Genomic DNA, 96,196 nt, shown 5'->3' on the forward strand with positions numbered 1-96,196 from the left:
GCCGCGCTTCAGCCAGTCTTGGCTGACCTCCTGATCATCGATCACCAGATCGAATAGGAAGCCCTCGGTTGCCGCCAACGCCGGGATCACCCAAGTGGCCAGACTGTCGGCATTGACCGCGATCCGTAGCGTGGCGGGGCGAGGCGACAGCCACGGCAGGTCGGTGGCGAGGGTGCGTTCCAGCAGCGTCACCTCATCATGGTGGCGGATCATCCTGAGGCCCGCCGGGGTGGCGGTGCAGGGCTGGGCGCGGCGGATCAGCAGGGTGCCCGCAGTTTCCTCCAGCGCTTTGAGGCGTTGGGATATTGCCGAGGGGGTGACGTGCAGCTCAGCCGCAGCAAGGTCAAACGAGCCACGACGATGCACGGCGGCGAGGGCTGCGAGTTGGGCGGGATCGAACATTAGCTAGGCTTATCTAATTGGAGAATGATTAACTTGAGTGAAGTTGCGACAGGCTGCTAGGTCAAGCCGAAAGTGGAGGATGTGATGGCGGGTGAGGTGGATTTGGCGATGTGGTTGCGGTCTATGCAGCCGGAGTTGCATGCGGCGGCTTACGGATATGTGGTGACCGATACGGCGGTGGGACTGACGGCGACGATCTCGGCGGCTTTGGCGGGGCCAAGGATCAGCGCCAATGTGGGGGCGGGGTTTTATCATGATCATGTGTTTGTGCCTTGGGAGCGGCGCTTGGAGGCGATGGCGGCGCTGCGGGAGTTGAACGATGCTTGAGGCGGCGGTTCAGGGTTATTTGGTGTCACTCAGCCTGATTTTGGCGATTGGGGCGCAGAACGCGTTCGTGTTGCGGCAGGGCTTGCGGCGCGAGCATGTCGGCGTGGTGGTGCTGGCTTGCGCCATTTCTGATGCGATTCTGATCGCGCTTGGCGTGACGGGGTTTGGCGTGGTTTCCGCATCGGTGCCGTGGATTGGTGAGGCGATGCGCTGGGGTGGGGTGATTTTTCTGCTGGTTTATGGTGGCCTGCGGTTCAAGGCGGCTTTGGCGGGGGGCGAGGCTTTGAAGCCGGGGGATGGGGCGGCAACCAGCGTGTCAAAAGTGCTGACGACGGTGTTGGTGCTGACTTGGGCCAATCCGCATGTTTATCTGGATACGGTGGTGCTGCTGGGATCCATCTCGGCGCAGTATCCGGGGCATCGGCTGGCGTTTGGGGCGGCGGCGGCTTGCGGCAGTTTCAGCTTTTTCACCGCTTTGGGCTATGGTGCGCGGCTTCTGGCCCCGGTGTTTGCCAACCCGAAGGCTTGGGTGGTGTTGGAGATTATTGTCGGGGCGACGATGTGGGCGATTGCGGCAGGGCTTGCCTTTGGCGGTTAGGCTTGGTTCTGTCCGCGGATGAATATGACTGATTTGGGGCGCCCCCGCGAGGGGGTGATGTGGATGGTGCTGTCGGGGCTTTCCTTCGTGGGGGTCAACGGCATTGTGCGCTATCTCGGCGCTGATCTGCCTGCTGCACAGTCGGCGTTTTTGCGGTTTGTCTTTGGAGTGGTGTTGCTGGCTCCGGTCTTGCCGGGGTTGGCGCGCGGGATGAACGGGCAGGTGTTGAAGCTGTTCGCATGGCGCGGGGTGATGCACACGATTGCGGTGCTGTTCTGGTTCTATGCGATGGCGCGAATCCCGGTCGCCCATGCCACGGCGATTGGTTATCTGAACCCGGTTTTGATGCTGATCGCCGGGGCATTGATTTTGCGGGAGCGGCTGACAGCACGACGGATCATTGCGGTGGCGGTGGCATTGGCGGGGGCGTTGATCGTGCTGCGGCCCGGTGTGCAGGCGCTGAATATGGGACATCTCAGCCAGATCGGGGCTTCGGTGTTTTTCTGCGGAAGTTATTTGTTTGCCAAGCGGTTGACGGGGTTGGCGAATGCCTCGGTGATCGTGGCAATGATGTCGGTGACGGTGACTTTGGGGCTGGCACCGCTCGCGTGGTGGGTTTGGGTTCCGGTCAGTTGGGCGCAGCTTGGCTGGCTGGCGGTGGTGGCTGGCTGTGCGACCTCGGGGCATTATTGCATGACGCGGGCATTCCGGGCGGCTCCGCTGACTGTGACGCAGCCGGTTACCTTTCTGTCGCTGATCTGGGCGACGGCTTTGGGGGCGATCTTGTTTGGCGAGGCGGTGGATGTGTTTGTGCTGCTGGGCGGTGCGATGATTATTGGCGCGATCACCTTTGTGACATGGCGGGATGCCGTCGATAGCGCGGCGTTGCAGCAAGAGTAACCACCGCGCGCTCTGGTGCGGCGGTGTTAACGGGGTTTTCATAGCTTCTGCCTCCACGAGCGTTTTGCGGAGGTCTATATGCCCGATACATCGACAATCCTGTCGCTGCCCCTGATCCAACCCGCGCAAGCGCAAAAACATGTGACGCATAATGAGGCTGTGCGGTTGCTGGACCTGATGGTGCAGCTGTCGGTCAAGGCGCGGGCTGTCAGCGCACCGCCTGTTGGTCCGGTGTTGGGTGACCGCTATATAGTGCCTGCGGGCGCGAGCGGGGCTTGGGCGGGGCAGGCGGGGAAGATTGCGCTGTTCGAGACCGGGGTTTGGCAGTTTTTCAAGCCACTGGCGGGCTGGCAGGCCTATGTCGTGGCCGAAGCGGCGATGGCGGTTTACAACGGCACGGCTTGGCTTGCGCTGACCGATGGGCCGTTGTTGGTGGGGCAGCTTGGCGTGTCGGCGACACCGGATGCGACCAATCGGCTGGCCGTCTCCTCGCCTGCATCGCTGTTCGATCATGCGGGCGCTGGGCATCTGATGAAGCTGAACAAGGCCAGTGCGACGGACAGCGCCAGTCTGGCATTTCAGACCGGGTATTCCAGCCGCGCTATGCTGGGCACGCAAGGCTCGGATGATTTCAGCCTAAAAGTCTCGCCCGATGGCAGCAGTTTTCTCGATGCCGTAACGGTGGCGGCGGCGACGGGTTATGTGGCGATGCCGCAGGGGATGCTGGCGAGTGGGTTCAGCCTGCGCGATCCGACGGACCCTACCAAGCGCGCGAATTTCTCGGTGGCGTCGGTGACGACGGGCACGACGCGAAGCTATACGCTGCCGAATGGCGCGACTGAATTGGCGGGGCTGGCGCTGACGCAGACCTTCACCGGAGCCAAGACGTTTTCGGGCGGCTTTACCATCAGCGGGGCCACGGCGAGCCTTGGCACTTCAACTGCGACCAGTAGCTATAGCATGGGGAGCGGGGCTACGGCTGCGGGCAATACCTCGACGATCAATCTCGGCACTGGCGGGATCAGTGGCTCGACCACGGTGGTCAATATCGGATCGAGCGTGATGGGCGCGCTGGGCACAACGGTGATCAACTCGCCCAGCGTCAGCTTTGCGGCGAGCGTCACCAGCATTTCGGCCCCAGCGGCGGCGGTCACGGCGGATAAGCTGGGTCTGGGGGGGGCTACCCCCGATGCGACCAACCGCTTGTCGGTCAATGCAGGCGCGACATTGTTGAACCATGCCGGAGCCGGGCATCAGGTCAAGCTGAACAAGGCGGCGGCAACAGATACCGCCAGCTTGACGTTTCAGACTGGGTTTTCCGGGCGGGCCGAGATGGGCACCACCGGCTCGGATGATTTCGCGATCAAGGTCAGCCCGGATGGCAGCACGTTTTACACCGCGATGATGGTGGCGCGGGCGACGGGGCAAGCGACACTGCCGCAGGTGCTGAATTTGGGCGGGCAGGCGGCGGATCCTGCCAGCCCGGTGAATGGCATGGTCTGGCTGAATACCACCTCGGGACAGGTCAAGGTGCGCAGCGCTGGCGTGACCCAAGTGGTCAGCGCCGGGATCAGTGACGGGGCCAAGGGCGATGTTACGGTGTCGGGCGGCGGCACGGTTTGGACGCTGGCGGCATCGGCAAAATACGGCGTGCAGGTCGCGCTGAATCAACAAGCATTCATCAACTAGGAGAGCGGCAATGCCCGGCAATACTTCCCCGATTTTCTCAAAAGTTGCCCGTGTCGAGTGGGCGGGCGGCATTACGGCGGCCAATACCGCCAAGGATGGCACTGGCACTGTCGATACGGTGTTCACGGCGGATGCGACGAATGGCTCGTATCTGCAAAAGCTGAATGTGAGGCCGAAAGGCACCAATGTGGCCTCGGTGCTGCGGGTGTTTTTGAACAATGGTGCGACCAATGCGACGGCCGCCAATAACGTGCTGATTGCGGAATTGTCGCTGCCTGCGACCACGCTTTCGGAAGTGGCGGCTTTGTCGGGCAATGAACTGCCGCTGAACATCCCGGTTCCCCCCGGCTACCGGGTGCAGGTGGCTTTGGGCACGGCGGTGGCGGGCGGTTATGCTGTGGCAGGTTTGGGGGGGGATTACTGATGAGTTTTCCGCATTTCCTGCCGCGAGAGGCAGGACAGACCCGGCGGTTTGATCCTTCGGGTGCGGCGGGCCAATGGCAGAGCTACACGGTGCCGCTGGGCGCTGTGCTGCTGGAGATCGTGCTGGTCGGCGGGGGGGGCGGCGGTGGGGCTGGCTTTGCAGCGGCAGCGGCTGCGGCGCGCGGCGGTGGCGGTGGCGGTGGCGGTGGGGCGGTGTCGCGCATCGTCGTCGCGGCGGCACTGCTGCCGGGGACGCTGTTCGTATCGGCGGGCGCGGGCGGTGCGAGTGGGGGGGCGGGGGGGGGCTCAACCATCGGTGTCGCCCCGGTTGCGGCGGTGGCGAGCGGCTTGGCCAGCGCCAATGGGGGTGGCGCGGGTGGCACGGGCACCGGGGCGGCGGTGGGGGCTGCGGGGGCTGCGGGCACCATCTCCACCGGCGGGGCCTATTCGGCGCTGGGCAGTTTTATCAGCGTCGCGGGGCAAGCGGGCGGCGCGGGTGGGGCTGTGGCGGGTGGCACCGGGACGGCGGTGGCGTTTGGTGGCGTCAATATCTTCATCACAGGCGGCGCAGGGGGGGCCGGGGCAACCTCGGCTGATTTCGCGGGCGGCGCGTTGAATGGGGCTGGGCTGTGCCCGACGCTTGCAGGCGGTGCGGCGGGCAGCAACAACGGTGCGGCGGGCTATGAGCTGTGGCTGCCGCCAACCTTCTCGGGTGGTTCGGGCGGTGGGGCTTCGAACACTGCTGCGGGCGGGACGGGTGGCGCGGGCGCGCGCGGCTCGGGCGGCGGCGGCGGCGGGGCTGGCGTTACCGCAGGTCAGGGTGGGCGCGGCGGCGACGGCTTTGTGCTGATCACCTGTATTTCGTAAATTGCGGCAAGCGCGCGGGGCCGGGGGCAAGTCCTCCGGCCTTTTGCATGGCTCGCGACTTTTCGCTTGATTTTCCACGCTTTGATTGTTCGCGGATTTGACACAGTGCCCCGCTCTGCCTAAGACAAGACTGGAACAGCCAGGAGCGTTTGGCATGAAGATTGCGATGATCGGAACCGGCTATGTCGGTTTGGTTTCGGGCGTGTGTTTCTCGGATTTCGGGCATGAGGTGATTTGCGTCGACAAAGATCCCGGCAAGATCGAGCGTTTGCGCGCGGGTGAGGTGCCGATCTTTGAGCCGGGGCTAGAGGCCTTGATGGCGAAGAACGTCAGCGCCGGGCGGTTGTCGTTCACGCTGGATCTGGCCGAGGCTGTGGCGGGCGCAGATGCGGTGTTTATCGCGGTGGGCACCCCGACGCGGCGCGGTGACGGCCATGCAGATCTGACCTATGTGATGACGGCAGCGGAGGAAATCGGCCGCGCCTTGACGGGTTATGCGGTGATTGTCACCAAATCGACGGTGCCTGTAGGGACCAACCGCAAGGTGGCGGACGCGGTGGCAGCGGCCAACCCGGATGCCAAGTTCGATGTGGCCTCTAACCCCGAATTCCTCCGCGAAGGCGCTGCGATTGACGACTTCATGCGGCCTGATCGCGTGGTGGTGGGGGTCGAATCTCAGCGGGCGCGCAAGGTGATGGCGGATATTTACCGCCCGTTGTTCCTGCGCGAGTTCCCGGTCGTCTATACCGGGCTAGAGTCGGCCGAGATGATCAAATACGCGGCCAACGCGTTTCTGGCCACCAAGATCACTTTCATCAACGAAATCGCGGCTTTGTGCGAGAAGGTTGGCGCGGATATCAAGGACGTATCGAAAGGCATGGGGATGGATGGCCGCATCGGCAACAAGTTCCTGCATGCGGGCCCCGGCTACGGCGGGTCGTGCTTTCCCAAGGATACCATGGCTTTGGCCCGTATTGGTCAGGATCATGCTGTGCCGATGCAGATCACAGAGACCGTGATCAAGGTTAACAATGAAATCAAGCGCCGGATGATCGACAAGATCGTTGATCTTTGTGACGGCAGCCTGAACGGCAAGACCATCGCCGTGCTGGGTGTCACCTTCAAGCCCAACACCGACGATATGCGCGACGCGCCCAGTTTGACCATTGTGCCCGCCTTGGTGGGCGGTGGTGCGAAGGTGCGCGTCGTTGATCCGCAGGGCCAGCGCGAGGGCGAGGCGCTGTTGCCGGGGGTGAAATGGGTTGAAAGCCCGTATCAGGCGGCGCATGGCGCTGATCTGGTGGTGCTGCTGACCGAGTGGAATGAGTTCCGGGCCTTGGATCTTGCAAAGCTGGCGAAGAAGATGGTCACGCCGCGGATGGCCGATCTGCGCAATATATACTCGCTGGAAGAAGCCACCGAGGCAGGGTTTGAAACCTATGTCGCGGTGGGGCGCTAAGCCGAGGGAAGTGGTTTAAGCTTTGCCGGGGCGACAGGCTCTGGCAAAGCTTGGTGCAAGTGAGGTGTTCGGATGTCTGAGGCGAAAGACTCGATTCTTTTCGTGGTGGATGGCCCGGGGCTTGAGGCGCAGTCTTTGCTGCTGGCCGCGTCTTTGGCCAAGTATCACCCGGATCGCAGCAAGGTTGACCTGATCGCCTATGTCTCGCCACGCTCGGCGGACAGCTTGTCAGAGGTGACGCGGGCGCTTTACGCCGATTGCGGTGTGCAGGTGCAGCCCTTGCCCTCGGCTGACGGTGTTTGGGCCAAGCCCTATCCGCATGGCAATAAGATCCTCGCCTGTGCGGCCCCGCGCAGCTCACACCGCAGCCTGTTCATTGACACCGATACGGTCTGCCTTGGCCCGCTGACCGGGCTTGATCTGGTGGGTCCTGATGCGGTGGCGGTGGTGCCGGAGGGTCTGCCGACTTGGGGCAAAGAGCCCGACAAATGGCCGCGCGCCTATGATTTCTTTGGCCTGCCGCTGCCGGAAGATCGGGTGCAACTGACGCGGGGGCGGCAGCTGGATTATCTGCCCTATTTCAACGGCGGTTTTGTCAGCTTCAGCGATCTGCCCCGCCCCGGTTCGACGACGAATTTTGCGCAAGACTGGTTGCAGACCGCCGTCGACTTTGACCATGGCTGCCCGATCAAGGGCAAGCGACCTTGGCTGGATCAGATTACGCTGCCGCTGACCATGAAGCGGTTCGGCTTTTCCTATCAGGTGCTGCACGAGCTGTGGAACTTCTCGATCGCGGATCGTTTGAAGCTGAGCCGCGCGAAAAAGGCCCGGTTGATTCATTATCACCGTTTTGTCCATCTGAAGCGGCTCGACTTCCACACCATCTTTATCGCTGATGCGCTCGCCTGTGTGCCTACGGCCATGGCGGAGGCGCTGCTGGCGCAGTTGAGCAGTCTCGCCGTCGATCCGGTGGAAACAGCGGCGGCGTGACGTGCAAATTTGCCCGGAGTCTGGGCGATTGCGCTGGACCTTGGCGCTAAAACTCTCATTTAGTCGCGGCATTGGCTGGGGATGGGCGAAAGCGGATGATGCAAAAGCATGTGTTGGTGACGGGCGGGGCGGGCTATATTGGCGCGCATGCCTGCAAGGTTTTGGCGCAGGCGGGCTTTGTGCCGGTGGCGTTTGACAACCTGTCGACCGGCTGGGCGGAGGCCGTTAAATTCGGGCCATTTGTGCAAGGCGATCTGCTGAATCGTGCCCAGATCGACGCGGCCTTCCTGCGCTATCGCCCCGTTGCCGTCATGCATTTTGCCGCGCTGTCGCTGGTTGGCGAGTCGATGTCCGACCCGGGGCGCTACTGGCGCACCAATGTCAACGGCTCGCTCAATCTGGTAGAGGCGGCGGTGGCGGCGGGCTGCATGAACTTCGTGTTCTCCTCGACCTGCGCGACTTATGGCGATCAGGATGGCGTGCTGCTGGATGAAAACACCCCGCAGCATCCGATCAATTCCTATGGTGCGTCCAAGAAAGCCATCGAGGAAATCCTGAAGAATTTTGGCGCGACTTACGGGCTGAACCATGTGATCTTCCGTTATTTCAACGTCGCAGGTGCCGACCCCGAGGCCGAGGTGGGCGAACAGCACCGCCCGGAAACCCATCTGATTCCGCTGATGCTGGATGCGATTGAGGGCCGCCGCCCGGCGCTGACGGTGTTTGGGCAGGACTATCCGACACCCGACGGCACCTGCGTGCGCGATTATGTGCATGTGATGGATCTGGTCGACGCGCATGTGAAGGGGCTGAATTGGCTGCTCGACGGACGCGGCAACCGGGCGTTCAATCTGGGCACCGGGCATGGCTTTTCGGTGCGTCAGGTGATTGATGCCAGTCGTGTTGTGACCAACCGCGACGTACCGATCCTCCAAGGCCCGCGCCGCGCAGGCGATGCGGCGGCGCTGGTGTCGGGTTCGGACCGCGCCCGCGCCGAATTGGGGTGGGAGCCAATACGCTCCACCCTGCCCGAGATGATCCGTGATGCGCTGGGCTGGAGTCAGACGCCGGGATTTCTGCGCTAATTCCTAAAACTTAGCTAAAATTGTCATCCTCTGTGCGCAAATATCCTCGGGGGGCACTATTGGCCCTTCGCCAATAGTGTTTGGGGGCAGACAGCCCCCGCGCGCTTAGGGCAGGGCGATGTCGCGATAATCCTGCACTTGGCTCGACAGCCTCCCCGCCTCTACCTGAGGTACATCGGCAATCAGCAAGGCAGGCCCCATCCCGGCTTGCGCCAACAGCTCACCGTCTGCCCCCACGATCAAAGACCCGCCCGCATAGGTCAAATCGCCCTCTATCCCGCAGTAATTGGCATAGACGATGCTGATGCCATGATTGGCCGCCATCGCGGGCACCGTGGCACGCATCACATGGGTATAGGGCAGCATATTGGCGGTGGGCACCAGTAGAACCGTCACGCCTGCCGCCGCCAAAGCCGCGATATGGGGCGCGAATTCAACATCATAGCAGATCAGCAGTGCGGCCTTATGCCCGGCCAGATCGAAGGTGACATAGGCGTCGCCCGCGCGATAGATCGACGCCTCACGCGCGCCATAAAGCTGGATTTTGCGGTAATGCGCCAGTTCTGCGCCATCCGGCCCCAAGGCCAAAGCGGCGTTATAGACCACATCACCATCCCGCTCGGCATAGCCGAACACCAGCCCGCAGCCTGCGCCGCGACAGGCATCGGCAAGACGATCCTGCCACGCGCCGCTATGCAGCAGCGCCAATTCTGCAATCGCATCGCTGTTATAGCCCGGCGCGAAACTTTCCGGCACCACCAGCATGTCGGCCCCTGCCGCCCCCGCTGCGCGCAGGGCACGCTCCACGGCCACAAAGGCCGCCTCGCAATCACCGGCGGACGAGGGTGCTTGCATCAGCGCAAGACGAAGATCGGGCATCGGAGGACTCCTGCTTTGGTTTGGCTGCATCATGGCGCGTGGCGCTTGCCCTGTCACCCCCAGCCGCATTGACTTTCCCTGCGTGCTTTCTGCATCTGACACAAAACCAAGAGGTTCCGCTTGCCGCCCCGCCACACTCTGATTTCCAGCGTCAAAGACGAAGGCCCGTTCCTGCTGGAATGGGTGGCGCATCATCTGGTGTTGGGGGTTGAACCGCCGAAGCCCGCCACCAGTGATGGCCAGAACAACGACTACCGCTTTGAGTGCCCGGTTAGCTTCACCCATACCGGAGCGATCAGCCGGGGCCGCATTGACCTCTATCGCTGCGGCTGTTTCATCCTTGAGGCCAAGCAGGGTGCCAACCCTGATCCCACCCGACCACCCAGCTTTCGCTGCTGGGCGACGACGCCATCACCCAGAAAGGCCATGCCCGACGCGGCTCGGCGAAATGGGATGACACCATGCTGCGCGCCCGCAATCAGGCCTATGGCTATGCCCGCGCGGTGGCGAAAGAGGATGGCTGGCCGCCGTTTCTGCCGGCGGTCGATGTCGGCCATGTCATTTAGGTCTATGCCGATTTCTTGCGCCAAGGCCAAGGTTATACCCAGTTCCACGACGATCTGCACAACCCTGAGGTCCGCGCTCGGCTGAACGCGATCTGGAATGACCCCTTGTCGCTCGATCCCGTCAAGATCAGCGCCGCTGTCACCCGCAAGGTTGCGGGGCATCTGGTGGAACTTGGCCAATTCTTTGAGGGGCAGGGCCATGCGCCCGAAGATGTCGCCACCTTCCTGATCCGCTGCCTGTTCACCATGTTTGCTGAAGATGTCGAACTGATCCTGCAGGGCAGCTTTACCGCCAAACTGCAAGACCTGCGCGGCCATCCGCAGCATGCGCAGCCGACGCTACAATCTCTGTGGCAGACCATGGACACAGGTGGGTTTTCCACCGTGCTGTCCACCGATCTGAAACGCTTCAACGGCGGGTTGTTCAAGAACGTCACGGCCCTCCCGCTGAACGCCCTGCAACTCGGCCTGTTGATCGAAGCCGCCTCCCACAACTGGCGCGAGGTCGAACCCGCGATCTTCGGCATCCTGTTGGAGCGGGCCTTGGACAAACGTCAGCGCCACAAGCTGGGCGCGCATTGCACCCCGCGCGCCTATGTCGAACGCCTCGTGACCCCGACCGTGATGGAGTCTTTGCGGGCCGATTGGCGGGATGTGCAGGCCTCGGCACTGACCTATGCCACCCAAGACAAATTCAAGGACGCCCGCGCCACGGTGGAGGCCTTCCACCGCCGCCTGTGTGACATTCGCGTGCTCGATCCGGCCTGTGGCTCGGGCAACGTCCTTTATGTCGCGCTGGAGCTGATGAAACGGCTGGAGGGTGAGGTGATCGCCTTGCTGCGCGATCTGGGGCAGGATCAGGCCGCCTTGGGGCTTGTCGGCCATACCGTCGATCCGCATCAGTTTTTGGGGCTAAAGCTGAACCCTTGGGCCGCTGCCGTCGCCGAATTTGTGCTGTGGATCGGCTATCTGCAATGGCATTTTCGCACCCATGGCAAGGCCAGCCCCGCCGCGCCTGTGCTGCGCGACTTCAAGAATATCGAAAACCGCGATGCCGTGCTGGCTTGGGATGCAAGGGTTGAGCGCCGCGATGCCAGCGGCGCGCTGGTCACCCGCTGGGACGGTATCGGCACCATTGTGCATAATGTCACGGGCGAGCGGGTGCCTGATCCGCAGGCCCGCACCCAAGTCTTGGATTACACTAAACTCCGCCCCGCCAAATGGCCCGTGGCCGATTTCATCATCGGCAACCCGCCGTTTTTTGGCGCCTCGCGGATGCGCGAGGCTTTGGGCGATGGCTATACCGAGGCGATCCGGGCGGCCTATCCAAAGGTGCCGGATTCTGCCGATTTCGTGATGTTCTGGTGGGAGAAAGCCGCTTTGGCCGCTCGCGCCTATGCGCCTGCCCACAGCAAAGGCTACCGCCGTTTTGGGCTGATCGCCACCAATTCCCTGCGCCAAACCTTTAACCGCAAGGTGCTGGAGACGCATCTGAACGACCCCACAACCCCCGCCAGCCTGATCTTTGCCATCCCTGACCACGCTTGGGTCGATGCAGGCGACGGGGCTGCGGTGGGGATTGCGATGACCGTCGCCGAAAAGGGTCGCTGCGAGGGTCGCCTGTTCACCGTAGCCACCGAGTCAAAAAACGCCGATGCCAACGAAGCCGCGATGTGTCGCTGAATATGCAACGCGGCATGATCTTCGCTAAGCTGCGGGTTGGGGGCGGAGGTGGCGGGGGCGAAGACGCTAAGTGCCAATCAGGATATTGCTTATCAGGGAGTTACGCCATTGGGCGAAGGATTCCGCGTCTCCGCGCAAGAGGCGCAGCAATATCAGCTAGCAATAAAGAAAGGCGCACTGCGCCGCTACATAAACGGAAAGCAGTTCATAGCCGCCGAAGTTCCAGGATACATTATTGATTTCATTGGAAATACTGAAGCAGAGGCGCGCGTTCAATATCCGGAGTTTTTTTCATCAGGTTCTTGATAGGGTTAAGCCCGCAAGAGCGGAACAGAAGCGGGATAGCTACAGAACAGGCTGGTGGCAATTTGCTGAAACGCGCGTGAACCTCAGAAAGTCTTCAGCGGGCCTCGCACGTTTTGTTGCAACTTGCAGAACTGCAAAACGCAGGGTCTTTGGTTTTCTTGAAGCTGATATTTTTCCAGACGCAAAACTGATCGCAATATGCCTCGATGATGCTTGGTTGCTTGCCGTGTTATCATCGCGCTTTCGCATCAGTTGGGCGCTCGCTTCCGGTGCATTCCTAGAAGATCGTCCTAATTACAATCACGCTCAATGCTTCAACCCTTTCCCCTTCCCAACCCCGTCCGAGCCGCTCAAAGCCGCGCCTGCGGCAACTCGGCGAAGACCTCGACGCGTATTGCAAGCTGCGGCAGGTGCAGCACCCCAAGCTGACGCCGACGGCGATGTATAACTGCCTCGAAAAAACTCCGCGCGGGCGATCGGATTGAGGGTCGCGATAAAGAAACCGACGACCAAGGCCTGATCGGCATCCTGCGGGATCTGCACGACCAGATCGATGCCGCCGTGGCCGAAGCCTACGGCTGGCCCGCCAGTCTGAGTGACGATGAAATCCTGCACAACCTCGTCGCCCTGAACCGCAGCCGCACGGCGGAAGAAGCCAACGGCCAAATCCGCTGGCTGCGCCCCGAGTATCAAAACACCGCAGGCCAAGCCGCCGCAGCACAGGGCGAGCAAACCAGCATGGACATCGGCCTCGTGCTCACCACCGACAAAACCCCATGGCCGAAAACCATGCCCGAGCAAATCGCCGCCGTCCGTGCAGCCCTTGCTGCGATGGGCGAGGCCACCCCTGACCAGTTCGCCCGCCACTTCGCCCACGCCACTTCGGCGCAACCCCTGCTGGAAAGCCTCGCCGCCCTCGGCAGCGCCACCCGTGCCGAAGGCGGGCAGTTCTTGGGTCCGTAACCGCTTTAGCTGCGGCGCAGACCAAAGCGCAGGATCTGGCGATGCACCGTGCTGCGGTCCACCGCAAGCTGCCGGGCGACGGCAGACACATTCCAGCCTTGTTCGGTCAGCAAATGCTGCAACAGCGCGGGCCCGGTGGTGGTGCGATCGGGCTGCGCCCCCGGCAGATGCGGCAGCAGATCGGCCTTGCCCAGTGTCGCCTCGCCTGCCTGCAGCGGGTAATTGGCGGCAAGGCATGCGGCCAGCGCCACCATCTGATGCAGATTGCCGCCCCAGTCCTGTGCCGCCAGCAGTGCCGCCGCTTGGGCGTCAAAGCACACCGGCACACCAAACGCCCGCGCGAACAGCCGCTCTGCCAGCGCGATCAAATCCTGCCGCTGCCCGATGGGGGGCAGATGCAGCGCCGCGCCCGCCAAGCGGTGCAGCAGATCCGGCCGGATGCCGCTTTGCTGATCGGTGCTCAACGTGGCGATGATCCGCGCGTTTGAGCGGCGCTCGCGCAAAGCTCCCACCGGGCGATAGCTGCCCGCCGCGATCAACGTCAGCAGCCTGGCCTGCAAGCGCGGCGGCAGTTCATTGAGGTTCTCCAGCAGCAAGGTGCCGCCCTCTGCCGCGTCAATCAGGCCGGGGCTGTGGCCGCGCGGATCGCCGCGCCCGAACAGCACCGCCGCCTCATCTTCGGTCAAGCTTTCACAGGCGACCGGGATGCAGGGACCTTGGCGGCTGATGGTATGGATGGCTTGCGCAAGGCTGGTTTTGCCCGCGCCACTTGCGCCCGTGATCAGCAGCGGCATCTGCCCCGGTGCCAACAGGGTGGCGCGGTTCAATAGCTGCCGCATCGCCGGATCATCCCCCGCCAAAGCGCGCAGGGCAGGCGGCACCGTTGGGCTGCGCATGACTTGCGGCATCGTGGTGCGGCGCGGTTCAATCGCATGGGCGAACAGACGATAACCGTCGCGGGTCTGGATCAGGCGATCCCGCGTAGCGCGCTGGCGGGTCAGGCCTTCCAGCGTCTCAAGGCCAAGCTCGAACACCTCGGACACATGCCGCCCGATCAAGCCCAGCCCCTTGCGCCAATCCTGCCCCAGGGTCCGCGCCATTAGACGAGCTGCGCCATTGGTCATGCCGATGACATGGCCGCCCGCATCCAGCGTCAGCGCGGCCTCGGGGTCGACATCCAGAAAATCCGGGCTGCTGGCCAGTCGCAGCACCCAATCGGATCGGCTTTCGGCCATGATATTGGCCATCTCGATCCGCCGCGCGGTCTGGCGCACTAGGTTCAGCGCCAAGAACTGGCTGGCCCGCGCCAAGGGCGAGGACAGCAGCGAGATATCCAGCACCGCCGCAAGACTGCCTGCGGTGTCATAGATTGGCGCTGCGGTGCAGGACAGCCCGCCATGCGTCACATCGAAATGATCGCTTTGATGGATGATCAGCGGCTCACCCGTTTCGATACAGGCCCCCAGCGCACAGGTGCCCGCCCGCGCCTCGGACCATTCCGCACCCATGTAAAGCCCGCTGCGGCGCAAGTCCTGTTTGTGGTTATCCTCGCCGAGATATTCCACCGTCACGCCATCGCGGTCCGACAGCAGCAGCACATAATTCTGCCCGGCGACCAGCTTGTACAGGTCATCAATCCCCGAGCGGGCAATCGAAATCAGATCTTCCGAGCGTTGCCGATGCTGGCGCAGCGCGGTGTCGGGCAGGATATAGGCCTCGGCCCGCGCGGTCGGGTCCAGCCCGTGCTTGTCCAGACAGCGCAGCCAGCTTTGCACCACCAGCGGATCCCGCGTGCCGCTGCCATGGCGTGCAGCGCCCTCGATTTCGCGGATATGCTCGATATCGGTCTGCATCGGCCCTCCAACCTCGCAGCGCGCCATTATGGCCGGGGCGACAGCGACGATCCTAGCCGACAATTTCCGATTGCATAACCCAGCCGTCTGCATGGCGCAGCATTCCGCCATGCCGCGCGCGCACCTGTTGCAGCCGATGCAACAGGTGCGCGCAAGGTTGCAACAGGCGGGCGGGTTAAGCCGTTGAAATCGCTTGCGGTGGTTTTCAAGCTTCGGCGCGGTGAGGCAGCGCGCCACTCTGTCCCCCAAGTTGAGGGAGGACCACATGAAAGCCTTACGTTTCCACGCCGCCAAGGATTTGCGGATTGAGCAGATCGACGCTGTTCCCACTCCCGGACCGGGGCAGGTGACCATCCGCAATCGCTTTGTCGGCATCTGCGGCACCGATCTGCATGAATACGCCTATGGGCCGATCTTCATTCCTTCCGCACCGCATCCTTTCACCAAAGCCAAGCTGCCGCAGGTTCTGGGCCATGAATTTGGCGGTGTGGTGACAGCCGTGGGCACGGGCGTTGCCCATGTGCAGGTGGGCGACCGGGTGTCGGTGCAGCCACTGATCATGCCACGCGCTGGGGATTACTTCGCAGATCGCGGGCTGTTTCACCTGAGCGAAAATCTGGCACTGGCGGGGTTAAGCTGGATTTCGGGCGGCATGGCGGAAGCCGCTTTGCTGAACGATTACAACGTGGTGAAAATACCCGATGCGATGCGCGATGAGGAGGCCGCTTTGGTCGAACCCACCGCCGTTGCCGTCTATGCCTGTGATCGAGGGCAGGTTTCGGCGGGTCAGTCGGTGCTGATCACCGGGGCTGGGCCGATTGGAATTCTGACCCTGCTCGCCGCCAAAGCCTTTGGGGCAACCAAGCTGTTTCTGTCCGATCTCAACGACACAAGGTTGGCATTGGCCAAGGGCATCCTGCCCGAAGTGATCACCCTGAACCCCAAGCGTGACGATATTGGCGCTGTGATCCGCGCGCAAACCGAGGGCGGCGTTGGCTGCGAGGTGGCGCTGGAATGTGTCGGCAATGAAAAGGCGCTGCAAAGCTGCCTTGACGCTGTGCGCAAGCAGGGCACCATCGTGCAGGTCGGTCTGCATCCGGGGAACTCGGGGATCAACTGGCACAATGTCACCTTCAAGGATGTCGATATTCGCGGCTCTTGGGCCTATCCGACCCATCTTTGGCCGCGCGTGATCGACATGATCGCCAGCGGAGCGATTCCGGCGATGAAGGTGGTGACGAAGAAAATCCGCCTCGATGACGCAGTGGCACAGGGTTTTGACGCCCTGCTCGACCCTGCCGGAACACAGTTGAAGATCCTGATTGATCTGAACTGACACCAACCGCCGCGCGGATATTAGGTCTGGGAGGGCCTGCGCGCGGCATCCAACATAAAGCAAAGGGAGGAAACCATATGCTTGATAATACCCCTCAGGGCGCACTTGCGGCGCTTGTGGCCGATCTGGAGCGCGCATTGGTGGCGCAGGACGGTGATGCGGTGGCCGCGTTGTTTCTGGAAACCGGCTATTGGCGCGATCTGGCCGCCTTCACCTGGAACCTGAAAACCTGCGAAGGTCGGGCGCAAATCGGCGCGATGGCCAAGGCGCAACTGCCAAAAATCGCGCCGAAATCGCTTACACTTGATCCTGGTGAAGCGGTCGCCCACGCTGATGGCGTCACCGAAGGTTGGCTGGTGGTGGAAACCACCACCGGGCGCGGTCAGGGCTATATTCGGATGAAAGACGGGAAGATCTGGACGCTTTTGACCACCTTGCATGAACTCAAAGGCCATGAAGAACCGCGCAAGCTGCGCCGCCCGATGGGGGCCGAGCATGGCCATGATCCTGAGCGTAAGACATGGAAGGAAAAGCGCGAGGACGAGGCCGCGCGACTTGGTTACGCCGATCAGCCCTATGTGCTGGTGATCGGCGGCGGGCAGGGCGGCATAGCCCTAGGTGCGCGGTTGCGGCAGTTATCGGTGCCGACCATCGTGATCGACAAAAACCCCCGCCCCGGCGATCAGTGGCGCAACCGCTACAAATCGCTCTGCCTGCATGATCCGGTTTGGTACGACCATCTGCCCTATATCCCGTTCCCCGACAACTGGCCGGTGTTCGCCCCCAAGGACAAGGTGGGTGATTGGCTGGAGATGTATACCAAGGTGATGGAGCTGAATTACTGGTCCTCCACCACCGCCACATCTGCCAGCTACGATGAAGCCAAGGGCGAATGGACCGTCACCGTTCTGCGTGACGGACAGGAGGTTATTCTGCACCCGAAACAGCTTGTGCTGGCCACCGGCATGTCGGGCAAGGCGAATGTGCCGGTCTTCAAAGGGCAGGACATCTTCAAAGGTGAGCAGCAGCATTCCAGCCAACACCCCGGCCCGGATGCCTATCGCGGCAAGAAGGTGGTGGTGATCGGGGCCAACAACTCGGCGCATGATATCTGTGCCGCCCTGTGGGAGAACGGCGCGGATGTGACCATGGTGCAGCGCTCCTCCACCCATATCGTCAAATCCGACAGTCTGATGGAGGTTTGTCTGGGCGGGCTTTATTCCGAACAGGCGGTGGCGAATGGCATCACGCATGACAAGGCCGATATGATCTTTGCCTCCGTGCCCTATGGCATCATGGCGGGGTTCCATGTGCCGCAATATGACGAGATCAAGAAACGCGACGCGGGATTTTATGCAGCGCTGGAAAAAGCCGGGTTCCAGTTGGATTTCGGCGATGACGAGTCCGGTTTGTTTATGAAATATCTGCGGCGCGGATCGGGCTATTACATTGATGTGGGGGCCTGTGATCTGATCATCGACGGCTCGATCAAGCTGCAATCGGGCAAGGGCATCAGCCATTTGTCGGAAGGTGCTGTGGTGCTGGACGATGGCACCGAACTGCCCGCCGATCTGGTGGTTTATGCCACCGGCTATGGTTCGATGAACGGCTGGGCCGCGGATCTGATCAGCCAAGAGGTTGCGGACAAGGTTGGCAAATGCTGGGGCCTTGGTTCCGATACCACCAAAGACCCCGGCCCGTGGGAGGGCGAGCAGCGCAACATGTGGAAACCGACGATGCAACCCGGGCTGTGGTTTCATGGCGGCAACCTGCACCAGTCGCGGCACTACTCGCGCTATCTTGCACTGCAACTGAAGGCGCGCCATGCCGGGTTGGATACCTCGGTCTGGGGGCTGGAGCCACCGCACCATTTGCGTTGAGGGCAAGAGTCACCGCCGCGCATCGCCTTGCGCGGCGGTGGGCTTGAAGAGTCACAGCTTCGACGCGGCGGCGGCTAAACCTCTGCCAACCGCAGCACTTCGGCAAGCTTCACGTCAACGACAAGATGATCGACAAAGCCGCCACGCAGCGCCGCGCGGATGGCTGCGGCTTTGTGCAGGCCGCTGACCACCAGCAGCCCGATCATCTCGGCCAAAGTGGCATGATCGGCCCCAATCAACCGATCATCCAGCGGCCCAAGCAGGGCAGCACCTTGGTGGCGATCAGGAACTGCACCACATGCGTGTCAGGCGTGCAGGGGCTCAGCGAGTAGATTACCTTGTTGCAGCGCCGCAGATTGATCAGTTGTTCGGCGATGATCGGCTCGGCCCGCAGCATCGCGGCCAAATCGGCGGGGGTGCAGACCGCAGGTGCGTTCAGGTTGATGCAAGCCGCAGACAGCCGCCGGGCGATTTCGCTTTAACAGCTTTCCGAGGTTGGCAGCAGCGGGTTGGCCATTGATCCGATCAACTGGCGCACCGTCAGAACCGCCACTGGCCACCACGGCACGCTTTGCAGGCTGAACCGTTCCTTCAGCGCATCCGCAGCGGCATTGACCCGAAAATGGTCCCCGCAATCTTGACACAGACAATCTGGCGTTCGCGGGCCAAGCGCAAATAGCTGATCACGGAGGGGCGCGACAGGTTCAGCGCCTTGGCGATATCGCCCTGAGTCATTTCCTTGGTGTAGTAAAGGCAAGCGACCTCGGCCACATTGCGGTTTGACGGGTGATTGACGGGGGTTATGGGGCTTCCGGTATGGGTCAGTGTGCGGCGGGGCGGAGCGCATCTTCAGTGATTGTCAGGTCAAAGTCCAATGCGGTATCAGCGGTCAAACCAAGGGCGGCCAGATCGGAGTGGTAGCCGCGCAGGGCGTCGGTGGAACCGATCTCAGTATCGGTAAAACGATTGTGAAAGCTACAGTGGTGATGATCATCAGCAAGATCGCCATCGCCGAGGCGTAAGAGATCTTGCCGTCCATGTTGATGCCAACCCGATAGGCATAAACATCCAGCGTCTCGGTCGCGGTGCCGAGGCCGCTGCCTGTCATCACAAAGATCAGATCGAAGGATTGCCGCGACTCGACGGCTTTGACCAAGGCCAGACTGATCAGCGGCGCTTTCAGCATCGGCAGGGTGATATAGGCATGAATTTTCTATGTTCGGGCATTGTCGAGCATCGCGGCTTCGACCGGGGCGCGGGGCAGGGTTTCCAGCAGTTTCACAAAGATCACGGTGAAAAACAGCCCCCATTGCCAGATATCCACCACCGCCACCGCGATCAAAGCGATGGACGGATCGGCCAGAAAGGCAAAGCAGATCAGGTTGCGCCAAAAGGGCTTTTTCACGGTTTCATGCATCAAAACCGCCATGCCCATCGCCAGTAGTAACACGTGCCAGTGACGGTGATCACCTTCCACAGCGCCGAGATTTGCAGCGCAGTCAGAAAGCGGGGATCGCGCAGCAGTCGGGCGAAGTTATAAAGACCGACAAAATCCGCATCCGCATTGCGCAAGGTGCGGTTCATCAGCGCCTGCCAAGACGGTACCTGCGGTGGAGACAAAGGCAAGACTGGCCTGCTCCAGCGTGGTAGGCGCGAGTGTTCAGAAAAAAACGGCTTCGGGTCATGGTCAATTCCGATGCGAAAAGCGCTTGCCGGAACATCCTCCCGGCAAGCAGAGGGATCATTTCACGGCGGCGAGACTGTCTTCGGCGGAAAAAGCCACCTTATCCAGGGTGGCTTTGATGTCGGTTTTTCTGCCAGTGAACAGCTCTTCCAGCGCAAGACCCAGATTGTCGCCGATCTCTGGCCGCGCTGGACTTGCCATGATCAGCAGGTTGGTTTTAGGGCTGGTATCCAGCAGCGCCTGAATATATTCCGCAGGCCCCAATTTCTTGTAAGCCGCGCTTTGCAGGGTTGAAACCCGGCCAACGTCGGACGAAATCCCTTCCGCCAGACGGCTGGCTTCCATATCTTTCGAGGCGGCCCAACCCACGAAATCACCCGCCACGATCTTGGTGCAATCGTCCTTCGTGCCGGCTGTCGACACCGCCCAGCCATGGCCCCAGCCCGCCGAACGCAGCGGGTCCGGCGGCGGCGCATAGCCAACCTTGCCCACCGTAGTTGATTTTGAGGCATCCTCTATCCAAGGCCCGAACACATCGGATTCAATCAGCAAGGCAACTTGGCCGCCACGGAACGCCTCAACCGAATCCGACCAGTTGAAGGTGCCACCGCCCGGAGGCGCGTTCTGCATCAGATCCATGTAAAGTTTGGTCGCCTTCGGCGGCTTCCGAGGCGAAGGCCGGGCTGCAGTCTCCGTTCAGCCGCTCACCACCCACCGCCCGGATGAACGGCGTCCAGCGCCAGACGTTCATCCCCGAGCCGCGCTGACCGCGTGCCGACCAGCTTGTTGTCAGGATCGTTGGTGGCTTTGATGGCTGCCACAAGTTCGTCCAGTGTTTTGGGCAAGGTGATGCCCTTGGCCTCAAGAACGTCCTTGCGATACATCAGCACGTCGCCGCCGCCGACGAAGGGCGTGAAATACTGCACGCCGTTGTGGCTGGCCACATTGGCCAGATCGACACGGAAGCTTTTGATATCATTGGGATCCAGCACCACCTCCGCCAGCGGATAGACCCAGTCCGCGCTAGCACATTCCGCCAGATTGGCCTCGTCGATATAGATCACCTGATAGGCACCCGCCCCGGTCGAGGCATCCAACCGGGCTTTTGAGCGGCGCTCGTTCTCGCCCAGCGGGGTAATCTTAACCTCGGTGCCCCATTTGGCGTTGAGCGCGACCAGATGTACATCGAGCGCGGTCACGGCGGGCACGCCTTGGGCGATCACCCCCAATGTTGGCACCTTACCGATGCAGGCGTCGGCGTCTTGCGCGGAGGCAATCCCCGGCAGCAGGCTTAGAATCATCGGGCATGCCGTGCCCAAAAGCAGATGTGTCAGTTTCATGTCTCCCTCTTCCTTGTTGCAGTCCGCTTTTCGCAATCCCAGCGCGCCACTCCCTCAGGCAGTCAACGCCAGCATCCCCAGATCAAACCTGACGAATTCTTGAAACCTTTGGTCGTCAAACCCAGCGTGGTCCGGGTTCGGATCATACCTGCGCCCCACGCTAGGCATCGCAGCTGTGGCGCGGGTCAGATCGGGGTGCAGACCGCCCGCAACGGCGGCACAAATCGCCGCCCTAGCGCGCCAACTTCTTCAGCTTCGCAAATCTCGACGGGAAGTTGGTAGATGTCGGCAAAGATCTGGGCCCAAGGCCCGCTGCGCGCCGCAATCCTACCCGCGTGGCTGGAATCCTCGGCCAACAGTGCCGAAATGGCGGCGACGGCGGCAAGCCAGAACGCTTCGGGGTCGCGTTCTACCCGACCATCGGGGTGATGCATCGTCACTACCGAGGCCATGCGCAGCCCAATCAGCCCCCCGTCGCAGCGGTCGGCAAGACCTTTACGCCGGTTCCGCCTGTATCAATCGCCAGAACAAGATTAGCCATGCGCGGCACCCCGATCCGGTTGGCGCAGAGCAAAGATCCGCGGGTCGGCCATGGCGCGTGCCAGTTCTGCCGCCCGCCACTCCGGGTCTTCGCCAAGCGCGGCTGCAAGGATCGCTGCCAAATCCTGCAGCGTGGCCGCGCCGAGATGGGCCCCCAGCGCCAACTGGGTGCGCCGCAACTCCAGATCGTCCAAATAACAGGCCGCGCGGTTGCGGATCAATCACAGGGTTTCGCGCATCGTATAGCTGGGCGCATCCACCACGGGCCGATCCACGGCCTCGGCGGAAAACCGCGCGATCTCCGCCCAATCCGGTCATAGCGCCGCGTCAGAGCGTCTTGGCCCGCCGCCCCTGCGCCGGTATAGCCGCGGTCGCGCGTCGAGAGCTGTCGTGCGCGGCCCAAATGCGCCAGCATGCGATCAGAGGCGAGTTCTGCAAACGAGCGAAACGTCGTCCACTTGCCACTGACCAGTGACAGCAACAGCCACGCTCTGTGGCAAGTGATCCTCGTGCAAAGCGTGGTCGCGCGGGGCGCGATTGACCGAGCCGTCAGCGTTCTGCAATGGCCTGATCCCGGCACCACGGAAACCAGATGCGCTATGATCACGGTGATGTCGTCGAACAGCCGTGAGATCGCAGCCAACAGATAGCTGATTTCCGCCAAGGGCAGGCAAATCACCATACGCCCGCGCCCGTCATCAAAGTTAAACCCCTGGCCCGCCAGACGGGCATGCAAGGCCGGATGGTGCAGCATCATATGCGCGCCCTTGACGCCGCACGCATGCTGGATCTCCACGCCAAGCCGTGCATTGACTCGGTCAATCCATGCCCCAGTCGCATTCAGGATCACCCTTGGCTGCAACATCAGCGGACCACTGGGGCTATCGACCACGACGTCACCATCTGCCGATACAGTCCGACGGGCATGGTTCAGCGCCGCCACGGCGGGACGGGCTGCAACCGATTCCGCCAGAATCTCAAAGATCAGCGCTTCGGGATTGCTGATCTAACCGTCAAATACTGCACCACGGCGCGGGTGCCCCTGCGAAATCTGATGGGAAGTTTGGCCGTGTCGGTTGTGGCCTTATGGGCTGGCAACATGCGCTCGATGGCACCGAACCGTTCGTAGAGCACCAGACCCGCTTTCAACGCGAACAGACGCACCGGACCGGATTTCTGCGACACGCCGACAAAGCGCATCGCCTCGCCAAACAGCCCGCGTGGGATCCCATTCAGCGCCCCCACGATTTCCAGCGGCCTGACCAGATGCGGCGCATGACGCAACAGCAGATTACGTTCACGCGCCGCTTCGGCAACGAGGCGGAATTTGCGCCCCTCAAGATAGCGCAAACTGCCACCCCATTCACCCCGCCGCCAAGCACCAGCACCTCGGGGGCAAGGCTCTGCGTAATCCGGGCAATCCCAGCCTCGCGAAATGTCAGGATAGAAGGGGGCAGCATTTCGGACATGGGCTCATTGGGTTGAAGCGTTTGATCTGCTCCAAATTCATCACAACTTTTCTTTTGTAAGATATGATTATCGAATATTAGGTGTGTGTCACGACGGACCGATGCCATTGAATTTCGCACGCCAGCAGGCTGGAGCGACCAACCGTGCAATGTTCAGGAATCGTGATGCAATGCTGTCATCTGCGGTGTGACCGCGTTCATACCTTGCCCCGGTGGTCATGACGCGGGCCGAACAGCGCGCCCACCCGGGTTTCACGAAAACCCTCGCCTGTACGATCAAGGAAAAGCGCGTCAATCCGGTGTCTGCGCGCCACTACCGCGCCCTCCACGCTGCCTTTGACCATCAGGGCTGTGGCCCAAGCATCGGCCTGCATACAAGTGGCGGCGATGACCGTGACAGAGGCAGGTGACTCTGCCAGCGGACCGCCGCGCGCAGGGTCAATTGTGTGCGACAGCTGCTTTGCTCCAAGCGTGATCCAGTGGCGGTAATCCCCCGAAGTGGCCACCGCCGCGTCTTGCAGGGCGAGCATGGCATGGGGTGCGCGGATCTGGCGATCTGGACGCTCGACAGCAATGGTCCACGGCGCGCCGTCAGGTTGCAGGCCTATGGCGCGCAGTTCACCGTCGATCGCAACAAGGGCGTTCGTGATGCCAAAGTCTGCCGCAACTTCGGCCAAGCGGTCCACGCCGTAGCCCTTGGCAATGCCTGACAGATCAAGGCTGATCGGGCCGTGTTTGCGCGCGCGCAGGTTGGTGGGATCGAGTTCCACCACGTCATGCGCAGGGCGGCGGGGGCGCGCAAGTGCGGCACGAATGGCGGTTTGATCCACCTGTGCTGCCCCAAAACCCCAAGCAGTGACGGCATCGCCGACGCCAATGTCAAACGCGCCACCCGAGGCTTGCCCAATGGTAAGCGCGGTCTGAAGCACCTGCATCAGGCGGGCGGGCAGAGGTCGCCAGACCTCCGGTGGGGCTGCATTGAACTGCATCAGGGCGCTGTCGGCGCGCCATGTCGACATTTGCGCATCAACTTCAGCCACGGCAATTTGGAGGGCTGCAGTCAGTGGGGCGGGGGCAAAGCCCTGCGGCATATCGAACAAAACCTGCCACCGCGTGCCCATCGTCGGCCCGTTCAAAGCATAGCGGGTTAGTTCAGTAGACATCTTCGACATAGCGTCCCTCGGCTTTCAGCGCCGCCGGGGTCAGGCCCGAGGGCGCTAGGATTTCGGTCAATGCCACGGCCACGCCAGCCGCCATCTCGCGCCCGCCGCAGACCATCACGCGTGCCCCGTCGCGGATCAGACGGGCGATTTGGGCGGCCTCGCCGCGCAGCGCGTCTTGGACGTAATGTGGCTTAGTGCCGCGCGAAACGGCGGTGGTCAGCATTGCAAGGCGGTCTTTGACCTGCCACCGGCTAAGCTCTGCACCATAGAGAAAATCACTGTCAGGGTGGCGCATACCAAAGAACAGGTGGATCGGGCGCAGCCGGTGATTGCCCCGGATGATGCCAGCCAATGGCCCTATGCCCGTGCCCGCGCCGATCAGGATCAGTGGCACGCGATCACGTCCGGCGTGGAAGTTGGGGTTGTGGCGCAGGAAAGCGCGCACAGTATCACCGGGCTCCAGCGCGAGAAGTTGGCCCGAGCAGAGCCCGCTTGTGCGTTTCCTTACCACGATTTCAACAAAACCATCCCGGCTGGCAGAGGCCAGTGAGTAGAACCGCGCCACATCAGCGCCTTCTGGCAGAATGCCCAGCAAATCACCCGCCTGAAAACGGCTGATACCGCGCCCGACAAGGCGCTGCCACAGCGAGGTCTTGGGCAAGGCAAAGCGCAGGATAGACGTCGGGGCCTGCACCTCGGCACCATAATCGTGCCGCGACAGCAGGGTCAGGCTTTGGGTGGTAGCCAAGATGGGCAGATGGGCAAGTGTGAGCGGGACATCCAGCGCCGCGCCCAGCGCTTGACCCCAGCGGGCAAAGTCCTGCGGTGACTGGCGGTCGATGGTGTCGAAGGGCAACAGAATGGCGTAGCCCTTGGCCGCGGCCTCTGCGGCGATGGTTTTGGCAAAAGCGCAAAAGGCTGGAAAGCTGCGGTCGCCAAAGCCCAATACGGCCAGTGCGGCGGCGGGCGTATCAGACCGCGCCAAGCGATTAAGAAACCCCTTGGCCGATGCCGGGGCGTCACCGTCGCCATAGGTCGCGGTCAGTATCAAGATGCGCTGGGCCTTGGCGTAGCGGGCCGGGTCATAGCTTGAAAGCGCCGCAGCATGGACGCTTTGCCCCGCTGCCGTCAACGCTGCCTGCAGCGTGGCCGCAAAGCCCCAAGTGCTGCCGCCTTCGCTGCCAACCAACAGGATCGTCTCGGCATGGGCAGCGCTTACATTGCATTTGATCTTCGGGCGCACGCGCCGCCCTGTCAGCCACAGGATCACCCCGGTGCCACCCATCACAGGCACGCCCAAGGCCATGAGCCCCAACACCAGCCCCAATGCCGCCGCACCTTGGCCGGTGTGCAGCATGTAGATGGTTTCCGAGACACGCTGCCATGTCGAAAGTCCTGCCCAGGAAAGCTCCACCCCGGTGCCCTGATCCAGTGTGGTGATACCGGACTCTGTCGTCAGGGTGAAAACATCGCTGGCGTCGCCCGCATAGGGAAAGGATAATTCCCGCAGCGTGCTCACCGGGGTGTGCTGCAACTGCTGGATGGACGTCAGAGCGATCCCGGTTTTGCCACTCGGCTCGGCCAAGACGGTCGGCGGGGCTGCGTTATCGGGCAACAGATCGAAGGTTGAGGCTGTCATCCACAAAGCCGTGCTGGACGACAGCAGCAACCCAATCACCGCGACACGGGCGATCTCCACATGCAGCCGCCCTGAAAGCGGGCCACGCAACCGCGCAAACCAGCGCTGCCACCCGCCCGCCCTCCGCGCCACCAGCACCATGCCCGACAGCGCCAAGACCAGCATCGCCGCCGCGCCGCCTGCGGTGACGATCCGCCCGCCATCGCCCAGAAACAGCGCGCGATGCAGGTTGATCAGCCAGCGCTCGGTCTGATTGGGATCTGCCGAGGCGATGGCTTGCCCGGTGCTTGGATCAACCAGCGCAGAGCCGGGGGTGCCGCCATCGAACCAATAGGCGGTGATCCGCCCCGACGGCGCGCGGACAATCTGCTCCACCGCCGGGATGGCCTTTTGCACCCGCTGGGCAAGCTCGGCCACGGTTAAGCCAGCCTCTGCCGGGGTAACGCCAAGACGCTCGGCGGCGGGAAACACCGAAAGCGCCGCGCCGCTCAGCGCCAGCACGGTGAGAAGGGCAAGGGCCAACAGCCCTGGCCAGCGGTGAAGCGCGCGGATCATTGCAGTCGCCTCCTTAAAGACCGTAGGCGAAGCTGGCGATGTAGCGCCGCCCCTGTGCCGAGGCCCCCGCCGTGGTCAGCGGCACAGCGATCTCATTCGGACTGTTGCGCATGTCTTCAACCGCCGCATCAATATGCAGCGTGTAGCCCGCATCAAACAGCGCATCGGCCAGATCAAGCGTGATTTCAAGCGAGCGACCCGCACCCACACTGGCGCCAGTAATCCCGTTGATCTGCGCGGTATCGCCGCTCGTGGCCGCATACCAGTCTGACAAATGCGGGTAATACTTCGATTTGCCACCTGCCATCCACAAGCTGCCCGCATAAGCGCCTTGTGGATCGGTGACATAGATCGCGAGATAAGCGCCGTTGCCGCCGTAATCGTTCAGCGTGGTGGTCAGCGTAACCGGACGGGCCATCGCTAGACCGGGAAGCGTCAGCGCGGTGGTTAGGGCAAGGGCGGTGAGCAAGGATTTCATAGCAGATCTGCCTTATGGGTTGGGGAAGGGGTGGCTCAGTTCACTTGCACCTTCGGCGGCGCACCCGTGCCGAACAGCCCGTTCGAAGGGGGCGCTACGGTGCCAGCGGGGGCAGGATTGCTTGTGCCACCGCAAGCGGCACCACCATCGCCATCATCCTCACAGTCATCCTCCGAACTTTCGTCGTCATTATCGTCTTCGTCGCTGTCGATCAGCACGAGGGGAAGCGCCTGCGCCCCGCCCGGCATCATCGAAGCGACGGAATCTGCCGGGGTGGGCGGCGAACTTGTGGCACTGAAGGCTGGTAAGCCAAGGCAAACGGTGAAGGCGGTAGAAGCAGCCAGCAGGGTGCGCGTGGTTTTCATGGTCAGTCTCCTGTTTCGATGTGGCCAATTTGGCCGTCTCACCTGAGCGATTCCTGACAGCCGCGCAGTTTCTGCTTCAGCTTGGCGTCAGGAAGAAAAACCCCGGCCAAAACGGCGGGGCGAGGTTGGGCCGTGGGACAGTCGACCGGTGGGGGAGGCGACAAGACGATTGCGCGGCTGGACTCAGTCGTCACTTTTGACCTTGCCACCTTTGCGGGTGCCATCTTCGTCGTGACCTTCGAATTCGATCTGAAGCACCTGAAGTGTTGCGGGTTGCACCGTCACTTTAATCCGCCGACCAGACGCGTCGCTGCCATCAATCTCATAGCAGCCGTCGTCAATTTTGATGCGGCGCACGCTCCAGTTGTTCTTGACGGCCAATGCAGCCACGGCCTCACGCGGCTGCCAATCGGCCATTGGCACAAAGCAGTCGTCGTCAGCCAGCGCCTGGTTCGCCGGAAAAGCGGCGAGAAAGGTTAGAATTGTCAATGTCTTCATCATGGGCCAAACTCCGGGTTGCGGCCGTCTTGCGCAGGTTTGCACCATGAAGCTGACGTGAGCCTGAAGCTGTGCATCTGCTCACGTCAGCTTGGCGTCAGCCCCGGCGCAGAGACGGGTCCAACATCAAAGGAAGACACACGCCATGCGCATCTTGCTGATCGAGGACGACACGGTTCTGGGTGCTGCGGTGCGCGACCAGATCGCAGGCGATGGCCATTCGGTCGATTGGGTGACGCGGCTGGACGCGGCGGCAGATGCGATGGCGGTGGCGGGCTATGATCTGGTGCTGCTTGATCTGATGCTGCCTGATGGGCGCGGTATTGGGTTTCTGAAAACCCTGCGTCAGCGCGGCGATGTCAGCCCTGTGATCATTCTGACTGCGCTGGATCAGGTGTCTGACCGCATCGAAGGGCTGAATGCCGGGGCGGACGACTATCTCGTCAAACCCTTTGATCTGGCAGAATTATCAGCGCGAATCGGATCGGTCGCGCGGCGCTATAACGGCAATCCGAACCCGATCATCAGCCACGGCGTGCTCGACATCGATCTCGCCGCGCGCAGCTTACGGCGTGACGGCAAGGCAGTGCCGCTGACCGCGCGCGAATGGGCGCTGTTCGAGGCATTGCTGGCCCGTCCCGGTCAGCTTTTGTCGAAAGCGCAACTGGAAGAAAAGCTTTACGCCTTCGATACCGAGATCGAAAGCAACACGATTGAGGTGCATGTCAGCCGCCTGCGCAAAAAGCTGGGTGCCGCGGTGATTGAGACCGAGCGCGGGCTTGGCTATCGGCTGGGCACGGCATGAGCCGCCCGCGCAGCCTGCAAGCCCGGCTCGCGCTGTCGCTCGGGGCGCTGCTGACGGTGCTGTGGCTGGCGGCGGCTTGGGTGACCGGGCTGGTGTTGCGTCACGAGATGGACGAGGTCTTTGACTCGGCGCTGCAAGAAACCGCGCAACGTCTGCTTCCACTGGCGGTGCTGGATATTCTCGGCCGCGATGATGATGGCGTGACCCAACGGCTTGGCGCGATCCGCACACATGGCGAGTTCTTCACCTATATCGTCCGCGATGCGCAGGGGCGGATTTTGTTGCAATCCCATGCGGCGGACCCTGCGGATTTTCCGGCCTATGACGGGGCGGGGTTCCGGCAGACCGACAGCCATCGCTTCTATAGTGAGGACGCCGTGCAGGGCAGCGTGCGGATCACCGTGGCCGAGCCACTAGAACAGCGCGCCAAAGTTGCTTGGGAAATCCAGATGGTGCTGGGCCTGCCGATCTTGCTGGTGATCCCGATTGCTTTGCTGGCGATCATACTGGCAGTGCGCGCCAGCCTCGCACCGCTGCGCCGCTTTCGCGAAACGCTGTCCGCTCGCAGCGCGCGCGATTTGTCGCCAGTGACGGTTAACGGCTTGCCTGCTGAAATCCTGCCCGTAGCCGCCACATTGAACGGCGTGTTAGAGCGCCTGAAGGCGGCCTTTGAGGCGGAGCGCAGCTTTGCCGCCAATGCCGCCCATGAGTTGCGCACACCCTTGGCGGGGGCCATCGCGCAGGCGCAGCGGTTGCAGGTGGAAACCAAGGATGCGAGTGCAGTGCGCCGCGCGGCGGATATCGAAGCCGCGCTGAAGCGGCTGACCCGGATGGCCGAACGGCTGTTGCAACTGGCCCGTGCCGAGGGCGGGCCGCTGCGCTTGGATCACGCGACCGATCTGGGGCTGGTGGCGCGGCTGATCGTCGAGGATATGCGGCGCGCAACCGCCTCCCAAATCCGGCTGACCCTACCGGATCAGCCGGTTTTGTCGGACCTGGACCCTGATGCTTTTGGCATCATTTGCCGCAATCTGGTCGAGAACGCGCTGCGGCATGGCACGCCACAAGGACAAATCGACGTGACTTTGGCGCAAGACGGCACATTCCGCGTTGGCAATGATGGCCCGCTCGTTCCAGCGCAAAGCCTCAGACTGCTCACCCGACGATTTGAGCGCGGCGACGCTGGCACCGAGGGCAGCGGTCTTGGCCTTGCGATTGTCGCAGCCATTGCCGACCGCATATCGACACGGCTCATTCTCACCTCCCCCCGACCCGGCACAGCGTCGGGATTTGAAGCCGCTTTGACAGTGCCAATCGCTGCCACGGCCCCCCTTTGACCCAGTGATTCCATTCCCGCATCTGCTGCAAGGGACCGAGGACGGCATAGTCTTTTCCCACGACTGAGAGGCTAGTTCTGCGCTTGGCACCCCGCTCCACACCCAGACCTATTGCCGCAGGCAGCCCGCCGAGGGCTGGATTCCATTGCTGTATGATGCGGCACAGATTAGGCATTTCCCGATCTAAGACCGGGCGGGACATGACGCAGCAGGGCGATCAGAGCAGTGCCAAAGTGCTGGCCGAATTGGTCGCACCCGAGCGGCGTGCGCTGCGTTGGGCGGCGGTTTTGTCCGGGCTGGCGGCGCTGATCTGGCCGTTGCAAGCGGCTTTGGTGGCAGGCGCTCTGGCCGGATTGCTGACCGATACCGCGCCGCTTTGGTCATATGTCGCCGGATTTGCGCTGCTGGGGGTGCTGCGTGCGCTTCTGAACCATTGGGCCGAGGGCATCGCCTTCACCGCAGGTCTGCGCGTCAGCAGCCAGTGCCGGGCTGCGATTGTGGCGCGCGAGGCTTGCCGCAGTGATGGCCCCGCCGCCGGACCCATCGCCGCCCTTGCCACCGAAAAGCTGGAGGCGCTTTTGCCCTATGTCAGCCGCTACGCCCCGGCGAAGGCGCGGGTGATGGTGGTCCCCGCGCTGATCTTGGCGCTGGCGTTCTGGCAATCCTGGGCGGTGGGGGTGATTTTTCTGATCACCGGCCCGTTGATCCCGGTGTTCATGGCGCTGATCGGTTGGGCCGCACAAGCTGCCAGCCAACGTCAGATGGCGGAGATCGGCAGCCTGAACGATCTACTGGTTGAACGCCTGCAAGCGCTGCTCGACATCCGGCTGCTTGGCGCGGGCGAGGCTGTGGTTAGCAGCTTTGCCGAAGCCGCCGACCGTCTGCGCGCGCAAACCATGGCGGTGCTGCGGGTGGCCTTTCTGTCCTCGGCGGTGCTGGAGTTGTTCGCAGCCATCGGGGTTGCGATGGTGGCGGTTTATGTCGGGTTTTCCCTGTTGGGCCTGCTGGGGTTTGGCAGCTATGCAACACCTCTGACCCCCGCCGCTGGCATCTTCCTGCTGCTGTTGGCCCCAGAATTCTACCAACCGCTGCGCGATCTGTCGGCGGCATGGCATGACCGCGCGGCGGCACTGGCGGTAGCTTCGGAATGGGCCGAATGGCAGGCGCGCGCCGGTCCGTCGCATCTGGGGCAGGGCGCTACGGCGGCGCGATTGGCAGGACCGGCGGATATCGTCGCCATCGGGCTGCAGGCACGCCTTGGACAGCATTTGCTGACCCTGCCGGATTTCAGCCTTGCCGCAGGCGAGACGCTCGCGCTGCTCGGGCCAAGCGGCGCGGGCAAGACCACGCTGTTGCGGCTGCTCGCCGGGATGCTGCAACCTGAATCCGGGCAAATCCGTGTCGCAGGGCAGCCCTTGAACGACCAGACCGCCGATGGCTGGCGCGCGCGCCTCGGCTGGATGCCACAACAACCGCATTTCCTAAACGCCAGCCTGCGGCACAACCTAAGCTTCGGACGGTCCGGCGATCTGACCCCGGTGCTGCGGGCGGTGAAGATGCAAGACGTCGTCGCATGGCTGCCGCAGGGCCTGAATACCCGACTGGGCGAGGCCGGGGGTGGGCTATCGGGCGGTGAAGCGCGCCGCCTGACCCTTGCCCGCGCCCTGCACGCCCGCCCCGATGTGCTGCTCGCCGATGAGCCGACCGCCGATCTGGATGCCACCACCGCCGAGGCTGTCACCGCTGGACTGATGGCGCTGGCAGCCACCGGGTGCAGCCTGATCGTCGCCACCCATGACGAGGCGCTGGCCGCCCGGATGGATCGGGTGATCCGGCTGGAGGCGCTGGTATGACTGCGCTGTGGCAGGTGTTTCACTTAATCTGGCGCGATCAGCGCACGTCTCTGTTACGAGGGGCTTTACTAAGCGTGGTGGTGCTGCTGGCTGGGGTGGCGTTGCTGGGGCTGTCTGGCTGGTTCATCACCGCTGCCGCTGCGGCAGGGCTGGCCGGGGTCGGGGTTTCGTTTGACGTGTTCCGCCCCTCGGCCTCGGTGCGTTTCCTCGCCTTGGGGCGCACCGCTGCGCGCTATGGCGAGCGGGTTTTGACGCATGACGCCACCTTGCGGGCCTTTGCCGCGCTGCGGGTGCGTCTGCTGCAAAGCTATACAAGCGCGCCTTACGATCGCCTGAGCCGCTTGCGTGGTCCGCAGATGCTGAACCGTCTTACCGCAGATATTGACGCGTTGGACGGCCTGCCATTGCGGCTGATCTTGCCACTGATCGCTGGTATGGCGACACACCTGCTCAGCTTTACGGTGCTTTGGGCGCTGGCGGGGCTGACGATTGCTGCGACGCTGGCGCTGGGCTTTATCGGCGGAGGCGCTGTGGTTCTGCTCTGGGCGGGCAGGGCGGGCTACGCGCCCTCGCGACGCGCCGAACTGGCAGCCCAAGCCTTCCGCAGCCGTTTCATTGATCTGGTGCAAGCGCGCGGCGATCTTGCCGTTTACGGCCAACTGACTGTGCAAAAAACTGCGGTTCTGGCCGCTGATAGCCGCAGCCAAGCCGCCCGCCTTGCACAAGACCGCGTCGAGCGGCGTGCAGGCCTTGCGCTGTCCTGCCTTGGCACCGGGCTGGCGACGGTGGCTTTGATATTGGGTATGGCGCTTGCGCAACGCGGCCAACTTAGCCCGGCATTGGCGGCGATGGGCTTTTTTGCCGCCCTCGCCTTGTCGGAAACTATATCTCCCTTGCGCCGCGCCGTGGCCGAACTCGGCAGGATGAGCCTCGCCGCCCGCCGCGTGGTGCGGGGCCTGTCTGCACCCGCAGTTCAAACCGGGCAAAGCCATACAGCGACCTCGCTGCGCTTTGACGCCGTCAGTCATCAGCGTCCCGGTACTGCCTGCCCCAGCCTGCACCCGCTTAGCTTCATCCTGCACCCCGGCGAAACCCTCGCCCTTGCCGGTCCCAGCGGTGCGGGAAAATCCACCGCTTTGCTGCTGGCCGCAGGTCTGCTCCACCCCACCAGCGGCGCGATCTGGCTAGGCGACCACAAGCTGCCCGACTGGAGCGAAACCGCCCTGCGCGCGCAACTGACCCTAATCCCGCAACGCGCCGCCCTGATGGCGGGCAGCATCCGTCAAGCGCTGACCCTCGCCGCGCCCGAGGCCGACGACGCCAGCCTCTGGACCGCGGTGCAAGCCGTGGCGCTCGACCAAGTGATCCGCGCCAAAGGTGGCCTTGACGCCCAACTCGGCCCGCGCGGCGCGGGCCTTTCCGGTGGAGAATCCCGCCGCCTGACCATCGCCCGCGCCCTGCTGCGCCGCCCCGCGATCCTCCTGCTGGACGAGCCGACCGAGGGTCTTGATACCGCCACCGCCCGCGACGTCTTGCACGGCATCCGCCGCTATCTGCCTCGGGCCGCGATTCTGACTGCGTCACATCGCCCTGTCGAGCTGGATTGGGCTGACATTGTGCGGATGCTGCCCTAAATTGTAATCTGTGATATAGCTTAGCCCCTGCGATTGGGTGCAGGCCTAAGACAGCAAGCGACATCGGCCGCCCGATCAGCAGGAGCACATCTATGGAATTCGGCATCGTTGAACTCTCGCGGTTGCAATTTGCCACAACTGCGATGTTTCACTTCCTGTTCGTGCCGCTGACCATTGGCCTTTCGATCATCGTCGCCATTATGGAGACGGTCTATCTGATGACCAATCGGCCGATCTGGCGGCAGATGACCAAATTCTGGGGGGCTTTGTTCGGCATCAACTTCGCGATTGGTGTGGCGACCGGCATCACCATGGAATTCCAGTTTGGCATGAACTGGAGCTATTACAGCCAATACGTTGGCGACATTTTCGGAGCACCCTTGGCGATCGAAGGCCTGATGGCGTTCTTTCTGGAAGCCACCTTCGTCGGGCTGTTTTTCTTCGGCTGGGACAAGCTGAGCAAAACCGCCCACTTGGCAGTGGCTTGGCTGGTCGCGATTGGTTCCAACTTCTCGGCCCTGTGGATTCTAATCGCCAACGGCTGGATGCAAGACCCGGTTGGCGCCGCATTCAACCCGATGACGATGCGGATGGAGATGACCGATTTCTGGGCCGTTTTGTTCAACGAAGTCGCGCAGGCGAAGTTCGTCCATACCGTCTCGGCGGGCTATGTCACGGCTTCGGTCTTCGTGCTCGGCGTCTCGGCGTGGTATCTGCTGCGCGGACGCCACATCGAACTCGCTCGCCGTTCTATAGCGGTGGCCGCCGCCTTCGGTCTGGCCTCGGCGTTCTCGGTTGTGCTTTTGGGCGACGAATCCGGCTACAACGCCACCCACAGCCAAAAGATGAAACTCGCGGCGATTGAGGGCATGTGGCACACCGAACCCGCCCCTGCCGCGATCACCGCATTCGGCTTCCCAGATCAAGAGGCGCGCAAGACGCACTATGCCATCCATATCCCCTATGTGATGGGCCTGATCGGCACCCGGTCATTGACCACCGAAATCCCCGGCATCTCGGAACTTGTCGCCCAAGCCGATACCCGCATCCGCTCTGGCATGATCGCCTATGAAGCGCTGCTGACCCTGCGCGCCGAGCGTGAGGCTACGCCGCAGGTGGTGAAAGATACGTTCGAGCTGCACTCTGCCGATCTCGGCTTTGCTCTGCTGTTGCGCAAATATACCGATACGCCGCAGCTGGCGACCGAAGCACAGATCAAAATGGCCGCCAATGACACCGTGCCCACGGTCTGGCCGCTGTTCTGGGCGTTCCGCATCATGGCGGGCTTGGGTTTCGCCTTCATCGGCACCATGATCTATTTCTTCTATCGCGCCTCGTTCAAGCGGATGCAATTCCCGCGCCCGGCGCTGCATCTGGCGGTCTGGATGATCCCGGCACCATGGATTGCCGCTGAAATGGGCTGGTTTGTTGCCGAATTTGGCCGCCAACCTTGGACGGTGGACGGGGTGCTCCCCACCGCGATGTCAGTGTCAGCGCTGTCGATGACCGAGGTGGCGATCACACTGGCAGGCTTTGTGATCTTTTATTCCGTGCTGTTCGTCGTCGAGATGGGCCTCATGCTGAAATACATCCGCAAAGGCCCCTTCCTTGAAGTGGCGGAAACCGAGGCTTGGATGCAGCGCCACGATGCCCGGTTGACAGGGCGCAAAAACGCCGATGCCATCGCGATGGTAAGGGAGTAACGCCATGATCCTGCATGAACTTCTCAGCTACGAAACCCTGCGCCTGACATGGTGGGTCTTGGTCGGAGTGTTGCTGATCGGCTTCGCGTTGACCGATGGCTTCGATATGGGGGTAGGGGCTTTATTGCCCTTTGTCGCCAAAACCGACACCGAACGCCGGGTGGCGATCAACACCGTGGGTCCGGTGTGGGAAGGCAATCAGGTTTGGTTCATCGTGGGCGGGGCTGCGATTTTCGCCGCATGGCCGCCACTTTATGCGGTGTCATTCTCTGGCTTCTACCTTGCGATGTGGATCGTACTGGCGGCGCTGATCGTCCGACCCGTGGCGTTCAAATACCGCTCGAAACGCGACGATCCGCGCTGGCGGGCGGTGTGGGATTGGGCGCTGTTCGCCGGTGGCGCTGTGCCTGCAACGATCTTCGGCGTGGCCGTCGGCAACGTGCTGCAAGGCGTGCCGTTCCATTTCACCGATGACCTGCACGCGATCTACGAGGGCGTGTGGTATATGAAATTCCTGAGCCTTCTCAATCCCTTCGCATTGTGCGCCGGTGTGGTATCACTGGCGATGCTGGTGATGCACGGCGCGGCTTGGCTGACCTTGAAAGCCGAAGGCCCGGTGCAAATCCGCGCCCGTCGTCTCGGCTCGTGGGCCGCATTGGTGGCGGTTGGCGGCTATATCGGCTTAGGCCTCTGGCTGGCCTACGGCTTTGACGGCTACCAGATCGCAGGGGTTTACGTCACCGACGGCCCCTCCAACCCACTGCATTTCGCCGTCACCAAAGGCGGCAGTTGGATGGACGCCTACGGCCTACGCCCATGGATCGCGATTGCCCCCGCGATGGGCGTGGTGGGCGGCCTGCTGGCGTTTTTGGGCCTAAGGGCAGGGCGCGAAATCACCACATTGCTTGCCTCCAAAATGGCAATTTTCGGCATGATCGCCTCGGTTGGCCTGACGATGTTCCCGTTCATCCTGCCATCCTCCAGCGACCCAAGATCCTCGCTGACGGTCTGGAACGCATCCTCCTCGCACCTGACCCTGTTCATCATGCTGGTGGTCACGGCGATTTTCCTGCCGCTGATCTTGATCTACACCGCATGGGTTTACAAAGTGCTGTGGGGCAAAGTCACCGAGGCGGACGTGTCTGAAAACTCCCATGGCCTCTACTGAAAGGACAGATAGATGTGGTATTTCGCTTGGATGCTCGGCCTGCCGCTGGCCGCGATGTTCGCCGTGGTCAACGCGATGTGGCTGGAGATGCAGGAAGACAGCCGCAAAATCGGTACTCTTGAAGACGACGCATAAGCTGCCGCGAGATTAACGCAGCCACAACCCTTCACGCTTCAGCACAAACCTAATCGCCTGCTCGCGCCGCGGCAGGTCGTCACGGTCAAACAACGCCCGAACCTTTTTACCCCGATTCTGATAAATCATTAGCCGTGCAGGCTCGTGATCCCGCAAAATCCGCCGCAACTCTTTCTGCCCCGCCACATGCTCCAAAACCTCAACCACCCGGTCACTTTCCCGCGCATAAAGCAGCGGCAAAGTGCGGTAATGACAAGTCACGTCGCCATCCAGCCCCGCCAATGTCGGCCCCGGACGCCCGCCGCCAAAGCTGTGGATGACCAAGGGCAAAGCGATCTGGTCCAGCCAAGGATAAATCTCCTGACAGATCAAAGCTTCGGGCCGATCATCGCGGATGGCCAAAGCATAGTCCAAGAACTGCTGCCCAAAGGCCTTCGGGCTGGCATGAAAGAACCACCCCGCGTTGAAATACATAAACCTTTGCCAGTAATTCTCGGGCTGGCTGGGATCAATCGTATCGTCGAACGATAGCCCAAACCGATCGTAGAGCGCGCACCAAGTTGCCGCCAAATCCGGCCCATATAACTCTTGGCTCGGCCAAGTCCCCTCGCGCCGCATCGAGGCCGCGGGCTTTGCGAAATCAAACACCACGCTGTCGAAATCCCCGGTGATCAGCGTATCGGTGTCCAGAAACAGGAAAGGTTCATCCGGCAGCGCCGCCAGTGCCTCAATCTTATTGCCATGCGGATAGCTTTGCCCGAAATGCCGCGCCTCAAACGGCAGAAACTCTGCCCCAAGCTCCACCAGCATCGCTCGCACCGCCGCGTCGCTCACACCAACAGATTTCGGCCAAGCCCCGCCCTGCTGCGGCTCGGCCAGATACAGCTTGCCGGCAAAATTCGGGTTGGTTGCCCGCAACGACGCCGCCAGCAACAAAGCCTCGTATTGAAGCCGCCCCGCTTGCACCACCGCGACGATATTGAACGCTTGCCGCGCAGGCTTGGGATCGGTCATGTTTCTCTCGCGGGGATTGGCCCCCGTGCTGCTGCTGTTGGCGCGACATTAGGCGCGATTGCAGGGCAGCAAAAGCAAAAGGAGGTTCAGATGTTCAGGAATTCCCTGATTGTTGCCGTCATCGCGACAATCCCGGCTGCGGCCCTCGCCGAAAACTTCACCACCGCCGCCGAGATCAAACCAATCCTCGATGCCACCCGCGCCAACTGGATCGCGGTGCGCGAATTTGACGGCAAGGATCTGCTGTATTTCACCCAGCTTTTGTCATGGCGTTGTGGGCTCAGCGAAATCCGCTACGGCCTGAATGGGGCCACCGCTGACAAGGTGTGGGCGATGGAGCCCTGCTATGACACCGAGCCGCAGCCCAACGCGCTGAAGATGGAGGGGGCAGAGATTTTTCTCACCGAACCGCTTGGCTCGATCCAGACCATCTCGATCAGTGTCACCTACGATGACGGCACCGAGGCCAGCGCCGATTTCAAGCGCGCCGATGTGATGACGCCTTGATTTCATCTTGGCAAAAATACTCCCGCCGGAGGCATCCCCGATATCGTCAGGAGCCTCCGGCGGGAGTAATTTTTAAAAGAGCAAATCCTCAGCGCGCAGGCGTGAACCGCAACGACAGGCAAGACATCCCGCCGTCCAGTTTCGCGCATTCGCTGTTGCCGATCTCGCGCACGTTATATCCCGCCTGTTCCAAGATGCGGCGGGTTTTCGCAAAACCTGCAGGCATGATCATCAGATCATTGAAGCGGATCGAATTGGCGCAAGCTTCCTCGCCATCGGCGACATGGATCACCTTATACCCGTCAAAACAGCCCGAGTCCGCCAGTCGTTTGGTCGAAAGGATCGTCTCGGCGTCGAGCAGCGAGCAATCGGTTTTGAAATGCAGCACCCCCGGCGGCGTGAAGACCTCGCGCACCGTGTATCCCCAGTCGGCCACCAGCCGCGCCAGTTCCGCCACCCCGGCGGCATTGGTGCGCGCCGAACGCCCGACCAGAATTTCGGTCTCGGTGGTCAGGATATCGCCGCCTTCGATGAAGCTATCTGCCCCCTCAATCCGCAGCACGTGGCCGTAAAGCGTCTCCAGATGCGGTGCCATCTCTGCCGCTTCCCCTAGACGCGACGGCGCACCGGGCCGCATCACCACAGCACCTTTGGGCAGACACAACGCGGTATCTTCGACAAACACCGAATCCGGGAAAGCCTCCAGCGCGCCCAATTCGACCACTTCCGCCCCGGTTGAGATCAGCGCCGCGATATAATCCGCATGATGCGCCTGCATCAGCGCCAGATCCGGGGTGCCGGTATCCACCGCCCGCAATCCCGCGATGATGCTGGCCGCGGGCCTGCGGGTGATGGCATGGCTGAACGTGTAAGACTGCATGAAAGACTCCTGATCCGAACTTGCGCGACACTAGTGCAAAGTCCAAGCGCCCGCAAACCCAAGCACGGCAGCCGACAGCCAAAACCGACAAGCCAAAGCTTAAGCCGTTCCTCTGTAAGTATATTCCAGAAACAGGTTGGGCGATATAGCCCCCGCATTTGGCGCTGATACGTCCTGTTTTGTTTATCAGCCCCCGATCACCCTGCCGAGCAGTCAGCAGTGCCACAGCGCGGGCGATGGCGGCTGGGCGACCTGTCGTGTGATCTGCGCGATATAGCCATCGGGCCGGATCAACGGCCGGATGCCCCCGTCCCAATCTCATTCTTCGTCGTCTTCAGCTCCAAGGCCGGATCTTCTTTTCCAGAAAGGCCCGGACGCCAATCCCGGCCTCGGGTCCCTCCCAGATGTCGGCCAGACGCCGGATGCTGTCGTCGATCACATCGGCATCAATCCGAGACCCAAGGGCGCGGGTGAGCGCCTTGGCGGCGGCTACTGCACCGGGGGCGGTTGACAGATAGGGCGTGATCTCGGCCTCTAGGGCGGCGTCAAGGTCATCTGCATCGACCACTCTGGAAACGATGCCTAGGGTTGCGGCCTCATCTGCGCCAAACATACGGGCCGACATGAAAACGCGCCGCGCGTGGCCTTCGCCGATGCGGGCCAGTACGTAGGGGCCAATGGTAGCGGGGATGATCCCCAGCCGGGTTTCTGAGAAACAGAACTGCGTGCCGCGTGCCGCCACAACGACGTCACAGACGCAGGCCATGCCGATCCCACCGCCAAAAGCACCTCCATGCAAACGACCGATTAGCGGAAACCGCATTGTGTTCAGCGCTTGCAACATCTCGGCCAGTTTCCGCGCTTCGCGCAAGCGCTGCGGGCGGTCGGCTTCGATCTGCGCTTGCATCCAAGCCAGATCCCCGCCCGCGCAAAAGATCGTGCCCGCACCCGAAAGCACCACGGCGCGGGCTTGATCCAGCGTGCGGGCGAACTCGGTCAGCTCTGCGATCATCACAGGGGACAGCACGTTGCGGCGTTCGGGGGTGTTGAGCGTGACATACACCACGCCGCGCGGATCGGTGCGGATATCAAGCGTTTGCCAGCTCATGCGGGTCTCCTCAGGCTTTGGGCAAAGGTGGCTGCATCGGCCAGTCGGTCAAGGTCCAGCCCGGTATCGAATCCGCGGCCATGCAGCATCGAGGCCACGGCTTCGGTGGCGACATTGCCTTTGGCGCCGGGTGCGTAGGGACAGCCACCTAAGCCCCCGACCGAACTGTCAAACACCCGAAGCCCCCGGTCGAGACTGACCGCGATGTTCAAAAGTGCTTGGCCGCGCGTGTCGTGGTAATGCCCGGAAAGGCGGTTGGCAGGCAGGCGCTGTAGCACGGCATCCAGCATCCGCGCGATCCCTTCGGGCGTGGCTGCACCCAAAGTGTCGCCAAGGCTGATCTGGTAGCAGCCCATCTGAAAAAGCGCCTCGGCCACCTCGGCCACGGCGACGGGCGCAATCGGCCCGTCATAGGGGCAGTCGGTGACGCAAGACACATAACCCCGGACCGGGATCATCGCGGTGCAGGCGCTGCGCAGCACGGGCCGGAAACGCTCAAGGCTTTCGCGGATCGAGCAGTTGATGTTCTTTTGCGAGAAGCCTTCCGAGGCCGAGGCGAAGACGGCCACTTCGTCGGCGCGGGCTGCGATTGCGCGCTCAAAGCCCTGAAGGTTGGGCGTGAGTGCTGCGTAGGTGACGCCGGGCTTACGGGTGATGCCCGCCATGACCTCGGCGGCATCGGCCATCTGCGGCACCCATTTCGGGCTGACGAAGCTGGCGACTTCGATATGGCTGAAGCCGCAGTCGGACAGCAGATTGACCAGCTTGATCTTGTCTGCGGTGCTGATCAGGCGGGCTTCGTTTTGCAAGCCGTCGCGCGGGCCCATTTCGTATAGGGTGACGGGATCAGCCATCTTCGGCCTCCAGCGTTACCAAGACGGTGCCATCGCTGACCTGATCGCCTGCGGCCACCAGAACCTCGGCCACGACACCATCGCGGGGGGCGATCAGGATATGCTCCATCTTCATCGCCTCAAGGAAGATCAGCGCGTCACCTTTGGTCACCCGCGCGCCGGGGCTGGTTCGTAGCGACGCGACCAAGCCCGGCATTGGGGCAAGAATGGCGTCGCCGCCTGCGTGGTCGTGCTCGGCAGCCAGCAGGGGATCGACAGGGGTGAAATCGTGCTTGCGGCCTGACAGGAACACGCTGATCCTGTCAGCAGTTGCGATCACATGCGCCGTGGATTGCAGGCCGTCACAGGCGAAGCGAAGGGTGCCGTCGCGATGATCCAGCAGGGCGAGTGTGGTTTCATACCCGGTCCCGGTCACGCGGAACTGCCGGGGGCCGAGATGGATGACACGCAGGGCAAGCGGGCCAACCTTGTGGTCCAGCGCGGCAAAGCTTTCGGCCTCGGACCAGCCGCGCCAGCCGGTCAACCGGTCCCAAGGATCGGCGGCTTTGGGGGGGTCGAGCAGGTTCAGCGCGGCAAGAACCGCCAGTGCCGGGGCTTCGGCGGGCAGCGGGGCCGCGACGGTCAGCCGATCCAGATCGCGGGCAATCAGGCCGGTATCGACCTCACCAGCGCGGAACCCGTCATGTCGGGAGAGAGCGGTGAGGAATTCCAGATTGGTGGTCGATCCGGCGATCCGGCACTGCTCTAGTGTCGTGGACAACAGGTTCAGCGCCGCCGCGCGATCTCGCCCGTGGACTATGATCTTGGCGATCATCGGATCATACCAAGGGGAAATCTCGTCGCCTTGACGGATGCCGCTGTCGATGCGCACCGCCCCGCGGGTGAATTCAACGCCTTTGGGGAAAGACAGATGATCCAGTGTGCCGGTCGCGGGCAGAAAGCCCTTTTCCACATCTTCGGCGTAGATCCGGGCCTCGAACGCCCAGCCGTCAATCCTGAGATCCTGCTGCCGGAAAGGCAGCGGTTCACCTGCGGCGATGCGCAATTGCAGCTCAACAAAATCCAGCCCGGTGATCGCCTCGGAGACGGGATGTTCGACCTGAAGCCGTGTGTTCATCTCCATGAACCAGAACCCGTCGGGCCGGAGCGGGCCGGAGCCGTCGACGATGAACTCGACGGTTCCCGCGCCCTGATAGCCGATCGCCTGCGCGGCCTCGACCGCAGCTTTGCCCATCGCGGCGCGCACCTCGGCAGGCATGCCGGGGGCGGGGGCCTCCTCGATCACCTTCTGGTGGCGGCGCTGCAGGCTGCAATCGCGCTCGAACAGATGCACGACATGGCCCTGCGTGTCGCCAAAGACCTGAATCTCGATGTGGCGGGGCTGAGTGATGTATTTCTCGACCAGACAGGCCGGATCACCAAAGCTGGTGCGGGCCTCGCGTTGCGCACTTTCCAACGCTTGGGCAAATTCGCCGGGCTCTGTGACAAGCCGCATCCCCTTGCCACCACCGCCAGCACGGGCCTTGATCAGCACCGGATAGCCGATGGCGGCAGCTTCGGCGGCCAGATGGGCCGGGTCCTGCCTTTCGCCATGATAGCCGGGAACGACCGGCACCCCGGCTTTGACCATCAGCGTCTTGGCGGCATCCTTCAAGCCCATCGCCCGGATGGCGCTGGCGGGAGGGCCGATAAAGACCAGTCCCGCCGCCTGAACCGCTTCGACAAAGCCGAGGTTTTCCGACAGGAAGCCATAGCCGGGATGGATCGCCTCGGCCCCGGTCCGCAGCGCCGCAGCGATGAGGACGTCGCCCTTCAGATAGCTTTCGGCGACGGCGGCGGCACCGATGCGAACCGCCTCATCGGCCGTCGCCACATGTTTGCTGGCCGCGTCGGCGTCAGAGTAGATGGCGACGGTGGCGATGCCCATGCGGCGGGCGGTGGCGATGACGCGGCAGGCGATTTCGCCCCGGTTGGCGATCAGGATCTTGCGGAACATCGGCTTGCCTCACATGCGAAACACGCCGAAGCGCGTCTCTGGGATCGGAGCGTTCAGGGAAGCCGACAGCGACAGGGCCAGCACCTGTCGCGTGCGGCGCGGGTCGATGATGCCATCGTCCCAAAGCCGGGCCGTCGCATAAAGCGGGTGCGACTGACGCTCAAACATCTCAACCGTCGGGCGCTTGAACGCGGCCTCCTCCTCGACCGACCAATTGCCGCCCTTGCGCTCGATTGCGTCGCGGCGAACCGTGGCCAAGACGCCTGCCGCCTGTTCGCCGCCCATCACTGAGATACGGCTGTTGGGCCAGGTCCACAGAAAGCGCGGGCCATAGGCGCGGCCACACATGCCGTAATTGCCTGCCCCAAATGACCCGCCGACCAAGAAGGTGATCTTCGGCACTTGGCTTGTGGCCACCGCCGTCACCAGCTTGGCGCCATCCTTGGCGATGCCGCGGTTTTCGGCCGTCCGCCCGACCATGAAGCCCGAAATATTCTGCAGGAAAACCAAGGGGATCTTGCGCTGTGAGCAAAGCTCGACAAAATGCGTAGCTTTCAGCGCGGCTTCCGAAAAGATCACGCCGTTGTTGCCGATGATGCCCACGGGCATACCCATGACATGCGCAAATCCGCAGATGATGGTGGTGCCGTAGCGCGGTTTGAACTCGTCAAAGCGCGAACCGTCCACCGTGCGGGCAATCACTTCGCGGATGTCATAGGGGGTTTTCAACTCCGCCGGGACCACACCCATCACCTCGGCGGGGTCGTAAAGCGGTTCTTCCGGCGATTGCAGCACCAGTTGCGGCGGCTTTTGGCGGTTCAGGTTGGCGACAGCGCGGCGGGCAAGCGCCAGCGCGTGCAGATCGTCCTGCGCCAAAAGGTCGGCCACGCCGGAAAGCCGGGTATGAACATCGCCGCCGCCAAGGTCTTCGGCGCTGACCACCTCGCCTGTGGCGGCCTTAACCAAAGGCGGGCCAGCCAGAAAGATTGTGCCCTGACCCTTCACGATAATGGTGACATCCGACATCGCGGGCACATAGGCCCCGCCAGCGGTACACGACCCCATGACGACGGCGATTTGCGCGATGCCCTGCGCCGACATATTGGCTTGATTGAAGAAGATGCGGCCAAAATGGTCGCGGTCGGGGAACACCTCATCCTGATTGGGCAAGTTGGCCCCGCCAGAATCCACGAGATAGACACAGGGCAGCCGGTTTTCGGCGGCGATTTCCTGCGCGCGCAGATGCTTCTTCACCGTCATCGGATAATAGGTGCCGCCCTTCACGGTGGCATCGTTGCAGATGATCATCACCTCTTGGCCTTCAACCCGACCGACCCCTGCGATCAGGCCCGCCGAGGGGCTGGCACCGTCGTAAAGCCCGTGCGCGGCGAACAGGCCGATCTCCAGAAATGGCGAACCTGGGTCGAGCAGGCGGTCGATGCGTTCGCGCGGCAACAGCTTGCCTCGGCTTTGGTGCAGATCACGCGCCTTGCCGCCGCCCCCTGCAAACGCCAACTCTGCCGCCGCCCGGACTGTATCAAGTGCGGCCATATTTGCTGCAAGGTTCGCCCGGAACCCAGCACTGCGCGGCGAGATATTGGTGGTCAGGATTGTCATACGGTCATCGCCCCCATCAGTTCGCGCCCGATCAACATCCGGCGGATTTCCGAGGTGCCAGCGCCGATTTCCATCAGCTTGGCATCGCGAAAGATTCGGCTGACCGGCGTTTCGTTCATGAACCCCGCGCCGCCCATGGCTTGCACGGCTTGATGGGCGACCTCCATCGCCGCCTCCGAGGCATAGAGCACGCAGGCGGCGGCGTCCTGCCGGGTGACTGTGCCCCGATCACAGGCGCGGGCCACCTCATAGACATAGGCGCGGGCCGAGTTCAGTTTGGTATACATATCGGCGATCTTGGCCTGCATAAGTTGAAAATGACCGATGCTTTGGCCGAACTGCTTGCGGCTGACCATATAGGGCATGATCTCGTCCAGACAGGCCGCCATGATGCCGGTGCCGATGCCCGACAGCACCACGCGCTCGTAATCCAGACCTGACATCAACACCCGCACACCCTTGCCCTCGGCCCCCAGCAGGTTTTCAGCGGACACTTCGACATTGTCGAAGATCAGTTCGGCGGTGTTCGAGCCGCGCATCCCCAGCTTGTCGAAATGCGGCGAGGTGCTGAAGCCCTGCATGGTCTTTTCGACGATGAAGGCGGTCATGCCCTTTGATCTGGCAGTGGCGTCGGTCTTGGCATAGACCACCAGCACATCGGCGTCGGGGCCGTTGGTGATCCAGTATTTCGTGCCGTTCAGCACATAGTGCTCGCCCATCCGGTCGGCCCGCAGCTTCATGGATACAACGTCTGACCCCGCCTCGGATTCGGACATCGCCAGCGCGCCAACATAGGCACCCGAAACCAGTTTCGGCAGGTATTTCTGCCGCTGCGCCGCCGTGCCGTTCAGCCTGATCTGGTTGACGCAGAGGTTGGAATGCGCGCCGTAACTGAGCGCTATCGAGGCCGAAGCGCGGGCGATTTCCTCGACCGCGACGACATGGGCCAGATATCCCATGCCCGCGCCGCCATATGCTTCGGGCACCGTGATACCCAGCAGGCCAAGACCGCCCATCTCTGCCCAAAGCTCGGCGGGAAAGGCGTTGCGCTTGTCCACCTCAGGCGCGATCGGCTTCACCCGCGCTTGCGCCCAACGGTGCACCATGTCGCGAAGTGCTGCCACCTCATCGCCCAGATCGAACTGCATAGATGCCAGAAACATGCTGGTCCCTTCCTATTCCGCAGCCATCGCCACGCGGCTGTCGCCCTGCAATGTGGCGCGCAGTTTTTCCCGTCGCGCCATCTGTTTTTGATAGGCCGCTTGCTTGACCGGACCGTAGCCGCGGATTTCCAGCGGCAGTGACAGCAGGTCGCGCACCAGTTGCAGCGTGTCGGCGGCGAGAACCTGCTCGGTCAGTGCCAGATCATCCTCATAGCGCGCGGTCAAGTCGCGCTCCAGCTTGCGGTCGTGGCTGTGCCCGAAAGGGTCCACCCAAGTGCCGCGCAGGAATTTGAACCGCGAAAGCAGGCCAAGCACGGGCAGGATCCACGCGCCGAACTCGCGCTTTCTGGGCCGGCCATCGGGGGCTTTGCCGGACAGGATCGGCGGGGCGAGGTTCAGCGACAGACGATAGGGGCCAGAGAACTCGGCCTCAAGCCCGGCGCGGAAGGCGGGCAGACTGTAAAGCCGCGCCACCTCGTATTCGTCCTTGTAGGCCAGAACTTTGGCGTAAGTCTCGGCGACCACATGGCTCAGGTCATTGTCGCCGACGCGTTCGGGCCGGGCGGCGGAAGCAATCCGGGCCACACCGTCCAGATAGCGCTGGGCAAGATCTTGGTTCTGGTAGGCGCGCAGATGATTGGCGCGGCTTGCTATCAGCGCGTCCAACGGCATGGTTTCCGGCGTCGGCGGTTCCTGACCGATGCCTGCCAAAGCTGTCACCTTCGCCGCGTCATGCGCCAGCAAACGGCCCCAGTTGAACGCTTCGGTGTTGGGTTTGATGGCCGTGCCGTTCAAGCGGATGGCTTCAAGGATCGAGGCATTGGCCAATGGCACCAGCCCGGATTGCCACGCATACCCCAGCATCATCAGGTTCGCCCCGATCGCGTCGCCGGTCAGTCGTGTGGCGAGATCCGAGAAGTTCAGGAAATGCTGGGCCGAGCGCACCGCCCCCGCTACGCAGGCCTCAGAACTGGCTTCCTTAAAGTCAAAGTCCCGATGGCGGATGAAATCCGACACTGGCGTGACATGGGTGTTCAGCACGGCCTGCGTCCGGTCGGGGCTGCACACAAGGATGCAGTCCTTTGACGAGGCCACCACGGAATCCGCGCCGAGCAAAAGATCAGCCGATCCCGCCGCGATGCGAGGCGCGGCGATGGGGCGGTCGGGGCGCGAGATGCGGACATGGCTCATCACCGCACCACCTTTCTGGGCGAGCCCCGCCATGTCCAGCACCATCGGGATCTTGCCCTCGACATGGGCGGCCATGCCCAGAATGGCGCTGATGGTCAGCACGCCAGTACCCCCGACACCGGCAAGGGCAAGGTTCCAAGCCCGCTCGATCTGCGGCAGCACAGGGTCGGGCAAGGTGGAAACATCCGCCCCACCAAGCGGTTGGTTCTTGCGCAACGCCCCACCACGCACGGTGACAAAAGACGGGCAAAAGCCTTTGAGACAAGAATAATCCTTGTTGCAGGCCGATTGGTTGATCCGGCGCTTGCGGCCCTGATCGGTCTCCAGCGGCTCAATCGCGATGCAGTTCGACTGCACGGAACAATCGCCACAACCTTCGCAGACCGCAGGGTTGATCCAAAGCCGCATATCGGGGTCCACAGCGGTGCCCCGCTTACGCCTGCGGCGCAATTCAGCAGCGCAGGTCTGCTCGAAGACGATCACCGTGACGCCGGGCACTTCGCGCAATGTCAGCATCACCGCGTCGATGTCGTCACGGTGGCGGATCTCGGTTCCGGGGGCGAGGTCTGCGGTGCGATAGACTTCGGGATGGTCGGACATCAGCACGATCCGCGCCACGCGCTCGTGGTAGACCTGATGGGTGATCTGTTCTGGTGTCAGTTCGCCGTCAATCGGCTGACCTCCGGTCATCGCCACGGCATCATTGACCAGAATTTTGTAGGTTAGATTCACCCCCGCCGCGACCGACTGGCGGATCGCGAGATGGCCCGAGTGGAAGTATGTACCATCGCCGATATTGACGAAACGGTGCTTTTCATCTGTGAAGCGGCTGATTGCCGTCCATGGCACGCCCTCGGCACCCATATGGGTGAAGGTTTCGGTGCGACGGTCCATCCATTGCACCATGAAGTGACAGCCGATCCCGGCCATCGCCTTCGATCCTTCAGGCACGCGGGTAGAGGTGTTGTGCGGGCATCCCGCGCAATAATGCGGCAGGCGCAGGACGGGGGGAATATGCGCCTCGGCACGCGCCTCGATCCGATGCAGATCCTCGACGCGGGCGCTTAGCCGTGCGGCGAGGTCACCGGGCAGATCAAGCCGCAGCAACCGTTCTGCAATCGCACCCGCCACGCGGCCCACGGTCAGCCCGGCGGATAGGCTGAGGAACGGCTTGCCCGCCTCATCGAACTTGCCGACGATGCGGGGCCGCACATCGGCGCGCCAGTTGAACAACTGCTCTTTGATCTGGTTCTCGATGATCTCGCGGCGTTCCTCGACGATCAGCACCTCATCCAGACCCTGCGAGAAGGCGCGGATGCCTTCGGGCTCCAGCGGCCATGGCATACGCACTTTGTAAAGGCGCAGCCCGATCAGCGCCTGCTCTTGCGGACCAAGGCCCAGTTCCGCCAACGCTTGCCGCACATCCTCATAGGCCTTGCCCGAGGCGACGATACCAAAGCGGGCGCGGGCGTGGTCGATGATCAGGCGATCAACGCCATTGGCGCGGGCAAAGGCGATGGCGGCGTAGCCCTTGTGCTCTTGCAGCCGCTCGTCCTGCACAAGCGGTGGATCGGGCCAGCGCAGGTTCAACCCGTCAGGCGGCAGTTCAAAATCGGTGGGCAGCACGAACTGCCGCATCTCTTGCGCCAGATCGACGACCGAGGTGATCTCGACGGTTTCGGAGATCACCTTGAAGCCGACCCAGCAGCCGGAATAGCGCGACATGGCGATGCCGAGCAGGCCCATCTCGAGGAATTCATGCACCGACGAGGGGTAAAGCATCGGCATCAGCGCCGAGATGAAGGCATGATCGGATTGATGCGGAATCGAGGACGACTTGCAGGTGTGATCATCGCCCGCAATCGCCAGCACCCCACCATGCCGCGCGGAGCCTGCCGCATTGGCGTGCTTGAAGACATCGCCTGAGCGATCAACGCCCGGCCCCTTGCCATACCAGATGCCGAGGATGCCATCCTTGCGGGCGCCCGACGACAGATGCAACTGTTGGCTACCCCAGACCGCAGTTGCGGCCAGATCCTCGTTCACCCCCGGCTGGAACACCACGTCATGGCGATCCAGAAACTTGCTGGCCTTGACCAGTTGCTGATCATAGCCGCCCAAAGGCGAGCCGCGGTATCCAGAGATAAACCCCGCAGTGTTCAGCCCGCTGCTGCGGTCGCGGCGCATCTGGGTCATCGGCAGCCGGACCAAGGCCTGTGTCCCGGTCAGCAAGACGGAACCGCTCTCTGCCGTGTACTTGTCGTCCAGCGTGATGGCCATTTGCATCCCCCGCACCGGCTTGGGTACGTCTGGCAACACTCTAGTCTAGGTTGCGCGAAACAAGGTCTCTATTGCTGACTTTGTTGACGGCTATCTTGCAACATTGTACCACTTATATGGCACTTGAGGGTAGACTGTTCTGCATCATGCGCAGATTTTATCACATTTGTCATAACGGGTGAAGCATGCTGCTGGACGATTCGGATCGACGCATCCTGAAGGCGCTGCAAGAGCGGCCCGACCTGACTTTGCGGGAATTGGGAGAGGTCACTGGCCTCAGCCACTCGCCCTGCTGGCGGCGGCTGCAACGGCTTCAGGCGTCGGGGGCGATCAGTGCGAAACGCTTCGTCGTCGATCCCGAGGCCATCGGGTTCGAGATTCTCGTGTTTTGCTTTGTGAAGATATCCCATCACCAACGTGATAGGCTCAAAGCCTTCGAAGATGCTGTGGCGAAAGTTCCCGAGATCATGCAATGCTACTCGTTAAGCGGCGAATATGACTATGTGCTACAGGTGATCGCGACCAGCGTTCGTGAATATGAGGCGACGGTCAAGAATGCACTTGTCGAACTGCCAAACGTGCAGTCGATCAACACCAGTTTCACGCTGAAGCGGGTCAAGAACAGCCTGAACGTGCCGCTCTAAGGCGCATTTGCCTATGTTCAATCGCTCAGACCTGTGGCGGCGACCCCGTGCAACATGTCGCGGCCGATCTGGCCCCGCCGTAAGGGGCGGTTGTGCCGCTGCGATGATGTTTTTCCTTGGTTATGCCGCCGCTGACTCCGGGACGGCATTGCCATGCCAGAGATTGAGCGGACAGCCCCTATTGACGCAGCACCGCCGGCTGTCTAGAAAACTTCCACTGTCGGGGGAGTCCTGCCTAAAGGACTGAGAGGCTGATAGTGGGGCGAACAGCAATGTTTGGCCTGCGGTGAAGCGACCCTTTGAACCTGACCCAGTTGATACTGGCGTAGGAAGCACAAGCGGTCGCCACTTCGTCAGTTTTCGACGGGGCACCACCATACGGGCGCAATCCCGGCTTCTTTCCCTTTACCACGGGTCATCAACGCGAAAGAGGCTTTGATGAACCACACCACCCAAATCCCGCAGAACGGCGTGCTACCCTCTGTCACCACAGGCCCGCTGCCCGGCTCCAGCAAGGTTTATGTGCCGGGCATCCTACATCCCGATCTGTTGGTGCCGATGCGGCAGATCGCCGTGCATCCCTCGGCGGGTGAGCCGCCGGTGACAGTCTATGACCCCTCTGGCGCTTACACCGATCCAGCGATTACCACCGATATTGCACAAGGATTGGCACCTTTGCGCGCCACATGGGTGGCCGCCCGCGGCGATTGTGCGGTCTATGCACCGCGTGCCGTACAGCCTGCCGACAACGGCTTTGCCACAGGCGAGCGGCTGGTGCCGAGCTTCCCGCAAACCCGCCAGCCGCTGCGCGCCGTGGATGGCAAGGCTGTTACCCAACTCGCCTATGCCCGTGCCGGGATCATCACGGCTGAGATGGAATATGTGGCGATCCGGGAAAACCTTGGCCGCACCGCCCCGACGGGCAACCCCCGCGATGGCGAAGATTTTGGTGCTGCGATCCCCGACCATGTCACGCCCGAATTCGTGCGGCGGGAGATTGCCGCTGGTCGCGCCATCATCCCCGCCAACATCAACCACCCCGAACTGGAACCGATGATCATTGGCCGCAACTTCGCGGTGAAAATCAACGCCAACATGGGCACCAGTGCTGTCACCTCGTCGATGGCGGAGGAAGTTGACAAGATGGTCTGGTCGATCCGCTGGGGCGCGGACACCGTGATGGACCTGTCCACCGGGCGCAACATCCACAACACCCGCGAATGGATTCTGCGCAACGCCCCGGTGCCGATTGGCACGGTGCCTTTGTATCAGGCGCTGGAAAAGGTCGATGGCGTGGCCGAAAATCTGACATGGGAGATTTACCGCGACACGCTGATCGAACAGGCCGAACAAGGGGTGGATTACTTCACCATCCATGCCGGGGTGCGTCTGCATTACATCCCGCTGACTGCGAACCGGGTCACTGGCATTGTCAGCCGTGGCGGCTCGATCATGGCCAAGTGGTGCCTGCATCACCACCGCGAAAGCTTCCTTTACACCCATTTTGACGAAATCTGCGACATCATGCGGGCGTATGACGTCAGCTTCAGCCTTGGCGACGGGTTGCGCCCGGGCTCAGTCGCCGATGCCAATGATGCCGCGCAATTTGCCGAATTGGAGACTTTGGGAGAGCTGACCCGGATCGCTTGGGCTAAGGATTGTCAGGTGATGATCGAAGGGCCGGGCCATGTGGCGATGCACAAGATCAAGGCCAATATGGACAAGCAACTGGCCACCTGCGGCGAAGCGCCGTTCTATACGCTCGGGCCGCTGACCACCGATATCGCCCCCGGCTATGACCATATCACCAGCGCCATCGGGGCGGCGATGATCGGTTGGTTTGGCACCGCGATGCTGTGCTATGTGACGCCGAAAGAGCATCTGGGCCTGCCCGACCGTGCCGATGTGAAGGTTGGCGTGATCACTTACAAAATCGCCGCCCATGCTGCCGATCTGGCCAAGGGCCTGCCGGGGGCGCAGGCGCGCGATGATGCGCTGTCCCGCGCGCGTTTCGAATTCCGCTGGGAGGATCAGTTCAACCTCTCGCTCGACTCCGATACGGCGCGTTCGTTCCATGACGAGACCCTGCCGAAAGAGGCGCATAAGACCGCGCATTTCTGTTCGATGTGCGGGCCGAAGTTCTGCTCGATGCGGATTTCGCACGACATTCGCGCCGAGGCTCAGAAAGAGGGCATGGCGGCGATGGCGGAGAAGTTCCGCGAGAAGGGCGAGGTGTATCTGCCCATCGCCGAGGTTGCGGAATGATCACCATTCTGGGTGCCGGGGTTGCGGGGCTCTGCGTCGCAACCGCCTTGGCCGAGCGCGGCTTGCCGGTTGAGGTGGTGGACAACGGGCCCGCCCATGGCGGCGCAAGCTGGCTGGCGGGGGGCATGATTGCGCCCTATGTCGAAGCCGAAACGGCCGCGCCCGATGTGGCGCGGCTGGGGGCCAGTGCGGCCGACTGGTGGGCAGTACGGGTGCCGGGTGTGGTGCGGCGTGGCTCATTGGTGGTGGCCCCGGCACGCGACCGCGCTGAGCTTGACCGTTTCGCCTCCCGCACCACCGGGCATGTGCGGCTGGACGCCGAGGCGATTGCCACGCTGGAAAGTGATCTTGCGGGGCGTTTTTTCTCTGCGCAGTTCTATGCCGACGAGGCGCATCTTGACCCGCGTGCCGCTTTGGTGGCGCTGGCCGATGGCTTGCGACAGCGCGGCGTTGCGATCCGCAGCAACACTCCGCTTGACCCCGAACAGGCCGATATCGACTGCCGGGGCATCGCTGCCCGCGCTGATTTACCCAGCCTGCGCGCCGTGCGGGGGGAAATGCTGCTGCTGCATTGCCCCTCTGTGACGCTCACCCGCCCGATCCGCCTGCTGCATCCGCGCTTTCCGGTCTATGTCGTGCCGCGCGGCCACGGGCTTTATATGATCGGGGCCACCATGCTGGAAAGCGACGATCCCGGCCCGATCACCCTGCGCAGCGCCATGGAACTGATGTCGGCGGCTTTCACTCTGCATCCCGGCTTTGCCGAGGCTGCTATCGTCGAGACTGGCAGCGGCCTGCGTCCCGCCTTTGCTGACAATGTGCCGCGCATCGTCAAGGCAGGCGGACGCTGGCATCTGAACGGGCTGTACCGCCACGGCTTTCTGACCGCCCCGGCGCTGGCCGAACAACTGGCCGATCAATTTGCCCTTGCACCACAGGAGGCCGCCGTTGCGCATTGAACTGAACGGAAGCCAATGCGAGATCAGCGCGGCAACTCTAGCCGAGGCGCTGGTCGAACTCGGCTATGGTGCTGCTGCCCTCGCCACCGCTTTGAACGGCGCTTTCATCGCCACCACCGCCCGCCCCACAACCCCGCTGCAGGACGGTGACCGGGTTGAGGTGCTGGCCCCGATGCAGGGGGGCTAAGATGCGGCTTTACGACATCGACATTCCATCGCGGCTGCTGCTTGGCACAGCGCAATACCCCTCGCCGCAGGTGCTGACCGAGGCGATTACCGCCTCTGGCTGCGACGTCATCACCGTATCCTTGCGGCGCGAGGCGGCGCGGGGGGCCACGGCAGGCAGCGGTTTCTGGTCGCTGCTGCAAGCCAGCGGCGCGCGGCTGTTGCCCAACACCGCAGGCTGCCACTCTGCCCGCGAAGCCGTCACCACCGCCCAGATGGCGCGTGAGGTGTTCGGCACCAACTGGATCAAGCTAGAGGTAATCGGCCATGCCGACACGCTGCAACCCGATCCCTTTGCGCTGGTCGAAGCGGCGCAGATCCTCTGTGCCGACGGGTTTCAGGTATTCCCCTACACCACCGAAGATCTGATCGTCGCCGAACGCTTACTAGATGTGGGCTGCAAGGTGCTGATGCCTTGGGGTGCCCCCATCGGCTCAGGCCAGGGGCTGCGTCATGCTGAGGCTCTGGCCTCGATGCGACGGTATTTTCCGCAGGTGCCGCTGATCATTGATGCGGGGCTTGGCGCGCCCAGTCAGGCGGCGCGGGCGATGGAGATGGGGTTTGACGCGGTTCTGTTGAACACCGCTGTGGCCAAGGCGGGCGATCCGGCGGCAATGGCGTGCGCCTTCGGGCAAGCGGTGCAAGCCGGACGGATCGCCTATGAGGCCGGTTTGATGCCGCCGCGCGATATGGCGGAGGCCTCTACCCCAGTGCTGGGCATGGCCGATCTGAACTTCGGGGCGCGCGCATGATCCTGCCGCGCTTTTATCCCGTGCTGCCCGATTCCGATTGGGTGGGCCGCGTTGTCGCCCAAGGCGCAAAGCTGGTTCAGTTGCGTTTCAAAGGCGATGCTGCCGATATTCCGCATCAGATCGTCGTAGCCCAAGCCGCCTGCCAGCGTCACGGTGCGCAGCTCGTCGTCAACGACCATTGGCGCGCGGCATTGGAGGCCGGGGCGGATTTCATTCATCTGGGCCAAGAAGATCTCGACACCGCCGACCTGTCCGCAATCACCCGCGCCGGGTTGCGCTTCGGGATTTCCACCCATGACCGCGCCGAACTCGATCGGGCTTTGGCACTGCACCCGGCCTATATCGCCCTCGGCCCAGTTTATCCGACCACGCTCAAGCAAATGAGATGGCAGCCGCAGGGGTTGGAGAAACTGGCGCGCTGGAAAACACGGATCGCGGATATACCGCTGGTCGCCATCGGTGGCCTGACCCCCGAACGCCTGCCCGCTGTCTTTGCCGCGGGGGCGGATGTGGTGGCGGTTGTCACTGATCTGGTGACTGCCCCTGACCTCGAAGTGCGTGCGCGGCAATGGGTCGCCGCCTGCGAGGTGGCGCAATGAGCCGCTATGTCCGCCAGATTCAGCTGCCACAGGTGGGGCTATCCGGGCAAGCAAAACTTGCCACTGCGCGAGTACTGGTGGTGGGGGCTGGCGGTTTGGGCTGCACGGTGATCCCGGCTCTGGCGGGAGCAGGTGTCGGCCAGCTGATCCTCATCGACCCCGATGTGATCGAACTGGCCAACCTGCACCGCCAGACCCTCTACACCATGGCCGATATCGGTACGCCCAAGGCCATAGCCGCCGCCCGGCGCGTCAAAGCCCTGAACCCTGACTGTCAGTCCACCCCGTTGGTCGCCCGGCTGGACCCCGGCAACGCGCCCGACCTGATCGCCGCCGCAGATGTGATCGTCGATGCCGCCGACAGCTTTGCCGTGACCTATACTCTGTCAGACCTGTGCCTTGCCGCCGCTAAACCACTGATCTCGGCCTCGGTCATCGGGCAATCCGGCTATGTCGGCGGTTTTTGTGGCACGGCCCCCAGTTACCGCGCCGTGTTTCCCGACTTGCCTGCGCAGGCGGCAAGCTGTGCGACAGCGGGGATTCTGGGGCCGGTGGTTGCTGCATTGGCGGCAGTGCAGGCGCAGATGGTTCTGGCTCAACTCATCGAGTTGGAACCAAGCCCGCTGGGGCGCGTCGTCACGCTGGATCTGTCCAACTGGCGGCTGGGCGGCTTCAGCTTTGCCGGTGCTGCGGAGTCCGAAGGCGTTGGCTTTGTCGCCGCCTCGCAGCTAACGCCCGACGATACTGTGCTCGATCTGCGCCCTGTCGGATCGGTGCACATGATTAGTGGCGCACAATGGGTGGCACCGCATGATCTGATCAACTGGCCGCTTCCCGGTGCAGGCCGGGTGGTGCTGTGCTGCGCGTCGGGCTTGCGGGCTTGGCGCGGCGCGCAGGTTCTGGCGGCGCGTGGTGCGGCGTCGCTGGCCCTGTTGGCGGACGGCCAATGACGGTTCTGCTGATTGCCGGATTGGACAGTTCCACCGGGGCCGGGCTGGCCCGCGATCTGGCGGTGCTGGCCGATCATGGTGTGACGGCGCGACTGGCGGCCACAGCGGTGACAGCACAGGATGCCGGGGGCGGATGTTGCGTGCATCCAATACCTGCTGCCATGGTTGTCGCCCAAATCCGCGCCGCAGGCTCGTTGCGAGCGGCCAAGCTGGGCATGCTGGTCAATGCCGACATTGTCACCGCCATTGCCGAGACCTTGCCGGATCTGCCCTTCGTGTTGGATCCCGTTCTAGCGACCAGTGCGGGGGCCGTGCTGCTGGATGCCATCGGACGCGCCGCGATGATTGCCCGGCTGATCCCGCGCGCAGCGCTGGTGACCCCGAACTTACCGGAAGCAGCCATCCTGACCGGCCTTGCCGCTGGTGCGCCGCTGCAAGACCTTGCCGCAGGCTTCTTTGCGATGGGCGCAAAGGCGGTGCTGCTGAAGGGTGGCCATGCTAACGGGCCGGAGGCGGTAGATTGGTTGTTTCGTCCGGAACGCCTGCCTCTGCGGTTCGCCGCACCGCGAAAATTCGGCACGCAGCGCGGCACCGGCTGCACTTTGGCCACGGCTATCGCCGCCGACTTGGCGCTTGGAGAGGATCTGATCAAGGCCTGCGATCAGGCAAAGCGTTATCTGAATGCATGGTGGTGAGCTTACAGCGTCCGGCGTCGACGTTGACATCTCCGATAGGTCAACGCTGCGCCTGCAGGGTACCCCGATCATTGATCATTGATCATTGATCATCGACCTGCGCCACCGCATCGCGCTTGAACTCGTCTGTGAATTTTGCTCCGGACATCTCGTCCTCCCTGCTTCCAAATTTACCAAGCAAGGTGTCTAGAAACTAGGGGCTTCTGTGGTTGCCGTCCTAGGCTCAGGACCCATTGATCTGCTTGAGGTCGCTGCGGCTGCATGATTCAAGCTCTCGAACTAACGGGGGTGATGATGAGCAATCTTTTCTGGCTGACGGACGCACAGATGGCCCGGCTTCGGCCGTTCTTTCCAAAGAGTCATGGCGTGCGGCGGGTCGATGACCGACGTGTCCTGAGCGGTATTATCTTCATCAATCGCAATGGCTTGCGGTGGCGCGATGCACCGAAGGAGTATGGCCCGCCGAAGACGTTATACAACCGTTGGAAGCGGTGGGCGGACATGGGGGTCTTCGCCCGGATTATGGAGGGGCTGGCCTCCGAGGCGGCCGTTCCGAAGACGGTGATGATCGACGCGACCTACCTGAAGGCACACCGCACGGCGACCAGCCTGCGGTCGAAAAAGGGGGGCCTGATGACCAAAGGGGCCGCCTGATCGGCCGAACCAAGTGCGGCATGAACACCAAACTGCACGCCGTCACCGATGCGGAAGGTCGTCCGATCCGGTTCTTCATGACCGCAGGCCCCCTCTCGGCGATGCATGCATCGCCTGCCGGGCAGCGGGTCAGCGACTACACCGGGGCAGCTGCCCTTCTGGGCGGTTTGCCAAAGGCGGAGTGGCTTCTGGCCGACCGGGGGTATGACGCCGATTGGTATCGAGAAGCATTGAAAGACAAGGGGATACGGGTTTGCATCTCAGGCAGGAAGAGCCGCAGGAAGAAAATCCGCTTCGACCGCCGCCGCTACAAATGACGCAACCGCATCGAGATCATGTTCGGCAGGCTCAAGGACTGGCGCCGGGTCGCAACCCGATACGACCGATGCCCCATCGTCTTCCTCTGCGCCACCGCTCTCGCCGCAACCGTGCTCTTCTGGCTGTCAAAGTTAATGAGATGCCGTAACGGGGCCTGCGTCGCGACCCGCCCGTTACCGTTGCAGAATCGCGGGCAAGCTGGCGCCATTCCCGTATCGGATCCACAGGGAGGAGTGCGGGATGAAGCTGTTTGTCGGACTGGATGTGTCGCTGGAGAAGACCGCGATCTGCGTGATCAGCGAGCATGGGAAGATCGTGAAGGAGGCGCAGGTGGCGAGCGAGCCCGAGGCGCTGTTGCGTTGGATCAACGATCAGGACGGCGCAATCGCTGCCGTCGGGCTCGAGGCTGGCCCCTTGTCGCAGTGGTTGCATCGCGGGTTGTCCGAGGCTGGGCAGCCTGTCGTGCTCATGGAAGCCCGGCAAGTGAAGGGCGCCCTTAAGGCTATGCCGATCAAGACGGACCGCCGTGATGCCGAAGGTATCGCGCGTCTTCTGCACCTCGGCTGGTTCCGGCCTGTTCACTGCAAATCGGTGTCCGCACAAGAGGTTCGGGCGGTGCTCACTGCTCGAAAGGCCGTGCAACAGGGGTTCATCACGCTGGAAATGTCTTTGCGCGGGCTGCTTCGGAACTTCGGACTTAAGGTCGGCACCATATCGCAAGGCCGGTTCGAACAGCGTATCCGCGAGCTGGCGGCCGGTAATCCGATGCTGGAAGCGGCAACCGAACCCATGCTCAGCGCGCGGTTGCCGCTGCGGCGAGAGTTGGCGGGCCTTGAACGCCATGTCCGGCAACTCGCGCAGGAAGATCCGGTCTGCCGCCGGTTGATGTCGATGCCCCCTCTCGGCAGATTTGCTTCGCAAATCGCCTGCCGGGCAATGGGGATCGGCGCTGTTGTGGCACTGACCTATCGATCTGCGGTCGATGATCCAGACCGGTTCACTTCCTCGAAGAGGGTCGGGCCGTGGGTCGGCCTGACTCCCTCGCGAAACCAGTCGGGCGAGCGAGACATCTCGGGTGGGATCACCAAGGCGGGCGACGTCAACCTTCGACGCGCGCTGTGTCAGGCTGCCACGGTCATGATGTATGATGAGGGTCAGAAAACAGTCCGGTGGACTGTTTTCCCGACGATTGGTGGACGGGCGAGCTGGTTGCGAACCTGGGCCGCAAAACTTGCGCGCCGTCGTGGTGCCAAGCGCGCGATGGTTGCGCTGGCGCGGCGTATCGCCGTAATCCTACACCGCATGTGGAAGGATGACATCGACTTCCGCTTCGATACTCCGGTGATCCATGCCGGCTGAAGACACAAGCTCCAGACTGCTGCCCGCCTGATCGCGGGCCTTCGAGGTCCCGACGGGACACGGTTGCGATGATGCCGTGCTCAGGACTGACGCCGATCACATAGAGCACGCCAATGAGATGGGCATATCGGAATTGCATTGGACCAGCATCATGTTGGCGGCCATCGCGCTGACCCGGACCGAAGCATGCACCCGGGTCGACCTCAGGCGAAGGCTGCCGAAGAGGGAAGCAGACTAAGCTCTCAAAGCACAAAACCGCAGTTCGGCGGCGCATCCCGCATGCGCAAAACCGCTTGACTGGGACGACCCCGTTACCGAAGTCCTGGCGCTAGAAGCAAGAAGAATTTGACCTTGGGCGAGATCGAGTGCGGTCTTCTGTCAGGCCTCAGTGTGCGGCGCTGTTAAAGGCCGCGGGCCGATATGGCGATCAGCGTGATCGGGTCCAAATCTGTTCAGCGAGCTTATGGTCTGGTAATCCCCCCATTTTTAACGGGGTGCATCCGTAGAACTTACGCGGCCATTTTCAGTTTCTGGGCGGGTATGATGCCGCCGATGCCCATGTTCGGGCGGTCGTTGTTGTATGTCCATAGCCATTGTGTGGCGTGATCCTGTGCCTCCTCGATGGTTTCGATGATGTATTGGTCGAGCCATTCATGCCGGACGGTGCGGTTGTATCGCTCGATGTAGGCGTTCTGCTGCGGCTGGCCGGGTTGGATGTGCTGGATCGTGATGCCCTGTCTCTCAGCCCAGATCAGCAGCTTGCCACTGATGTATTCCGGGCCGTTGTCGACCCTTATGGTGCCGGGTTTGCCGCGCCATTCGATGATCCGGTCCAGGCTCCGGATGACCCTTTCGGCGGGTAGCGAGAAGTCAACCTCGATACCCAGCCCCTCGCGGTTGAAGTCATCCAGCACGTTCAGCAGCCGAAACGCACGGCCATCACCGAGGCGATCTGCCATGAAGTCCATGGACCAGGTCATGTTGGGTGCCTCGGGCACAGCAAGCACATCAGGTTTGTCCCGCTTCAGCCGCTTGCGGGGCTTGATCCGCAGGTTCAGTTCCAAGGCGCAATAGATCCGATAGACGCGTTTGTGGTTCCACGGATGGCCCTTCACGTTGCGCAGATGCAGAAAGCACAGCCCAAAGCCCCAGGTCTTGCGGGCGTCGGTCAGACCCACCAGAAGGTCGGCGATCTCTTCGTTCTCGGCTTTTAACTTCGGGCCATAGCGATAGCAGATCTCGCTGACCCCGAAGGCCCGGCGGGCCAGCGCAATGCTGACCTTGTGTCGCGCCACCGCTTTCTCGGCCATCTCGCGGCGTTGAGATGGCCGCGTCATTTTTTTCCGAGAGCCTCTTTCAGCAGGTCGGCTTGCATGCTCAGGTCCGCATACATCCGCTTCAGCCGGCGGTTCTCGTCCTCGATGGCCTTCATCTGGCTGATCAGCGACGCATCCATGCCGCCATACTTCGCCCGCCACTTGTAGAACGACGCATTGCTCATGCCATGCTCGCGGCACAGCTCTGCCACCGGCACACCGCCTTCGGCCTGACGCAGGATCGCAAGAATCTGCGCCTCAGTGTATCTGCTTGTCTTCATTCAGAATCTCCTCGTTCATCTTGGCGAGAAAATTCTACTTATGCAGCCCCTTACTTTCGGGGGGGATTACCGTCTCGTAGCCCCTAACTGGTTTTCCCTATCCTGATCTTTTCGATCATTTCCCATATAGTCGTCGTCTTCTCCCTCCATCGCACCGGCTTTCAGCGCAGATCAAGCATGAGACTCATGGCGTTGTCGCCTTCACCGGATTTCGGTAATCCTCCTGACTTAATAAGCATCGCCCAGATTTGCCGGGCCATCTTGTTGGCCAGTGTAGGATCTGTCGATTCAGCGAGACACCTTCTGTAATCTCCATTTTGGAGTGGGAGGGTGGGTTCGATGGCCAAAGACCAACAGGAAATCCGGCGCAAGCTGCGCATTCTGGATCACGCTGCGGCGTCAGGTGACGTCAGCAAGACGTGTCGATACTTCGGAATCGGGCGAGCCAGCTTTTATCGATGGCGTCATGCCTTGGCAGATCATGGCGAGGCGGGGCTGGCCAATAAAAGATCGGTTCCGCACAACCATCCGAACCGGACGCCTGAGGCAGTCACGGAGAAAGTCCTTCATCTGCGCCGCGATTATCACCTCGGGCCAATCCGCATCGTCTGGTATCTGGAGCGCTATCATGGGCTCAAAATCTCGGACGCTGGCGTGTATCGCATCCTTAAGCGCAATGGTGTGAACCGCCTGCCAGGCGGCACGCGGGTGCGCAAAATCCACACCAAGCGCTATAACAAGCAGGTTCCTGGGCATCAAATCCAGATGGACGTCAAGTTCCTGACTTTCATAGACAAATCAGGCACCAAGACTCGGCGTTTTCAATACACGGCGATTGACGATGCGACACGGATCCGTGCCCTGAAGATCTACGAACGCCACAACCAGGCCAATGCCATAAATTTCGTCGATCACGTCATCGCAACCTTTCCCTTCCGCATTCAGGAAATTCGTACCGACAACGGCCATGAGTTCCAGGCGAAATTCCATTGGCATGTCGAGGATAAAGGCATCCGCCACGCCTACATTAAGCCCAGCTCGCCGCAACTTAACGGCAAGGTCGAACGATCCCACCGATCTGATGAGCAGGAGTTCTATCAGCTTCTCAGCTACACGGGTGATGTCGACCTGAACGCCAAACTGGCCGAGTGGGAGCAGTTCTACAACCTCGCCAGACCACATGGCGCTCACAATGGGAAAACGCCTTACGAGGCGCTCAGAGAAAAGCTATAAAGTCATGAAATGGTGTCTCGCTAGATCGCCCACATTACAGCTCTGGGCGCTTCTGGAGGTAGAAGGCGTTGCAGCCCGCCAGGGTGCCCCCGCTCAGGTGAAAGCGTTTGCGCAAAGCCGCGGCACGCGCGCCAAGACCGACCGGATAGATGCGGAACTCATCGCCCGCTTTTTCGCTTTCCGGCCCGAAGCAGGCCGCCGTCGTCCCGCCGAAAAGCTGCGCCTTCTTAGAGCTTTGACGTCAAAACGAGCCCAGCTGGTTGAGATGCGCAAACGGCTGCTGGCCCAATTCCGCGCGCTTCAGAAACTCGGCACCGCCGCAATGTTCGAGGACATCGACACTGAGTTGAAGCAACGTTTCGATATCCTGATCAAGGAACTGGAAGACAGGATCACCCGGGCCATCGCAAGCGATGATCACCTGTCGGAAATGGCCACCGTTCTCCGCTCCATCCCGGGGATAGGCCCGGTTGCCAGCTCAATGCTGATCGCCGAAATGCCTGAGATCGGCACCATCACCGGCGAAGAAGCTGCCGCACTCACCGGATTGGCTCCGGTCGCGCATGACAGCGGAACACTTCGCGGGAAACGGGCCATCGCCGGTGGTCGCCGCGCCCTGCGGCATGTGATGTTCCAAGCAGCCTTGGTCGCGGCACATCATAACCCAAGCCTGAGATCCTTCGCAGATCGCCTCCGCAAGGCCGGAAAACCGCACAAGGTCATCATCACCGCCGTCGCCAGAAAGCTGGTCACCATCGCTAATGCGTTGTGCAAGAGCCGTCAGAAATGGGCAGCCCCGACGTCCTGACAGATACAGTTGCTAGACATCGCACCGATTATCAAAAGGTGTCGAATATCTATCTGCCCGGCCTTTGAGACCCGCCCAAGGCGCTCCTTACCGCCAGAAGAATATTGGCGCGGAACAAGGCCAAGCCACGCGGCAAAATCGCGGCCACATCGGAATTCCGCAATGTCCGGCGCAAATGCTTCTACAGCGAGAGCCGTCATGGGGCCAACGCCCGCTGCCCGCCAGCGCATGCCTTCATGCGCGAGAGGGGGCATCGTCTGCAAACGGCGGGCTATCTCGCTGCTGGCGGCGACACGCGCCAGTATCTTTGTCTTGGCTTCGATCCGAGTTGTTTGCTCGAAAATCTGCATCAGGAAATCCTGACACTCCGCGACAATCAGCGCCGCAAGCTCGGCGTCCGAACTGCCGACATAGGCTTCAATTCGCTTTGTTTGGCTGAGGCCGATGGGGAAGACTGCCCCGTATTCGTAGAGCAGGCCGCGCAGTGCATTCATCAACTCGGCTCGCTGGCGCACAAGACGCTCACGGGGCCGGAAAAGCGCGGCCCGAGCTTGCTGCTCTTCGCTCTTGGGCGAGACAAAACGCATCTCAGGTTGACGTGCTGCAACAACGATCGCTTCGGCATCGGTCGCGTCGTTTTTCTGACGCTTAACAAAAGGCTTCACATACTGCGGCGCAATCAAACGCACCTCGTGGCCGAGCGCCTGCATCTCGCGTGCCCAGTAGCTCGAACTACCGCAAGCTTCAAAAAAAACGAGCTCGGCGGGTGACGCGACATGAAATCCCGAAATTGATCCCGCGTCAGCCTCTTGCGGAAAAGGAGCTCACCAGATCCAGTTGCGCCGTGGAGCTGGAAAATGTGTTTTGCCAGATCCACCCCGATAATAAAATCCTCCATAGACCGTCCTCCCCCGAGCGCTATGATACCAAGACCTGATCATGCCATACACACGCCCCACCGAAAGGGAGCTGGACGGCAACCACCCCATCTATTCAGCTCAGGGACAGTAGGGGAACGGCGGGCATCCAGAAGGGGGCTCGTCGAACATTGCTGCCTATAAGAAGAGCTGGTCGCAAAGGAACAGAGGGGGAGAGCATTTCCTGCGATCGGGTTGCGCGGAAAAGCAAAAAGCCCGGTCGCCAACGCGCCGGGCAAGATGCGGGTTCAATTTGGCAGATCTCAACCAACTGCGGCGATCAGCGGCAGTTTGGGCTGTTGCGCCAGACTCTTGACGCTTTGCGATAATAGTCCCCACATAAATCCGCTCGTAATGGTCTGCACGCCCAAGGAGGCCGTCACCACAGTAAAGGCGGCGGGCCGCGCAATTATCCCCGCATTCAGATCGCCAAAGCCCGCATTGGCCCAGAAGAGCACCGAAGCAATCGCGGTCAGCATCGAGACCAGCAGGAAGATCCCGCCAAGGATACATGCACTGTCGACCGAAATCTTTGCCGCGATCCGGCTAAAGCGGGGCGATTGCGGCAAGAGTCCAAAACGCACCGCAAAGAGCTTGGCCAGCGCCGAGAAACAGCTCATCTGATAGCCGATGAGGATCAGTGCCGAGGCTAGGATCAGCGTTGCCACGTCAAAGTTCGCGCCGCCGATATGGACCGGACCGAACAGCAGTGTCCCGAAGGTTAGAGTGCCGGTCAGCAGCAACAACAGCCCCGGGTAGAGAAACAGCCAATAGGGCGCAAAGGTCAGCAGCAGCTTCAGATGCAGCCAGCCATCGCGCCAGCTGCGCAGATGGGGCGGGCGCGAGCGGCCATCGGGGCTGAGGGTGGTTGGCACCTCCTTGATCCTCAAACCCAGAAGAGTCGCCTTGATCACCATCTCGGAAGCAAACTGCATGCCAGGCGTGTCCAGCTCCAGCCCCAGGATCGCCTTGCGCGAAAAGCCTCGCAGCCCGCAGTGGAAATCGCCGATCGGCGCTTGATAGAGCACCCGCCCGATTGTTGAGAGCACCGGATTGCCCAAATAGCGGTGCAGCGGCGGCATTGCATTCTTGGAGATGCCGCCCTTAAAGCGGTTGCCCATCACGAGATCCGCGCCGCTCCGCAGCGCCTCGACAAAGGGGTCAAGGCGGGAAAAGTCATAGGAATCATCGCTGTCGCCCATGATGATGAACTTGCCGCGGGCGTCATTGATCCCTGCGATCAGCGCAGCACCATAGCCCTTTTGCGAAGCATTCACCACCCGAGCGCCCAGCCGGAGCGCAATCTCTTGGCTGCCATCGGTAGAGCCGTTGTCCGAAATCAGCACCTCGCCCTTAATGCCAGAGCGCGCCAGATAATCCGTGGCCTTGACGATGCAGGCCTCGAGCGTTTCTGCCTCGTTGAGGCAAGGCATCAAGATGGTCAATTCGGTCATCGCAAAAGCCTCTCGAATCAGTACGGACCAGAGCCGAACTTTGAATTTGTTGTCAAAAGAGTGCTGCTGGAATGGGGCGACATAGCGGCGAGGATCGTGAATTTTCATGACCCATTCCTGCAACGTGGCGGGGATATTTTTGCGCGTCTTGCGCGCTGAATTGCAAAAGCTTGCAAAAAAAGCCATGACGGAAAAAACAAATAAACAGATCAAAGCAGGAACATGGCCGCAAACCCCACATCCCGCGCCGAAACGATGTTTAAAGTCGCAACCCTTTTGGCGATCGTCTTTGTGATCGTACGCGCGGTGCAGAGCTATCCGTCAATCCAGGATGTCTTTTACAGCGCCGACAACGACGACATGATGCGCCTTCTGTCAGTTCGCGATTGGCTGAATGGTCAAAGCTGGTTTGACATGACGCAGTACCGCGTCCTTCCGCCCGAGGGCATTCCGATGCATTGGTCGCGCTTTGTCGACCTCGGCATTGGCGGCATTATATCGCTGTTTCATCTGTTCATGCCGATGAACCAAGCCGAGAATCTGACGCTTGTGGTCTGGCCCTCGATGCTGCTTGTCGCGATGGTTTTGCTGACCGGCTGCGGCACACGCAAGATTTTGGGGCCCAACGCGGCCAGCGTTGCGATTTTAAGCACGATGGTTTGGCTGCCGCTTTTCAACCGTCATTTTGCGCCGGGGCATATTGACCACCATAATGTGCAGATCCTGATAACCACCATTCTGGCCTATGCGCTGATCTGGCCCGTGCGTCCGCTGCGCGCTGGGCTGATTGGCGGGGCGGCGGCGGCCTGTTCCTTGGTTGTGGGGCTGGAGATGTTGGTGCTGATCGTGCTTGCGGGCGCGATGCTGACCATCCGCGCCAGCTTTTACCGCCCGGGTGCCGGGCGTAAGTTGATCGGGTTTTGCAGCAGCCTGCTGGTGGTCTCTATTCTTGGCTTTCTGGGCCAGACGGCCCCGTCGCACTGGTTTGTGCCCTATTGCGATGCGATGGCCACGCCTGTGCTGTCGCTGATTATGATTTCCGCTGCTGCCTGTATGATCCCGATTGCGGCGGCCCGCTGGCTGCCCTCGCCATGGGCGCGGCTGGCCGCGACCGCAGCGATTGTGCTTGGCGGTCAGTGGCTGTTCTGGTCGCTGATTCAGCCTTGCCTTGCCGGCCCTTACGGCGCGTTGCCGCTCGAGGTGCAAAACCTCATCCGCAACAATATATCCGAGGCCCAGAGCGCGGTGACAGTGTTCCTGCTGCGCCCCTTCCAGTTTTATGCCGAGGTGGCCCCGCAGATCGTCGCTGTCCTCTTTGCGATATCGCTGTGCCTCTTGCGGTTTCGCAAAGCCTCGGGCGCGGAATCCGAGGCGGTTGTTCAGATCATCGCGCTGGTCTTTGTCGGCGTGGTGGGCATGTTCTACCAGGTACGCATGTTAGTGCTGACCGCTGCCGGTTTTCCCTTTCTGGTTGGCTATGTCATCAACTGCCTTATCCAGGGCTGGCAACAAAACCCAAGCCCGCGGCGTGCGGTCTTGATCGGGCTCAGCGCCGGCGTGATCCTGATGCCAGCCGATATCTATTGGAACGGGCGGGCGATCTCGCGCATGGTCACGGGCCTCGACGCAGACGGTGCCCAGGTGAACAAGATGCTCGACGATCGGTGCCGCACTAAGGCGGTCATGCAAGAGCTTGATCAACTTCCCAAGGCGCGCATCCTGACGCGGCTCAACTTCGGCGCGCCCCTGATCAGCCTGACGCATCACTACGCGCTGACCGCACCCTATCACCGCAGCGCTGACGCCTTTTGGAATGGCGAGTTCGCTTTCTACACCGAGGCAAATATGGAAAAGGCCTTGGCCAAGACCGGCGCGAACTATGTGGTGCTGTGCCGCGATGCGTCTTATGGCACCTATGAAGCGGTGCCAAAGGCGCTGTTGGCCGGAAAAACGGTCGCGGGCCTGCGCCAGATCGACTTTCCAGGCAAGGATTTCGCGGTTTTCGAGGTGATCGCTAATCCGACTGCGGCCTCGCAATGAATTGGCGGGCGCTGAGCCAGAGCAGCCTTCTGCGCTTTCTCTTCGTCGGGGGCAGCTTCAGCCTGATCTATTCCTTTGTCACCGCAGGGCTGATCCGCTTTGCAGCAACCCCGGCCTTTGCAACATCGGTGGCGGTCTATATCCTGTGTATTCCCTTGGCCTTCCTGTCGCACAAGCACTTTGCCTTTGGCGCTGAGACGACACACAAATCGGCCTTTGTGCTCTATACCCTGACCCAGATCGCCAGCCTGAGCGCGGTCTCTTTCATCACCACGCGGCTGGTATCTCATCGGTTCTGGCTCGATGTCGGGTTGTTTTTGATCACCTCGGCCTCGGCCGCAGTAGCAAGCTTTGTCATCAACCGCTTTGTGATTTTCGCAGGCCAAGGAAAAAGATGAAGAAACCCTGAGTCTTCTGCTCAAAACAACAGGGCCGCAAAGCGCAGCCCCTCTACGTCGAGGAAGTTCTGATGATGGCCGGAGTTGTTTGAGGCCATAGCGCGGCATTGGCCTTCTACCTAGGTGCTATCTGGCTTGTTCTTCAGGTCCGACGTGCGCAGTATCGAGAAGCCTTTTTGGGCCAAACCTTCCCCGAATATGCCGATTCCGCCGCCCGCGTGCCCATGCTTATTCTTGGCCTTCGCCTCGACCGGCAGCTAAGGGCCAATCGTGTCTGACCAGTGAGATTCACAAGATGGGCGGTAAGCAGCCTGACGGCGTCTCGGCAGAGCAGATACAGCATCAAGCTGGAGCGGTTGTTTGCCAACCGTGCAACATTTCCGGCTTTGATCATCAGGCGGAGCGGAAAACGGCCTGACCGAGGCGCGGCATGACGACCGCAGCAACGTCGAACTGCGGCCATTCGTTCGCGCCGCAACGACCGGCCCGCCGAGTGATCTTGGAGATTTCCCTAAGGCCATTGCGCAAGTTTTGATAGCAGAATGGAGAACAGCCTTTGCTGGTCCACTTGCATCATGACGAGGCAATTTCCATGCGGGTCGATGTTTGCCATTGATCGTCCAAACTGCGGTCCGGGCTCGGTCACGATTCTGACCCGACTTTGTGTTCCCGAAAAAATAGACGGTTCGATCAACCACGCAACGACGCACGGGTCGTGCAAATGCTGATCCCCCTTGGCATATGCGGTCAACAGCCGTTCTACGATGTCGGAGCAGACGTTTCCGTTCTGCCGTAGGCGTGCTAAATGGAGTTCCTCGATCCGGGTCTGTTGCGTCACATCCAAACCGAACATCACCAGTTGTGCCCCGGATTGTAGCACAATCTCGGCGGCATGTGGGTCAACCATGAAATTGAACTCGGCGAAATCGTTCATATTGCCTGGGCAATAAGCGGCCCCGCCCATAAAGACGATGGAGCGCAGCTTTTTCCCCAATAGCGAGTCAAACAGCAGCGCCACCGCCACATTCGTCAGCGGTCCAATGGCGCACACCACCACCTCGCCGGGGTATTTCTCGACCTGTTGCCGGATAAAATCGACCGCATGGGTCTTGGTTTCTGGGAAATCATCGGGCAGCGGCAGACCAATATCGCCCAAGCCATCCACCCCATGCACCGAGGCGGCAAGATCTGCTGGCGCAAGGATTGGACGCGAAATGCCTCGCAGCACCGGGATATCCAGCCGACCCGCCGCCGCACAAATCCGCTGCGCGTTGCGGTATGTCTTGTCCAGCCCGACATTGCCTTTGACGCAGGTAATGCCAAGTACCTCGATATCATCGCGCGCAGCCAACGCCAGAAAGATCGCGACGGCATCATCTATACCCGGATCACAATCTATGATGATCTTTTGCAACGTGCGGCCTTTCTGGATTTTGGCCCGTTTCGTCGCGCCATCCTGTGCAGATTTCGACACTTTGCGCCGAAACGAAAGCATGCAGTTGCGGCTTTTGACTTATATTTTCTAAGTCAGGCTAAGATTTTGCCAACTTGTCGAAGCCTGCGTCTTTAGGGTCAGGACCTATTGATTTTGCAACGCAGCCGTGATTCAGGCTCCGCAAGGAGACTGAGCAATGAGCAACCTTTACTGGCTGACGGACGAGCAGATGGCTCGACTTAAACCCTTCTTTCCCAAGAGCCACGGGGTGCCGCGTGTCGATGATCGTCGGGTCTTGAGCGGCATTATCTTCATCAATCGCAATGGCTTGCGTTGGTCTGACGCGCCGAAGGAATACGGCCCGGCGAAGACGCTTTACAACCGTTGGAAGCGATGGGGCGACATGGGCGTCTTTGCCCGGATGATGGAAGGGTTGGCCTCCGAGGCGGCGGTCCCGAAGACGGTGATGATCGACGCGACCTATCTCAAGGCGCACCGCACGGCTTCAAGCCTTGGGGTGAAAAAGGGGGGCGCGGTCGTCTGATTGGCCGGACCAAAGGTGGCATGAATACCAAACTGCATGCCGTCACTGACGAAAACGGCCGACCGATCCGCTTCTTCATGACCGCAGGTCAGGTCAGCGATTACACCGGCGCTGCGGCCTTACTGGGCAGCTTACCCAAAGCGACGTGGCTGCTGGCTGACCGGGGTTATGACGCCGACTGGTTCCGAGACGCCCTGAAAAACAAGGGGATCACGCCTTGCATCCCCGGCCGGAAGTCACGCGCGAAGCCTGTCAAATACGATAAACGCCGATACAAACGCCGCAATCGGATTGAGATCATGTTTGGCCGTCTCAAAGACTGGCGGCGGGTGGCAACACGTTACGACAGATGCCCAAAAGTCTTCCTCTCCGCCGTCGCTCTCGCCGCAACCGTCTTGTTCTGGCTTTGACGATCAATGAGTCTGGACCCTAGCTTGCCGTTATGGAATTTGACGTTCTGGCGCAGTTTGAACGTCCAGACTGTGCCATCGCTGTTTGGTGCCCAGCTTTCTGCCAGCAGCGGCACAGCCGACAAATCCGGTGCCGAAAGCACGAGCGCCTCTGCGAATTGCGACAAGATGGTCACGCCGCCGGGATCCGCAATCGTCACCGGATTGATCGCCCCCGCAGGCACAATATGACCAAAGCGTATGGTGCCGCCCGGCGTGCCAGCGCGGGCAGCAACCGGGGCAAGGCCGAAGCCCAACGCACCCGAAATCCCACCCAGCAGGGGTGCCGACAGGCCAAGCACCGAGCCATAGCGCAGAAACTCGCGACGGCTGACCGCCTCGCGCACCACACCGTCAATCAGATGGTTCTCGTGTTCGTTGCGTCCACGACGCAAAATATCCAGCAATTTGTGATTGATTGTCATATTTGTCTCTCTGGCTGTTGGGGAATGCGCCATCTGGCGTGGCTTTTTGCAGTTCAGGGGCGGGATCGGCTGATACATGGCTTGAGACCGATCAGGAGGGCACCCAGCATCGACTCGGCTGCATTGCGCAACATGCATGACTCAATCGCTGTCAACATAGAGTATTGCGGCATCAGAGTCCTTGGTTTTGGGTAAGCAAGCGTCGCTAGGGTCCAGACTCATTGATCGTCAAAGCCAGAACAAGACGGTTGCGGCGAGAGCGACGGCGGAGAGGAAGACTTTTGGGCATCTGTCGTAACGTGTTGCCACCCGCCGCCAGTCTTTGAGACGGCCAAACATGATCTCAATCCGATTGCGGCGTTTGTATCGGCGTTTATCGTATTTGACAGGCTTCGCGCGTGACTTCCGGCCGGGGATGCAAGGCGTGATCCCCTTGTTTTTCAGGGCGTCTCGGAACCAGTCGGCGTCATAACCCCGGTCAGCCAGCAGCCACGTCGCTTTGGGTAAGCTGCCCAGTAAGGCCGCAGCGCCGGTGTAATCGCTGACCTGACCTGCGGTCATGAAGAAGCGGATCGGTCGGCCGTTTTCGTCAGTGACGGCATGCAGTTTGGTATTCATGCCACCTTTGGTCCGGCCAATCAGACGACCGCGCCCCCCTTTTTCACCCCAAGGCTTGAAGCCGTGCGGTGCGCCTTGAGATAGGTCGCGTCGATCATCACCGTCTTCGGGACCGCCGCCTCGGAGGCCAACCCTTCCATCATCCGGGCAAAGACGCCCATGTCGCCCCATCGCTTCCAACGGTTGTAAAGCGTCTTCGCCGGGCCGTATTCCTTCGGCGCGTCAGACCAACGCAAGCCATTGCGATTGATGAAGATAATGCCGCTCAAGACCCGACGATCATCGACACGCGGCACCCCGTGGCTCTTGGGAAAGAAGGGTTTAAGTCGAGCCATCTGCTCGTCCGTCAGCCAGTAAAGGTTGCTCATTGCTCAGTCTCCTTGCGGAGCCTGAATCACGGCTGCGTTGCAAAATCAATAGGTCCTGACCCTAGTCGCGGCTGAAATCGAATGGCCCGATGAGATTTGGGCAGAGGCTGATTTCGAAGGCGGCTTTGGCATTTATCGCACTTCGTTTTTCGCGACGGTAGATCAGCCCTGCGCCCATGCACGCTTTGTGCATCACGGCGTCCATGAGAGCCTTAAGAAATACCATGCTGCAATGATCGCATCCGGCCAACTGCTGACTGCTTCAGATCATACCGCTGCCGTAGAGAAGGCGGTGGAGGCGGCTTTGCGTGAACATACAGGCCGCGAAGAAACCGGCGAAAGCATCACCGAGAAGTATTTGCGCCGCTACCCCATATCCAAAAAGGCGCGGGCTTGGGAATGCGCAATGGTTCACCTGCGCACGCAAAACGGCATCTGGAAACCGGACGGGCACGGCTACACCCTGCACTTTTCCGAGGCGTGGATTTTACCACTGGCTGAAGCAAGGCGCATCGTATCCGGCATTTATGAAGATCACGGAGGGACATATTACCGCGCTTCTGCCGCCGCCATCCACGCCCGCACGAAAGGGGGTGCGCTGTGAGTGCGCCTGTATCCCTTGATCTTGAAACTGAGGTGCGGGAATTATTTTACGCCAAGCTGCGAGAATTTGCGGCGTTCTGCGCGGAAAATTGGAAACTCACAGATAAGGATTTGGCGGAAATTACCGTTCCGACAGATCACCCCACGGAATACCAAAAAGGCTACAACGCCGCGATAACAGACGGGCTTTCCGGCGCGTTGGATTGCTGGCTTGATGAGATTGGATATGCCCGATGACCCCCCCACAGACCGCTGCGCTTCCACCACTCGCTCTCTCGATACGCCAGCCGTGGGCTTGGGCGATCATCAACGCCGGGAAAGATATCGAGAACCGCTCTTGGGCGACCAAGCAACGCGGGCCGATCTGCATCCACGCCGCCAAGGGCATGACAAACGGTGAATGGGGTGACGCTATGGATTTCATAGACGACACACTGCCAATGTCGATGGTGGATCGCATGATGCGGCGGGACGCAACCAGAGGCGTTGACGCCTATCGCGGCGGCATCATCGGCACCGCTGAAATCGTGGATTGCGTCGAGGCCAGCACAAGCCCGTGGTTTCAGGGTCGCTATGGCTTCGTGCTGCGCAACGTGCAGCCGGTCGATTTCACCCCGGTCAAAGGGGCTTTGGGTTTCTTCGACTGGCGCAACAATCTGGTGGTGACATGAGCGATTTAGCACTCTCTTTGCGCGGCGAAATCATAGATGGCACGCGGCGCCATAGCCTGCCCACTGACATGCACGGCATGTTGTCGGTTCGCACAGGGGACAACACCATCGCAACCGGCAAGCCAATTAGGAAAGAGAGAATGATACCATGAGCAAAGAGTTTGATCGCCGTCGCGATATTGAGGCAGAGGGCCAGCGGGCAGCGGTATTCCATAACCGCGTGCCGCACATCGAGTTTACGGAGGTTGTTTTTAAGGAAGTCGCGCCTCATGGCGTGGATTGGCGCACAGGCCAGCACTTGAGCAAACAGGTGCGGAATGACGGCGATGATACACGCATACGCGCCGTCGAGGTGGTGACGCTGGCCCGGCTGCTGGTGATGCTGCAAGACACAAATGGCGCGCGCGATGCGGACAATCTCGCCTTGGCGCGGGCGGGGAAGATCATCGCAGAGATCATAGGCAAGCCTGTGCTGATGGATCGGCTGGATGCTGGCATGGTGAGGTGATGCCCATTCGTGAGGAAAACAAGGCGCGCTATCCGAAGGACTGGCCGGAAATTTCCCAGCGAATCCGTGATCAGGCGGGACAGAAGTGCGAGAAATGTGGGTGTCCCAACGGTCAACTCATTCGGCGCGGGGTAAGCGCCGCTGGCCCGATCTGGCGTCTCGACTCGGATACCGTTTACATGGACGGGTTCAGCGCCGAGACGGGGGCTATGGTGCCTGACACCAACGAGGATGCGGTTTCCTATGCTCGTCCAGTCAAGGTGATACTGACCGTCGCGCACCTCGATCACACGCCGGAAAACTGCGCAGACGACAACCTGAAAGCGTGGTGCCAGCGGTGCCACAACATCTACGACATGCCCATGCGCAGGGCTGGCATCGCCGCCCGCGCGCGGGATCGTGCCGCTGTCAGCGATCTGTTCAGCGCAGCAGGGCCACCGACCCACGACACTAAACCGGGAAAGCAAGGAGAACCCCATGCCAGAAGTTAAATCCAAAATGTTCAGCCACGTCGATTACAAGGACGGGACTTTGACCGTCACTCTGCACGGCGGTAAAACCTACCACCACGACAATGTGCCCCCTGAAACCCATAAGAAGATGATGGCGGCAGAGTCGGCGGGCCGGTTCTATAATGCCAGCATCAAGGCAGCATACCCCCATCGCAAGCCGAAGAAATAGCGTGCTTGCCAACGGTGAGTGTTCTCTATAAGTTCCAGAAATCCCAAAGTGCCAAGGTCTGATAGAAGCGCCGTTGAAAAGCGCAGATTGCAGCCCGAAAGCAACAGGCGGATGCCGTGGACGGAAGGCGTATGCCGTGACAGACCGGAGAGACGGTCAACTGTTGTCGGGGTGGCGCAGCCGGATAGCGCGTCGGGGTCATATCCCGAAGGTCGCAGGTTCAAATCCTGCCCCCGCAACCAAATCCTTCAGAGCGCGATAGATTGCACGATTGCGGCTAGCTTCTCCGGGCTGGCCCCTTGGCCATAGCGTTCCCGGCTCAACGCATGGCCCATCAGGTCGCGCCTGATGCGTTCATCGACCCCACGGTCAAGCAAGCGGTCCTCGAAGCTGTGGCGCAGCCCGTAGAGGCTATGCGCCTCGGTTTGCATCAGCCCGTTCTCGCGCAAATACTTGTTCACCGTGGCCGAGAGCCCGGCCTTGCCCGCATAGCGCGGGAATCCACCTGGACTCGCCCTGAAGGCTTCCAAGCTGACGCCCGCCAGCGGGATGATCCGGCGCGATGATGCGTTCTTAAGCGTGCGGCCGACCGGCTCGATGCTGATGTGCGGGAGGTTGGTGTCGAGCCTTATGTCGACGGCGCGCAGCCCTTGCGCCTCGCTGGGGCGGTATCCCGTGTTGACCATGCCCAGAAGGATGCACCGCGCCTCGGTGTTCAGCCCATCCAGTGCGCCGGGCGCAAGGATTTTCTCTTTGATCCAAGTCTCACTGAACGGCGCGCGGGAAACCTTGTCGGGATCGGCAAAGTTGAGGCCGTCGAGCGGCAGTTGCAGGCCGAGCCGCTTCATCTTGTTCACCAGCCGCAGGGTCGAAGCGATGTAGGCGAAGTCTTTGTTGGCGCTGTTCGGCGTCAGTTCTTCATCTGTGATCTTGGCCCACCACCAATCGCGGAAACCAAGCATGTCGTCGGCGGTAAGATCGTTGAGCGCGGCATCGCCGGTATGGTCGATCAGGTTCTTGAAGGCCTTCTTGCGCGGGTTTTGCGCGCGCCTGATCTGGTCCTCGCTTTTGCCCTGTTCTTTGTCCTGCGCGATCTGCCAGTAGATTTGCAGCGCGCGGCTCAGTGTGACCTTGGGCGGCTGTGCGGTGCCAAGGATGCCGGGCATCAGGGCGGGGTTGATTTCACCAGCCGGGGTCAAGGTGGCCTCGATCCGAGACACGATTTCATCCATCGGAAGCTGCGCGATTCTGTCCGAGGACATGAAGCGGAAGCCGTGCGCCCGTGCCACCTCTTTTGCGGCATCATAGCGGGCGTTGTCGTCGTCCAGCGTGGAGCCGTTCAGCATCGCCTCCCAGCGCAGAAGTGCTTGATCCCATGCGGTAAGTGATCGGCGCGAGGCTGTGATTGCACTGTCTGTTTTCAGGCTGATCCAGACCTGCTTGCGCGGCTCGGCGCCAGCGTATCGCCGGGGAGTCGCCCGTTTCAAATAGAAGAATTTGCCGCGCTGAATGATCGTCATGGGCCATGCTTGCCGCAGTATCGGCCAACCAGCAAGCGATTATTGCTACCGAAAACGGCGGGTGAAGTGGTAGCAAAAACGGTAGCAAATATGGCGGATACGATACCTATCCAGCAGAAAAAGCGCGCAAAAGCCTTGTTTTGCTGGGCTCGTATATATCGGATGGGATACAATCTGGCGGAGAGACAGGGATTCGAACCCTGGGTCGGCGCAAACCGACAACGGTTTTCGAGACCGCCGCATTCGACCACTCTGCCACCTCTCCGCGGTAGGGATCGTGGCGGGGATTTAGCGGGGTCGCGCGGGGCTTGCAACCCCGATTTCATCGCGGTGCGCAAAGACTTTGCGGACTGGCCCTGTCATTGGCGCTTTCTTGCGTCGGGCAAGTGGTCTTGCACTCTGACCTTGCGGGTCGGCGGGTGTGACAAGCAAAGCCCCGCTTGCTCACCAATCCGTGTCCGCCGCACCCTTGGCAGTCCTGCTGCAACACCGTAGCTATGGCCGCAATCCGCCGTGAAAGGCCCGTTATGCTGCGCCCCCTCCTGCTCTCGCTTTGCCTTGCCCTTCCTGCCACTGTGCTGCCATCCTACGCGCAGACGCAGGCCATCCAGCCCGATATCTCAACCCTCACCCAGACCCTCAAGATCGACGCCCTGATCGCAGTGATGCGCACCGAGGGCCTCGCCAATGGCAAGGATATGGAGGCGGATCTGTTCCCCGGCCAAGATGGGGCCGCTTGGGACGTCGTGGTCAGCCGCGTCTATGACACCACGCGCCTGCACCAGATCTTCGACACAGCCCTGACCACAGCGCTGGAAAACGATCCCGCCACCCAGAACGCCATGCGCGCGTTCTTCGGTACCCCGCTCGGTCAGCACATTCTGGCGCTGGAGATTGATGCCCGCAAAACCCTGCTCGATGACAAGGCCACCGAGGCCGCCGCCAAACTCTGGGGCAAGGCGCTGAACGCCAAAACCCACCGTGCAAAACAAATCAACCGCTTTGCCGAGATCAACGATCTCGTGGAATCAAACGTCATGGGCGCTTTGAACGGCAATCTGGCCTTCTACCGTGGCATGAACGCGGCCGGAGCCTTCCCCGAACCGATGCCCGAAGATGATATGCTGGCGGAAGTCTGGTCGCAGGAAGCCGATGTGCGCCGCGATACCACCGAATGGCTGTTCCCGTTCCTGATGCTGGCCTACCAACCGCTCAGCGACAAAGAGCTTGGCAAATACATCGCCTTCTCAGAAACCCCCGCCGGGCAAAAAGCCAACCGGGCGATGTTCACAGCCTTTGACGCGATGTTCGTGCAAGTCTCGAAAGAACTCGGCCAATCGGCGGGGCGTCTGATGGCAGGGCAAGACATCTAACCGCCGCTTGACACCACGCCCGACCCGCAGCATAAGCGCGCATCCCGGCGAGGTGCGAATCTCGTCGGGTCTTTAATTCATGACGCCCATAGGGGCGCGCTGTCCGAGGCGGGGAAACCCAAAACTCCTTAACCGGGGCCACAAGACGCGGAGCAAGAAAAGGAAAGACCCATGTTCGCGGTCCTCAAGACAGGCGGCAAGCAGTATAAAGTGCAGGCGGGTGACGTTCTGCGCGTTGAAAAGCTTGATGCCGTTGCTGGTCAAAAGATCCAGTTCAACGAAATTCTGATGGTTGGCGGCGAAAGCCTGACCATTGGCGTGCCTTTCGTGGCAGGCGCTGCCGTGCAAGCCGAAGTGATCGACCAGATCAAAGGCGAAAAGGTCATCCATTTCGTCAAACGCCGTCGTAAGCATTCGTCGCAGCGCACCAAAGGCCACCGTCAGCACCTGACGCTGGTTCGCGTGCTGGACGTGCTGGCTGCTGGCGCTGACGCCACTGGTGTCGCAGCTGCAACCGGCACCGCCGATGCACGTCGCGCGGCCCATAACAACGCTCCGGCACCTGTTGTCGAAGCGCCTGCAAAACCGAAGCGCGCTGCTAAAGCCGCTGCTGCGAAGGAGTAATACCTCATGGCACACAAAAAAGCAGGCGGCTCATCCCGCAACGGCCGCGACTCGGCTGGCCGTCGTCTTGGCGTGAAACTGTTCGGTGGCCAAGTCGCCATTCCGGGCAACATCATCGTGCGTCAACGCGGCACCACTTGGTTCCCCGGTGAAGGCGTTGGCATGGGCGTCGATCACACCCTGTTCGCCAAGGTTGAGGGTCATGTCACCTTCAAAAAAGGCTTCAAGGGCCGCACCTTTATTTCTGTGCTTCCGGCAGCGAAAGCCGCAGAATAAGCCGAACCTTTACAATTAGATTGTAAACGGGGGATCGGCCGAAAGGCCGGTCCCCTTCCTTATTTCCGCCATCGGAATGGGGTTTATTCAGGGTTTGCGCCCAAGATGGCTTGCAGGAGAAGACCCGTGGTTTTGGATATGATTGCTGTTCCCACCGATGGCCAGATCGCCGCTGGTCGCTTTGTGCTGCGCCCAGTTCAGCGCTCGGACGCTGGCTTGTTCGCGCTTTACGCAGGCGACAAGCGCGTGGCCGAAGCCACCCATTCGATTCCGCATCCGCTGCCACCGGGGGCCGCTGACGCCTTCGTCACCCGCGCGATGGGCGGGCGCTCGGATGAGCAGATCTGGGTGATGGACGGTTCCGCCACCGGTCTGGCCGAGGTATTGGGCGTGATCAGCTTGAAACCGATGGATGCGCATAAGCCGACGCATGGCCAGTCCGAAATCCGCTATTGGGTCGCCCCTGCGTTCTGGAACACCGGCATTGCTTCTGAGGCTGTGAAGGCTTTGGTCGCGGCCAATCCCCAGAACAACTGCACGATCTTTGCTGAGGTGTTTCAGGACAATCCCGGTTCCGCCCGCGTGCTGACCAATACTGGCTTCCAATACTTGGGCGATGCCGAGACGTTCTCGGTGGCGCGCAATGCGCTGGTCCCGACCTGGACCTATGTGAAAAAGCTGGCCTGAGGGAAACATGACCCTACGCGCCCAGCTTCAAACGGCGCGGCTTCGTTTGCGCCCGGTCGCGGCCTCGGATGAGGCTGCGGTCGTCGCATATATGAACGATCTCGCCATATCGCATTGGCTTGCCCGTGTGCCTTATCCCTATACTCCTGCCGATTTCGACGAATTTACCACCCAAATCGCCTATCCCGGCGAAACCTTCGCCATTGACGATGCGCAAGGCTTTGTCGGCATGATCGGCGCAGGCTTTGAACTTGGCTATTGGTTAGCGCCGCGCGCGCACGGCCAAGGCTACGCCACCGAAGCCGCCCGCGCCGTGCTGGACATGCAATTCGCCCATGACGAAAGCACCGTCGCGGCGGGCTATTTTGAGGGTAATGAACCGTCAGCGCGCGTGCTGGCGAAACTGGGCTTTGTTGAAACGGGCCGCAGCCTGAAACACTGTCGCGCCTTAGGCCAAGATCGCCCCCACGTCGATCTGCTGCTGACGCCTGAGGCTTATCTTGCCGCCAACCCGTTGGAAATCCTGACAGATCACCTGCGCCTCGCGCCCTTGGATATAGACCGCGACTGGCGTGACATCGCCCGCATCGGCGGTGATCCGTTGGTCGCTCCGATGACCAATTCGCACCTCTCGCCTTGGCTCGAAGCCGACGTGCGCGCCACTCTGACTGAGAGCCAATGGCGCGGCCGCTTGGGCTTCCGCCTTGGCATCTGGTTTGAAAGCAAACTGATCGGCGCAATCGGCATCTGGGATGATCCGGTCGAAACCGGCTATTTCCTAGATCCCGCGTTCTGGGGCCGTGGCCTCGCGACCGAGGCGATGACGGCCTTCCTGCCGCAAATGATCGCGCGCTTTGGGCTGGCCGAGGTGTTCGCCGATCACTGCACCGACAACCCCGCCTCTGGCGCGGTTCTGCGCAAATTGGGCTTCCGTCAAATCGGCGAAGGCATCGGCGAAAGCCTTGCAAGGGGTGCCGTGCCGATCCTGATCTATCGGCTTGATCTGCCAAAGGTTAATGATTGATGAATACGACCAGTCTAACCCATTGATTTTGCTAAACCGAGAGCCTGTCCACGCGTGGACACCCTAAACCCCACAAAAAATCCCCGCGCTTGAGTCCTTCCCCCCAATCCTGTATCGCCTAAACTTATCTTTCAGAAAGCCGCTCCGATGAAATTCCTCGACCTCACCAAAGTCTACATCCGCTCCGGCGGCGGCGGGGCAGGCTGCGTCTCTTTCCGGCGCGAGAAATTCGTCGAATTCGGCGGCCCCGATGGCGGCGACGGCGGCAACGGTGGCTCTGTCTGGGCCGAGGCCGTGGACGGCCTCAACACCCTGATCGACTTCCGCTACCAACAACACTTCTTCGCCAAGTCGGGGCAGGGCGGCATGGGCAGTCAACGCACCGGCAAAACCGGCGACGACATCATCCTGAAAGTCCCGGTCGGCACCGAGATCCTTGATGAAGACGAAGAAACCGTGATCGCCGACCTCGTCACCGTGGGCCAGAAAGTCTTGCTCGCCAAAGGCGGCAACGGCGGCTGGGGCAACCTCGCGTTCAAATCCTCCACCAACCGCTCCCCCGCCCGCGCCAATTCGGGCCAAGAAGGTATCGAGCGCACGATCTGGCTGCGCCTCAAACTGATCGCAGACGCGGGCCTACTCGGCCTGCCCAACGCCGGCAAATCCACCTTCCTCGCCGCCGTCTCCAACGCCCGCCCAAAGATCGCCGACTACCCGTTCACCACCCTGGTGCCAAACTTGGGCGTGGTCGGCATTGATGGCGCGGAATTCGTGATGGCCGACATCCCCGGCCTGATCGAGGGTGCCTCCGAAGGCCGCGGCCTTGGTATGCAATTCCTCGCCCATGTCGAGCGGTGCAAAGTCCTGCTGCACCTGGTCGACGGCACCTCATCGACCATCACCAAAGACTACCGCACCATCGTCAAAGAACTCGAAGCCTATTCCGAAGTCTTGGGCGACAAACCCCGCATCCTCGCGCTGAACAAATGCGACGCGCTGGATAAAGCCACCATCACCACCCGCCGCAAAGCGCTTGAAAAAGCCTCAGGTGGCCCGGTGCATGTGATTTCTGGCGTGGCTGGGATCGGCCTGATCGACACTTTGCGGGTTATTATGGCCGAAATCAAACGCGAGGCCCCTGTCGAGGAGGGCCTGCCGTGGCAGCCTTAAAACCGCTTACCGCCCCCGATATACGCGATGCCAAACGGTTGGTCGTTAAAATCGGTTCGGCGCTGCTGGTGGACCGCAAGCTGGGCCTGAAACAAAGCTGGCTGTCAGCGTTGGCGATGGACGTGGCCGAAGCCAAAGTACGCGGCACCGATGTGGTGCTGGTGTCCTCGGGCTCGATCGCCTTGGGCCGCAAAGTGCTGGGCTTGGGCGACGGCATCCTGACGCTGGAACAGTCCCAAGCCTGCGCCGCCGTCGGCCAAATCCGCCTCGCCCGCGCCTATGAAGAAGTCCTCGCCCCACACGGCATCACCACAGCACAGGTGCTGGTGACGCTGGAAGATACCGAGGACCGCCGCCGCTATCTGAACAGCCGCGCCACGATGGAGACTTTGCTGGGTCTTGGTGTGGTGCCGATTGTGAATGAAAACGACACCGTCGCCACCGATGAAATCCGCTTCGGTGACAATGACCGCTTGGCTGCGCAAATCGCCGTGACGGTGGGGGCCGATCAGCTAATCCTGCTGTCGGATGTCGATGGTTTTTACTCGGCCAACCCAAAAGAAGACCCCACCGCGCAGCGTTTCGATCTGGTCGAAACCATCACGCCGCAGATTGAGTCGATGGCGGGCGAACCGATTTCGGGCATGTCCAAGGGCGGCATGAAAACCAAACTGCTGGCCGCCAAAACCGCCGTCGCGGGCGGCTGTGCGATGGCGATCATGGAAGGCTCGGTGCTACGGCCCTTGCAGGCTTTGGCCAATGGCGCGCAACGCACATGGTTTGTGGCGCAAAGTGACCCGCAAGCCGCGCGCAAACGCTGGATCAATGCGATGAAACCACGCGGTGAATTGCGCTTGGATGCAGGTGCGGTGACGGCGCTGCGGGCGGGAAAATCCCTGCTTCCAGCCGGGGTGACCCATGTGACGGGTAGTTTTGGCCGTGGCGATCCGGTGGCGATCCTGTCGCCTGCCGGGGATACTCTGGGCAAAGGTTTGGTGCGCTACACGGCGGTGGAGGCCAAGGCGATAGCCGGCCATCGCTCCGGCGAGATCGAAGCAATTCTGGGCTATCAGGGCCGCGCGGCCTTGGTGCATCGCGATGATATGGTGATCTGATCCTACGGGCCGCCGGGGCGCTGCCCCGGACCCCGGAGTATTTGGGCCAATGTGAAAGGGCCGAAGATGGACGGGCAAATCTTGGATGTGATGCGCGATATTGGCAGCCGGGCGCGGGCGGCTGCGGCAGAACTGGCGTATGCGTCGCAGGAGCGCAAATATGCAGCCCTGATCGGGGCTTCGGCGGCGGTCTGGGCACGGCGGCAGGAAATCCTCGACGCCAACTATATCGACATGGATTACGCCAAAGAGAAAGGCCTCAGCCCGGCGATGCTGGATCGCCTGCGGCTTGATGAAAACCGCATCCGTGGCATGGTGGACGCCCTGCGCAGCGTCGCCGAATATCCCGATCCGGTGGGCCGGGTTTTGGCGGAATGGGATCGCCCGTCTGGCCTGCATATCCAGCGCGTTGCCACCCCCTTGGGCGTGGTCGGCGTGATCTACGAATCCCGCCCCAATGTCACCGCCGATGCCGGGGCTCTGTGCCTGAAGGCCGGTAATGCGGTCATTCTGCGCGGTGGGTCGGAGAGTTTTCATTCCTCGGAAGCCATCCACGATTGTATGCAGCAGGGCCTGCGCGAAGCGGGCCTGCCCGAGGATGCGATCCAACTGATCCCCACCCGTGACCGCGAGATGGTCACCGCCATGCTGCAAGCCATTGAATACATTGACGTGATCGTGCCGCGTGGTGGCAAAGGTCTTGTCGGCCTTGTGCAACGCGAAGCCCGAGTGCCGGTGTTTGCGCATCTTGAGGGTATCTGCCACGTTTATGCCGATCGCGACGCCGATCTGGAAAAGGCCCGCCGTGTGGTGCTGAATTCGAAAACCCGCCGCACCGGGGTCTGTGGTTCGGCCGAGTGCCTTTTGATCGACTGGCAATTCTATACCAAGCATGGCGCGGTGCTGATCGAAGACCTGCTGAAAGCTGGGGTTGAGGTGCGCACCGAGGGTGAATTGTTGAAGATCCCCGGCACGGTCAAAGCCACCCCCGAGGACTTCGGCCATGAATTTCTGGATATGATCATTGCGGCCAAACTAGTGGATGGTGTCGATGAAGCCATCGCGCATATCCGTAAATATGGCTCCAACCACACTGAAAGCATCCTGACCGAGAATGACGAAACCGCCGCACGTTTCATGCAGCGGCTCGATTCAGCCATCCTGATGCGCAATGCCTCGACCCAATTTGCCGATGGCGGCGAGTTTGGCATGGGCGGTGAGATCGGCATTGCCACCGGTAAGATGCACGCGCGCGGTCCGGTGGGGGCGGATCAGTTGACCAGCTTCAAATATCTGGTCATCGGCGATGGCACGATCAGAAGCTAAGCCGAATTTCCCCCTCCATTAGTTCGGTGGTCAAACGGCGGTGCTGGCGGGTGATCTCCTCTGGCACCAGCAGGAATTGCACCTGCGCCGGGCCAATCTCGGCCAAACCCGTCGGATCAATCAGTCCCTCCCACAGCGCAGGGTCGATCTTCAGCTTGGCCGCCGTCGCCCGCAGCGTCCAGCGCGCCTCGCCACGCTCGACCTGCACCCGACCGCCATAGGGCAAGGCCGATTCGAGGCAGAGGATCAGCAGAAACACCAGTTTCACATCGCGCCTTGGCAGATCGGTGGGGCTATCCCACTCAATCTGCACCCGTCCGCCATGCGTCATATCCGAGATAATCGCCAGCACCTCATTGCGGCCGATCCGCTGCTCGGCGCTACTGGCGCCAAACGCCACTCGGAAGAATCGGATCCTCGCATTGGCATGGCCGACGCTTTCGGTGATCAGCGCCATTTCCGGGCCCTTTGCCGCACCCTCCATCAACATCAACTCTACCCCGTTGCCGATGGCACCAATCGGGCTGATAAGGTCATGGCAAATCCGAGAGCCGACAAGGGCTGCAAGATCGGGTTTGTAAGGCATTTGGGCGGTCACTGCGGTCATCCTTCAACAAACGAGGCGAATATGGCGGCTTTACTGGAACCGGGGATGCTGGTGCGCCACCCAGCGCGGCCCGATTGGGGCTTAGGGCAGGTGCAGTCGAGTATTGGCAACCGGGTGACGGTGAATTTTGAACATGCGGGCAAGGTGGTGATTGACCTTTCACAAGTGGAACTGACGCCGGATTTCTCACCCCGTAACTCCCATTGACGCAGCATCTGGTTAATCTTGTGTTAACACAATCAGCGCGACACCCCATTTGGTTGCATTGCGGCCCGCCAACGCCTAAGAAAACCTGCCGCCCAAACAGCCGGACCGGATGCTGCCGATGATTTCTGACGACAAGCACTTCATCCTGCGTCTGGCGCAAGACGACCGCGATCTGCGAGCGGCGCAACGCTTGCGTTATGAGGTCTTCGTGCAGGAATTGGGCGCGACCGTCGCGTTGGCCGACCATGCTGCCCGGCTGGAACGCGATGAGTTTGACCCCCATTTTGACCACCTGCTGTTGATTGATCCGCACCGCTCGGCGGAGGATTTGCAAGATGTGGTGGGGGTTTACCGCCTGCTGCCCTCGGATCGGCTGGCGGTGACGGGGCGGTTTTATTCAGAATCAGAATTTGATCTTACCGCGTTGAAAGCTTCGGGCCGCAAGCTTTTGGAACTCGGGCGGTCTTGCGTTCATGCCGATTATCGTGGCGGCACGGCGATGCTGTTGCTGTGGAACGCGCTGGCCGATTATGTGCTGGAACATGGCATCGAGGTGCTGTTTGGCGCGGCTTCATTCCACGGCACCGATATGGTGGCCCTCGCGCAGCCGCTGTCCTATTTACAGCATTTTCATCTTGCCCCGCCCGAGTTGCGGGTGATTGCCCGCCCCGCGCAGGCGGCACAAATCGCGCTGATCCCGCAGGATAAGCTAGATCGTAAGACCGCAATGCTGGCCACGCCTGCGCTGATCAAAGCCTATTTGCGCTTGGGCGGTTATGTCGGGCAGGGCGCTTGGGTCGATCATGCCTTCAACACCACCGACGTGTGCCTCGTGATGGACACCGCGCAAATGAGCGCCAAGCACCGCGATTTCTACATCCGCAAATCGGGCCGTGAGGCATGAGCGCTTGGCGGGAAGATGCGCTGGCTTTGCCGCCCGTTGGTGCAATGGGATGGCTGCGCGTGGCTCTGCGTGGCGCGGCGATGGGCTTGGTGATCTATAGCGGTTTGCTGCTTTTGTTGCTGCTGCGTCTTATCGAGCGCCCGCTGTTCGGCCAATCCCGCCCGTGGACGCCCTACATCACTCAAGCCGTGTGCAAACTGGTGTTTCCGATCCTAGGCCTGCCGCTGATCACGCGCGGACAACCCATGCAAGTGAAGGGTGCCGTGGTGGCCAACCACTCGTCATGGCTGGATATTTTCGCCCTGAACGCCGTGCAACGCGGCTATTTCGTCGCCAAATCCGAAGTGGAGCGTTGGGCTGCGATCGGATGGCTTGCCCGCGCGACCGGCACGATTTTCGTCGCCCGCAAGGGCACCGAAGCCAAGCGCCAACAGGCTTTGTTTGAGTCGCGGCTGCGCGCGGGCCATAGACTGATGTTCTTTCCCGAGGGCACCAGTACCGACGCAATTCGAGTTTTACCTTTCAAATCAACGCTTTTCGAGGCATTCTTCACCCACGGACTCGACCATATCCTGCATATCCAACCGGTCAGCGTGATCTATCGTGCGCCCTTGGGCCAAGATGCGCGCTTTTATGGGTGGTGGGGCGAAATGGATTTCGCACCGCACCTGCTGCAAGTCTTGGCGGCGCGCAAGCAGGGTCGGGTTGAGGTGATTTTTCACCCAGCCGTTGCGGTAGACGCCTTCGCCGGCCGCAAGGAGCTTGCCGCGCATTGCGAGGCCGTGATCCGGGCCAGCCACCCGCTTGCAGCAGGTCAAGCACTGGATCAGCGCGCCAGCACCTACAAGATATAGTAGTTTTCGCGGGCAAAAAACCACGAAATCTACAAGCCAATCCCCACAGGGAAAGCCAAAACCTCAGCCCAGCGGAGCCATCAGCACTCGCAGCGCGGTCGCGGGGTTGTCGGCCAGCCAGATTTCCTCACCGATGCCGAAGAAATCAGTAACCGGGCCGAATTTTTCGATCAATTCCACGGTCAGCGCCCCCTCGGCGATCACCGGCACTTCAATCACTGCACTCCACCATTCAAACAGATCGAAATCGACCTGCTCTCCATTGCCCAGCGGAGTTGCGCCAATCGGCCCAAAAGCCACATAATCCGCCCCCGCTTCGCCCGCATTCATCCCTTCATGCCGGGTCACACCGCAAAACGAACCGATGATGGCGTCGCTGCCAAGTTCTTTGCGGACGTAGCGGACTTGGCGGGCACCATCGGTCAGATGCACGCCGTCAAGGCCGAGGCGGTTGACCATCAACAGGTGGTTTTCGATCACGATGGCCACGTCGCGGGCATGGCTGACCAGACGGCAGGCATCGGCGGCGCGCTGGATCATCTCCTCATCCTTGGTGGCCAAGGCAAGGCGGACACAGGCGATATCGGTGCTGTCCAGCACAGCGGCCAAGCGGTCAGGGAAGGTTTCCAGATCAATCGCGGGCGGGGTGATCAAGGTGATCTGCGGGCGGTCTTGCTCGGCCATCGGTGTATCCTGCATGAAGTTGGGCCGTCATAGCCTAGAATGGCGGGCTTGGCGAGGGCGGTGGGGTGGCGTATCAGGCGGCATCTTACCCGGAGAAAACCCATGATCCCGCCCGCTTTCATTCTGGTCCGCCCGCAAATGGGCGAGAACATCGGTGCCGCGGCCCGCGCGATGCTGAACTTTGGGCTGGAGCGGATGCGGATTGTGGCCCCTCGGGACGGCTGGCCGAATTCGGCTGCAGTGGCTTTGGCATCGGGGGCGGGGCGGGTGCTGGATCAGGCGGGGTTGTTCGGCTCGGTGCAGGACGCGATTGCCGATTGTGATTTCGTCTTCGCCACCACGGCGCGGGGGCGGGAGTTGACCAAGCCGATTTATACGCCTGAGGCCGCGATGGAGCATGCGCGGGCTTTGGTGGCGGCGGGGAAACGGGTGGGGGTGCTGTTCGGGCCAGAGCGGGCGGGGTTGGAGAATGAAGATGTGGTGCTGGCCAACGCGATCGTGACGGTGCCGGTCAATCCGGAGTTTGCCTCGCTTAATCTGGCGCAGTGTGTGCTGCTGATGGGATATGAGTGGCGCAGGCAGACCCAGCCTGCGGAGGGCGTGGTGATGGAGATGGCCCGGACGGAGATGGCTTCGGGGATTGAGATTGAGAAGCTGGGGGATCATTTTGAGGAGCGGCTGGCGGCAGCGGGGTTCTTCTTTCCTGAGGCCAAAGTGCCCGGGATGAAGGCCAGCTTGCGGAATATGTGGGCTCGGTTGGGGTTGACAAAGGCCGAGGTTCAGACCTTTCACGGCATGCTGCGCCAGATTGCCTATAAGCTGCGGGCACAGGGGGATGAGTGACGGTCCCGACTCGGGACCATTGTTTTTATTGGGTTATTCCGACGGGTTGGGGTTATGGTTAATGGAGCTTAACAGCCGTTTTGGTTTTAAAGCCGGTTGTGGGCTTTCGGTTGCATCCAGAGCGCGCCCGCTCTTTCATTTGATAGCCGTCACAATATGCGCACAAATCTTGCCAGCAATAGAGCCTGTCCCGTAGCGCGCTTCAAGGGCGTCAGCCGCTACATCTGTGACGTGCTGAAGCGCGTTTGGGTCGCGGGCTTCAATTTCACCGCGCAGGGGCGTTCCTTGGCAATAGGCAGTGGCAACTTGCCGCGCGGAAGGGCCGCGACTGGTTTCTTGCTTGCGCAGGATGGATGCTTCAGAGAATCCGGCGCGGTTTAGATCGGCGCGAATCTGATCGTGGTCAAAATAGCCATGGGGCGTTCGTGACATGAACTGGGGCGGATTGTCCGGGAATACCGTCGCGGCGGCATGGGATACAACATCGGCAAACTCATTATTCTCAATCTTATCCCAGACACTGAAGAAGAAGCTGCCACCGGTTTTCAGCACCCGCCGGGCCTCGGAATAGCCCTTGGCACGGTCGGGAAAGAACATTGCGCCGTATTGACACAGGACGACCTCGAAGGAGTCGTCTTCGAAAGGCAGGTTCAATGCATCGGCCTGACGCCATTCAATCCGCGTGTCAGGCGGCTGTCGTTTGGCTGCATGATCGAGCATCGGTTGGCTGAGATCTGTGACGACATAGCGGGCGTCCGGGCGCAAATGTTTGATCAATGCGCGCGGAACCACGCCGCTTCCCGCTGCGGTCTCCAGCACGGACATCGGGCCAACAGAGGCGACACGGGCCGCCATGTCTTCCGCATAAGCCTGAAAGATCAGCGGAACCATGTAGGTGTCGTAGAATTCCGGAATTGAACCGGAAAATAGCTTGTCGGCAGAAGTCATTTTGCATCATCCAATTTGAAAAATGGGCATGAGCGACTGATCTGGTGTGTCTGGGCAATGTGAATATTACAGCGCCGGACGGACGAGTTATAGCACGGAAATTGAGAAAATAGTTTGCAATTTTCATAGGGCTCTTACCCAGAGATGGCGTTCGAGGCTGCGACTATCTCACCTGTTTGATTGGTCAAAACTGCGGGTTTTTATCAGCGGGGACATGATGGGTTGTGCTTTTGGCGGACGGGGGAGCCTCCGGCGGGGATATTTGGGCCAAGATGAAATGCTGGGCGTTGGCAGGGTTGCAGAAGGTGGAGCCTCCGGCGGGGATATTTGGGCCAGTATAAAATGGTTTGGCGGGAATTTGGGGGCAGTCGCTTGTTTGTTCGGGTGCGACGGCTTTTGGGGTGTTGGGGGGAGTGTTTGGCAGGGCGGATTGCTCACAAGCGCGTGACGGTTTGCGGTATCTGGCCGCAGGGGTGGGCCTTGAAGCTGCTTTGGGCGCGGCCTAGTGTCGGGCCAAGCAACGAAGGGGTTGGGCATGGCCACGAAGCGCAGCATTTTTGAGGAAGTTGGCGCGGGCGGGCCTGCGGTGGCGGCTCCGCAGGGCGGGTTGATTGATGGGCGTGGCAAGGGGGCGCGGCGCGGGATCAGGGCTTGGCTGTTGGTGATCTTTGCGCTGGTCGCTTTGATGATCGTGGTGGGCGGGCTGACGCGGCTGACGGATTCAGGGTTGTCGATTACGGAATGGAAGCCGGTGACTGGGGCTATTCCACCGCTGAATGCGGCTGACTGGGCGGCGGAGTTTGCAAAATATCAAGCAAGTCCCGAATTTCAGCTGCAAAATACCGCGATGACGTTGGATCAGTTCAAGTCGATCTTTTGGTGGGAATGGGGGCACAGACAGCTTGGTCGGGTGATTGGGCTGGTTTGGGCGGGGGGCTTTTTCGGCTTTCTGCTGGCCAAGCAAATTCCGCCGCGTTGGACCAAGCGGCTTTTGGTGATTGGCGCTTTGGGCGGTTTGCAAGGCGCGATTGGCTGGTGGATGGTATCCTCCGGTCTGACCGGGGCGATGGTGGATGTGGCCTCTTATCGGTTGGCCACGCATCTGGGGCTGGCGTTTATCATCCTTGGGCTGATCACTTGGTATGCGCTGCTGCTGGGGCGAACGGAAACTGATCTGCTTGTGGCGCGGCGGGCGGGCGAGCGCAAGCTGGTGGTCAAGGCCACGGGGCTTATGCATCTGGCGTTTGTCCAGATCTTGCTGGGAGCGCTGGTGGCAGGCATTGATGCGGGCCGGGCGTTTCCGACCTGGCCGGATATGAACGGGCAGTTCTTTCCGGCGGATGCGTTTTATGTGCCGGATGGCGCGGGGGGCGTCTTGCCTGTGTGGCACGCGTTCTTTGAAAATCCCGGTTTGGTGCAATTTATGCATCGGATGTGGGGCTATTTGCTGTTCGCTTATGGGATTTTGGTATGGCTGCGCGGGCGGGCCTCGGGCAGTTTTGCCACGCGGCGGGCGTTTCATGCGGTGATGCTGATGATGGTCGCTCAGGTGGCGTTGGGGATTTACACCGCGCTTACGGCAGCACAGCCGCATGTGGCGATCACCCATCAGGTGGGCGCGGTGGTTTTGTGGGTGTTGATCATTCGGGCGCGGCATTTGTCGATGTATCCGGTGGCGGGCTCGATCCGGGAGGGAACGGCGTGAATAATACGGCTTATGCAGAGTTGATGGCCTATCAGCGCGATACCGAGGCTTTGGGCAAGATTGCCGAGCGGACGGGGTGGGATCAGGAAACCATGATGCCGCGCGGTGGGGCGGATCAGCGCGGCATTGAGATGGCGGCGATGGAGGGGGTGCTGCATGCGCGTCGGAGTCATCCGCAGATCGCGCAGTGGTTGGCGGATGCCGAGGCTGCGGATGCTGCGGCGGCGGCGCAGCTGTATCAGATTGACCGGTCTTACAAGCGGGCGGTGAAGGTGCCGGGGGATCTGGCGCAGGAATTGGCGCGGGTGACGTCTGTGGCGCAGGGGATTTGGGCGGGCGCGCGGGCGGCGGAGAAGGTTGCGGATTTTCTGCCGACCTTGCGGGAAGTGATCGCACTGAAGCGGCGTGAGGCGGAATGTCTGGCAGAGGGCGGCGATCTTTACGACGCGTTGATTGATGATTACGAACCGGGGGCAACGGCGGCGTCTTTGGGGGGGATGTTTGCGCGGATGCGGCCTCGGCTGGTGGTGCTGCGGGCGGCGATTTTGGCGGCGGAGGCTCCGGCGGGGTTGTCGGGGCATTTCGGGCAAGAGGCGCAGTTGCGATTGGCGCGGGATGTGGCGACGGCGTTTGGCTATGACTGGAGCCGGGGGCGGATTGATCTTGCGGTGCATCCGTTCAGCTCGGGTGGGGGCGATGACAGCCGGATTACCACTCGGGTGGTGGAGAGTGATCCGTTCAACTGTTTGTATTCGACGATCCACGAGGTTGGACATTCCAGCTATGAGCTGGCTATTGACCCGGATTACGGCATGACTCCGCTGGGGCATGGCGTGTCGATGGGGGTGCATGAAAGCCAGAGCCGGATTTATGAGAACCAGATCGGGCGCGGGCGGGGTTTGACCGGGTGGATTTATGGTCAGATGGTGGAGCGGTTTGGGCCGTTGTCGGTGGAGGGGCCGGAGGCGTTTTATCGGGCGGTGAACCGGGTGCATGCCGGGTTCATTCGGACGGAAGCCGATGAGGTGCATTATAATCTGCATATCATGATGCGGTTTGATCTTGAGCGCGCCTTGGTGCGGGGCGATCTGGCGGTGGATGATCTGGAGGCGGCTTGGAACGATCGGTTCCTCGCGGATTTCGGGCAGGTGGTGGACAAGCCCAGCCATGGCGTGTTGCAGGATGTGCATTGGTCGGTGGGGCTGTTTGGCTATTTCCCGACCTATTCTTTGGGCAATGTCTATGCGGGCTGTTTGAACAAGGCGATGCGGGCGGCGGTGCCGGATTTGGATGGCGCGCTGGCGCGGGGCGATACGTCGGGGGCGGTGGGTTGGCTGCGCGAGAATGTGCAGCGGCACGGAGGGTTGCGCAGCCCGCGTGACACGATTGCGCATGCTTGTGGGTTTGAGCCATCTGAAGGGCCGTTGCTGGACTATCTGGAGGCGAAGTTCGGGGAATTGTATCGGTTGTGAGTTGGTTTTCCGGCCAAGCGGCGGCGGTTTGGTTGCTGGCGCTTGGGCAGACGCTGACCTATGCCGGGGTGTATTATGCGTTTCCAGCGCTGTTGCCGGATTTGCAGGCGGCAACCGGCTGGTCGGTGGCGGAACTGGCGTTCGGGCCGACGCTGGGGTTTCTCGTGATGGCGGCGCTGACGCCGTTCACTGGGCGTTGGGTGGATCGGGGCTGGGGCGGCGAGATGCTGACTTATGCGCCGATTTTGGCCGCGCTGGGCGTGGCGGGGTTGGGGCTGGCGGGCTCGCCGCTGATCTGGTGGGCGATTTGGGCGGTGATTGGGGCGGCGCAGGCCTGTTGCCTTTATGAGTCCTGCTTTGCGTTTTTGACCCGGCGGTTGGGGGGCGAGGCGCGCGGCGCGATCACTAAAGTCACGCTGGTGGCGGGGTTTGCGGGCACTTTGGCGTTTCCGCTGGGCGACGTACTGGGGCGGAGTTTAGGCGGGCAGGGAGCGTTGATTGCCTTTGCTGGCCTGATGTTGTTGGCGGTGCCGATCAATGCTTACGCGGTGCGCAGTCTGCGGCGGATGGAGCGGGCGGGCGGGATCACCCTTGAAAATACGCCGGGGGCTTTGGGCGAAGCCATGCGGCGTCCGGCGTTTTGGGCGATTGCGGCGGTGTTTGGCATGATCTGGCTGAACCACGGGATTTTGCTGACCTATGTGCTGATGCTGTTCGCAGATCGTGGGGCTAGCCCCGGGATGGCGACGCTGGCGGCGGCTTGCATCGGGCCGTCTCAGGTTTTGGGGCGGCTGGTGTTGCTGTTTCAGGGCGCGCGGATTGGCAATGCGCGCGCGACGGTGTGGTCACTGATCGGGGTGGTGTTGGCTGGGCTGGCACTGCTGAGTGCAGGCTGGTGGCCGCTGTTGATCTTTGCGTTTGCGGCGTTGCAGGGGGCGGGGGCGGGGTTGCTGTCGATCCTGCGGCCGATGTTGATCGCGGATATTCTGGGGCGGCGCGGCTTTGGCGCTATTTCTGGCGCGGTGGCGGTGGCGCCTATTTTGGCCTCGGCGGCTGCGCCCTCGGTCGGGGCGGCGCTGTTGCATTTGGGCGGGCCGGAGTTGGTTTATGGGTTTTGTCTGGTGATGGGGTTGAGTGGATTGGGGATTGGGCTGGGGTTGTTGCGGCGGGGTGGGCCGGGTTAGGTGGGGTGAGCCCCGCCCTACGCTTGTGGAAAACGGGTTTGCAGCAGGACTTCGAGGGTGCGCAGCCCGGTTTTGTGGCCGTAGCTGTGGAACAGCATGTACTGCGGGGCGCTGTAGATCTGGCGCAGATCGGTGGGGACTTCGGGGAACAGGTGCAGCTGTGCCTCGGGGACGAAGAAGGCGTTTGCCCCGGTTGCGGCGTTGCAGCAGATACAGCGGTAGCCAAATTCGGCGAACAGATCGGCCAGCGATTGCAGCGATGCGCCGTGGTAATCATCGCGCTGCCATTGGTGATCGGCGTCGTAGCGGATGCAGAAGCGCAGCGGCGGCGGGAATTTGGCGTTATACTCGACGATGAACAGGGACGGGGTTACGCCGCTTTCCAGCAGGGCGCGGCAGATGTGCAGGTCGTTGCCGTCGAGATCGACCGAGATCAGGTCGGCTGCTTCAGTTTTTAGGTTACGCAGGCCGTTCTGCAGCAGGGTGGCGACATTCTCGGCAGTGATGCACGCTTGCTGGAAATCTAGCACCGGCGAGCCAGAGGGATCATAGGCCAGGGTTTGGCCGCCAACCCAAAGCCCGCGCCATCCGGCTGCGAGCAGGGCGAGGGTGTTGTTCTCAAACCCGTCGCCGACGCCGAATTCGGCGAAGGTGCCGTTTTGCAAGTCCAAGCGGCGCAGGATTTCCAGCGTAATGCCATCTTCATCGGTTTGGGAAAACGCTTTGCTGCCGAAGCGGACCAGCGGGTTGGGATGATCTTGCTGGCGTTGTTTGATCGCGGCAGAAAGTTGCAGATCAAACTGGCGCTTCATCATCTGGATCTGCGGCTGCGGCGTGGGTTTTGGCGGCGGGACTGGAGGCATTGGCGGCTTTCGGTTTGGTGGGATCAGGCCCAGCTTGGTTTGCGCTTTTCAAGGAAGGCGGAAATGCCTTCGTCTGTGTCGGGCAGCAGGATGTTTTCGACCATGGTGGCAGAGGCGCTGGCATAGGCCTCGGCGGTGTCGAGGGTGCTCGTGTCGCGGAAGGCGGCTTTACCGAGGCGCAGAGCTGCGGGGAGTTTGGCGGCGAGGGTTTCGGCGAGGGTCTGGGTCTCGGCGTCGAGGGTTTCGGGGGTGGTGAGGCGGTTGATCAGGCCGACCTCATAAGCGCGGGTGGCGTCGATGAAAGCTCCGGTTGTGAGCATCTCGAACGCGATGGCGGGGGGGATTTTGCGGGCGAGGGCGACCATGGGGGTGCTACAGAACAGGCCGATGTTGATGCCGTTGACGCCAAAGCGGGTGCCGGGGGCGGCGGTGATCATGTCGCAAGAGGCGGCGAGTTGGCAGCCTGCGGCGGTGGCGATGCCGTGGACCTGCGCGATGGTGGGTTGGGCCAAGTTTTGCAGGGCTTGCATGACTTCGGCGCAGTGGGCGAACAGAGACTCAAAAGCTGCGCGGCCTTGGTCGGGGGCGGCTCGGGCGGTCTGCATCTCACGCAGATCGTGGCCGGCGCAGAAGGCTTTGCCGGCACCTTTCAGGATGACGACGCGGATGCTTTGGTCGCTGTGCAGGCGCGCGATTTCGGTTTGCAGGGCGCTCAGCATCGCGGTCGACAGCGCGTTGAAGCTGGCGGGGGCGTTGAGGGTAAGGCTGGCGATGCCGCCTGCGTCGTGGCGTAACAGGATCTCGTTGCTCATTGCATCCCCCTTTGGATTGGCGGAACTCTAGGCGGGTGTGGGGCAGGGGGAAAGCATGATCGTGATGGATGCGGCGGCGTTGCAGGGGTTTTTGGCGCGGGAGTTTGCGCAGGTGGCAGAGGATTTTGCGGTCGAGCGCGCGGATGCGGCTGGGGTGTGTCTGAGGTTGCGGGTGCAGGACAAGCATTTGCGGCCGGGGGGCACCGTGTCGGGACCCGCGATTTTCGCGCTGGCGGATGTGGCGATGTATCTGGCCATTCTCAGCCGGATTGGCCCGGTGGCACTGGCCGTGACGACGAATTGCAGTCTGGATTTCATGCGCAAGCCTGCGGCGGGTGTCGATATGCTGGCCGAGGCGCGGGTTTTGAAGCTGGGGCGCAGCTTGGCGGTCGGGGATGTGATGTTGTTCTCGGAGGGGATGGACGAGCCTGTGGCGCGGGCGGGGCTGACCTATTCCATTCCGCCTGCGCGCTAGGCGCATGAAAAAAGGCGCGCTGGGGATGCGCGCCTTGGGATGGTTTTGCGAGTTGGCTTACGCCTTGGCTTTGGTGAAGCGCCCTTCGACTTGCGCACCGCTTTCGATGATCAAGGTGGTGTAGCTGATGTCGGCGGTGACTTGGGCGGCGGCGCGCAGGGTGAAGGTCTGGCTATCGACGCGGCCATCCAGCTTGCCTTTGACCTCAACCGTCTCGGCCGAGACTTGGCCCGAGACGCGGCCTTCGCCACCGATCACCAGACCATGGGCCGAGAGCGTGCCTTCGACCTCACCCAGCACTTCGATGGTGCCGGTCGAGGAAATATCGCCGATGATCTTCAGATCAGACGACAGCACAGAGCGGTTGTTGCTGCTGACATTGCCGCTGGCGGGGCGTGTCGGCGGAGCAGCGGGGTCGGCGGGTTTGGAAAACATGCGAAATCCTTGGGCGCGAAAGGGCTTGTTGCGCAGATAAGGACCCATGGCGCGCTGCTGGTCAAGCCTTGGACTGGCGGGCGGTGTCGCGAAAGCGCGATGCGGGTCGTGGTTCGGCTGACAAGCGCCGAAGGATTTGATCATATGGGGTGTAAGAATCGCCCCGAAGGGGGGGGCAGGATATGACACTTGGTCGCAATGATGAATTTTTCGCACCGGTCTCCGGTTTTGATTTGCCGCGATTCGCAGGGATACCGACGTTTATGCGGCTGCCGCATGTGCCGTTTGAGCATGATCGGTTTGGCGAGGTGGAGATTGGCTTGATTGGCGCGCCTTGGGATGGCGGCACGACCAACCGGGCCGGACCGCGACACGGGCCACGGCAGTTGCGCGATCTGTCGACGATGATCCGGGCGATGAATGGGGTGACGTGGGTCGCGCCGTTTGAATTGGCCAACTGCGCCGATCTGGGCGATGTGGCGGTGAACCCGGCGGATCTGATGGATACGCTGGCGCGGATGGAGGCATTTTATGATCGCGTCGTGGCGGCGGGGGTGTTGCCGCTGACTGGGGGCGGCGATCATCTGTGTTCCTTGCCGATTCTGCGGGCGGTGGCGAAGCGGCGTCCGGTGGGGATGATCCAGTTCGACAGCCACACGGATTTGAACGACATCTACTTTGGCACATCGAAGTATAACCACGGCACGCCGTTCCGCCGCGCGGTGGAAGAGGGGCTGATCGACCCCAAGCGCTATTGCCTGATCGGGGTGCGCGGCACGGCTTATGGCCGGGAAGATTGGGATTTCGCGGCGGCCAACGGCATCCGCATCATCGCGATTGAGGAGTTCCATGCGCGGGGTGTTGAGGATGTGATGGCCGAGGCGCGCGATATCGTTGGGTCGGGTGACACCTATATTACCTATGACATTGATTTCGTCGATCCGACCTTTGCGCCGGGGACGGGGACGCCAGAGGTTGGGGGGCCGAATTCGTGGCAGGCGTTGCAGGTGGCGCGGCTTTTGAAGGGCGTCAATATAGTGGGGGCTGATTTGGTTGAGGTCTCGCCACCGTTCGATGCCAGTGGTGGGACGGCGTGGCTGGGGATCTCGATCATGTTCGAGATGCTGTGCGTGATGGCCGAGCGGGTTGCGGCTTTGCGGGGATAGGGAGTGACCGGGGCCAGCCCCCGGGCCCCCAGAGTATTTGAGCCAATATGAAAGGCTATAGAGAATGACGGCTGAGATGATTGTGACCAATGCGAAGGTCTTGACGATGGATGCAGCGAAGCCTCGGGCTGAGGCGGTGGCTTTGGCGGGCGGCAAGATTGTGGCGGTTGGGACGGCGGCTGAGGTGGTGGCGTTGGCCGGGCCTGATACCTGGGTGATTGATGCGGGCGGGCGGACTTTGTTGCCGGGGTTCTTTGAAAGCCATTTGCATCTGGTGCTGGGTGGCAATGAGTTGGTGCAGTTGCAGATTGGCGGGGTGCATGGCTTTGACGCGTTGAAGGCGGCGTTTGAGGCTTATGCTGTAGAGTATCCGGCCAATGCTTTGTTGATGGCGCAGGGGGCGTCTTATGAGATTCTGGATCAGCCTGTGACGCGGCAGGATCTGGACCGGGTGATTGCGGATCGCCCGATTGCGATGATGTCGCCGGATCACCATACGGTTTGGGCCAATACTTCGGCTTTGGCGGCGGCGGGGCTGCTGCATGGGGCTGCGATGCCGCATGGGCATGAG

General features: G+C 61.5%; 102 protein-coding genes, 2 tRNA genes and 1 pseudogene (2 of these 105 only partly in view). 63 read left to right on the top strand and 42 right to left on the bottom strand.

The features are described 5' to 3' along the window. On the bottom strand, window positions 1–402 hold the 5' portion of the coding sequence (locus ACS5RD_RS07815; protein WP_489930703.1) for a LysR family transcriptional regulator ArgP. The gene continues 483 nt to the left of window position 1, outside the view; the window shows 402 of its 885 coding nt (coding positions 1–402); the start codon lies at window positions 400–402; the stop codon falls past the left edge of the window. An 84-nt stretch (window positions 403–486) separates the two neighbouring features. On the opposite strand from ACS5RD_RS07815, the gene ACS5RD_RS07820 reads away from it, so the two are divergent. The 9 genes from ACS5RD_RS07820 (at window position 487) to galE (ending at window position 8,740) form a co-directional block, all read left to right on the top strand. Next, entirely contained in the window at window positions 487–729 is a 243-nt protein-coding gene (locus ACS5RD_RS07820; RefSeq protein WP_489930704.1) for an ACT domain-containing protein, read from the top strand. Further along, entirely contained in the window at window positions 722–1,327 is a 606-nt protein-coding gene (locus tag ACS5RD_RS07825) for a LysE/ArgO family amino acid transporter (protein ID WP_054005810.1), read from the top strand. Before ACS5RD_RS07820 ends, ACS5RD_RS07825 begins: the two co-directional genes overlap by 8 nt. Window positions 1,328–1,345: 18 nt before the next feature. Beyond that, window positions 1,346–2,227, top strand: coding sequence for a DMT family transporter (locus tag ACS5RD_RS07830; RefSeq protein WP_489930705.1), 882 nt, complete (start codon window positions 1,346–1,348; stop codon window positions 2,225–2,227). Between the two features lie 78 nt (window positions 2,228–2,305). Next, window positions 2,306–3,916, top strand: coding sequence for a DUF2793 domain-containing protein (locus ACS5RD_RS07835; protein WP_489930706.1), 1,611 nt, complete (start codon window positions 2,306–2,308; stop codon window positions 3,914–3,916). Window positions 3,917–3,926: 10 nt separating this feature from the next. Then, on the top strand, window positions 3,927–4,340 hold the full coding sequence (locus tag ACS5RD_RS07840) for a hypothetical protein (protein ID WP_489930707.1): 414 nt from the start codon (window positions 3,927–3,929) through the stop codon (window positions 4,338–4,340). Next, window positions 4,340–5,206, top strand: a complete 867-nt coding sequence (locus tag ACS5RD_RS07845) for a hypothetical protein (protein ID WP_489930708.1) — start codon at window positions 4,340–4,342, stop codon at window positions 5,204–5,206. Before ACS5RD_RS07840 ends, ACS5RD_RS07845 begins: the two co-directional genes overlap by 1 nt. Window positions 5,207–5,360: 154 nt before the next feature. Beyond that, window positions 5,361–6,665 (top strand): UDP-glucose dehydrogenase family protein, encoded by a 1,305-nt coding sequence (locus tag ACS5RD_RS07850; protein WP_489930709.1) that lies wholly within the window; start codon window positions 5,361–5,363, stop codon window positions 6,663–6,665. Window positions 6,666–6,737: 72 nt separating this feature from the next. Continuing rightward, the gene (locus ACS5RD_RS07855) at window positions 6,738–7,655 is read left to right on the top strand and encodes a hypothetical protein (RefSeq protein ID WP_489930710.1); all 918 of its coding nucleotides are present in this window, start codon (window positions 6,738–6,740) and stop codon (window positions 7,653–7,655) included. 98 nt (window positions 7,656–7,753) lie between these two features. Beyond that, entirely contained in the window at window positions 7,754–8,740 is a 987-nt protein-coding gene (gene galE, locus ACS5RD_RS07860) for a UDP-glucose 4-epimerase GalE (RefSeq protein ID WP_489931351.1), read from the top strand. A 105-nt stretch (window positions 8,741–8,845) separates the two neighbouring features. On the opposite strand, the gene ACS5RD_RS07865 is transcribed toward galE, so the two are convergent. Next, window positions 8,846–9,619 carry a nitrilase-related carbon-nitrogen hydrolase gene (locus ACS5RD_RS07865; protein WP_489930711.1) on the bottom strand — a complete coding sequence of 258 codons (774 nt, stop codon included), beginning with the start codon at window positions 9,617–9,619 and terminating at the stop codon, window positions 8,846–8,848. 581 nt (window positions 9,620–10,200) lie between these two features. On the opposite strand from ACS5RD_RS07865, the gene ACS5RD_RS07870 reads away from it, so the two are divergent. The 4 genes from ACS5RD_RS07870 to ACS5RD_RS07885 all read left to right on the top strand — a co-directional run bounded on the left by ACS5RD_RS07870 (window position 10,201) and on the right by ACS5RD_RS07885 (window position 13,137). Next, a complete protein-coding gene (locus ACS5RD_RS07870) occupies window positions 10,201–11,868 on the top strand; it encodes a DNA methyltransferase (protein ID WP_489930712.1) in 1,668 nt (555 codons plus the stop codon). 48 nt (window positions 11,869–11,916) lie between these two features. Further along, window positions 11,917–12,174, top strand: coding sequence for a hypothetical protein (locus tag ACS5RD_RS07875; RefSeq protein ID WP_489930713.1), 258 nt, complete (start codon window positions 11,917–11,919; stop codon window positions 12,172–12,174). Further along, complete coding sequence (locus ACS5RD_RS07880) at window positions 12,104–12,622, top strand: type IIL restriction-modification enzyme MmeI (RefSeq protein ID WP_489930714.1); 519 nt, start codon at window positions 12,104–12,106, stop codon at window positions 12,620–12,622. The genes ACS5RD_RS07875 and ACS5RD_RS07880 overlap by 71 nt, the downstream gene beginning before the upstream one ends. Before the next feature lie 113 nt (window positions 12,623–12,735). Continuing rightward, window positions 12,736–13,137 (top strand): RNA-binding protein, encoded by a 402-nt coding sequence (locus tag ACS5RD_RS07885; protein ID WP_489930715.1) that lies wholly within the window; start codon window positions 12,736–12,738, stop codon window positions 13,135–13,137. 5 nt (window positions 13,138–13,142) lie between these two features. On the opposite strand, the gene ACS5RD_RS07890 is transcribed toward ACS5RD_RS07885, so the two are convergent. Then, entirely contained in the window at window positions 13,143–14,990 is a 1,848-nt protein-coding gene (locus tag ACS5RD_RS07890; protein WP_489930716.1) for a sigma-54-dependent Fis family transcriptional regulator, read from the bottom strand. A gap of 265 nt (window positions 14,991–15,255) precedes the next feature. Here ACS5RD_RS07890 and ACS5RD_RS07895 point away from each other — a divergent pair, with 265 nt between their 5' ends. Together ACS5RD_RS07895 and ACS5RD_RS07900 are read left to right on the top strand one after the other, a co-directional pair. Continuing rightward, complete coding sequence (locus tag ACS5RD_RS07895) at window positions 15,256–16,326, top strand: 2,3-butanediol dehydrogenase (protein ID WP_489930717.1); 1,071 nt, start codon at window positions 15,256–15,258, stop codon at window positions 16,324–16,326. A gap of 77 nt (window positions 16,327–16,403) precedes the next feature. Then, a complete protein-coding gene (locus ACS5RD_RS07900) occupies window positions 16,404–18,206 on the top strand; it encodes an NAD(P)/FAD-dependent oxidoreductase (protein WP_489930718.1) in 1,803 nt (600 codons plus the stop codon). Window positions 18,207–18,280: 74 nt separating this feature from the next. Here the strand turns inward: ACS5RD_RS07900 and ACS5RD_RS07905 are convergent, their stop codons facing one another. The 17 genes from ACS5RD_RS07905 to ACS5RD_RS07985 form a co-directional block, all read right to left on the bottom strand. Continuing rightward, window positions 18,281–18,445 carry a sugar-binding domain-containing protein gene (locus tag ACS5RD_RS07905; RefSeq protein WP_489930719.1) on the bottom strand — a complete coding sequence of 55 codons (165 nt, stop codon included), beginning with the start codon at window positions 18,443–18,445 and terminating at the stop codon, window positions 18,281–18,283. Next, window positions 18,442–18,603 carry a hypothetical protein gene (locus tag ACS5RD_RS07910; RefSeq protein ID WP_235815564.1) on the bottom strand — a complete coding sequence of 54 codons (162 nt, stop codon included), beginning with the start codon at window positions 18,601–18,603 and terminating at the stop codon, window positions 18,442–18,444. The genes ACS5RD_RS07905 and ACS5RD_RS07910 overlap by 4 nt, the downstream gene beginning before the upstream one ends. Window positions 18,604–18,797: 194 nt before the next feature. Further along, complete coding sequence (locus ACS5RD_RS07915) at window positions 18,798–18,977, bottom strand: hypothetical protein (RefSeq protein WP_489930720.1); 180 nt, start codon at window positions 18,975–18,977, stop codon at window positions 18,798–18,800. A gap of 118 nt (window positions 18,978–19,095) precedes the next feature. Continuing rightward, entirely contained in the window at window positions 19,096–19,392 is a 297-nt protein-coding gene (locus ACS5RD_RS07920; RefSeq protein ID WP_489930721.1) for a hypothetical protein, read from the bottom strand. A gap of 27 nt (window positions 19,393–19,419) precedes the next feature. Then, the gene (locus tag ACS5RD_RS07925; RefSeq protein ID WP_489930722.1) at window positions 19,420–19,635 is read right to left on the bottom strand and encodes a hypothetical protein; all 216 of its coding nucleotides are present in this window, start codon (window positions 19,633–19,635) and stop codon (window positions 19,420–19,422) included. After that, window positions 19,623–19,790 carry a hypothetical protein gene (locus ACS5RD_RS07930; protein WP_489930723.1) on the bottom strand — a complete coding sequence of 56 codons (168 nt, stop codon included), beginning with the start codon at window positions 19,788–19,790 and terminating at the stop codon, window positions 19,623–19,625. Before ACS5RD_RS07930 ends, ACS5RD_RS07925 begins: the two co-directional genes overlap by 13 nt. 157 nt (window positions 19,791–19,947) lie before the next feature. Continuing rightward, window positions 19,948–20,529, bottom strand: coding sequence for a type 2 periplasmic-binding domain-containing protein (locus tag ACS5RD_RS07935; RefSeq protein WP_489930724.1), 582 nt, complete (start codon window positions 20,527–20,529; stop codon window positions 19,948–19,950). A gap of 65 nt (window positions 20,530–20,594) precedes the next feature. Then, on the bottom strand, window positions 20,595–21,230 hold the full coding sequence (locus ACS5RD_RS07940) for an ABC transporter substrate-binding protein (RefSeq protein WP_489930725.1): 636 nt from the start codon (window positions 21,228–21,230) through the stop codon (window positions 20,595–20,597). A 185-nt stretch (window positions 21,231–21,415) separates the two neighbouring features. Beyond that, window positions 21,416–21,682 carry a hypothetical protein gene (locus tag ACS5RD_RS07945; RefSeq protein ID WP_489930726.1) on the bottom strand — a complete coding sequence of 89 codons (267 nt, stop codon included), beginning with the start codon at window positions 21,680–21,682 and terminating at the stop codon, window positions 21,416–21,418. A gap of 81 nt (window positions 21,683–21,763) precedes the next feature. Continuing rightward, complete coding sequence (locus ACS5RD_RS07950; protein WP_489930727.1) at window positions 21,764–21,991, bottom strand: hypothetical protein; 228 nt, start codon at window positions 21,989–21,991, stop codon at window positions 21,764–21,766. Then, window positions 21,988–22,662, bottom strand: a complete 675-nt coding sequence (locus ACS5RD_RS07955; protein WP_489930728.1) for a hypothetical protein — start codon at window positions 22,660–22,662, stop codon at window positions 21,988–21,990. Before ACS5RD_RS07955 ends, ACS5RD_RS07950 begins: the two co-directional genes overlap by 4 nt. 92 nt (window positions 22,663–22,754) lie before the next feature. Continuing rightward, a complete protein-coding gene (locus tag ACS5RD_RS07960) occupies window positions 22,755–23,120 on the bottom strand; it encodes a hypothetical protein (RefSeq protein WP_489930729.1) in 366 nt (121 codons plus the stop codon). 316 nt (window positions 23,121–23,436) lie between these two features. Continuing rightward, window positions 23,437–24,402 carry an FAD:protein FMN transferase gene (locus ACS5RD_RS07965; RefSeq protein ID WP_489930730.1) on the bottom strand — a complete coding sequence of 322 codons (966 nt, stop codon included), beginning with the start codon at window positions 24,400–24,402 and terminating at the stop codon, window positions 23,437–23,439. After that, on the bottom strand, window positions 24,392–26,596 hold the full coding sequence (locus tag ACS5RD_RS07970) for a PepSY domain-containing protein (RefSeq protein WP_489930731.1): 2,205 nt from the start codon (window positions 26,594–26,596) through the stop codon (window positions 24,392–24,394). The genes ACS5RD_RS07965 and ACS5RD_RS07970 overlap by 11 nt, the downstream gene beginning before the upstream one ends. Before the next feature lie 13 nt (window positions 26,597–26,609). Beyond that, window positions 26,610–27,074, bottom strand: a complete 465-nt coding sequence (locus ACS5RD_RS07975) for a DUF2271 domain-containing protein (protein ID WP_054005829.1) — start codon at window positions 27,072–27,074, stop codon at window positions 26,610–26,612. Window positions 27,075–27,109: 35 nt separating this feature from the next. Next, the gene (locus tag ACS5RD_RS07980; protein ID WP_489930732.1) at window positions 27,110–27,439 is read right to left on the bottom strand and encodes a hypothetical protein; all 330 of its coding nucleotides are present in this window, start codon (window positions 27,437–27,439) and stop codon (window positions 27,110–27,112) included. Window positions 27,440–27,622: 183 nt separating this feature from the next. After that, window positions 27,623–27,940, bottom strand: a complete 318-nt coding sequence (locus tag ACS5RD_RS07985) for a PepSY domain-containing protein (RefSeq protein WP_489930733.1) — start codon at window positions 27,938–27,940, stop codon at window positions 27,623–27,625. A gap of 142 nt (window positions 27,941–28,082) precedes the next feature. On the opposite strand from ACS5RD_RS07985, the gene ACS5RD_RS07990 reads away from it, so the two are divergent. From ACS5RD_RS07990 to cydX, 7 genes are all read left to right on the top strand, one after another. Further along, complete coding sequence (locus ACS5RD_RS07990; protein WP_489930734.1) at window positions 28,083–28,742, top strand: response regulator transcription factor; 660 nt, start codon at window positions 28,083–28,085, stop codon at window positions 28,740–28,742. Next, entirely contained in the window at window positions 28,739–30,079 is a 1,341-nt protein-coding gene (locus tag ACS5RD_RS07995) for an ATP-binding protein (RefSeq protein ID WP_489930735.1), read from the top strand. The genes ACS5RD_RS07990 and ACS5RD_RS07995 overlap by 4 nt, the downstream gene beginning before the upstream one ends. 200 nt (window positions 30,080–30,279) lie before the next feature. Then, window positions 30,280–31,932 (top strand): thiol reductant ABC exporter subunit CydD, encoded by a 1,653-nt coding sequence (gene cydD / locus ACS5RD_RS08000; RefSeq protein ID WP_489930736.1) that lies wholly within the window; start codon window positions 30,280–30,282, stop codon window positions 31,930–31,932. After that, window positions 31,929–33,566, top strand: coding sequence for an amino acid ABC transporter ATP-binding/permease protein (locus ACS5RD_RS08005; protein ID WP_489930737.1), 1,638 nt, complete (start codon window positions 31,929–31,931; stop codon window positions 33,564–33,566). Before cydD ends, ACS5RD_RS08005 begins: the two co-directional genes overlap by 4 nt. Window positions 33,567–33,658: 92 nt before the next feature. Further along, entirely contained in the window at window positions 33,659–35,269 is a 1,611-nt protein-coding gene (locus ACS5RD_RS08010; protein ID WP_489930738.1) for a cytochrome ubiquinol oxidase subunit I, read from the top strand. A gap of 4 nt (window positions 35,270–35,273) precedes the next feature. Next, window positions 35,274–36,437, top strand: a complete 1,164-nt coding sequence (gene cydB, locus ACS5RD_RS08015) for a cytochrome d ubiquinol oxidase subunit II (RefSeq protein WP_489930739.1) — start codon at window positions 35,274–35,276, stop codon at window positions 36,435–36,437. Between the two features lie 12 nt (window positions 36,438–36,449). Next, window positions 36,450–36,572: a cytochrome bd-I oxidase subunit CydX gene (gene cydX / locus ACS5RD_RS08020; protein WP_054005837.1), complete on the top strand. Its 123-nt coding sequence runs from the start codon at window positions 36,450–36,452 to the stop codon at window positions 36,570–36,572. 12 nt (window positions 36,573–36,584) lie between these two features. Here the strand turns inward: cydX and ACS5RD_RS08025 are convergent, their stop codons facing one another. Then, complete coding sequence (locus ACS5RD_RS08025) at window positions 36,585–37,586, bottom strand: hypothetical protein (protein ID WP_489930740.1); 1,002 nt, start codon at window positions 37,584–37,586, stop codon at window positions 36,585–36,587. Between the two features lie 90 nt (window positions 37,587–37,676). Between ACS5RD_RS08025 and ACS5RD_RS08030 the strand changes: the two genes are divergently transcribed. Continuing rightward, window positions 37,677–38,093 carry a hypothetical protein gene (locus ACS5RD_RS08030; RefSeq protein WP_489930741.1) on the top strand — a complete coding sequence of 139 codons (417 nt, stop codon included), beginning with the start codon at window positions 37,677–37,679 and terminating at the stop codon, window positions 38,091–38,093. An 88-nt stretch (window positions 38,094–38,181) separates the two neighbouring features. On the opposite strand, the gene ACS5RD_RS08035 is transcribed toward ACS5RD_RS08030, so the two are convergent. The 7 genes from ACS5RD_RS08035 to ACS5RD_RS08065 form a co-directional block, all read right to left on the bottom strand. Beyond that, complete coding sequence (locus ACS5RD_RS08035; protein WP_489930742.1) at window positions 38,182–38,973, bottom strand: dimethylarginine dimethylaminohydrolase family protein; 792 nt, start codon at window positions 38,971–38,973, stop codon at window positions 38,182–38,184. 334 nt (window positions 38,974–39,307) lie between these two features. Next, a complete protein-coding gene (locus ACS5RD_RS08040) occupies window positions 39,308–40,081 on the bottom strand; it encodes a crotonase/enoyl-CoA hydratase family protein (RefSeq protein WP_489930743.1) in 774 nt (257 codons plus the stop codon). Further along, a complete protein-coding gene (locus tag ACS5RD_RS08045) occupies window positions 40,078–40,935 on the bottom strand; it encodes a hydroxymethylglutaryl-CoA lyase (protein ID WP_489930744.1) in 858 nt (285 codons plus the stop codon). Before ACS5RD_RS08045 ends, ACS5RD_RS08040 begins: the two co-directional genes overlap by 4 nt. Further along, complete coding sequence (locus tag ACS5RD_RS08050; protein WP_489930745.1) at window positions 40,928–42,931, bottom strand: ATP-binding protein; 2,004 nt, start codon at window positions 42,929–42,931, stop codon at window positions 40,928–40,930. Before ACS5RD_RS08050 ends, ACS5RD_RS08045 begins: the two co-directional genes overlap by 8 nt. A gap of 9 nt (window positions 42,932–42,940) precedes the next feature. Next, window positions 42,941–44,548, bottom strand: coding sequence for a carboxyl transferase domain-containing protein (locus ACS5RD_RS08055; protein ID WP_489930746.1), 1,608 nt, complete (start codon window positions 44,546–44,548; stop codon window positions 42,941–42,943). Beyond that, entirely contained in the window at window positions 44,545–45,711 is a 1,167-nt protein-coding gene (locus ACS5RD_RS08060) for an acyl-CoA dehydrogenase family protein (protein WP_489930747.1), read from the bottom strand. The genes ACS5RD_RS08055 and ACS5RD_RS08060 overlap by 4 nt, the downstream gene beginning before the upstream one ends. A 12-nt stretch (window positions 45,712–45,723) precedes the next feature. Continuing rightward, window positions 45,724–49,221, bottom strand: coding sequence for an indolepyruvate ferredoxin oxidoreductase family protein (locus ACS5RD_RS08065; protein ID WP_489930748.1), 3,498 nt, complete (start codon window positions 49,219–49,221; stop codon window positions 45,724–45,726). A gap of 146 nt (window positions 49,222–49,367) precedes the next feature. Here ACS5RD_RS08065 and ACS5RD_RS08070 point away from each other — a divergent pair, with 146 nt between their 5' ends. From ACS5RD_RS08070 to ACS5RD_RS08115, 10 genes and pseudogenes are all read left to right on the top strand, one after another. Further along, a complete protein-coding gene (locus ACS5RD_RS08070) occupies window positions 49,368–49,826 on the top strand; it encodes an Lrp/AsnC family transcriptional regulator (RefSeq protein ID WP_489930749.1) in 459 nt (152 codons plus the stop codon). 438 nt (window positions 49,827–50,264) lie between these two features. Then, window positions 50,265–52,091, top strand: a complete 1,827-nt coding sequence (gene thiC / locus ACS5RD_RS08075; protein ID WP_489930750.1) for a phosphomethylpyrimidine synthase ThiC — start codon at window positions 50,265–50,267, stop codon at window positions 52,089–52,091. Then, the gene (locus ACS5RD_RS08080) at window positions 52,088–53,050 is read left to right on the top strand and encodes an FAD-dependent oxidoreductase (RefSeq protein WP_489930751.1); all 963 of its coding nucleotides are present in this window, start codon (window positions 52,088–52,090) and stop codon (window positions 53,048–53,050) included. The genes thiC and ACS5RD_RS08080 overlap by 4 nt, the downstream gene beginning before the upstream one ends. Further along, complete coding sequence (thiS, locus tag ACS5RD_RS08085; RefSeq protein ID WP_489930752.1) at window positions 53,040–53,237, top strand: sulfur carrier protein ThiS; 198 nt, start codon at window positions 53,040–53,042, stop codon at window positions 53,235–53,237. The genes ACS5RD_RS08080 and thiS overlap by 11 nt, the downstream gene beginning before the upstream one ends. A 1-nt stretch (window position 53,238) precedes the next feature. Continuing rightward, complete coding sequence (locus tag ACS5RD_RS08090; RefSeq protein ID WP_489930753.1) at window positions 53,239–54,027, top strand: thiazole synthase; 789 nt, start codon at window positions 53,239–53,241, stop codon at window positions 54,025–54,027. Then, on the top strand, window positions 54,024–54,626 hold the full coding sequence (locus tag ACS5RD_RS08095; RefSeq protein ID WP_489930754.1) for a thiamine phosphate synthase: 603 nt from the start codon (window positions 54,024–54,026) through the stop codon (window positions 54,624–54,626). Before ACS5RD_RS08090 ends, ACS5RD_RS08095 begins: the two co-directional genes overlap by 4 nt. Next, window positions 54,623–55,576: a ThiF family adenylyltransferase gene (locus tag ACS5RD_RS08100; RefSeq protein ID WP_489930755.1), complete on the top strand. Its 954-nt coding sequence runs from the start codon at window positions 54,623–54,625 to the stop codon at window positions 55,574–55,576. Before ACS5RD_RS08095 ends, ACS5RD_RS08100 begins: the two co-directional genes overlap by 4 nt. Next, window positions 55,573–56,271: a hydroxymethylpyrimidine/phosphomethylpyrimidine kinase gene (locus ACS5RD_RS08105; RefSeq protein WP_489930756.1), complete on the top strand. Its 699-nt coding sequence runs from the start codon at window positions 55,573–55,575 to the stop codon at window positions 56,269–56,271. Before ACS5RD_RS08100 ends, ACS5RD_RS08105 begins: the two co-directional genes overlap by 4 nt. A 294-nt stretch (window positions 56,272–56,565) precedes the next feature. Further along, window positions 56,566–57,368 (top strand): annotated as a pseudogene (locus ACS5RD_RS08110) (IS5 family transposase); the annotation flags it as partial. 115 nt (window positions 57,369–57,483) lie between these two features. After that, window positions 57,484–58,602: an IS110 family RNA-guided transposase gene (locus ACS5RD_RS08115; protein WP_489930527.1), complete on the top strand. Its 1,119-nt coding sequence runs from the start codon at window positions 57,484–57,486 to the stop codon at window positions 58,600–58,602. Window positions 58,603–59,111: 509 nt separating this feature from the next. Here the strand turns inward: ACS5RD_RS08115 and ACS5RD_RS08120 are convergent. Then, a protein-coding gene (locus ACS5RD_RS08120; protein WP_489930757.1) for an IS3 family transposase occupies window positions 59,112–60,199 on the bottom strand; the annotation gives its coding sequence in 2 pieces (ribosomal slippage) (window positions 59,112–59,944 and window positions 59,944–60,199; 1,089 coding nt in all). 339 nt (window positions 60,200–60,538) lie between these two features. On the opposite strand from ACS5RD_RS08120, the gene ACS5RD_RS08125 reads away from it, so the two are divergent. Together ACS5RD_RS08125 and ACS5RD_RS08130 are read left to right on the top strand one after the other, a co-directional pair. Then, on the top strand, window positions 60,539–61,432 hold the full coding sequence (locus ACS5RD_RS08125; protein ID WP_489930758.1) for an IS481 family transposase: 894 nt from the start codon (window positions 60,539–60,541) through the stop codon (window positions 61,430–61,432). A 4-nt stretch (window positions 61,433–61,436) separates the two neighbouring features. Then, window positions 61,437–62,240 carry an IS110 family RNA-guided transposase gene (locus ACS5RD_RS08130; protein WP_489930759.1) on the top strand — a complete coding sequence of 268 codons (804 nt, stop codon included), beginning with the start codon at window positions 61,437–61,439 and terminating at the stop codon, window positions 62,238–62,240. Here the strand turns inward: ACS5RD_RS08130 and ACS5RD_RS08135 are convergent. Further along, window positions 62,213–62,950, bottom strand: a complete 738-nt coding sequence (locus ACS5RD_RS08135; RefSeq protein ID WP_489930760.1) for an IS110 family RNA-guided transposase — start codon at window positions 62,948–62,950, stop codon at window positions 62,213–62,215. The two genes, ACS5RD_RS08130 and ACS5RD_RS08135, sit on opposite strands and share 28 nt — an antisense overlap. A gap of 470 nt (window positions 62,951–63,420) precedes the next feature. Then, a complete protein-coding gene (locus ACS5RD_RS08140) occupies window positions 63,421–64,611 on the bottom strand; it encodes a glycosyltransferase family 2 protein (RefSeq protein WP_489930761.1) in 1,191 nt (396 codons plus the stop codon). 255 nt (window positions 64,612–64,866) lie between these two features. Between ACS5RD_RS08140 and ACS5RD_RS08145 the strand changes: the two genes are divergently transcribed. Next, window positions 64,867–66,651: a hypothetical protein gene (locus ACS5RD_RS08145; RefSeq protein WP_489930762.1), complete on the top strand. Its 1,785-nt coding sequence runs from the start codon at window positions 64,867–64,869 to the stop codon at window positions 66,649–66,651. Then, window positions 66,648–67,049 carry a GtrA domain-containing protein gene (locus ACS5RD_RS08150; protein WP_054005367.1) on the top strand — a complete coding sequence of 134 codons (402 nt, stop codon included), beginning with the start codon at window positions 66,648–66,650 and terminating at the stop codon, window positions 67,047–67,049. Before ACS5RD_RS08145 ends, ACS5RD_RS08150 begins: the two co-directional genes overlap by 4 nt. Before the next feature lie 511 nt (window positions 67,050–67,560). Here the strand turns inward: ACS5RD_RS08150 and ACS5RD_RS08155 are convergent. Further along, window positions 67,561–68,544, bottom strand: coding sequence for a nucleoside hydrolase (locus tag ACS5RD_RS08155; RefSeq protein WP_489930763.1), 984 nt, complete (start codon window positions 68,542–68,544; stop codon window positions 67,561–67,563). A 136-nt stretch (window positions 68,545–68,680) separates the two neighbouring features. Between ACS5RD_RS08155 and ACS5RD_RS08160 the strand changes: the two genes are divergently transcribed. After that, window positions 68,681–69,438, top strand: a protein-coding gene (locus tag ACS5RD_RS08160) for an IS5 family transposase (RefSeq protein ID WP_489927796.1) whose coding sequence is annotated in 2 segments (ribosomal slippage) — window positions 68,681–68,999 and window positions 68,999–69,438 — 759 coding nt in all. Because the reading frame shifts where the segments join, the coding sequence is not laid out codon by codon here. Here the strand turns inward: ACS5RD_RS08160 and ACS5RD_RS08165 are convergent. Together ACS5RD_RS08165 and ACS5RD_RS08170 are read right to left on the bottom strand one after the other, a co-directional pair. Continuing rightward, window positions 69,369–69,902, bottom strand: coding sequence for an ABC transporter substrate-binding protein (locus ACS5RD_RS08165; RefSeq protein ID WP_489930764.1), 534 nt, complete (start codon window positions 69,900–69,902; stop codon window positions 69,369–69,371). The genes ACS5RD_RS08160 and ACS5RD_RS08165 overlap by 70 nt on opposite strands. Before the next feature lie 228 nt (window positions 69,903–70,130). After that, a protein-coding gene (locus ACS5RD_RS08170; RefSeq protein ID WP_489927796.1) for an IS5 family transposase occupies window positions 70,131–70,888 on the bottom strand; the annotation gives its coding sequence in 2 pieces (ribosomal slippage) (window positions 70,131–70,570 and window positions 70,570–70,888; 759 coding nt in all). Between the two features lie 232 nt (window positions 70,889–71,120). Between ACS5RD_RS08170 and ACS5RD_RS08175 the strand changes: the two genes are divergently transcribed. The 7 genes from ACS5RD_RS08175 to ACS5RD_RS08205 all read left to right on the top strand — a co-directional run bounded on the left by ACS5RD_RS08175 (window position 71,121) and on the right by ACS5RD_RS08205 (window position 73,593). After that, window positions 71,121–71,492, top strand: a complete 372-nt coding sequence (locus tag ACS5RD_RS08175; RefSeq protein ID WP_489930765.1) for a hypothetical protein — start codon at window positions 71,121–71,123, stop codon at window positions 71,490–71,492. Then, window positions 71,489–71,728, top strand: a complete 240-nt coding sequence (locus tag ACS5RD_RS08180) for a hypothetical protein (protein ID WP_489930766.1) — start codon at window positions 71,489–71,491, stop codon at window positions 71,726–71,728. The genes ACS5RD_RS08175 and ACS5RD_RS08180 overlap by 4 nt, the downstream gene beginning before the upstream one ends. Further along, window positions 71,725–72,162, top strand: a complete 438-nt coding sequence (locus ACS5RD_RS08185) for an ASCH domain-containing protein (RefSeq protein WP_489930767.1) — start codon at window positions 71,725–71,727, stop codon at window positions 72,160–72,162. The genes ACS5RD_RS08180 and ACS5RD_RS08185 overlap by 4 nt, the downstream gene beginning before the upstream one ends. A 148-nt stretch (window positions 72,163–72,310) precedes the next feature. Then, a complete protein-coding gene (locus tag ACS5RD_RS08190) occupies window positions 72,311–72,670 on the top strand; it encodes a hypothetical protein (protein WP_489930768.1) in 360 nt (119 codons plus the stop codon). After that, window positions 72,670–73,161, top strand: coding sequence for a hypothetical protein (locus ACS5RD_RS08195; RefSeq protein WP_489930769.1), 492 nt, complete (start codon window positions 72,670–72,672; stop codon window positions 73,159–73,161). Before ACS5RD_RS08190 ends, ACS5RD_RS08195 begins: the two co-directional genes overlap by 1 nt. Next, window positions 73,148–73,351, top strand: a complete 204-nt coding sequence (locus ACS5RD_RS08200; protein ID WP_489930770.1) for a KTSC domain-containing protein — start codon at window positions 73,148–73,150, stop codon at window positions 73,349–73,351. The genes ACS5RD_RS08195 and ACS5RD_RS08200 overlap by 14 nt, the downstream gene beginning before the upstream one ends. 164 nt (window positions 73,352–73,515) lie before the next feature. Further along, window positions 73,516–73,593, top strand: a tRNA-Met gene (locus ACS5RD_RS08205). A 6-nt stretch (window positions 73,594–73,599) separates the two neighbouring features. On the opposite strand, the gene ACS5RD_RS08210 is transcribed toward ACS5RD_RS08205, so the two are convergent. Together ACS5RD_RS08210 and ACS5RD_RS08215 are read right to left on the bottom strand one after the other, a co-directional pair. Further along, entirely contained in the window at window positions 73,600–74,871 is a 1,272-nt protein-coding gene (locus ACS5RD_RS08210) for a tyrosine-type recombinase/integrase (RefSeq protein ID WP_489930771.1), read from the bottom strand. 175 nt (window positions 74,872–75,046) lie between these two features. Continuing rightward, a tRNA-Ser gene (locus tag ACS5RD_RS08215) sits at window positions 75,047–75,136 on the bottom strand. Between the two features lie 262 nt (window positions 75,137–75,398). Between ACS5RD_RS08215 and ACS5RD_RS08220 the strand changes: the two genes are divergently transcribed. The 8 genes from ACS5RD_RS08220 (at window position 75,399) to ACS5RD_RS08255 (ending at window position 82,466) form a co-directional block, all read left to right on the top strand. After that, on the top strand, window positions 75,399–76,244 hold the full coding sequence (locus tag ACS5RD_RS08220) for a hypothetical protein (RefSeq protein WP_489930772.1): 846 nt from the start codon (window positions 75,399–75,401) through the stop codon (window positions 76,242–76,244). A gap of 171 nt (window positions 76,245–76,415) precedes the next feature. Then, the gene (gene rplU / locus ACS5RD_RS08225; protein ID WP_489930773.1) at window positions 76,416–76,868 is read left to right on the top strand and encodes a 50S ribosomal protein L21; all 453 of its coding nucleotides are present in this window, start codon (window positions 76,416–76,418) and stop codon (window positions 76,866–76,868) included. Window positions 76,869–76,874: 6 nt separating this feature from the next. Continuing rightward, a complete protein-coding gene (gene rpmA / locus ACS5RD_RS08230) occupies window positions 76,875–77,144 on the top strand; it encodes a 50S ribosomal protein L27 (RefSeq protein WP_054009148.1) in 270 nt (89 codons plus the stop codon). A 126-nt stretch (window positions 77,145–77,270) separates the two neighbouring features. Beyond that, on the top strand, window positions 77,271–77,831 hold the full coding sequence (locus ACS5RD_RS08235; protein WP_489930774.1) for a GNAT family N-acetyltransferase: 561 nt from the start codon (window positions 77,271–77,273) through the stop codon (window positions 77,829–77,831). Window positions 77,832–77,838: 7 nt separating this feature from the next. Then, window positions 77,839–78,855, top strand: a complete 1,017-nt coding sequence (locus tag ACS5RD_RS08240) for a GNAT family N-acetyltransferase (RefSeq protein WP_489930775.1) — start codon at window positions 77,839–77,841, stop codon at window positions 78,853–78,855. A gap of 147 nt (window positions 78,856–79,002) precedes the next feature. After that, window positions 79,003–80,025 carry a GTPase ObgE gene (gene obgE, locus ACS5RD_RS08245; RefSeq protein ID WP_489930776.1) on the top strand — a complete coding sequence of 341 codons (1,023 nt, stop codon included), beginning with the start codon at window positions 79,003–79,005 and terminating at the stop codon, window positions 80,023–80,025. Beyond that, the gene (gene proB, locus ACS5RD_RS08250) at window positions 80,013–81,140 is read left to right on the top strand and encodes a glutamate 5-kinase (protein WP_489930777.1); all 1,128 of its coding nucleotides are present in this window, start codon (window positions 80,013–80,015) and stop codon (window positions 81,138–81,140) included. Before obgE ends, proB begins: the two co-directional genes overlap by 13 nt. Window positions 81,141–81,206: 66 nt before the next feature. After that, window positions 81,207–82,466, top strand: a complete 1,260-nt coding sequence (locus tag ACS5RD_RS08255) for a glutamate-5-semialdehyde dehydrogenase (protein WP_489930778.1) — start codon at window positions 81,207–81,209, stop codon at window positions 82,464–82,466. On the opposite strand, the gene ACS5RD_RS08260 is transcribed toward ACS5RD_RS08255, so the two are convergent. Beyond that, the gene (locus tag ACS5RD_RS08260; RefSeq protein WP_489931352.1) at window positions 82,456–83,052 is read right to left on the bottom strand and encodes a histidine phosphotransferase family protein; all 597 of its coding nucleotides are present in this window, start codon (window positions 83,050–83,052) and stop codon (window positions 82,456–82,458) included. The two genes, ACS5RD_RS08255 and ACS5RD_RS08260, sit on opposite strands and share 11 nt — an antisense overlap. 42 nt (window positions 83,053–83,094) lie before the next feature. Between ACS5RD_RS08260 and ACS5RD_RS08265 the strand changes: the two genes are divergently transcribed. The 3 genes from ACS5RD_RS08265 to olsA all read left to right on the top strand — a co-directional run bounded on the left by ACS5RD_RS08265 (window position 83,095) and on the right by olsA (window position 85,038). Further along, window positions 83,095–83,280 (top strand): DUF3553 domain-containing protein, encoded by a 186-nt coding sequence (locus ACS5RD_RS08265; protein WP_054009154.1) that lies wholly within the window; start codon window positions 83,095–83,097, stop codon window positions 83,278–83,280. Between the two features lie 118 nt (window positions 83,281–83,398). After that, the gene (olsB, locus tag ACS5RD_RS08270; protein WP_489930779.1) at window positions 83,399–84,184 is read left to right on the top strand and encodes an L-ornithine N(alpha)-acyltransferase; all 786 of its coding nucleotides are present in this window, start codon (window positions 83,399–83,401) and stop codon (window positions 84,182–84,184) included. Further along, window positions 84,181–85,038, top strand: a complete 858-nt coding sequence (olsA, locus tag ACS5RD_RS08275) for a lyso-ornithine lipid O-acyltransferase (protein WP_489930780.1) — start codon at window positions 84,181–84,183, stop codon at window positions 85,036–85,038. The genes olsB and olsA overlap by 4 nt, the downstream gene beginning before the upstream one ends. Window positions 85,039–85,101: 63 nt before the next feature. Here the strand turns inward: olsA and ACS5RD_RS08280 are convergent, their stop codons facing one another. After that, complete coding sequence (locus ACS5RD_RS08280; RefSeq protein ID WP_054009167.1) at window positions 85,102–85,722, bottom strand: thiamine phosphate synthase; 621 nt, start codon at window positions 85,720–85,722, stop codon at window positions 85,102–85,104. A gap of 102 nt (window positions 85,723–85,824) precedes the next feature. Between ACS5RD_RS08280 and ACS5RD_RS08285 the strand changes: the two genes are divergently transcribed. Then, complete coding sequence (locus tag ACS5RD_RS08285) at window positions 85,825–86,565, top strand: RNA methyltransferase (RefSeq protein WP_489930781.1); 741 nt, start codon at window positions 85,825–85,827, stop codon at window positions 86,563–86,565. Between the two features lie 135 nt (window positions 86,566–86,700). On the opposite strand, the gene ACS5RD_RS08290 is transcribed toward ACS5RD_RS08285, so the two are convergent. Then, window positions 86,701–87,513 (bottom strand): class I SAM-dependent methyltransferase, encoded by an 813-nt coding sequence (locus ACS5RD_RS08290; protein WP_489930782.1) that lies wholly within the window; start codon window positions 87,511–87,513, stop codon window positions 86,701–86,703. A 535-nt stretch (window positions 87,514–88,048) separates the two neighbouring features. Here ACS5RD_RS08290 and ctaA point away from each other — a divergent pair. The 3 genes from ctaA to ACS5RD_RS08305 are packed head-to-tail and all read left to right on the top strand — an operon-like array spanning window position 88,049 to window position 91,874. Further along, entirely contained in the window at window positions 88,049–89,218 is a 1,170-nt protein-coding gene (ctaA, locus tag ACS5RD_RS08295) for a heme A synthase (protein ID WP_489930783.1), read from the top strand. 23 nt (window positions 89,219–89,241) lie between these two features. Continuing rightward, window positions 89,242–90,690 carry a carboxypeptidase M32 gene (locus tag ACS5RD_RS08300; RefSeq protein ID WP_489931353.1) on the top strand — a complete coding sequence of 483 codons (1,449 nt, stop codon included), beginning with the start codon at window positions 89,242–89,244 and terminating at the stop codon, window positions 90,688–90,690. Then, window positions 90,687–91,874 (top strand): MFS transporter, encoded by a 1,188-nt coding sequence (locus ACS5RD_RS08305; RefSeq protein ID WP_489930784.1) that lies wholly within the window; start codon window positions 90,687–90,689, stop codon window positions 91,872–91,874. The genes ACS5RD_RS08300 and ACS5RD_RS08305 overlap by 4 nt, the downstream gene beginning before the upstream one ends. Window positions 91,875–91,891: 17 nt before the next feature. On the opposite strand, the gene ACS5RD_RS08310 is transcribed toward ACS5RD_RS08305, so the two are convergent. Together ACS5RD_RS08310 and ACS5RD_RS08315 are read right to left on the bottom strand one after the other, a co-directional pair. After that, window positions 91,892–92,737, bottom strand: a complete 846-nt coding sequence (locus ACS5RD_RS08310) for a hypothetical protein (RefSeq protein ID WP_489930785.1) — start codon at window positions 92,735–92,737, stop codon at window positions 91,892–91,894. A gap of 23 nt (window positions 92,738–92,760) precedes the next feature. Continuing rightward, window positions 92,761–93,549: an enoyl-CoA hydratase gene (locus tag ACS5RD_RS08315; protein ID WP_489930786.1), complete on the bottom strand. Its 789-nt coding sequence runs from the start codon at window positions 93,547–93,549 to the stop codon at window positions 92,761–92,763. Between the two features lie 55 nt (window positions 93,550–93,604). Between ACS5RD_RS08315 and ACS5RD_RS08320 the strand changes: the two genes are divergently transcribed. Further along, complete coding sequence (locus ACS5RD_RS08320) at window positions 93,605–94,024, top strand: PaaI family thioesterase (protein WP_489930787.1); 420 nt, start codon at window positions 93,605–93,607, stop codon at window positions 94,022–94,024. A gap of 57 nt (window positions 94,025–94,081) precedes the next feature. On the opposite strand, the gene ACS5RD_RS08325 is transcribed toward ACS5RD_RS08320, so the two are convergent. Then, window positions 94,082–94,459, bottom strand: a complete 378-nt coding sequence (locus ACS5RD_RS08325) for a bactofilin family protein (RefSeq protein ID WP_489930788.1) — start codon at window positions 94,457–94,459, stop codon at window positions 94,082–94,084. A 182-nt stretch (window positions 94,460–94,641) separates the two neighbouring features. On the opposite strand from ACS5RD_RS08325, the gene ACS5RD_RS08330 reads away from it, so the two are divergent. Further along, window positions 94,642–95,625 carry an agmatinase gene (locus tag ACS5RD_RS08330; protein ID WP_489930789.1) on the top strand — a complete coding sequence of 328 codons (984 nt, stop codon included), beginning with the start codon at window positions 94,642–94,644 and terminating at the stop codon, window positions 95,623–95,625. Between the two features lie 64 nt (window positions 95,626–95,689). Continuing rightward, window positions 95,690–96,196, top strand: the 5' portion of a protein-coding gene (locus ACS5RD_RS08335) for an amidohydrolase (RefSeq protein ID WP_489930790.1). 1,158 nt of this gene lie beyond the right edge of the window; only the first 507 of its 1,665 coding nucleotides appear in the window; its start codon is at window positions 95,690–95,692; its stop codon lies off the right edge, out of view.

The sequence above is a fragment of the Cypionkella sp. PAMC25878 genome (genome assembly GCF_058135695.1).

Coding starts and splice junctions, on each gene's coding strand:
- ACS5RD_RS07820 (WP_489930704.1), top strand. CDS start 487: ATGGCGGGTGAGGTGGATTTGGCGATGTGGTTGCGGTCTATGCAGCCG.
- ACS5RD_RS07825 (WP_054005810.1), top strand. CDS start 722: ATGCTTGAGGCGGCGGTTCAGGGTTATTTGGTGTCACTCAGCCTGATT.
- ACS5RD_RS07830 (WP_489930705.1), top strand. CDS start 1,346: ATGAATATGACTGATTTGGGGCGCCCCCGCGAGGGGGTGATGTGGATG.
- ACS5RD_RS07835 (WP_489930706.1), top strand. CDS start 2,306: ATGCCCGATACATCGACAATCCTGTCGCTGCCCCTGATCCAACCCGCG.
- ACS5RD_RS07840 (WP_489930707.1), top strand. CDS start 3,927: ATGCCCGGCAATACTTCCCCGATTTTCTCAAAAGTTGCCCGTGTCGAG.
- ACS5RD_RS07845 (WP_489930708.1), top strand. CDS start 4,340: ATGAGTTTTCCGCATTTCCTGCCGCGAGAGGCAGGACAGACCCGGCGG.
- ACS5RD_RS07850 (WP_489930709.1), top strand. CDS start 5,361: ATGAAGATTGCGATGATCGGAACCGGCTATGTCGGTTTGGTTTCGGGC.
- ACS5RD_RS07855 (WP_489930710.1), top strand. CDS start 6,738: ATGTCTGAGGCGAAAGACTCGATTCTTTTCGTGGTGGATGGCCCGGGG.
- galE (WP_489931351.1), top strand. CDS start 7,754: ATGCAAAAGCATGTGTTGGTGACGGGCGGGGCGGGCTATATTGGCGCG.
- ACS5RD_RS07865 (WP_489930711.1), bottom strand. CDS start 9,619: ATGCCCGATCTTCGTCTTGCGCTGATGCAAGCACCCTCGTCCGCCGGT.
- ACS5RD_RS07890 (WP_489930716.1), bottom strand. CDS start 14,990: ATGCAGACCGATATCGAGCATATCCGCGAAATCGAGGGCGCTGCACGC.
- ACS5RD_RS07895 (WP_489930717.1), top strand. CDS start 15,256: ATGAAAGCCTTACGTTTCCACGCCGCCAAGGATTTGCGGATTGAGCAG.
- ACS5RD_RS07900 (WP_489930718.1), top strand. CDS start 16,404: ATGCTTGATAATACCCCTCAGGGCGCACTTGCGGCGCTTGTGGCCGAT.
- ACS5RD_RS07910 (WP_235815564.1), bottom strand. CDS start 18,603: ATGCTGCGGGCCGAGCCGATCATCGCCGAACAACTGATCAATCTGCGG.
- ACS5RD_RS07920 (WP_489930721.1), bottom strand. CDS start 19,392: ATGCTGAAAGCGCCGCTGATCAGTCTGGCCTTGGTCAAAGCCGTCGAG.
- ACS5RD_RS07925 (WP_489930722.1), bottom strand. CDS start 19,635: ATGGCGGTTTTGATGCATGAAACCGTGAAAAAGCCCTTTTGGCGCAAC.
- ACS5RD_RS07930 (WP_489930723.1), bottom strand. CDS start 19,790: ATGAACCGCACCTTGCGCAATGCGGATGCGGATTTTGTCGGTCTTTAT.
- ACS5RD_RS07935 (WP_489930724.1), bottom strand. CDS start 20,529: ATGGATCTGATGCAGAACGCGCCTCCGGGCGGTGGCACCTTCAACTGG.
- ACS5RD_RS07940 (WP_489930725.1), bottom strand. CDS start 21,230: ATGAAACTGACACATCTGCTTTTGGGCACGGCATGCCCGATGATTCTA.
- ACS5RD_RS07945 (WP_489930726.1), bottom strand. CDS start 21,682: ATGGCCTCGGTAGTGACGATGCATCACCCCGATGGTCGGGTAGAACGC.
- ACS5RD_RS07965 (WP_489930730.1), bottom strand. CDS start 24,402: ATGTCTACTGAACTAACCCGCTATGCTTTGAACGGGCCGACGATGGGC.
- ACS5RD_RS07970 (WP_489930731.1), bottom strand. CDS start 26,596: ATGATCCGCGCGCTTCACCGCTGGCCAGGGCTGTTGGCCCTTGCCCTT.
- ACS5RD_RS07975 (WP_054005829.1), bottom strand. CDS start 27,074: ATGAAATCCTTGCTCACCGCCCTTGCCCTAACCACCGCGCTGACGCTT.
- ACS5RD_RS07980 (WP_489930732.1), bottom strand. CDS start 27,439: ATGAAAACCACGCGCACCCTGCTGGCTGCTTCTACCGCCTTCACCGTT.
- ACS5RD_RS07985 (WP_489930733.1), bottom strand. CDS start 27,940: ATGATGAAGACATTGACAATTCTAACCTTTCTCGCCGCTTTTCCGGCG.
- ACS5RD_RS07990 (WP_489930734.1), top strand. CDS start 28,083: ATGCGCATCTTGCTGATCGAGGACGACACGGTTCTGGGTGCTGCGGTG.
- ACS5RD_RS07995 (WP_489930735.1), top strand. CDS start 28,739: ATGAGCCGCCCGCGCAGCCTGCAAGCCCGGCTCGCGCTGTCGCTCGGG.
- cydD (WP_489930736.1), top strand. CDS start 30,280: ATGACGCAGCAGGGCGATCAGAGCAGTGCCAAAGTGCTGGCCGAATTG.
- ACS5RD_RS08005 (WP_489930737.1), top strand. CDS start 31,929: ATGACTGCGCTGTGGCAGGTGTTTCACTTAATCTGGCGCGATCAGCGC.
- ACS5RD_RS08010 (WP_489930738.1), top strand. CDS start 33,659: ATGGAATTCGGCATCGTTGAACTCTCGCGGTTGCAATTTGCCACAACT.
- cydB (WP_489930739.1), top strand. CDS start 35,274: ATGATCCTGCATGAACTTCTCAGCTACGAAACCCTGCGCCTGACATGG.
- cydX (WP_054005837.1), top strand. CDS start 36,450: ATGTGGTATTTCGCTTGGATGCTCGGCCTGCCGCTGGCCGCGATGTTC.
- ACS5RD_RS08025 (WP_489930740.1), bottom strand. CDS start 37,586: ATGACCGATCCCAAGCCTGCGCGGCAAGCGTTCAATATCGTCGCGGTG.
- ACS5RD_RS08030 (WP_489930741.1), top strand. CDS start 37,677: ATGTTCAGGAATTCCCTGATTGTTGCCGTCATCGCGACAATCCCGGCT.
- ACS5RD_RS08035 (WP_489930742.1), bottom strand. CDS start 38,973: ATGCAGTCTTACACGTTCAGCCATGCCATCACCCGCAGGCCCGCGGCC.
- ACS5RD_RS08040 (WP_489930743.1), bottom strand. CDS start 40,081: ATGAGCTGGCAAACGCTTGATATCCGCACCGATCCGCGCGGCGTGGTG.
- ACS5RD_RS08045 (WP_489930744.1), bottom strand. CDS start 40,935: ATGGCTGATCCCGTCACCCTATACGAAATGGGCCCGCGCGACGGCTTG.
- ACS5RD_RS08050 (WP_489930745.1), bottom strand. CDS start 42,931: ATGTTCCGCAAGATCCTGATCGCCAACCGGGGCGAAATCGCCTGCCGC.
- ACS5RD_RS08055 (WP_489930746.1), bottom strand. CDS start 44,548: ATGACAATCCTGACCACCAATATCTCGCCGCGCAGTGCTGGGTTCCGG.
- ACS5RD_RS08060 (WP_489930747.1), bottom strand. CDS start 45,711: ATGTTTCTGGCATCTATGCAGTTCGATCTGGGCGATGAGGTGGCAGCA.
- ACS5RD_RS08070 (WP_489930749.1), top strand. CDS start 49,368: ATGCTGCTGGACGATTCGGATCGACGCATCCTGAAGGCGCTGCAAGAG.
- thiC (WP_489930750.1), top strand. CDS start 50,265: ATGAACCACACCACCCAAATCCCGCAGAACGGCGTGCTACCCTCTGTC.
- ACS5RD_RS08080 (WP_489930751.1), top strand. CDS start 52,088: ATGATCACCATTCTGGGTGCCGGGGTTGCGGGGCTCTGCGTCGCAACC.
- ACS5RD_RS08090 (WP_489930753.1), top strand. CDS start 53,239: ATGCGGCTTTACGACATCGACATTCCATCGCGGCTGCTGCTTGGCACA.
- ACS5RD_RS08095 (WP_489930754.1), top strand. CDS start 54,024: ATGATCCTGCCGCGCTTTTATCCCGTGCTGCCCGATTCCGATTGGGTG.
- ACS5RD_RS08100 (WP_489930755.1), top strand. CDS start 54,623: ATGAGCCGCTATGTCCGCCAGATTCAGCTGCCACAGGTGGGGCTATCC.
- ACS5RD_RS08105 (WP_489930756.1), top strand. CDS start 55,573: ATGACGGTTCTGCTGATTGCCGGATTGGACAGTTCCACCGGGGCCGGG.
- ACS5RD_RS08115 (WP_489930527.1), top strand. CDS start 57,484: ATGAAGCTGTTTGTCGGACTGGATGTGTCGCTGGAGAAGACCGCGATC.
- ACS5RD_RS08125 (WP_489930758.1), top strand. CDS start 60,539: ATGGCCAAAGACCAACAGGAAATCCGGCGCAAGCTGCGCATTCTGGAT.
- ACS5RD_RS08130 (WP_489930759.1), top strand. CDS start 61,437: ATGAAATGGTGTCTCGCTAGATCGCCCACATTACAGCTCTGGGCGCTT.
- ACS5RD_RS08135 (WP_489930760.1), bottom strand. CDS start 62,950: ATGCAGGCGCTCGGCCACGAGGTGCGTTTGATTGCGCCGCAGTATGTG.
- ACS5RD_RS08140 (WP_489930761.1), bottom strand. CDS start 64,611: ATGACCGAATTGACCATCTTGATGCCTTGCCTCAACGAGGCAGAAACG.
- ACS5RD_RS08145 (WP_489930762.1), top strand. CDS start 64,867: ATGTTTAAAGTCGCAACCCTTTTGGCGATCGTCTTTGTGATCGTACGC.
- ACS5RD_RS08150 (WP_054005367.1), top strand. CDS start 66,648: ATGAATTGGCGGGCGCTGAGCCAGAGCAGCCTTCTGCGCTTTCTCTTC.
- ACS5RD_RS08155 (WP_489930763.1), bottom strand. CDS start 68,544: ATGCTTTCGTTTCGGCGCAAAGTGTCGAAATCTGCACAGGATGGCGCG.
- ACS5RD_RS08165 (WP_489930764.1), bottom strand. CDS start 69,902: ATGACAATCAATCACAAATTGCTGGATATTTTGCGTCGTGGACGCAAC.
- ACS5RD_RS08175 (WP_489930765.1), top strand. CDS start 71,121: ATGATCGCATCCGGCCAACTGCTGACTGCTTCAGATCATACCGCTGCC.
- ACS5RD_RS08185 (WP_489930767.1), top strand. CDS start 71,725: ATGACCCCCCCACAGACCGCTGCGCTTCCACCACTCGCTCTCTCGATA.
- ACS5RD_RS08190 (WP_489930768.1), top strand. CDS start 72,311: ATGAGCAAAGAGTTTGATCGCCGTCGCGATATTGAGGCAGAGGGCCAG.
- ACS5RD_RS08195 (WP_489930769.1), top strand. CDS start 72,670: ATGCCCATTCGTGAGGAAAACAAGGCGCGCTATCCGAAGGACTGGCCG.
- ACS5RD_RS08200 (WP_489930770.1), top strand. CDS start 73,148: ATGCCAGAAGTTAAATCCAAAATGTTCAGCCACGTCGATTACAAGGAC.
- ACS5RD_RS08210 (WP_489930771.1), bottom strand. CDS start 74,871: ATGACGATCATTCAGCGCGGCAAATTCTTCTATTTGAAACGGGCGACT.
- ACS5RD_RS08220 (WP_489930772.1), top strand. CDS start 75,399: ATGCTGCGCCCCCTCCTGCTCTCGCTTTGCCTTGCCCTTCCTGCCACT.
- rplU (WP_489930773.1), top strand. CDS start 76,416: ATGTTCGCGGTCCTCAAGACAGGCGGCAAGCAGTATAAAGTGCAGGCG.
- rpmA (WP_054009148.1), top strand. CDS start 76,875: ATGGCACACAAAAAAGCAGGCGGCTCATCCCGCAACGGCCGCGACTCG.
- ACS5RD_RS08240 (WP_489930775.1), top strand. CDS start 77,839: ATGACCCTACGCGCCCAGCTTCAAACGGCGCGGCTTCGTTTGCGCCCG.
- obgE (WP_489930776.1), top strand. CDS start 79,003: ATGAAATTCCTCGACCTCACCAAAGTCTACATCCGCTCCGGCGGCGGC.
- ACS5RD_RS08255 (WP_489930778.1), top strand. CDS start 81,207: ATGGACGGGCAAATCTTGGATGTGATGCGCGATATTGGCAGCCGGGCG.
- ACS5RD_RS08260 (WP_489931352.1), bottom strand. CDS start 83,052: ATGCCTTACAAACCCGATCTTGCAGCCCTTGTCGGCTCTCGGATTTGC.
- ACS5RD_RS08265 (WP_054009154.1), top strand. CDS start 83,095: ATGGCGGCTTTACTGGAACCGGGGATGCTGGTGCGCCACCCAGCGCGG.
- olsB (WP_489930779.1), top strand. CDS start 83,399: ATGATTTCTGACGACAAGCACTTCATCCTGCGTCTGGCGCAAGACGAC.
- olsA (WP_489930780.1), top strand. CDS start 84,181: ATGAGCGCTTGGCGGGAAGATGCGCTGGCTTTGCCGCCCGTTGGTGCA.
- ACS5RD_RS08280 (WP_054009167.1), bottom strand. CDS start 85,722: ATGGCCGAGCAAGACCGCCCGCAGATCACCTTGATCACCCCGCCCGCG.
- ACS5RD_RS08285 (WP_489930781.1), top strand. CDS start 85,825: ATGATCCCGCCCGCTTTCATTCTGGTCCGCCCGCAAATGGGCGAGAAC.
- ACS5RD_RS08290 (WP_489930782.1), bottom strand. CDS start 87,513: ATGACTTCTGCCGACAAGCTATTTTCCGGTTCAATTCCGGAATTCTAC.
- ctaA (WP_489930783.1), top strand. CDS start 88,049: ATGGCCACGAAGCGCAGCATTTTTGAGGAAGTTGGCGCGGGCGGGCCT.
- ACS5RD_RS08300 (WP_489931353.1), top strand. CDS start 89,242: ATGGCCTATCAGCGCGATACCGAGGCTTTGGGCAAGATTGCCGAGCGG.
- ACS5RD_RS08310 (WP_489930785.1), bottom strand. CDS start 92,737: ATGCCTCCAGTCCCGCCGCCAAAACCCACGCCGCAGCCGCAGATCCAG.
- ACS5RD_RS08315 (WP_489930786.1), bottom strand. CDS start 93,549: ATGAGCAACGAGATCCTGTTACGCCACGACGCAGGCGGCATCGCCAGC.
- ACS5RD_RS08320 (WP_489930787.1), top strand. CDS start 93,605: ATGATCGTGATGGATGCGGCGGCGTTGCAGGGGTTTTTGGCGCGGGAG.
- ACS5RD_RS08325 (WP_489930788.1), bottom strand. CDS start 94,459: ATGTTTTCCAAACCCGCCGACCCCGCTGCTCCGCCGACACGCCCCGCC.
- ACS5RD_RS08330 (WP_489930789.1), top strand. CDS start 94,642: ATGACACTTGGTCGCAATGATGAATTTTTCGCACCGGTCTCCGGTTTT.